Origin of the sequence: Gramella sp. AN32 (assembly GCF_023718305.1) — a bacterium.
In the GTDB taxonomy this organism is placed as follows: Bacteria; Bacteroidota; Bacteroidia; order Flavobacteriales; family Flavobacteriaceae; genus Christiangramia; species Christiangramia antarctica.
The window spans coordinates 230,686-346,028 of sequence record NZ_QEYO01000003.1 but is presented as its reverse complement, the minus strand read 5'-3'; the positions used below and the strand labels follow the sequence as shown (position 1 = coordinate 346,028).

Below are 115,343 nucleotides of genomic sequence, written 5' to 3'. Positions count from 1 at the left end.
CCACAGATCTTCCCGTGGAAAACAATTCTATAGACGTTGCGGCCCAAAATTGCCTTTTTAATATTTTCAAAACTGAAGAGCTCACTAAAGCTTTGCAGGAAATGTACCGTGTTTTAAAACCGCACGGCAAACTGGTGATGAGCGATCCCACCTGTGAGCAGGAAATGAATGAGGAATTGCGCAACGATGAAAGGTTGCGCGCTTTATGTCTTAGCGGAAGTCTTTCTATTGCAGATTATGTAAAAGCGTTGACCGACGTAGGTTTTGGAACCATTGAAATTCGGGCTAGAAAACCATACCGAATCCTTGACCCAAAAAACTATCCCACCGATAAACTCGTATATATTGAGTCTATTGAAGTGGCCGCGATCAAAGATCCAATGCCCCCAGATGGTCCTTGTATTTTCACAGGAAAAGCTGCCATCTATTACGGACAGGAAGATTACTTTGATGATAAAAAAGGCCATATTTTGATGAAGAATCAGCCGTTGGCTATTTGCGATAAAACTGCCGGAGCGCTGGCTTCAATAGGCCGGGATGATATTTTCATCAGCGAATCTACCTATCACTATGATGGCGGAGGCTGTTGTTAAATAAATATGAAATGAGCATAATAACCCGATAAGAATATCGGGAGACCATTAAAAACAATAAATATCTACATATGAAAAAGTTTATTTTAAGTTTTTCGATTTTAATATCAGGAGCCTGTATGTTCGCTTCCTGCAATCTTATTTCCAGCGCGGGATTAAGCAGTAAAGGTCTGCCAACTTCAGAAGCACCGGAAGATCTTACTTCAACAACGGCAAATTCAGCCGTGAACGTAGATCATTCTACCTGGGATGCTTTGCTTAAAAAGCATGTTTCAGCAAATGGAATGGTAGATTATAAAGGTTTTCAAAAAGACCGGGCTAAACTGGATGAGTATTTAAAAATGCTTTCTTCCATGGAGCCTTCCAACGACTGGTCTGTACAGGAGCAACTGGCCTATTACATCAATTTATATAACGCACATACAGTAGATTTGATCCTTCGGAATTATCCTGTAAAGAGCATTAAGGATATCGATGGGGCCTGGACTGATGGTTTTGTGAAGATTGGTAAAACAACTATTTCTTTAGGCGGAATTGAAAATAGTATCCTGCGTAAAATGAACGAACCAAGAATACATTTTGCTATTAACTGTGCGTCCATATCCTGTCCAAAACTGCTGAATGAAGCCTATACCGCGGGAAAAATTAATGAGCAGTTAGATAAGGTGACCAAAGAGTTCATTAATTCTGATAAAAATGAAATTTCCAAAACCTCTCCAAAGGTTTCTTCCATTTTCGACTGGTATAAGAAGGATTTTCAGCAAAACGGAACGGTAGTAGATTACATCAATAAATACAGTACAACCAAAATAAATTCAGGCGTGACGCTTTCTTATAAAGATTATGACTGGAATTTAAACGAAGCAAAATAGTTCTGAATGATCAGTATTATTATCCCGGTTTATAATGAGGAAAAGCATCTGCCGGTATTAATAGATCATCTTCAAGAAGCTTCAGATGGTAAAATTCAGGAGATTCTAATTGTTGATGGTGGCAGTACCGACGGAACCGCAATGCATGTTAAATTTGATTCAAGATTAACTTATATATCTTCGGAAAAGGGCCGCGCGGTACAAATGAATATGGGCGCTCAACATGCGAAGGGGGAGGTTTTTTATTTTCTTCATGCAGATAGTTTTCCTCCGGAACATTTTGATTCGCTCATCCTTGCTTCAGTCAAAAAAAGCAAAAAAGCGGGATGTTTTAAAATGCGATTTGATAAAGATCACTGGTGGCTCAATTTGATGGGACAATTTACCAAAGTGAATCATATTACCTGTCGCGGAGGCGATCAATCACTATTCGTAGAGAAAGAATTGTTTTTTGAGATAGGCGGGTTTAACGAAAATTATAAAGTATATGAGGATAACGAGATCATTAGAAGACTTTATAAAAAGAAACAATTTACCATCATAAGAAGCTGGATCACAACTTCCGCCAGACTCTACGAAAAACTTGGAGTTTGGAATACACAATGGCTCTTTATTGAAATTTACTGGAAAAGAAGAAGGGGAGCATCGGCCGAGGAACTCTACAGTCACTACTACAAACGTCTTAATTCCTAAATTTTCGGTAATATTCTTTCACTACATTCTCTGCAGGTTTATTTTGTGGGGTAAAGCGATCATTTTCCAATCCACCAGCCGATTCATCCTGATGCCATTTCCACAAATAACCTCCGGCAAACCAGGGTTCAGGCCAAATTTCTTCATATAGCACCGATAGTGCCCGGGCTTGCAGGCCATAATTGGTGATATAATTTTCCCTGCCTGAATCCCAAGGCTCTTTTAAGGCATAATCCACACTGCGATAACCATATTCCGTAAATAGGACGGGTTTATTGAAGTCTTTGGAAAGATTTGCCAGCATATTTTTATGGATCTGCCAGCCTTTTTTAATTTTTTCTACATCAGGGGCTGCTTCCATATTTATAGGGAAATAAGCATCAACCCCAATATAATCAAGATCTTTCCAGATACTTACCAGATCTACTTTATCCCAGTTTTCAGCATAGACCAGTTTTCCTTTAAATTCTTTTCTAACTTCAGAAATAAGCTTTTTCCAAAACTCTGGACGCGACTTCACAAAATTGAAAAGTTCTGTGCCCATACACATTATTTCCACATCATTTTCCGCAGCGATTCTGGTAAATAGAAGAATGAATTCCCGGTAGGATGTTTCAAATTCTTTCCATTCTCCTTTACTCTTAAAACTCAGATCTCCCGTAAATTGGCCACGAATCCATATCTGCGGTTTCATCATAACAGAAATATTTTTTTGATGAAGCAGGGAAATAGCATGTTCAATCCCTTCTTTTCGTTCTCCAAACCACTGGCGATCTGCATTAAAAATAAGTTCCGGTTCATTGGTGCTCCTTAAAAAAGCAAATGGCATTAGGGAAACCGCGTTGGCATTTACAGCTTTAATCCGGTTTATATGTATGGGTAATAAACTATCCCGTGAAGCTTCCAGGCTTAAACCGTTTATTTTGTAAGTATTTAAAGGAGCCTCTGCCTGGCAACTTGCCAGGGAAACGCAAAGCAGGGTGAACATTATTTTCTGAAAATATTTCCTTAAATGACAATTCTTCATATACCGAAGCCTTTATTGCTACTAATCTTGTGTTTCTACTTTATTTCTGTTTACTTTACTATGCTCTGAATTATTTGAAAATTCAGGCATCTGCCAAATTATGAAAAATTAATGGAGCATATTGTTATCATTGGAAATGGAATTTCAGGAATTACTGCGGCCAGGCATATTCGAAAACGTTCTAATCATAAAATAACGGTTATTTCTGGTGAGTCTGATCATTTTTTTTCGCGTACTGCGCTTATGTATGTTTATATGGGCCACATGAAATGGGATCATTTAAAACCTTACGAAGACTGGTTTTGGGAAAAAAACAGGATCGAGCTTAAAAAAGCCTGGGTTGAAAAGATAGATTTTGCTAAGAAAAAACTTCGCTTTTCTTCGGGAGGACCTTTAGAATATGATAAACTAATTGTGGCCACAGGTTCCATCTATAATAAATTCGGCTGGGAAGGTGAAGATTTAGAGGGTGTGCAGGGTTTAGTCTCTATGCAGGATCTCATTGAACTCGAAGAAAATACTCTGCATACAAGAAAAGCGGTGATTATTGGTGGCGGACTCATTGGCGTAGAGTTAGCAGAAATGCTAAGAACCCGAAATATAGACGTTACTTTTCTGATTCGGGAAAAAGCTTTCTGGCATAACGTGCTACCAATTCAGGATGCAGAGATGATCTCAAACCACATCAAATCTCACGGGGTAGACCTTCGGCATAATACTGAACTTGAAAAAATAATTCCGGATGAGAATGGCAGGGTAAAAGCAATGATGATCAAATCTGGTGAAACGATCGATTGCCAGTTAGTTGGACTTTGTGCCGGTGTGCGCCCGAATGTTGATTTTCTGAAAGATTCTCAACTAGAAATCGACAAAGGCATTCTGGTGGATCAATATTTGCAGACGAATATTCCGGATGTTTTTGCCATAGGAGATTGTGCCCAGCAGCGGGAGCTCATTGGTCAGCGAAAACCGGTGGAAGCAGTTTGGTATACCGGAAGGATGATGGGTGAAACTATTGCTGCAACGCTTACCGGAAATAAAATGAGGTATAATCCCGGCAACTGGTTTAACTCGGCTAAATTTTTTGATATTGAATATCAAACCTATGGGTGGGTTTGGGCGACGCCGAAAAAAAACGAGCAACATTTTCACTGGCAACATGAATCAGGTTTGAAGGGAATTACCATCGCTTTCAATACTGAAAACAAGACATTCTTAGGCATTAATACCTTCGGAATACGAATGCGGCACGATGTTTTTGATCTTTGGTTAACCGAAAATAAGAAGATAGACTATGTTTTAACCAATCTTAAAAAAGCCAATTTTGATCCCGAATTTTATGATCATCACGAAAAGGAAATTTTCAGAAGTTTTAAAAATAACATGCAGGAAGCTTAAGATATGAGTAGAATTGAACATAATATGGCGCTTACCGGTGATGCACCGGCTTCTATTTCAGTAAAACAAAAAATTGCGGTCACTATAGGCATGCTGGGTTTTATTATTCTAATTCTTGCATTGACCAATATAAATTTTCCCAGTAAAACCCTTTTTCTAAGTCTGGCCCTGGGCATGATGGCTGTAGGAACCATCTGGTTTGCTAATGAAGCCTACCTGGGGAAACATGAAGGTATTAAAAATGACGGAGTTTGGTTTAAATCCATGACCGCTCGTGGAGTCCTGGCCTGGATAACCGGGATTGGATTAACTCTTTTCTATATAATCATTTACTGGTTTCCACAGTATCTGGGGCTAAATGCAGAAGGTGACAATACAGGAGTCATCTCCCTTTTCGATCCGTTAAGTCAAATCTTAAATGGGGGGGCGGCAAGTCAGTGGTTTGTCTATGGGACCTTGTACACCCTGGCAATTCTTATTTTTGGATATAAATTTATTCTGAAGTATAGGCACAATCGATATGAAATTATTCGAACCTGCTCCGTCATGTTTTTTCAACTCGGTTTCGCATTTATTATCCCCGAGATCTTGGTTCGTCTTAATGAACCCTATTATGATTTTAAAAATATCTGGCCTCTTAATTATGATCTTTTCGCAGGTTACCGCCTAAATGAATTCTTTTCTTCAGGCAATCTGGGTGTTTTTATGCTGATTTTAGGGGTCGTTTCTATTTTTATAATTACCCCATTCCTTACGTATAAATATGGAAAGCGCTGGTATTGCTCCTGGGTTTGCGGTTGTGGGGGCCTTGCTGAAACTGCTGGTGATCCCTACCGCCATCTTTCAGATAAATCTTTATTTGCTTGGAAAGTGGAACGTTGGGTGATCCATAGTGTGCTTGTTTTTGTGACGGTAATGACTATTGCGGTAGTATATTCTTTTCTGGGTGAGAACTCAGCAGATTTCTGGCTCACCAAAGATATTTTTCTATGGGGAATGGCCGGTTTTCTTACCTTACTTTTCGCCCTGATCATGATCTTTAAAAGGGAGCAACTGGCAAAAGATGCAAAAATTGGGGCGGTTTCTTATTTGGTTGTTATTCTTGCAATCATCGGTATAAATTATTTCAGCGGAAATGGCAATATTTTCTTTTTTGGTGGGGATCAATTAAGACAATGGTATGGTTTTCTTATTGGTGCGGCATTTTCCGGAGTAATTGGTGTGGGCTTTTATCCCATTTTTGGGAACCGGGTCTGGTGCAGGTTTGGCTGCCCCATGGCCGCGATTTTAGGAATGCAACAACGTTTATTTTCTAAATTCAGGATTACTACCAATGGCGGGCAGTGTATCTCCTGTGGAAATTGTTCTACCTATTGCGAAATGGGAATCGATGTTCGCGCTTATGCCCAAAAAGGAGAAAATATTGTACGTTCCAGTTGTGTGGGCTGCGGGATTTGTTCGGCGGTTTGCCCCCGCGGAGTTCTGAAACTTGAAAACGATTCTCCTTCCGGAAGAATTAATTCTGAAGAAGTTTTACTGGGAAATGATGTGGATCTTATGGATCTGCTCAATCAAAAATCCCACTAATTGTAAGTATTTTACTTTCTTTTCGGACTAACAAGCCTAAAATTGTACCCACTTAATGCCTCATATCAAAGTTATCATTCCTGCTTTTAATGAAGCCGATTCCATCGGTTTGGTAATTGAGGAAATTCCCCGGTATGTAGATGAGGTCATTGTAGTAAGCAATAGTTCTACCGATAAAACCGAAAGAGTTGCCGCTAAATCTGGAGCCACCGTATTATCTGAAGTAAGAAAAGGTTACGGTTATGCCTGTTTGAAAGGAATGGATTACATCGCCGGTCAAAACCAGAAGCCTGATATTATCGTATTTCTTGATGGGGATTATAGTGATTTTCCGCAGGAAATGGATAAGATCATTCAGCCGATAACCGAAGAAAATATTGATTTTGTTGTAGGGGCACGGATAAAAAAATGGAGGGAAGACGGTTCCATGACCTTTCCGCAGCGATTCGGCAACTGGCTCGCAACGACTTTAATGAACTTGTTTTTCAAATCCAGATTTACCGATCTTGGGCCATTTCGCGCCATAAAATATGATAAGTTGCTGGAATTGAACATGGAAGACAAAACCTACGGCTGGACGGTTGAAATGCAACTCAAAGCATTAAGACAAAATTTCAGCTATGTTGATGTGCCGGTGCATTATCGAAACCGCGTTGGCATTTCAAAAGTTTCAGGAACCGTGAAAGGTGCTATCTTTGCAGGCGTAAAGATCTTAGGATGGATTTTTAAATATAGTTTTAAATGATAGATTTAGCGGTTATAATTATTTATACGCTGGCGCTGCTTATAATTTTTATCTACAGCCTTTCCCAGCTGCACCTGCTCATTAATTATTTAAAAGCTGGAAAATCTACTGATACTTCTGAAAAGTTTGATTTTTCTGAAGATGAATTCCCTTATGTTACCATACAACTTCCACTTTATAACGAGTATTATGTCGTGGAAAGACTGCTGAAAAATATCGCCATAATCAATTACCCAAAGCAAAAGTTGGAAATCCAGGTACTGGATGATTCTACAGATAAGTCTATTCTGAAAACTTCGGGAATTATTTCAGAATTACAAAAAATTGGGATCGATATTCAGCATATTCAAAGAGAAAACCGCACGGGTTACAAAGCCGGCGCGCTCAGGGAAGGGCTTAAAATTGCCAAAGGTGAGTATGTTGCTGTTTTTGATTCAGATTTTGTCCCGGGTGAAAACTGGCTTATGGAAACCTTGCCTTATTTCAAAAACCCAAAAATTGGCGTGGTGCAAACCCGATGGGGGCATTTGAACCGTAATTATTCATTGCTTACCAGGATACAGGCGTTTGCGCTCGATTTTCATTTTATTCTGGAGCAGACCGGTAGAAATTTTGGTAGAAATTTTATCAATTTTAATGGTACGGCGGGAATCTGGCGCAAAGAATGTATTCTGGATGCCGGGAACTGGAGCGGTGATACGCTCACCGAAGATCTTGATTTGAGTTACCGGGCACAGATGAAAAAATGGGAATTCAAATATCTGGAAAATGTGGAAACTCCTGCTGAATTGCCCGTGGTGATTAGTGCAGCAAGGAGCCAGCAGTTTCGATGGAACAAAGGGGCTGCGGAAAATTTCAGAAAAAATTACGGCAAATTATTGAAAGATAAATCGGTTTCTTTTAGCACTAAATTCCACGGATTCTTTCACCTGCTCAATTCCAGCATGTTCTTAATCGTGTTGTTATTGGGAGTATTAAGCGTTCCGGTTTTATATATAAAACATAACAATCCTGATTTCTCCTGGTATTTTAATGTGATCGCGGGCTTTGCTTTGAGTACAGTGATTTTCTTTCTCTGTTATTATGTGGCTTACGCAAAAATTCATGGCCGCAATTTTAAGAGTTTTTTCAAATTTATTGGCATGTTCCTCACTTTTTTTTCGATCGCCATGGGCTTTTCCGTACATAATTCACTGGCTGTTCTGGAAGGCCATTTTGGTAAAAAATCTGAATTTATTCGTACACCAAAATTTAATATTAGTTCTGTTAAAGATTCCTGGAAAGGCAATTCTTATTTGAAAAATCGCTTTTCGAAAAACCTGATCATAGAAGGTTTGTTGTTCCTCTATTTTGGGTTCGCCATCTGGAGTGCTTTTAAACTCAATGATTTTGGGTTACTTATTTTCCACCTGATGCTTTTTGGTGGATTTGGATTTGTTTTCTTCAGTAGCCTGAAAGCCGAAGTTTGATTAAATTAGCCTTACATTCTTTTGACCTTTCCGCTTTTAATAATCCTAAAGTGGATCCCGAAATGTAAACCTCCCAGGTTTTTAAAACCTGGGAGGTTTGGAAAAAATCTAAGGATCAAAATTGATTATGGATTTAAAAAAACTTCAGTTATATAAAACCCCTCTGGTTTTTACAATTTCCTGCTTTGCTTTCTATCTTTCATTTGCCTATGATCTTGAACGGCCAGATTTTATAAAACTCGCCGGCTTATATTTAGGATTATTTTTCCTGAGTTTTAAGCTTATCCAGATGCAGAAACACAATTTCTGGTTTCTGGCCGGAGCTGCTTTATTGTTCAGGCTGGTTTTTATGTTCGCCTTACCCAATTTATCGCAGGATTATTTCAGGTTTATTTGGGATGGGAGATTAATCGCTTCGGGAATGAATCCATACCAGTTTATTCCAGATAATATCATTGGCTCATCCAATCTTGTGATCGCTCAGGCTTCGGAATTGATAAAAGGCATGGGAAGTCTCAATGCAGGTAATTACTCCAATTACGCGCCTTTAAATCAGCTGATTTTTGCTGTTGCGGGATTTCTATCCGCAAAAAGTATATTGGGTTCCGCAATTATTTTTAGGATTGTTATCATTTTAGCCGATTTTGGTACTCTTTTCTTCGGAAGAAAATTGCTGAAATCATTTGGTCTCCCGGAACACCGAATCTTCTGGTATATTCTGAATCCGTTTATTATTATTGAAATGACCGGAAACCTGCATTTTGAATCGGTTATGGTTTTCTTGTTAATCTGGTCACTTTATTTATTGCATCAGCGAAAATGGATTTTTAGTGCGATCGTTTTCGGGCTATCCATTTCGGTTAAGTTATTGCCTTTGCTATTTCTTCCGTTGCTATTGAAATATTTTCTTAGGGCTTCGACTCCGCTCAGCATGACAACCGAAAAAAATTCAAAGGGGAATGCTACAAAAACAGGTCATCCTGGGCGCCTACCTGCCAGAGGGACAGGGAGTCGAAGGATAGACGGCTTTCTAAAATTAATCGCTTTTTACTTTCTGGTTTTAGCTACAGTTGTCCTTAGTTTCCTGCCTTTTTATTCCGCAGAAGTTTTTCTGAATTTTATGAGCAGCGTGGGACTTTGGTTTGGCAAGTTCGAATTTAACGCGAGTGTGTATTATATCATTCGTTGGATAGGATTTCAGTGGAAAGGCTATAATATTATTGAAAGTGCCGGAACGGCGCTGGCAATTTCGACCTTTCTCCTGGTTATAATCATCACTTTCCTTAGACAATATCAAACCACAAAACAACTCATTACGAACATGCTTTTTGCGGTTACGATTTACCTGATCTTTTCTACAACCGTTCATCCGTGGTATCTGGCGATCCCTTTGATCCTTTCCGTTTTTACTGAATTCAAATACGTAATCGTATGGAGCGGCGCGATAATTCTAAGCTATTATGCCTATTCCCATTCTGAATTTCAGGAAAATTTATGGCTGATTGGGTTGGAATATCTACTTGTGGCAGGATATTTTTTGAAGGAATTTTTCAGAAAAATATATTAAAGCGCCTTTTTTTCTGAATTTTTCAGAATATACATATCGCGCATATAAATAATTCCACCGAAAAAATGCGCCGCAATAAGCACAGGATCATTTCTGAAAATCCCATAGGTGAACAACAAAATAGACCCGCTCAGGCTCAAGACCCAGAAACCTAATGGGAGCGAAGATTCCTGATGCTTTTCAGAATAATACCACTGGTAGAAAAACCGGGAGGTATAAACCAATTGTCCAAAAATACCTAAAGCGATCAACCAGCCAGCCAAATTTTCACCCTGGAAAACTTCTGTCCAGGTTAGGGAGCCAAAGAATAAAATATAAGCAGCAAATCCAAAAGGAAAGATGGTGATCAAAACCTTAAAGGGAAGATTCCTATTGTTCCATTCCCCCTGCAACTGGAGGTTACGCCAATACACGCCATAAATTAAGAATTGGCCCAGCATAATAGCGAAATCATGGCGCAAATAACCATACGTAAAGAGCAGGATGGCACCTAGCAGACTCAGGATCCAGAACATGACCGGGGTTTCTACTTCTTTAGACTTTTCAGACATGATCCACTGGCTGATCAATCTTGCGGAAAAAAGCAATTGCGCCAGAAATCCAATACTGAAAATGATCCAATTATCCATGCTATATAAATAAAAAGCTGCTCAGTTTTAAAAGTACTCCTGAACAGCTCTAACTTTTTGTGATTCTGTGTTAATTACATATCAAGCAAATAGGCGAAAATCAAAGGCGCGACGATGGTCGCATCACTTTCAATAATATGCTTGGGTGTTTTGATGTCTAATTTTCCCCAGGTGATTTTTTCATTGGGGACCGCTCCCGAGTATGATCCATAACTGGTTGTGGAATCTGAAATCTGGCAGAAATAGCTCCAGAAAGGAGTATCGGTTCTTTCCAAATCCTGGTATAACATGGGTACCACGCAGATAGGGAAATCCCCGGCAATCCCGCCACCAATCTGGAAGAAACCAATTCCGTCTTTAGAGTTATCGGTATACCAGTCGGCTAAAAAGGTCATGTATTCAATACCAGATTTCATGGTACTGGTTTTAAGTTCGCCTTTGATGCAATAAGAGGCAAAAATATTCCCCAGTGTGCTGTCTTCCCAACCGGGAACGACCATGGGCAGGTTCTTTTCTGCAGCAGCATACATCCACGAATCTTTCAGGTCGATCTCATAATGCTCTTCCATGACCCCGCTTAAAAGCAATTTGTATAAATATTCATGCGGAAGGTAACGTTCGCCATTTGCTTCAGCATCTTTCCATATTTTATAAATATGCTCCTGGATCCTTCTGAAAGCTTCTTCCTCCGGAATACAGGTATCGGTTACCCGATTCAAGCCTTTTTCCAGTAAATCCCATTCTTCCTGAGGGGTAAGATCACGATAATTGGGTACTCGTTTATAATGCGAATGAGCTACCAGGTTCATCACATCTTCTTCCAGATTTGCCCCTGTACAGGAAATAATATGCACTTTATCCTGACGAATCATTTCGGCAAAAATCTTCCCGATCTCTGCAGTACTCATTGCCCCGGCAAGGGAAACCAGCATTTTAGAACCGCCTTCCAGTTGTTTTTCGTAATCTTTAGCCGCATCTACAAGAGCGGCTGCATTAAAATGTTTATAATATTTTTCTATGAACTGAGAAATACTTCCTTTATTCATCTTCGTCGTCTTCGTTAAAATCTTGATATTTAAATTTATAGCTCAACATTTTGTAATAAAGTTTTGCCGCCAGGAAATTGGATGATTTTTCTTTATCATTCGGGCAAAGCTCTACAATGTCAAAGCCTACTACATTCTTCTTTTTGAACATCATTTTCAGGAATTCCAGTGTTTCGTACCAAAAAAGTCCTCCTGGCTCAGGTGTTCCTGTAGATGGCATAATACTGGGATCGAATGCGTCCAAATCTATGGTAATAAAAACATTGGGCGTCATTTGGCCAATCGCGTCTTCCTGCCAGTCTTCATAAAGGTCATGGGCAAAATAGGTCCTGTTTTCATCCATATGATCCATTTCTGAAACATCCATGGAACGTATCCCAATCTGGATAAGGTTTGCCTCTTTACTCGCCTCGTGCAGGGCACAGGCGTGATTGTATTTAGAACCTTCATATTCGGGTCTTAAATCGGCATGCGCATCGATTTGCACTACGGTCAAATCTTCAAAAGATTCATTAAAAGCACGAATACTTCCAATTGATATTGAGTGTTCCCCGCCAAACAGCGTTACAAACTTATCTTGTTTGATGTAGTTTTTGGTTGTTTTATGAACTGCTTCTACCATCTTTTCAGGAGAAAAATTTTCAGAAACAGGTGGGGCGAGGTAAATTCCTTTTCTATAAACTTCGGTACGGGTTTCAATATCAAAAAGTTCCATGTTCTCTGAAGCCTCTAAAAATGCCTCCGGACCTTTATCCGCTCCTTTTTGCCAGGTACTGGTGCCGTCGTAGGGAACAGGAATCAATACCACTTTAGCTTCGTCTATACGAGCATATTTATCGGGTATCCCGGCGTAATTCTTCTTACTCATAACTTAATAAATTGGTTGTTAGTGATTTAAAGTTATTAAAATTTAATTTATTTAGTTGTATCCCAAAATATTTAGCATTTCACCGGCATCTTGTTGCGTGCTAAATAGTTTGGTGGTTATTTCTCCTTCAGTATTTCTATCGATCAAAATATGTTTGGGCTGCGGAATCAAACAATGCTGCAATCCGCCAAAACCTCCAATGGTTTCCTGATAGGCGCCGGTATTAAAAAATCCTATATACAGGGGCTTTTCTTTTTTAAACTTCGGAAGATAGATCGCATTCGTATTCTGTTCTGAATTGTAATAATCATCGGAATCACAAGTTAATCCGCCCAACAGCACCCGTTCATATTCGTCATTCCAGCGATTGATCGCCAGCATCACAAATTTCTTGCTGATCGCCCAGGTATCTGGTAATGTGGTGATAAAGGAGGAGTTGATCATATTCCATTTTTCCCGGTCGTTCTGCTGTTTCTGGTATAAAACTTCGTAGATGGCGCCACCACTTTCCCCCACGGTAAAACTTCCGAATTCAGTAAAAATATGGGGAACGTCCACCTCTGCCTCTTCACAGGCTAACTGGATTTGATTTACAATTTCTTCGACCATATAGGCATAATCATAATCGAATGCGAGAGAATTTTTGATGGGAAAACCGCCGCCAATATTAAGACTGTCCAGGTTGGGACAAATTCTTTTCAGGTTGATATATACCTTTAGACATTTGTTCAGCTCGTTCCAATAATAGGCTGTATCACGGATCCCGGTATTGATGAAAAAATGCAACATTCTTAAGCTTACCTGTTCATTCTCCTGAATTTGTTGCTTGTAAAACGGGACAATATTCTTATAACCTATGCCAAGACGGGAAGTATAAAATTCAAATTTCGGTTCTTCTTCCGAAGCAATTCGTATTCCTACCTCAAATTTGCCCTCAATCTTTTCTGAAAGTAGATCCAGTTCTTCATAATTGTCAATTATGGGGATACACTTTTTATGGCCGGTATTAATCAGTTTACTGATATTCGAGATGTATTGATCCCTTTTAAAACCATTGCAAATTATCCAGTTATCCTCTGTGATCTTGCCCGATTCTTTCAGTTTTTCAACAATATTGATATCGAATGCAGATGATGTTTCTATATGGATATCATTTTTCAATGCCTCATTCAAAACATGTTCAAAATGGGAGCTTTTAGTACAATAACAATAATTGTACGAACCTTTGTAATCAAGCTTTTCAATGGCTTTTCTAAACCAGTCTTTCGCCCTGCCAATATTATCTGAAATTTTGGGTAAATAGGTGAACTTTAGGGGCACACCATATTCTTCTACGAGTCCCATGAGATCGATGCCGTGAAATTTTAGGTGTGTATCCTGAAGTTTGAATTCTTCCTGGGGGAAATAATAAGTTTGATCTATAAGGTCGCTATACTTGGTATTCAATTTCTTATAATATTTAAAGGCGAAAAATTAGATAATAAATGAGAGGGTCAAAAAAATCGACTGGTAAATTAATGTTAAGAATAAAAATTGGGTATATGGAAATGGTCATGATCCCAACTGAGCTAACAAGTTGAAGTTCATTATCATTATAGTCGGGAAAATTAAATCGTCTATCAATCGATTTACATACTTATGGAAGCTGTTGTGCCTCATTGAAGTTGTAAAGGTATTAAATTTTAAAACCTGAAATCAAAAAAATTTTAAAGCATTCCCAGATTGATGATTTCTTGTTTAGTAAGGCTTCTGGTACGGCCACGAGCCAGATCTTTTTTAGTTAAACCGCCAAAGACTACACGATCCACACTTTCAACTTCGTAGTTTAAACTTTTAAAAATTCGAGTTATAACATGCTCCTTGATGCTGTTTAGCTCGATTCCAACTTCGGTATGCGGGCGATCATCAATAAAACTGGCATCGGTAATGGTTACTTTTGAACCTTCAAGATAAACCCCTTTTTTAATTCCATCGAGATCATCCTGGCTCAAATTTTTATTTAAGGTAACCTGGTAGATTTGACGAATTCCGTTCTTTGGTTTGGCAAGGTTTTTAGCCAGGGTCCCGTCATTGGTAAAGAGAATAAGACCTTTTGCCTGGTTATCCAGTTTTCCTATGGGGCTTACTTTGGCGCTGGTAACCTTAGAAACCAATTCCATTACGGTACGCCCCCCTTTTTCAGGATTACCGGTGACAAAAAATCCAGCTGGTTTATTTAGCAGAATATATTCAGGTTTTTCCGGATTTAAACGACGCCCGTCAAAACGAACATCATCCTCGAGTTTTACCCGGTAACCCATTTCGGTAATAACTTTTCCATTTACCGTTACATTTCCGGCAGCGATATAAGTATCCGCTTCTCTTCTTGAACATACTCCGGAATTAGCGATATATTTGTTCAATCTAATACCATCCTGAGTAGAAGGCGAGCTCTTTTCTATTTTCTTTTGGATAGGGGCATTTCCTCTGGATGTAGATTTCTTTCTTTCGCCATCCTGTCTCCCGCTAAATTTTTTACCTGAAGATCGTTCGTTTCTGCTCATTCCTAAATTTTTTGCAAAGATACATGATGCCCGTGTATCGCACCAGATTATTTCGAAAAGTTTTATAATGAGCCGATTATCAAAAAACCCGGTTTAAAACTTCATCAAAATCGATTAATAAAATACTGAAAACTCCGGCTACAATTATCAGTTTCAAAATGTTGTGTAGGATAAGATATTGCCATTTAGCCTGGCTGAAATATAATAGGAGCATGAAAATTACCAGTAGAAAGAAAGATCCAAAAAAATAATAATTCATATATCCAATTTCAAACCTGGTAATCAAAAGATATAATGGCAAAAGAGCGAGAACACTGCACATGGCAAGGCAAAACTTACTCCATTTTTCGCCATATACAAGTGGGATGGTATTATAATTTTGCGCTAAATCGCCCTGCATATTCTCCAAATCCTTAACCAGTTCACGCATTACAATCATGAGATAAAGAAATGTTGCGTGGATGAAAATTACCGTTTCAAAATTTTTGTAATACACGAAAATCACGAAAAAGGGAGAGATGGTTAGAATGGACGCAATTAGATTGCCTAAAAACAGGATTTTTTTAAGCCTGTGCGAGTAGAACCAGATGATAAATATATAAATTGAGAAAAAAACCACCGCCCTGAAAGAAACATAACTTGCAAAAAATATCGAAGCAAAATTAAGAATGAAATATACGGAAAGTTTAGTTCGCTGGCTAACCACACGATCCAGCATCGTTTTCTTGGGCCTGTTAATCAGATCTTTTTCACTATCGTAAAAATTATTGATAATATATCCTGAAGCGATGGCGCTGGAAGAAGCGAGAATTAGGAAGAAAAGATTAGGATCAAAAATAACCTCTCGAAGTGGGAGGTCATGGGCCAGGATAAAGGCAGAAGTTAAATATTGGGCAAATACTATGACCAGAATATTATAACCGCGAACTACGGAGAAAAGACTAAAAATCTTCAGTAGTAGGCGTTTATTCAAAATAGAAGCCATGAATGGATTTTAGAAGTTATAAACCACTTCTAAGTTATAATCTTTTAATGCTTTACGAGCTTTGCCAATATCTTCCGTAAAGCCAAGAATATATCCGCCACCACCAGAACCACATAATTTCAGATAATAATCGTTGGTTTCAATTCCTTTTTTCCAAAGTTTATGAAATTGGATGGGGATCATTGGTTTAAAGTTATCCAGAACAGTATGGGAAAGTTTTTTTACATTTTTAAACAATGATTTCACATCACCTTTCAAAAAGTCATCCACACAGGCATCGGTATGGCGCACAAACTGGTCTTTCAGCATTTTTCGGAAAGGTTCCTGTTTCATGTTTTCCATAAAGATATTTACCATGGGGGCGGTTTCCCCGGTAGTGCCACTATCCAGCAAAAATACAGCCCCGGTGCCATTTTCCGTTTGAGAAGGAATGCCGGCGGGTTCAATATTTTCTTTTGAATTTATAAGAATAGGAATGCTTAAATAAGAATTTAAAGGATCAAGACCTGAAGATTTTCCATGGAAAAAAGATTCCATTTCCCCAAAGATCATTTTTAACTTTAAAAGTTTATCCCTGGTTAGATTTTCAAGGACTGTGATCTTATTATCGGCATATTTATCATAGATCGCCGCCACTAAAGCACCACTACTTCCCACACCATATCCCTGAGGGATACTGGAATCGAAATACATGCCTTTTGAAATATCTTTTTTCAGCGCGTTAAAATCGAACTGAACAAGATCAGGATTGTTTTCCTGAAGTTTTTCAAGATATTCTGCAAAACGCTTTAAATTGTCATTTGATTTCTGGGCGACATCAGAAAGATCTTTTTCAATCTTCAGGGCGCCATTATAAAAGTTATACGGAATAGACAATCCTTTGGAATCTTTTATAATTCCATACTCTCCAAATAGAAGTATTTTCGAATAAAATAGAGGTCCTTTCATGTTGTATACAAATTGAAAATGGAGAATTAAAAATGGAAAATTATTTTAAGGTCTTCATGATTTTAGTTAGTGACTTTAAAAATTTCCTCAATATCATTCTTTAATTCTTTCAATTTCAGGTTGCTAATATAAGAAGTTTCCTTCAAAAGCTCATTCCTGAAATTACAAAATCCTTTTTAAAAAATTGTATTATGTGATATTAACTATTTTGATTTTGAGGTTTTTATGATTTTGGTCGGTAATTTCAAAATTTCCTTAATATCATTTCTTTCATCATTATTAATTGTCCATTATCAATGATCAATTCTTTTCGCTCCACCACCAATTTTGTCGCAAATATACTGCCCCTTTTCACAATACGCAACTAACTGATCTTTAATGAAGTCTAAAATTTTGATTTCGTTTTCTTCAGGGTAGAGCATGTGCACGTTGGCACCGGCATCTAAAGTAAAACAAACGGGTATGCCAGTTAATTTTCTAAATGCCCAGATCCTGTTGATTATTTCAAGGGTATTGGGTTTCATTAGTATAAAATAGGGCAAACTACTCAGCATCACCGCGTGTAGGCTTAAGGCTTCACTTTCCACCAATTCTATAAAGGCGGAAAGATCGCCGCTTTTTAAAATTGGGATCAGTTTGGAAAGATTTTTATTGGCCTGCTCAAATCTTGCTTCAGCGTAAGGATTTCCATGCATTAAGTCATGGCCCACGGTACTGCTAACTTGTTTTGCTCCTTTATCTACGAGTAAAATAATATCACGGTAAGATTTAAAAACTTCATGGGTTTTATAAGGAAAGTTAATCCCAAAAAGATCTGAAGATCCCTCAATTTCCTGATGATTCCCCCAAACAACCAAATTTCCTTCAATACTTCTACAGGCACTTCCGGAACCTAAACGCGCCAGGAAGGATGCTTTTTTGAGAAAATAATCTTCGGAAATTCCCGGGTATATATTTTTTTCCAGATCCATGATACATAGGGACAAAGCACTCATTCCGCTTGCTGAAGAGGCTATCCCGCTACTGTGAGGGAATGAATTTTCACTTTCGATCTTTAACGAAAAATATTTTAAATAAGGGCAATATTGCTCGATCCTTCTAAAAAACTGAATAATTTTAGGTTTGAAACTTTCCTTTTTTTTGCCTTCAAAATAAAATTCAAAAGAAAAATTCTCAGTTTTAGCGTCTTTTTTACTGAAAGTTACCGAAGTTAAGGTGTGGCAATTATTTAAAGTAAAACTGATGGAAGGATTTGCCGGAATTTGATTTTCTTTTTTACCCCAGTATTTTACAAGCGCAATATTACTTGGAGCCCGCCAGGTAGATTTACCCGATTTAAAATCTTCTGGTTTTGTAGATGGAATAAAATCTTTTTCCCTCATGCGAAAAATTTTCGCAAAGCTAAGCTTTTATGTTTTTCAAGGTTCAGAAAGAAATCAAATAAATTGTATTTTAGTATATTAAACCAACCCATAAATGACTAAGAAGCTCCTTATACGCAGTTCTTTTGCCATTGGTATCTGCCTGATATTCGGGTTTATGGGCATTATTGCCACTCAAACCGGTACGGAAGAATGGTATCCATCCCTGGAAAAACCCTGGTTCGATATTCCGCAGAATATTTTTAGCCCGGTGTGGATTATCATGTATATTTTTATGGGCATTGCCGCGGGAATCGTTTGGAACAAAGGGTTTTATCATAAATGGGTAAAAACAGCCCTCTACCATTTTGGATTTCAGCTTTTTCTTAATGGATTCTGGTTTTTGCTTTTCTTCGCGTTGCAAAAACCATTTTTAGCGCTTTTGGACTTAATTGCTTTATTTATTTTAATTTTAATCACCATAAAATGGTTCAGAATCGTCAATAAAACTGCAGCTTATCTCTTGGCGCCTTATGCGCTTTGGGTATTGTTTGCTATTGCCCTGAATTTTGAAATCTGGAGGCTTAACTCATAGCTTTTGCCGCTAAATATCCCCCGGTCCAGGCATTCTGAAAATTAAATCCTCCGGTTATTGCATCGATATTCAGGATTTCCCCGGCGAAAAATAGATTTTTATGCAATTTGCTTTCAAAGGTTTTAAAATCAACTTCTTTAAGATCAATCCCGCCCGCGGTAACAAATTCTTCTTTAAAAGTGCTTTTCCCCTTTACCTGAAATTTTGCTTCGCAGAGTTGTTTTGCCAAAGCCTGAAGCTGAAGTTTATGTAAATCGGCCCATTTTCCTGAAGCATTTATAGTAGAAGCTTCCACAATATTTTGCCATAAACGTCTGGGAAGGTCAAATTGTGGCCTGGTATTTACCTGCTGCTTGGCAGAATCAACCTTTATTTTTTTGAGGATTTCAATAATAGATTGAAAAGATTCCCCGGGAATCCAGTTCACTGTAATTTCGAAATTGTAATTAAAATCGTGCAATTCCCTGGCGCCCCAGGCAGATAATTTAAGAATGGCCGGGCCACTCATCCCCCAGTGTGTTATAAGTAGGGGGTCGGAACTTTCCAGGCCGGTACCAAAAACCTTTACTTCAGCTTCTGAAGCAATTCCCGCTAAACCTTCAATGCGTTTGTCTTTAATATTAAAGGTAAAAAGTGAAGGCACGGCATCAATAATGCTATGTCCGAAATTTTGCAGCATTTGCCAGATTTTTGGATTGCTACCCGTGGCCAGCATCACTTTTTGAGTGGTGAATTCTCCTGCACTGGTTTCCAGAAACCAGGTATCGTCCTGTTTTTTAAGCTTTCTGAGTGAATGTCCCTTCTGAATTTCAATATGTAACTTTCGGCATTGGGATAAAAAGCAATTGATGATAGTTGCTGATGAATCTGTAACCGGAAACATGCGACCGTCTTCTTCCGTTTTTAGTCTAATACCCCTTTCTTCAAACCAGGAAATGGTATCGCCGGTCATAAATGTGTGAAAGGGACCTAAAAGTTCCTTTTCACCACGGGGATATTTTTTTGTAAGTTCCTTCGGAATAAATTCTGCATGGGTAACATTACAACGCCCGCCACCGGAAATCCTAACTTTAGAGAGTACATCCTTGCCACGTTCCAGAATTAAAATTTTTAGGGCAGGATTGTTTTCCGCAGCATTGATCGCCGTAAAAAATCCTGCCGCACCACCCCCCACAATAATGATATCGTAAATTTTCAATCTATTATAGTTTTGAGAAATTCCGGCTGAAGCCTATCCGGATAATCGGAAATAATTCCATTGACGCCCATCTGCACGAATTTTAAAATTTCCTGTGGAGCATTCACCGTCCAGACATTTACCAGAAAATTATTTTTTTTGATCAAATTGAAATTTTCATTATCTAGTAAGTCTTTCGAAGGATGAACCGCAACTGCTTTGATTTCTTTGGCGAAAGCTATGGCTGTTTGCACCTTTTCTTCCGTCAAAACGGCTAGAGGGATCTGATCATTTTTAGAATGAAAAAGTTCTAATTCTGCCCAATCGAAACTTGAAACAAGAAAATCCTGATTTTTGAAATGATCATTTCTTATTGCTTTTGAAAGTAATTTCGCAACCGCTACGCCTGTTCCAACACCTTTTAATTCAATGTTCAATGCGCATTTATTTCGGGCAAATTTGAACACTTCAGTCAGCAATGGAATTTTATATTTTTTTTCAATTAAAGCCTTTCCCAATTCTTCCGAAGATTTTTGGGAAATTTCTCCCGTAAGATTTGTTGTTCTTTCCAGGGTTTTATCGTGTAAAACCCAAATTTTACCCTCTCTGTCCAAATGCACGTCGAGTTCAATCATATCAGCCCCTAAAAGAATAGCTTTTTCAAAACTCTCCAGAGTGTTTTCCGGAACATAAGCTTTCGCTCCCCGATGACCGATTTTAAGAAAATTATGCATAGGATTTTATCGAATACGAAAATACGCAGATTGTAAGGATTATGAAATGCTTAGCACCGCTTAACATTTATTTAAAAAATAATGCCCTTAATTTTGCCTGAAAACAGGAACTATGGATAAAAATGAGAAAATCAAGAATCAGCAGCAGGAGGAACAGCCCGGTGATGAGTATAAGATGGATCCGGAACCTGAAATTATAAGAAAGGATTATAAAGGAAGTGAAAAACTAAAAGGCAAAATCGCGCTGATAACCGGAGGCGATAGCGGTATTGGCAGGAGCGTTGCGGTTCATTTTGCCCGGGAAGGGGCAGATGTTGCGATCGCCTATTTGAATGAAGATGAGGATGCTTTGGAAACCCAGAAACTGGTGGAAAAAGAAGGCCAGTCCTGCCACCTTATGCGCGGCGATCTTAAAAGCGATGTTTTTTGTAAAAAGATAGTTACAGACACGGTTAAAAAATTTGGTAAAATCGATATCCTGGTGAATAATGCTGCAATGCAATTTCCCCAGGGAGAAGTAAAAGATATTTCCGAAGCACAATTCAGGGAAACTTTTGAAACCAATATTTTCCCTTATTTCTATGTGGTGAAAAAAGCACTGGAACAAATGCAGAAAGGCAGTGTGATCATTAACACGACATCTGTTACGGGCTATCGAGGTAGCGAGCATTTACTGGATTACTCAAGTACCAAAGGTGCGATTACAAGTTTTACCAGATCCCTTTCCAAAATGCTAGTGGAAAAGGATATTAGGGTGAATGCCGTTGCGCCGGGGCCCATCTGGACACCGCTTATTCCATCAACTTTCGATGACATAGCGGATTTCGGCAAAAAAGTACCTATGGGCAGGCCCGGGCAGCCCAGTGAAGTAGGTCCCGCCTATGTATATCTGGCTTGTAAAGATAGTAGTTATATGACCGGCCAGGTACTTCATATAAATGGTGGAGAAATTGTTGGCGGATAAGGATTCAAAAAAATATTCACAGAAATTTTGCCATATATAACATAGTACGGGCGTCTTAATAAATGCTTATGATTGATTAACATTTAATTTGGAAAGCTATGTCCTAATTTTATTTCAGATTAAGTTGAACCCGTCAAAATTTATCACCCCCCTTTTTTAAATGTGACAGTTTCTTTTTTTAACTCAAAAAACAATTTTTTATGGACAAATGGTTTAAGATCGATTTCTCTTCCTTTTTAGCCATTTTTCTTTCTACTATTGGAATTTACCTGGCTGTTATTTTATTCACAAGAATTGCGGGAAAGCGGAGCTTTTCCAAAATGTCCAGTTTTGATTTTGCCATGACCGTAGCTATTGGTTCTATCATTGCAACAACTATCCTTACAAAAAGTGTGAGTCTCTGGGAAGGAATTATTGGCTTGTTAAGTGTTTATATCCTACAACTTACAGTTGCAATGTTACGAAGGTTTCAATTTATACAGGATGCTGTGGATAATTCCCCCTTACTGCTGATGGATGGAAAAAACATCCTTCATGAAAATTTAAGAAAGGCCCGGGTGGCAGAATCTGATCTTCGATCGAAACTTAGGGAAGCAAATGTGATCAAACTCGAGCAGGTTAGGGCTGTTGTTTTTGAATGTACAGGAGATATTTCAGTTTTACATACCGAAGATGCTTCTAAAGAACTCGAGGACTGGCTTCTAAACGATGTTGAAAGATAGGAGCAGATGAACTGGGAAGTTGTATTAGGTATAGTAGCCGGTATTTGTACTACCGTTGCCGTAATTCCACAAATCATCAAAGCGTGGAAATCCAAAAAAGTTAAAGACGTTTCTCCAGGTATGTTTATCATTCTAATGATTGGCGTTGCCCTGTGGGTGGTTTATGGTGTTGTGAAAAACGATATTCCTATCATCGCGACAAACGGAGTAAGCCTCGCTTTAAATTCGGTTATGTTTTATTTGATGATGAAGTATAAAAAGGATTAATTGCCCCAAGGGCGCATGGAATTGTAAAATGAGTGAAACTAAAACAAAAAGGAATTATTCGGACATGAACATTCGAAAAATTGATGTAAAAGCAGAATTCGAAAATTTTGTATTGAATGAAGACCATCCCTGTATCATGGCTCAAACGGTTTTCACCATGGATAAAGTAGAGTTACATGAATACCATGATTTTGGAAGCGAAGCAGCTGCTGTAAAAATTTTAAAGGATTTAGAGAAATACGTCAATAATTACGATTTTGAGTCTAATGAATTTCAAACATTTCTCGCAGTTTTTCCAAAGTCAGTTAAATATTCGGAAAAAGAGTTTGAAGCTTTGCTTTGGCAACAATTGCAATTTTTACATAAATTTGATGATACCTCCTGGGATAGAGAGGTTTCCAGCGATGTAAAAGACAGTGAGTTTAGTTTCAGCCTGAAGGGAAAAGCTTTTTATATCGTAGGAATGCATCCGGGAGCATCAAGAATAGCAAGGCAGAGTCCGTTTACAGCCATTGCTTTTAATTTACACTGGCAGTTCGAAAAATTGCGGGAAATGGGAAGTTACCAGACGGTTCGGGATCGCATTCGGGAAAGGGATGAAAAACTTCAGGGTCACATTAATCCTATGCTTGCAGATTTTGGAAACCATAGCGAGGCCATACAATACAGTGGCCGAAAAGTGGGTGAAGATTGGAAATGCCCTTTTCAGCATAAATAAATACATATAATTTGTACCGACCGGAAAAATATAAAAAGGATAATGAGGAATTTATTTTTCAATTTATCAAAAAACATCCCTTCGCCACGCTAATCTCCCGATCTGAGAATTTGGTGGCCACCCATATCCCGGTTTTACTCCAGGGCGACGCAGTATCCTTTCAGTTGTATGCTCATATCGCAAATCATAATGAGCAGCTTCAGTCTTTAAAAGACGGGACTGAAGTGTTGGTCATTTTTCATGGCCCTAATTCCTATATTTCCTCTTCCTGGTATGAAAATAAAGATATAAGTACCTGGGATTATCAGGCAGTTCATATTAATGGAAGGATCAAACTTCAAACGAAGCAGGAATTGGAAAAAAGCCTGGAAAGCCTGGTTAAATATTTTGAAAAGGACCAGGAAGAACCCCTTTATTATTCAGAAATTCCGCAGAAAATGCTGGAAGATCACCTTCCCTTGATTACCGGCTTTTGGATTGAGCCTTTTAAAATTCAGGGAATTGCCAAGCTCCATCAGAAATATAAAACTGAAGATATCAACCGGGTAGTAAAGGAATTAAAAAAATCTGACGATCAGATCGCACAGAAACTTGCTGAAGAAATGGAAAATGAAAATAGCGAAAAATTAAAAGAATGATTGTAACCATAGAGAAACAAACCGGAGCCGCTTTTGAAATAAAAAAAGGTGAAAAATTAAAGGTTATTGATCCCAAGGGAATGCAGGTGAGCGATATGGTGTTATTCAATTCTGAAGATAAAAGGGAAAAGATAAGCAGTGGTAAAACGTTGGATTTTGAAGAAAATATTCTGATTACCAAAGGCAATTTTCTTTGGAGTAATCGCAGCCGGAAAATGATGGAGATATTAGAAGATACCAATGGCAGAAATGATTTCCTGCTCGCACCCTGCAGTCCGGAAACATTTAAGATCATGTATAAAAACGATCAATATCATCCCAGTTGTTTTGAAAACCTTTATACCAACCTGGCAAAATTTGAAATTGAGCCAGATGATATCCCTACGGCTTTCAATATTTTCATGAATGTACAGTTCGACTCAAATGGCAAATTAAGCGTGGATCCGCCGTTAAGCAAAGCGGGAGACCATGTGATATTTGAGGCTAAAATGGATTTGATCGTAGGTCTTACAGCCTGCTCTGCTGAAGATAGCAATGGCGGGAGTTTTAAGCCTATTCAATATGAGATCCTTTCCTAATTCTTCTTTCTGAACCTCATATTCAACATTTCTATAGCCAGCGAGAAGAAAACGGCAAAATAGATATATCCTTTTGGAACGTGAAAATGGGCTCCTTCAACGATCAACATCACCCCAATTAAAATTAAAAAAGAAAGCGCAAGGATTTGGATGGTTGGATGCCTGTTCACAAAATCTCCCACCGCTTTTGCGAAAACCATCATGATGATAATGGAGATCATCACCGCGATGATCATGAGCAATAATTCTTCAGTAAGTCCAATGGCGGTAAGGATACTATCAAACGAAAATATAATGTCCAGCAGAACGATTTGTACGATCGCATACCCAAAAGAAGATTTTTTAAACACTTTTTGTTCTTCTTCTGCCTGCCCTTCTACTTTATGATGGATTTCCAGGGTACTTTTGACCAGTAAAAACAGACCTCCGGAAATTAGAATAATATCACGCCAACTCAATTCAAAACCTTGAACCGTAAGCACCGGGGTGGTTAATCCAATGATCCAGGTAATGCTTAGAAGTAACAAAACCCGCATGATGAGTGCGGCAGAAAGTCCGCCAATTCGTGCTTTTTTCTGCTGATTTTCAGGTAATTTACCTGCGACAAGGGAGATAAAAATGATATTATCGATCCCCAGGACAATTTCCATAAAAGTTAGGGTAATTAAAGCTATCCATGCATCGGCCTGAAGAAAAATTTCCATTCAATCTTAATTTTGCGATCCAAAATTAAGCAATTTTAGGGATTGGAAAATTTTCAGGTTAATATTGATCAAGAAAAATTTTATAATTGATACCGCCATACACCGAAAACTGAAAAAAATCATAATCGGTCCTGTAGCGATTCTCGCCTCTCAGGTATACAAAAAACCTGGGAAAGTGATATTCAATTCTTGTATTGAGGGCTAAGGAAGGATAGGTTTTCCAGGGTCGCCGGATAAAAGAAAGTGAGATATCTGCTACAGGCACCAGTTTTTTACCTTTTCTGAAAATATAACCGGGATTTAGTCCGAATGATTCATATCGAATTGCCGGAAAGGTTTCGTAATATGCGATGACACTGAAAGCTTCCCTGCGATAACCAAAACTAAAAGTACCATCATAAGCCTGCGGATTCACAGTGCCTCCAAAAGTCGCATTTCTCAAATCCACGCCTGTACCCAGAAACAAATATTCAGTTTCCCGGGTGAGCCATGATTGAGAATAAAGGTTTGTGCAAAATAACAAACCAAGGAGCAAATAAAAATATCGTATCAATTTAGTAAATCTATGGGGCACTGAAATTAAATTTCAGCTTAAGCAATACATAAGATTTTGATTTTGTTGGTATTATGAAGGTAAGTGAAAATGATTTAATCTTAAACTACTTTAAGTTTTCCTGTTGATTTTTCAATTTTGGAATATGAAAACAATAAAATTTGGATGGAAAAATATGTAAAGTTTAATTTTTAGCTCCTCTTCACAGGTTTTACCTAAAAATATTACTAATTTACCTGCAAAATCTCATTGCACCTTAATTAATAGTTCATGAATAAAATTTTTCTTTGGTCCATAAGTGCGGCCTTAGCCGGCTTTCTATTTGGCTTTGACACCGTAGTGATTTCTGGAGCCGATAAGCAATTGCAATCCCTTTGGGAAACTTCAGATGTTTATCACGGCATAGTAGTGATGGGTATGGCGCTATGGGGCACCGTTATAGGGGCAATTTTTGGTGGATTTCCTACTGATAAGTTTGGACGAAAAAATACCTTGATAGGCATTGGGGTTTTATATTTCATTTCTGCCCTCGGTTCCGCATTGGTTGATGATCCGGTTTCTTTTGCAATTTTTAGATTTATAGGAGGGCTTGGAGTAGGTGCTTCAACTATTGCCGCGCCGGCTTATGTTTCTGAAATTGCTCCTGCACATCAACGAGGTAAACTTGTGTCCCTCTATCAATTTAATATAGTACTGGGAATTTTGATTGCCTTTTTATCTAATTATTTATTAAGGAACACAGGTGCTGAACCATGGCGATGGATGGTTGGGGTAGAAGCTATCCCGGCTTTTATTTATATTTTATTTGTACTTATAATCCCCCGCAGCCCCAGGTGGCTTATCTCCAAAGGGCGTATTGAAGAAGCTTCGCAGGTCTTGCAGAAAATTGATCCTGAACTGGATATTCGGCAGGAAGTTGCGGATATTATTGCCCAATCTAAAACCGAGGTAAAAGGGGAAAATGTTTTTATGAAGAAATACCGCTTTCCTTTAATTCTGGCATTCCTTGTGGCCTTTTTTAATCAGCTTTCCGGTATTAACGCCTTTCTATATTATGCACCAAGGATATTTGAATCAGCCGGATTGGGAGAAAGTACAGCATTATTAAGCAGCATTGGAATTGGGGTGGTAAATTTAATTTTCACTTTATTTGGCGTATTCCTCATTGATAAACTAGGCCGGAAACAGCTTCTTTTCATGGGTTCCATCGGGTATATTTTCTCTCTATCCATGGTGGCTTGTGCCTTTTTCTTTGGTTGGGGCGGCTTATGGGTTCCATTCTTCCTGTTTATTTTTATCGCCTCTCACGCCATAGGTCAGGGAGCAGTGATCTGGGTGTTTATTTCTGAAATATTCCCTAATCATTTACGGGCATCAGGACAGTCTTTTGGTTCGTCCACACACTGGATTTTGGCGGCAATCATCCCCTCTATATTTCCATGGGTGACAGGCCTGATAGGCGCAGGTTATGTTTTTGCTTTTTTCGCCTTTATGATGGTATTACAATTATTATTCGTACTCTTTATGATGCCTGAAACTAAAGGAAAAACCTTAGAAGAATTAAGCAAGGAATTATCGATTAAAAAACCGGCCGTAAACTAATAATATGAAAAAGTATCTGGTAGCATTTTTTGCAATTTTCAGTTTAATAACTACTCAATCCTGTAAAGAGGGAGATGAGAAAAAATCAAATAACCAAGTAGCTTCTTCTGAGATTCAGGAGGATGAAGACTTTAGGCCTAATTTTCATTTTAGTCCGAAGGAAAACTGGATGAACGATCCCAACGGAATGTTTTATAAAGACGGAACCTACCATCTTTATTTTCAGCATTATCCCGATGACAATGTATGGGGGCCAATGCATTGGGGACATGCGACGAGTAAAGATATGGTAAAATGGGAAGAACAACCTATTGCCATCTATCCGGATTCTTTGGGATATATTTTTTCCGGAAGTGCCGTAGTAGATAAGAACAATACTTCAGGTTTCGCGAAAGATGGCAAGGTTCCCGTGGTTGCCATTTACACCTATCACGATATGGATGGGGAAAAAGATGGTCGATTAGATTATCAATATCAGGCAATAGCATATAGTCTGGATGATGGAAAAACTTTTACCAAGTATGAAGGGAATCCGGTGATTCCAAGTACGGGTATAAAAGATTTTCGGGATCCAAAGGTTTCCTGGGATGCGGAACATAAGCAATGGCTTATGTCACTAGCTGCAGGGCAGGAAATCATTTTCTATAGTTCTAAAAACCTTAAAGACTGGAAAGAACTCTCAAGATTTGGAGAAGGCATTGGAAATCATAATGGAGTTTGGGAATGCCCTGATCTTTTTCCGTTGAAGGTTGATGGCTCAGGTGAAGAAAAATGGGTTTTACTGGTAAGTATAAATCCCGGCGGACCTAATGAAGGTAGCGCCACACAGTATTTTATTGGAGATTTTGACGGGAAAACCTTTAAAGTAGATGATGATTTTAAACAAAATATTGAAGAAGAACATGATTACTGGGTAGATTTTGGAAAGGATAATTACGCCGGTGTTACCTGGTCTAACATTCCCGATGAAGATGGCAGAAAGTTATTTTTAGGCTGGATGTCTAACTGGCTGTACGGGCAGGAAGTGCCAACGGAAACTTGGAGAAGTGCCATGACCATTGCCCGGGAAATAAAACTGATCGACTATAATGGGGAGTTAAGATTAATTTCCAGTCCTGTACGGGAACTCAATACATATGAAGATAAAGGAATTGCGAAAAGTGATCTGGAAGTAAGCGGGAAGATACTTTTCGCAGATAGTTCTTCCGTAGATCTTAGCAGTGTGATAGTTAGATACTCAATCGATTCTCTGAATGACGGTTACCAGATTATTTTAGAAAATGGATCCGGTGATGAACTGGTTATTGGTTACGAGAAAGATAATAATGAATTTTATGTGGATCGATCAAATTCGGGTCGTACAGATTTTTCTGAAAAATTTACAAATAAGATTTCCACAGCGCCGAGAATTGATTCTTCCGCTATACATAATGCCACACTGATTCTGGATGCCGCCTCTATGGAAATTTTCTTTGATGATGGTAAAAATGTGATGACAGAAATTTTCTTTCCGAAGCAACCTTATACCCAATTATCGATAAAAGCTGAAGATGGTAGTTTGAAATTAAATACATTTTCAGCGAAAAACATTCACCTTCAGACTGATAAATAGGAAAATCTTAGAGGGGTGAATGTCTTATCTAATTTTACAACAAAATTAACTATAAAGCGAAATTCTTAAAATTCAGAAGTTGTATTTTTAAAAGGATGAAACACGTTTTAGTCATAGCGTTTATTTTGGTGTTGGCAGGTTGCTCGTTTCCAAAGGATCCTGAAAACAGCTTCGAGAAAGCGAAAAATGATGAATTGAAAATTGGGATTATCGAAAATCCTCCTTTTATCACTTTTATCAATGGAAAAGCAGAAGGTCCGGAAATAGAACTCATCAAGGGATTTGCCCGGGAAAACAATCTTAAGATCTCATTTACAAAAGGGAATGAAAGTGGTTTAATTGAAGAATTGCAGAAGTATAAACTTCATATCCTCTCGGGAGGTTTTGAAAAAGGAACGATTTGGAAGAAGGAAGCAACCCCAACTGCACCTTACGATAACAGCCATGTTTTTTTAGTGCCCAAAGGTAAAAATAGGTTACTGCAACATCTGGAAACATATATTCTTAAAAATCAGGTAAAAGAATGAAAGGAATTGCCTCTTTTGAACTTCCGGAAGAATTAAAAAAAGTATTGAAAGAAGCCATTCGCCTGGAATGGATCACTATATTTTATCTTCTATCGGTGATAGTGGTAATGTTCCTGACTATGGGATCTTCACAAGCTATGAAGACAGCCTGGTTGGAAGATTTGTTGTCCCTTATCCCTTCTATTTCTTTTTTAATAGCAACCAGGATTAATAAAAAGCCCCCAGATGAAAAATTTAGGTATGGTTATCATCGCGTTTATTCCATCGCTTTTCTGGTTGGGGCTTCAGCTTTGCTGGGAATGGGTTTATTTATGATTTATGATTCATCCATGTCCTTAATTAAATTAGAACATCCCAGTATAGGCAATAAAACTTTCTTTGGAAAACAAGTCTGGATGGGTTGGGTGATGATCTTAGCTTTAGTTTATAGCTCTATTCCGGCTATGATCCTGGGTTTTAAAAAATTGCCTAAAGCAAAAAAACTCCATAACAAGATCTTATATACAGATGCCGAAGCTCAGAAGGCCGATTATATGACCGCCTTTGCGGCCATGGCAGGTATAATAGGAATTGGTGCCGGGTTATGGTGGGCAGATTCTGCCGCAGCGCTTTTTATTGCTTTATCTGTAGTAAAAGATGGTTTTAAGTATATTTCGACTGCCGTTAAAGATTTAATGGATAGATACCCGGTTACATTGAAAAAACAGAAAAAAGATCCGTTAATAGATGAGATCGAAGATTTAGTTCTGGGTTTAGACTGGGTAGAAGATGCGAAAATACGATTCCGAGAGAATGGTCAGGTTTATGTAGGTGAAGTGGCAATAATTCCTAAAGGGAAATTAATAATAGAAAATCTGGAAAAAGTCAACGTAATGCTTTTAAATTACCATTGGAAAATTAATGATGTAAGTATTATCCCGGTAAAAGAATTACCCTCCTGGTAGCTTATCGTTGGGCCCCAAATATTGTACATTATACGCTTAATGTGTATTTGCTGAGGTTTTCTTCTATGAGTTCAAGTATGGCCTGAATTTTTAGAAAATAAATTTGATTAACTATTTAAAACGAGTGAGTTTTCTTAATTTACAAAATGAGTAAAAAATTAAATATAGTTTGTTTTGGTGAAATTTTAATAGACGTATTCCCAGATATGGAAAGAATTGGAGGCGCACCGCTTAACGTCGCGAGTAGGCTGGCCAGTATGGGAGCTGATGTTGAAATGATAAGCAAAGTGGGTAGCGATGCAAAAGGGGGGCAGCTTAAAAATTACCTTCAGGGAAAGAGTATCAGAATTGACAATATTGAAGAAGATCCCGAGCATAAAACCGGGATGGTGGACGTACAACTTTCACAAGGGGGCTCGGCTACATATACTATAGAATATCCCGCGGCCTGGGATAAAATCGATCTTACAGAAGATATTCTGAATTCAGTAAAAAATGCGGATGCTTTAGTTTACGGGAGTTTGGTTTGCAGGGATGAGGTTAGCCGGAAAACACTTTTAAGTCTACTCCCACAGGCAAAATATAGAATTCTGGACTATAACTTAAGACCACCGCATTATAATAAAGAATTACTTATAGAATTGATGAAGCATGCCAATTTTATTAAATTCAACGATGATGAATTGTTTGAGATCGCTGCCTTAATGGGGTCAAAATATAACTCTTTAGAGCAAAACCTCCTCTTCATGGCAGTAAATAGCAAGGCAGATACGATTTGTGTGACCAAAGGCAGGCACGGAGCGGTTTTAATGCGTGATAAAAAATTCTTTTACAACAGTGGTTATAAAATTAATGTGAAAGATACCGTAGGCGCAGGTGATTCCTTTTTAGGAACTTTGATTGCGAAATTATTGCAGGGGCAACCGCCTCAAAAGGCACTGGATTGCGCCTGTGCCGTGGGCGCTTTGGTGGCTTCTAAAGAAGGGGCGAATCCTGAATTATCTTCAGAAACGATTGAAAATTTTATGAATCCGCCTGAATATCACCATAAGGATTAAATTATGTGATATTTTAGTAAGGTAAAGTGCCGATCTATATGAAATGCTGCTTTAAATTTTTTCTGATCTCATTGTTTTTAATTTCCTGCGAGAAAAAACAAAAAGAAGATCCTGAACCACCACATTCTTTTGAATTGAGGGGCAGGGAAATTAAGTTAAATGCCGAGGATTCATTAAACAGCGGTTCCACCTATCTTTCGGTTTATTCCCAAATTTATAGCCTCTCAGAGCATAGAACGCATGATCTTACAGCCACTATCAGTATGCGGAATATTAATCTTCAGGATACCGTCTACATCAGCAAAGCTGATTATTATGATACCCATGGAAATCTTATCAGCTCTTTTATAAACGAGAACATTCTCCTGAAACCCATGGAAACACTGGAAATTGTTATTGAAGAAGTTGATAAATCTGGCGGGACAGGAGCCAACTTTGTTTTTGACTGGCAGGCGAAGGATAATGTACATGCGCCTTATTTTGAAGCGGTGATGATCTCAACCTCTGGAAAACAGGGGCTTTCATTTACTACACAGGGAGTCAAAATAAAATAAGCAATGCTAAAAATTCAATCTATTTATCGTAATATTGCAATTAAACAATAAATAATGGGATTAACCAAGTCTGAAAAATTTTCTGCTGAGCAAAATGAGCTTTCTTCGATTTGTAAAGTATTGGCGCATCCGGCCAGAATTGCCATTCTGCAGCATCTTTATAAAATTGATTCCTGCATTTGTGGCGATCTCGTTGAGGAAATTGGTTTGGCTCAACCAACCATCTCCCAGCATTTGCGGGAATTAAAACAGGTAGGACTTATCCAGGGTACTATTGAAGGTACCAGTGTTTGTTATTGTATCAATAAGGATCGCTGGCTGGAAATGAGAAATCAATTAAATGAATTTTTAGATCTGGAGTTTATTTCCGGGAAAAATTGCTGTTAAAACTTAAATAAAATTTGCTATGAAACTATCAGAATTAAAAGAGAAGCTTAATAATCTAGATCAAATCGAATTTCAATTGCCCAATGGCGAATTGGTGCCTTCTCATTTTCATGTTACTGAAGTGGGCCAAATCTCCAAACGCTTTATCGATTGCGGCGGAAAGCTTAGAAATGAAGAGAAAATCAGTTTGCAATTATGGAATGAGCAGGATTATGACCATCGCCTGCATCCGGAGAAATTGGTACATATCGTAAACCTTTCCGAAGAAAAATTAGGTTTAGAGGATGCTGAAATCGAGGTGGAATTCCAGGGTGAAACTATCCAAAAATTCGGATTAAGTTTCGACGGGAAAACCTTTCAACTTACCACTACACAAACCGATTGTCTTGCCAGGGAAAACTGTGGGATTCCCAACAAAGCTTTCGAAAAGCCCCGTGTAAAACTTTCAGAATTAAACTCCTGTGCCCCCAATAGCGGCTGTTGCTAATTTTTGAATACTATGTATCATAAGCTTGAAAATTTCATTAGCTCTCTCGATACTGGGGCTATTTCGGAAGAAAGAAAAATACTGCTTCAGCCATTTATTGAATTTCTGATCTCTAAATTTTCTAACCATGGAAATATAAACCTCAATTTTATATGTACACATAATTCCCGAAGAAGCCATTTTGGACAAATTTGGGCGCAAACCATAGCCCGTTATTTTCAATATGATCACATAAATTGTTTTTCCGGCGGTACGGAAAATACAGAAGTATTTCCTCAGGTTATTGAAACTTTTAAGGAGCAGGGTTTTAAAGTTTTAAAACTTTCCGAAGAGCATAATCCGGTGTATGCGATTAAATATTCCGATAATGAGAGGCCTATTATTGGCTTCTCTAAAGAGTTTGATCACTTTTTTAATCCGAGATCTGGTTTTGCAGCCATCATGACCTGTTCCCAGGCAGATGAAAACTGTCCTTATATTTCCGGAGCTGAAATAAGGATTGCTTTAAATTATGACGATCCCAAAGCTTTTGATAATAAACCTCAGAAAGCCGAAAAATACCTGGAACGCTCCATCCAAATTGCTACAGAATTGAAATTTGTATTTTCTGAAGTAAAAAAAGCTTTGATTTAATTGTAAATTTATAGGTTCAGTTTGAACACTCACCTTCGTCATCCTAGCGCAGTCGAAGGATAGATCAAAAGAGTCAATAAGAAACTTTAAGTTTACAAGCCATTTATTTCATATTTAAAACAAAACCCAACCCATGAAAAGAGTTTCTCAAATTATAGTTGTCATATTCACGATGAGTCTTCTTACCTCCTGTGCCACTCCAAAAACCCAGGAATTCGACAGTCACTTTACCCATGTAGTTTATTTCTGGCTAAAGAATCCAGAAAGTACTACTGATAGGACTGCCTTTTTAAAATCATTGAGCACATTTATGGAAAATAGCCAGTATGCGAATACAAAATTTATTGGCGAACCTGCTGAAACACCTCGTGGCGTGGTAGATAATACTTATACCTACTCACTTATTCTTACTTTTCCTTCGAAGGAAATTCAGGATTTGTATCAAAAAGAAACGGCACATTTGAAATTTATCGAGGAATCTGAAGCTCTTTGGGAGAAAGTTCAGGTTTATGATTCGGTGGGGATTAAATAATCTTGTATGATGAAGGTGGGAGCTGAAATGTTAGAATTAATATTTCTTTGTTTAAATTTTCTTGGGCTTCGAAAAGAATTAATCTTTTAAAGTAATTTGAACAACACCATTAGCTCCTCTGGATCCATATACGGAAGCTCCATTTTTAAGGATTTTAACATCTTTTATCTCATTCACACTAATGTTATCTATTCCTGCCACTACCATTCCGTTTACGACTAAAAGTGCATATCCGGGATCTACAAAACTATTCGTTCCCCGAATTTTAATGTGATTATCTGCCGTAATGACTACACCCGCTACGCGACCTTCAATGTAATCGAAAATAGAATTAAAATTCTGAATATTAGGATCCACATTAATATTTTCATGATCATAAACCGGATTGGAAGACAAAAGGTCTTCCTTAACTACCTTACTAAAATCGGAGTTATCCTTGTTTTTTTTCGGGTCCAGGAAAACAAATTTCACCAACTCTTCTCCAAAATTATCTGTACTCATCAAGCCGTATTTTGGAGAAAATACATGAAGTTGTTTCGTAGTTTCCGGAACCTTTATCTTGAAAAAACCTCTGGAATTAGTTTTGGAATCAATGAGTATGGAATCAGCATATATCATTACATCGGTCTGCGGCTCGTTGCTAAAATTCAAAACCTGTCCGGTTACCTTAATTTGAGCAGTAGCCGGTAAAGATATTAGTGCAATTAATAAAACATATAAATAATTGAAATTCATAATTAAAACAGATTTTTTAATCAGTTTTACTAAAAAAATATACCCACTTAAATTACTATAATTTTCTGATTAATACAAATGCTTATTGCCTATTGAATTAATTTTAACTAGCGGTAAAAACTTTAAACAAAAAGCCGACTGGTTAAAGTCGACTTTTCTCCTGGCTTGCTTATTTTTTCAATTATTCCACATTAATAGTGATCGATTCCTTTTGAATATTTTCAGGCTTCACTGAAATTTTTACTCTCCCTTTTTCGAAGTCGCTGCCAACAATAATCATTGCCTTTCCGTAAAACAAATTCACCTTGTTATCCTGAAATGGTTCGAAGGACTGCGGATTTCCATTTCCAGCACCTGCCAGATGTCCTGCGCCGGAAATTTCAATTTCCAGTTCCTCATCGGCCAAGGGTGCCGGGTTGCCCTCTTTATCGAAGGCTTCCACAAGGATATAGGAAAGGTCTTTTCCATCAGCTTTTATAGAGGTTCTATCTGCAGTGAGCCTGATTTTTGAAGCTTTTCCTGCTGTTTTAAGGATGTTTTTACCAATTTTATTTCCGTCTTTATAAGCAACGGCTTGTATCTCTCCTGTTTCATAGGTTACATCTTTCCACATCAAACGAAAACGATCGGTAGAGATTTCAGAATCTAATTTTTTTTACATTATTTCCATTTCCCAATCCAGTCAAAATCTCTAACTCCATTTTCAATAGCATCTTTAAACCACCCGAGTCCGTTTTCGGTTGGGCGATGTAAAGAATCATCTTAACACCTTCGCCTGTTTCTTCGGAAATATATCACAGCTTTGATCCCTTTATTTAAATTCCCTTAAGAAACCTTCTTAACCTAGGTTAATCAAACAGGTTAAACTATTTATAATCAATCGAAATGCCTGTTTAAAGGCCTGAATGAAGCTTACTTTTGTGTTCTAAAGAATTAGTAATTTAAAATTTCAAAATCATGGAAGATAATATTAAAGGTAAGGTAGTAATTATTACAGGAGGAAGTAGCGGACTGGGAGAAGATACCGCCCGTCACCTGGCATCAAAAGGAGCAAAAGTGGTTATTGCCGCCAGACGTAAGGAAAAGCTGGAATCTATTGCTGAAGATATCAGGAAAAACGGAGGTGAAGTTTTAGTCGTGAAGACCGACGTGACCAATAGGGCAGAGGTGAAAAATCTTATAGATACCACCAAAAAAGAATTCGGAAAAATTGATGTTCTTATAAATAATGCAGGTTTAATGGCAATTGCGCCAATGGCAGAAGATAAGGTGGAAGAATGGGATAAGATGATAGACATTAATATAAAAGGTGTTTTATACGGAATTTCTGCCGCCCTGCCTATTTTCCAGGAACAGGGACATGGACATTTCATCAATCTATCTTCAGTTGCCGGAATTAAAGTTTTTAGCCCCGGAGGTACGGTTTACAGCGGAACTAAATATGCCGTTAGAGCAATTTCTGAAGGTTTACGTCACGAAGTTGGAGGAAATATCAGAACCACGACTATAGAGCCCGGAGCCATAGATTCTGAATTAAAATTTGGTAGTAGCCATGATGAAAGTTCAGAAAATGTGAAAGAATTTTACAAGCAGGCTATTCCTGGGGATGCTATTGCCCGAGCTATCGCTTACGCAATTGAGCAGCCAAATGATGTGGATGTAAATGAAATAGTAATTAGACCTACCGTTCAGGAGTTTTAGGTTTATGGATATTTGATTAGTCAATAAAAAAGTCCTTCAGAATTTTCTGAAGGACTTTTTTAGTAAAATATATTACCTAATTATTGAAGCACAGCTGCCCTGTCGGTTTTAGCCTCGTAATCTATATAACCTGCTGCTCCACCTGAATAAAAAGTATCCTCGTCCCAGGAATCCAGTGCTACATTCTGGGCAAATCTTTCAGCCAGATCGGGATTCGAGATAAATGGTTTTCCAAAAGCGACAAGATCTGCCTCTTCATTTTCAATTACCTCATTTCCTTTTTCCTGATCAAAATTACTATTGATCATCAACGTACCTTTATAGATTGGTCGGTAACGTTTAGCGATATCTGTTTCAGCAAAAGAAATTTCAGAAACATCATTAAAAGGTTCTGAAAGGTGAAGATAAGCAAGATCATACTCATTCAGTTTATTAATGATATAATCAAAGGTTGGAATCGTTTCTTCGTCCATGGTCATTCCAAACAGTCCGTGCATGGAAGGATTTAAACGAATACCAATTCTTTTTTCAGGCATTACTTCTTTCACCGCATCAAGTACTTCAAATAGAATTTTAGCCCTGTTTTCTATAGAACCGCCATATTCATCGTTTCTATGATTTGAGGTCGCATTGAAAAACTGGTGAAAAAGATAGCCATTCGATGAATGAATTTCCACTCCGTCAAACCCCGCTTCCATAGAATTTTTTGCAGCTTGTTTAAAATCTGCAATGGTCTGCTTAATATCTTCCGTAGTCATTTCTCTTGGCGCCACGGTATCTTTAAAGCCTTCCGGTGTAAAAGATTTAGCATTTGGATTTATGGGTGAAGGTGCCAATGGCAATTCACCACCATGAAAATCTGGGTGGGACATTCTACCCACATGCCATAACTGAATAAAGATTTTACCATCGGCATCGTGAACCGCAGAGGTTACTTCTTTCCAGCCTTCTACCTGGGCTTTTGTATGGATACCGGGAGTATTAATATATCCCACGGCATCTTCAGAAATTTGAGAACCTTCTGAAATAATAAGACCGGCGCTTGCACGCTGCTTATAATATTCCGCATGTAGGTCACGGGTAGGTTTTTTTTCAGGATTATCGGCACGACCACGCGTCATGGGAGCCATAATAACCCGGTTTTTTAATTCTAAATCGCCTAATGTATAAGATTTTGAAAGTGCTTGTGTACTCATGTTTTAATTCTAAAAATTGAATACAAAAATACCGGATAAACGTCTTTTAAAAATTGATGTAGGATAACGGGATTCGTTAAAGCTTGTTAAGCATCAAAGGGATTTTCTAATGCGGCTAAGGCTCTCGGGCGTGATACCCAAATAATTGGCAATATGGTAATTTGGAACACGTTTTTCTATCGAGGGATAAGAAAGGCAAAAATCGAGATAACGTTCCTTCGCATCTTTTTGAAGGCTGGAAAGGATTCGGCTTCTTAAAGCCACAAATGCATTGGTGGTTTTAATCCTGAAAAAGCGCTCAAACTTCGGAATCCTTTCATATAAGGGTTCCAGGATTTCCTTCTTTATTCCCAACAGGTATGAATCTTCAATAGCCTCGATATGTAAAGAAGCCGGTTCATTCTTAAAAAAAGCTTCAAAATCACTTATCCACCAGTCTTCGATGGCGAACTGAAGAATATGTTTATTTCCCTTTTTATCCAGATAATAGGCTTTTAAGCAGCCTTTTACTACATAATATTCATACAACACCTCTTTTCCGGGTTCTATAAGAAAATCTTTTGCTGAAACTTTTTTCTCCACAAGCAGGCTGTGAAATTCTTCTAATTCGGTAGGATTTAGCTGAATATCACGTTGTATATGGGCTGTTATCTGCTGATACATCTCATTTTATTTGAATTATTTGAAGAGAATTCGAAACTTAAAATTACATATAAAACTTTTGATATAACGCTGCTCGATCTGAGAGAAAAAGCGGCTCAAGAAATAGGAATCAGAGCAGGAATTTTTCTTCCGGGAGACCTCTATTCAGCTATTTTTGAAAAAGTTTTTTCTAGTATTACAAAAATATGTAATCTCATTCGTCTTCGTACATGAGGTTCTAGATTTTAAATAACTCCTTTTTTACTTTTTCGTAATAAGAGTCACTCACAGGAACTTCAATATCGCTAAGTAATAGCATCCTATCTTTCAATCCTGATACTTTTTGCCTGTTGATGATATAAGACCGATGAACCCGTAGAAAGGAATCAGGTAATGACTTTTCTAATTTACTAAGCGACTGATTGGCCATTAATTTCTGGCCATTTTCCAGGTGATATTGTACATATTCACTATCGCTTTTAATAAAAATAATATTCTCTACTAATACCTTATGCAGATCGTAGCCAGATTTAATGATGAGATGGTTGGCAGGATTTTCGTCTTTTAAAGGATATTTTTCAATAGCGCTCAAAAACCTTTGAAATGTGATAGGTTTTAAAAGGTAGTCCAGGGCATTAATTTCAAAACCTTCCAGAGCATATTCAGAATAAGCGGTGGTGAAGATGATTTTAGTTTTCGGTGAAATTAACCGGGCAAAATCGGTCCCTTTAATTTCGGGCATTTGTATATCCAGCAAAAGTAGGTCTATTTGTTCACTTTTTAGTAGCGACATAGCGTCCAGTGGATTTTCAAATGATCCCATCAGTTCTAAGAAATCTAATTTATCGATATAGGATTTTAAAAGTGTTCTCGCCAATTCCTCATCGTCTATCACCAAACATTTAATTTTTCTCATCGATCGCTATATTAAGTTGTACCAAAAAAGAAGTAGGCTGACTTTTAATCTGTAATTGATGTCGATCAGGATATAAAATTTTTAACCGCCGTTTTACGTTTTCAATTCCAATTCCGCCTACTGCATCCTTATGTATGGGATTTTCGGGGATACTGTTTTCAATTTCAAAAAATATTTCACGGTTATTCGCATGGAGTTTTAACTTAATATAAGTATTTCCCCTTTTTTCGATATTACTATGTTTTAACGCATTTTCCATAAAGGGAATAAACAACATTGGAGCTATTTGCAGGTTATTGTTCCCGATCTTAAAATCGGTTTTAATGGGATACGGATTACTGCTCTTCAGGGTGAATAATTTGATGTAATTCTCCATATAGGTGACCTCTTTTTCCAATGGAACTTGGTCCTGCTCGCACTCATACAATACATAACGGAGCATATCTGAAAGATAGCTGATGCTTTCCTGAGTTTTTGCCGGGTCTATGGCTGAAAGCGCATAAATATTATTCAGCGCATTAAACAGAAAGTGCGGGTTGATTTGTGATTTGAGGAGCTTTATTTCGGTTTGAAGGTTTTCATTCTTATTCCTGATGTTTTCTTTTTCTTTTTCCTGAGCATACAGAAAAGTTTCCAGCAGGGTAGCCAAAATGTACGAAAGGGAAATCATCAAAAGATGGATAAAAAATTTGGAGGGTAATTGGGGAGGAAGAGGTCCCGAAGGATTTAATGGCGCGTTTAATCGGGGTGGCGCCGGACCAAATTCAGCTGAAAAATAAGCAAATCCCACCACGGAAATAATAGAGATCATCAGGAAAGCCCAGTATTTTTTCTGAAATAACAGCAACGGAGAGGCATAAAAAATAAGACCGGCAAGGAGCAAACTCTGGCAGATAAAAGCTGGGATATTGGTCAGGAGGAATCGTGGTTGAAGTCCTTCCAGGAGCCACAATACTAGCCAGATCCCAAACCAAAGCACTACCTGAAAAATATATCTTTTCGATCTTTCCATTTCACAAATTAAAGCAAAATAAAATCAAGTGATTCTGAAAATATAGCTGATTCAAGCCCAAGTTCCAGACGTTTACAGAATAATTCCCGGCATTCACTTAAAACCTACCCACATTCATTGATTTTTGATTTTTCACATCCTTCTTTAATGCAACTTTGGGGTATTATTAAGCTTTTAAAAACATATAAAAATGAAAACGAAAAATTTAAAATTAGCAGCTTTAGTAGGAATTATTGCGGTGTTCTCCTCCTGTAAATCAAGTGCGCAAAATAGCAGTGATCGCAAAGAACCGCCTTCGGTTGAAGAGATTTTCAAAAAACTGGATGAGAATGAAGATGGAAAGCTTTCCAAGGAAGAAGTGAAAGGGCCATTGGAAAAAGACTTTTCTAAAATAGATACCAATGAGGATGGTTTTATTTCTCAAGAAGAATTAGAAAAGGCACCGAAGCCTAAGAGACCTGAAGGTAGATCCAGAGGAAAATAGGTATTTAAAAATCGGGGTTTTAATTCAAAATCCCGATTACACAAACAATTTTAAATAGAAAATCATGAAAAAGATAATTTTTAAAAATGCAATAGCATATAGTTCTATGGTTGCGATAGTCTTAATAGCCCTTTTTGCCTGCAGCAGTGATAGTGTAGATGATTCAATTGAAGATGGTAGTACCGAGGAAAATGCTTCTGAACTACATGCCGCTTTTGCTGAATTTGATGCCGGGGAAACTGATATTTACCTGGACGGTTCGTTTGTGGTGATTGAAACTACAGGAAACCCTAACCACAAAACGGTTTATTGGGGTGAAGGGCATGAACTTTACCAGGAAGAGCCCGATGTACAACTAACGCCCAGTATTATTCCCAATTTCGACGGATCGGCGACTTTAAGAGTTTCCACGAATCCCCAACTTGCCATGAACAGCACCGCCACTTCTTTAGGTCCCATTGGAATCGCGGTAAGTGGTGCGGCCATCTTTAATGATCAGGAAGGGAACGGAAGCCTGAACCAGGCCGCGGCCAGTTTGGACTATACCGGGGCACATATTGGACCGAGTTTTTATCATTACCATCTAGAGCCTACAGCCTGGTCTCAGGATGATGAAAATTTGATCGGGATCCTGGCTGATGGATTTTTTGTTTACGGAAGGAAATGTAATTCCACAGGCACTTACCCGGAAGACCTGGACGCGTCTGGTGGTCATACCAGTACTACCCAGCATACTACAGTAGCCGAATACCATTATCATATAGAAAATGAACTCTATCTTAATCAATATTATCTCATATTTCCAGGTGACTACCAGGGTACGCCGAGTTCTATCAATTAGTCAGCCCTGGCTGCTAATATCACTTCTCTGCCTTGGCTTCAGCTGTAAACAGGAAAGTGAAATGAAAACCATCCCCGAGGTAGAGGTAGCCAAGCAGGAACTTAGCCTTCATCCAAACGAGGGAAAGTGGTATTTCAATGGAAAAGCTTTTAGTGGTTTTGCGATAAGTTATCATGCTAATGGCGTAATGGCGGAACGTTTGGGTTATTTTGAAGGCAAAAAGGAAGGCGTCGCCAGGAAATGGTACGAAGATGGAAGCCTTCAGAAAGAAAGCTATTATAGAGCCAACCGCTTAGATGGTAAGCTACAAACCTGGTGGGAAAACGGAACAGTAGCCGTAGAATCAAATTATCAGAATGGAGTTAGGCATGGTGAGCAAAAGAAATGGTTTGCAAACGGCCAGTTAGCAAGCTTGACTAACTGGCATGAAGGGAAAGAAGAAGGCCTGCAACAGGCCTGGCTTGCCAACGGGAAAATATACGTGAATTACGAAGCAAAAAATGGTCGAAGTTTCGGCCTTCGAAAAGCAACTTTATGTTATGAATTGGACGATGAGAAAATACAGTTTGTTAAGTAAGTTTATAGTTTTATTCCTTTCAGGATTCATTATAAGCTGTAACCAGACGAATGAAAAAACCAGCAGGGTTTCAGAATTGCCATATTACAATGAGGCCACTTTTACACCTTTATGGAACAAAGGGAACTCTGGGGAAGAAAACGAGTTGCATAGCATTCCCTCTTTCAGCTTGACGAATCAGGATGGGGAGACCGTGACCGAAAAAACTTTTGAGGATAAGATTTATGTAACCAATTTTTTCTTTACCACCTGTCCCGGGATTTGCCCTAAAATGACGGCGAACCTTTCAGTACTGCAGGAGGAATTCCTGGAAGATGATGAAATACTGCTGTTATCTCATTCTGCGACTCCTGAAATTGATTCGGTAGAAGTACTTAAAAGCTATGCCGAAAAGAATAACGTAATAAGCGGAAAATGGCATTTGGTAACCGGAAACCGGAATGAGATCTATGAGCTTGGCCGAAACCAGTATTTTGTAGAAGAGGACCTGAGCCGGGACAAAACTGACGATGAGTTCTTACACACTGAAAATTTTGTGCTGGTAGATAAAAATAAACACATCAGGGGGATATATAATGGACTCAATAAAACCGCAGTAGCGCAGTTGATAGCAGACATTAAAACCCTGAAAACAGAATAGCCTTATGAGGTTCTTTCGGAAAATTAGAAGAAAATTATTGATTTCAGGAAAATTTAAAGATTATCTGTTGTACGCCCTTGGAGAAATTCTGTTGATCAGTATAGGGATCCTAATTGCCTGGAAAATTAATGACCTGAACGAAATAAGGAAAAACCATATTGTCCAGGTTAAAATATACGAGAGCCTTTATGAGGAACTGAATACCAATCTGGATGTTCTGGATAGTGCCATTGTGAGATATGATCAGAATACCCGGGAAATGTTAGAAGCTCTTAATTATGTGGGAAAGGATACTGATGATTTGAATTTGGAAACCAGGAAACTCCTGGTACAGGTAAAATTCAGGAATTCAAATTTGAGGGATGAGGCTTTGAGTTCTGTGAATAATACCGATAAATTCCAGTTTCTGGAAAATGATTCTCTAACCGAATTGATCGCCCAGTACCCTACGGAAATAAAGACCTTTCGTGCGCAGGAATTAAAGATTAGCAATCTGGTGGAAAATAAATTGAAACCGATTTTAGAAGAACATATTTCATTGATCGATCTGCTGGAGGAGAACAATACTTACAAACAAATAAAGACCTTTGGTAAACAATCGAATTATTCAGATCTCATGGAAAGTAAAGAATATCAGAATGCTGTTGTGGACCAAATGTTACAAACCCAAATTCAATCAAACGTCGCGATAGAGCTCCGCGAGAAAACAGCACTGCTCGCCGCGAAGTTGGAACGGGAGTTAGATTAGGCTTCTACTTTAAATGCTAAAACCAAATAATTGAGGTAGAATTATTTGGTGGATACAAGAATATTTCTATATTTGGTAAACCAATTTGGTAAACCAGTTTATATGAAAGCTTTCTTTTTATCTATTTTTCTAGTTTTTACGATTTCCGGATTCTCTCAATCTGCCCAAAATTCTAAATCTTCTCTGGCAAGTAATGTCGCTGAATTGGAAGAATTCCTGAAAATCGCCGTTCCGGGAGATACGATTTTAATGGCCAATGGCACGTGGGATGATGCCCAATTGGAAATCAAGGTTAATGGAAAAAAGGATCTTCCGGTCACCATTATGGCTGAAGAGCGCGGGAAAGTTTTCCTTGAAGGACAATCTTCTTTAAAAATCGGGGGCAGTTATATTATCGTCGACGGATTGATCTTTCAGAATGGTTACACACCTGATGATGCGGTAATTCAGTTTAAAATAAACAATGATCAAATTGCTAACAATTCCAGGGTTACCAATTGTGTAATTGAAAATTTTACCCAGCCCAGCAGGGAAACCCAGGATCACTGGATCGAGTTCTGGGGAAGGAATAACCAAATGGATCATTGCTATATCGCCGGGAAATCAAATTCCGGACCCACTTTACGGATTTACCTGAAGGGCAATGAAAATATCAACACCCATCATCAGATCATTAATAATTATTTTGGTCCCAGGCCAAGAAAAGGTGGCCCGCATGCGGAGACCATGCAAATAGGGTCGAGTGAGACTTCCATGACCCCGGCCTATGTAAACGTGGCCAACAATTTATTTTACAGGTGCAACGGTGAAGTTGAGATCATCTCCAGCAAGTCCAACTTCAACAATTTTAAGAATAATGTATTCTTTGAATCGGAAGGTTCCCTGGTGCTAAGACATGGAAATTACGCCAATATCGATGGCAATATCTTTATTGGCAATGATAATTCAGAATTTATTGGCGGCATACGGGTAATCAACACCGGGCACTGGATCACCAATAACTATTTTTATAACCTGAAAGGATCTGAATTCCGGAGTCCTTTAGCTGTGATGAACGGGATCCCGAAATCCCCGTTAAACAGGTACAATCAAGTAACAGATGTGGTGGCGGCTTACAATTCATTTGTAGATACAAAATCCCCGTGGCATTTTAGCGTGGGCTCCAATGTGGATAAAAGCGAAGTTTTGCCGGCTTCTGAAATTCGTTCTGCCAGGCCGGAAAGAGTGCTTATCGCCAACAACCTTGTCTATAATCAAGAAGCTGAGGAAAGCCCGATCGTTGCTTATGATACGGTAGATGGGGTGACATTTAAAAACAATATCCTGAATTATGAAAATAAAGGTCCTGTGCAAAATGATGGGATTATTACAAAGGATTTTGAAGTAAAAAAGGTTTCAGAATATCTGTATGTCCCGGATCAAAGTTTTATCGATATATATCATGGTTTTGATTTTGAGACTATTGAAAAAGACCTACTGGGCAGGGATAGATCAGAAAATAATAGTATTGGGGCGATTTATCTGCCCGTTCCGGAAAATACAAACCTTTTTGATAAAGCCAATTATGGACCTGCATGGTTTCAGCCTGAAGATGTAAATAAAAAAGGAAAGGTTTTAAAAGTTACTTCTTCAGAAGAATTTCTGAAAAAATTAGAGCAGGCGAATTCAGGAGATATTCTGGAACTGGCTCCGGGAAATTATAAGCTGGACACTTCCGTAGATATTGCCAAGAGACTTACCATTAGATCCCAGGATAAAAAAGCAAAACTAAAGTTCACTTCAGCGAATATCGCAGCCTTTAAGATGCATCCAAAGGGAAGTCTAAAATTGGAAAATATCATCCTTGAAGGTAATGCTGAAAGCAATGCTTTTGAGACCCTGGACGAAAACATGTCGGTAGCTTATAATTTATGGATCAAAGATGCGGAGATTAGTGATTTTAACCAATTATTGAAAGTTTCAAAAGGCTCCTTTGCCGATACCATTTCTATTAAAAATTCTAATTTCCGTAATCTAAAGCAAGGGATAGCGCTGGCTGAAGAAATTGATGATAAAGGAGAATATAATGCCGAATTTGTTTATATAACCGACTCAAATTTTGAAAATATTCAGAATGAGGTACTAAATTATTACCGTGGTGGTTATGATGAATCGACTATTGGCGGGACACTCGTGTTTACAGGAAATACCGTAAAAAATTCAGGAACTTCCCGGGACACTGAAATTTTGCTCAGGACCCGGGGAGTGGTAAACCTTGAAATGGCAAATAATACTTTTATTGATAATGAAGTAAAATATATCGCAATTCTTTGGGGGGCGAAAGGTCAGGAGCCGGTGAATAATACGTTGAGGAATTCCGGAGAGATCAAGGTAGAGGAAAACCTGAAGCAGAAATTAATGTATTAAATAATTAATGGTTTGGCCAATTTCAAAATAAATTTAAAATGAGAATGAAAATGAGATAGTCCTACATAAAACCAATCCCTTTATTTTTTTAATTCCCCTTTTCTAATTTATGTGAAATCATTCATCTATGGGTGTAGTACTTGCCCCTAACGTTGCTTCTCTAAACCAGACTTCCGCATAATCTCCATTTGCATATTGCCTGGCAATATCCCCGTTATAAGTATCTGCTCCGGTACTCCAGACTAGATTTTCTTCAGGCAGTTTTCCATTGGTTTGATTATAGGCTCCTTGTTTAAAGTATTGCAGTTCTCCGGAATAAGCCTCCTTACGTTCAACCCCATCGCGACCTATAGGTTCGTAGAGTGTCAAAATCTGTTCGGGAATAGCTTCTTTGGTTGCAAAATCAGATTTCAACAGGTTTTTTTTGAAGGTTAGGGTCTCGTGGCCATCACTGGTAAAAGTAAGATACATGATCCCCTTATGCACATTTATTTCATAACTGAATTCTTCTCCCAATTCAATACCATCTGCCGGCTCTTCCGGGTAGGAATCCGGGCTTGAACTAATAACGGACATATTATGACCCCAAACGGCAGTTGAATAATCCCATCTTTCGGAATTATCACCTTCTGTATTAATTTCATAATTCCAGAATACAGAGCCTTTTTGATGCCCCGGAAATTTCTTGTAAAAGATTTTCAAGGGTTCGTTCTCATGGCCTTCATCGCTATGAATTTGCCCCACCACAATGGAGTACGAAGCAGCCACTCTAGCATCGCCCGAAGTTGAAACATGCTGCACTTTTAAGGTACCTGTTAATTTTCCTCCCTTTTCCGGAGTCCAGTGTTCCAATTGCCCTAATTCTGTTCTTGTATTGCTTGAAGTTTTTGAAGTTACACCCGAATTTGGCGTTTTATACACAACCCAATTTGTGTTGTCATCGTTTTCAACGTAGAAAAATCCTTCTTTCTGAAAATTTACCACATCCTCCGTTCTCGTGCCGTCACCCAGGAGGATGCTCCATTCATCCATAAATGGGATAACATCACTGGGATAGACCGTGGTTTCTTCTGCGATTTTTTCCTCAGATTTTTTAGGATTATTCAGGCAACTGATCAATATTATAAATGAACCAGCCATTAAAAGGGGTTTAAAAATTCCAGTTTTCATTATAATTGGTTTTTAGGTTTAAAATTTTATTTTATAATTTATTATGGACAAACCGCCTATACATAATCAGGCCTCTTTCCATAGTCTCCTAACGGCCAGGAGATCTTTTTGCATGGCATCAAAGACCAGCTTTTTATCTACTGTAATTTTATCATGGCCTTTTTCGGCCCCACCCAGGGGATATTCGAGATGAAGGGAAACAGGCGGGTTTAAACCATAACTTTTGAGGAGTTGAAAATAATTTCTGAAATCTACCATTCCCTCGCCTATGGGTACATTTACAAGTTCCCATCGGCCATTTACTTTCTCCCATTTGAAATCTTTAAGCACGATTGTCTTGATATGATCCTTAAGCAGGCGCAGACCATTTTCCCAGGACAGGCCACCTTCTACCGTGGCATGGCGAATGTCGTACTGAACCCCAAAATAATCATGATCGACCTTTTCCAACAGTTGTTTTACTTCCCAAAAAGAAGAACCAATATTTGTTCCCGCATGATTTTGATAACAGCCAATGATATCATATTGCCGGTTCACCTTTCCAAGCTCCTTAATTCTTTCCTGATAGATCCCGATGGATTCCTGCATAGGAAGGCTCTTATGATATTTAAACCAGTCGCTGCGGTAAAACTTAACGCCCTCCCCCGCGGCTACTTTAAGGATATTTAAATCATTTGGATTATGAACATCGCTAATGGCGGTGGTAATCATCTTACAGGCCGACCCTGCATTTTTTATATCCCGAATGGCTTTTGGTAAATCAGTTTTAACATTTTCAGGTAATACATGGCCTTTTGGGCGTACGGTCAGGTCCAGGCCATCAAATTCCAGTTCAGCTGCAATCCGGCCTGCCTCCTTAAGGTCTAAAAACTGCAAGTGCTTGGAAAACAGGTGCACTTCTAAAGCATCATCTGGTTGATGCGGATAAATGAATTGGAGAGGTGATGCCAGAAATGGTACGGCAATAGCTGTTGCCCCGGTTTTTTTTATAAAATTTCTTCTGGTGATACTCATTTTATTGAATTCAGGTTTTTGGTCAATGTACGCTTATTGATTTATGGTGATTTTAAATAAAATTTAAACCGCATCTATCGTAAATCCTCAATTAATATTTCTCCTTTTCCTGTACTGGTTTGCCAATTCTGAGCGAGAAAATTAATCCTGCCGTTTTAAAATTCTGGTAAGCCCACAGAGTGTTAAAAATTTGCAGGTTAAACAAATATACATATATTTGGTAAACCAATTTGGTAAACCAGTTTAAATATTTAAGTTTTAAGCTCGTTTATTTACTGCCATCACCACACAAGCTAAAAGCTAATTGATCCGGTTAAGGGATTACTGGGAATCGGACAAAAACATCATAGCGCCCGGGACAACTATTTAATCAACAAGTGCGAATTATGGATGCCACTACAGCGAAAAACTCATTACTTAAAAAAGTCATTGCCATCATTTTAGGTTTTGGCCCGGGTATTTTCGCCATAGGTTATACCATTGGCACAGGCAGCGTAACCTCTATGATCGTAGCCGGCAGTAAATTCAATATGCAATTGTTATGGGTATTGCTACTGAGTTGTTTTTTTTCAGGAATCTTAATGTTTGCTTACGGTAATTATGCCTTGTTGACAGGGGAAACTGCCTTGTATGGTTTTAAGAAACACCTGAAATTTGGTAAGGCCTTAGCCATACTAATTATTATAGCGGTCACCTTTGGACAATGGAACTCCCTGATGGGGATCCTGGGAATTTCGTCTAATATCATATTCGAAATACTGGTACTTAATTTTGCTGGCTTAAGCATCTATGAATACGAAACGGTTTTAATAACTGCCATTATTATAATCTTAGTTTTCTATTTGCTGCTATTAGTAGGGAGGTATACATTTTTTGAAAAGATCCTCATAATATTTGTGACCTTAATGGGGTTCTCCTTTTTGTTGTCTTTATTTTTTGTTCAACCGCTGGCATTAGATGTGGTTAAAGGAATAATCCCAACAATCCCGGATGTGGCGGGAGGTAAAATGCTGGTTGCTGCCTTTGTAGGCACTACTATGGCTTCTGCAACCTTCTTGTCGCGTCCCCTCTTCGTAAAAGGAAAAGGATGGACTATTAAACATTTAGATCAGCAGAAGAAAGATTCTATAACTGCTGCTATACTCATATTTGTTATTAGTGGTATTATAATGGCCGTAGCTGCCGGTGCTTTATATTATGACGGCAAGGAGGTAACCCACGTCCTGGATATGGCAAATACTTTAGAGCCGGTGGCAGGAAAATGGGCAGTTACTATCTTCTTTTTTGGTGCATTAAGTGCAGGTCTATCATCTATTTTCCCATGTTTGTTAATAGCGCCATTGTTGATTGCCGATTATCAATCAGGTGAGTTAGATACCAATTCAAAGCAATTTAGAATTATAACGTTTATCGCTTGCCTGGTGGCTTTAATGGGGCCCGCTTTGGGGGCCAATCCAATTGAAATTCAAATTCTATCTCAAGTATTCAACGTATTTGCCTTGCCTTTAGTGATAATTGATATAATCATATTGCTGAACAGTAAAAAAGTGATGAAGGAATATAAAACCAGCCTCTTTGTGAATATGGGAATGTTTGCCTCCCTGCTTTTTGCCTGCATCATATCCTACAACGGAATTTTGGCAATGATGGAGTATTTTTAAAACCTGTTAATTTTATGAAACTATGGGTATGTTTATACCTTATTTCCCTTAAAAAGTAGGCGAAATTTTTCAAAGTCAATTGCAATAAAAATTTAAACTAATAATACGATGAATTTTAAAATCAAATCACAATCAATATCATTAGCCCTTGGTGTTTTACTAATATTATGTAGTAGCTGTTATGATAAAACCAAAAACACCAACGAGACCAGCAAAGCTGAAAAGGAAGCGAATAAAACCGTTTACGCAAGTGATCTTATTCCATTTTTTGATCATTGGAAATTAATATTGGGTGATGGTTCAAATGCTGGTGTTGCAAATAATTTTGAAGATGAAGATTTCTTCTATACTGCAACTGATGATTCTGGGGATTGGGTAGTTTTTAAGGCGCCCAATGGAGGAGACACCCATGGCACTTCTAATAATACGAGAACCGAATTGGCTCAAATAAAAAAATGGTATCCCGCAACCGCTAATGATAAACTGTCGGCTACACTCAAAGTAATGAATGTATCATCTACCGGTGATCCCCGGGTAGCGGCTTCCTACGCAGTAGTCGTCGGTCAGATTCATAGCGCCGATGGCCACGAGAACGAACCGCTTAAAATATTTTACAAGAAATTTCCCGGTCATACCAAAGGTTCGGTGTTTTGGCACTATGAAATAAATACCGCTGGCGATGATAATTCTGTACGATGGGATTTTTCCACAGCGGTTTGGGGGCATGACTTTTCGGTGGTTGGCCCTGATGAAAAAACGTATCCGGAAGAACCAGAGGATGGTATTGCATTAGGTGAAGAATTCAGTTACCAAATCGAGGTGAAGGATGGTATTATGAACTTAAAATTCACTAGTGAAGGACATGAAACCAAATCTTTTACAAAAAACCTAATCGAATCTGAATATCCAACAACTGCTGATATTCCTAAGCAAACACAGGAACTATTCATGCCAGTTGGCCAGGATGGGGTAGAGCGTAAAAATGCGTATGCCGGCGAGGGATGTTTTTTTAAGTTAGGATCTTACAATCAAACTAATGGAAAATCACCTACAGTAAATAAAAATTGGTGTTCTGGTGCGGAGACCCATGGAGGCGATATAGAAAAACAATATGCAGACGGAAATTATGCTGAGGTATGGTTTAAGGATGCAAGTATAACTGTGAGTGATGAAGCCGTTTCTAATGAAGGTTATTTCACTAAAAATGATTAATCATGAAATGAGCATAACGGGAATGCGATACAAACACCGATAAACCTGCCGGCCGGCAGGCAGGGATATGCGAATTGCACCCGCCTGCCGGTCGGGCAGGTATGACCATAAAAAAACAATAAATATCTACATATGAAACAAAAAACTAAGTTAACAGGAAAGAATGTACTCATTACAGCTGGTGCCCAGGGCATTGGTGAGTCCATAACCAAACACTTTATCAATAGCGGGGCCCATGTGGCAATTCACTATTTTTCCAGTGCAGATGCAGCGAACCAATTGGTAAATTATGCAAATAATAATGGAGTAAATGCGGTTGCAATATCTGGTGATCTCACCAAAGAAACCGATGTTAACGCATTGATGGAAAAAACAGTAAAAGCCTTAGGAGGTATAGACATTTTAATTAACAACGCAGGTTCGCTTGTGGCGCGTAAGATGTTAAGCGAAATGGAAACTGATTTTTGGAATAAGGTAATGGACATCAACCTTACGTCTATGATGTTGGTAACACGAGCTGCAGCACCTTATTTGGCAAAAAATGACCATAGCAGTATTGTTAATTTGGCATCCCTTGCCGGAAGAAAAGGAGGGCATCCGGGATCTTTGGCTTATGCTACCAGCAAAGGTGCTATTTTAACATATACCCGGGCGCTCTCAACAGAACTTGGCCCTCAAGGTATTCGCGTTAATGCTGTTGCGCCAGGCCTTATCCTTGGAACTTCATTTCACAATACGCATACCACAAAAGAATCAGCGGCTGCAACAATCACAGGCATTCCTATTCAACGTGCAGGGAACGCAGATGACGTAGCCCGGGCAGTTATCTATTTGGCTTCTGAATACGACGGCTTTATTACAGGAGCTACACTGGACATTAATGGTGGTGTTTATAATATGTAGTCCCTTATAAAATGGCGTTTATCCTTTTTATGAAAAAGAAATTATTGGTTAAGTAAAAAATTATTGTATATTGGTAAACCAATTTGGTAAACCAATTTTAATTTATTAAGTTGCAGTCTATAATTTGTGAGCCTTGTATGAAAAATTCAATAATTATCTTTCTCCTTTTCAATTTTCTATCTCTTCAGGGACAGCATAATGAAAAGATTACAGATTCCGGATCAATTATTAAAAAAGGAATAGAAAATATACAATCCCATTTGGGAAAAGTTCCATTATTTGATGCAAGCCTTCAGCAGGTAAAGGAGGAGGTAGATGAGGAAATGAAAAGAGAAATCCGGGTTCCAGTTCCCAAAGACCTTGCGGGTGGATATACGCACGAACGCCATAAAAAAAATTATGCTACTGCACAAAAAGCGGGTGTACTTTATAAAATTCTAGGTGAGGAAAAATATGCCGAATATATCAAGGAAATGTTGCTGCAATATGCTAAAATCTATCCTGATTTGCCGTTACACCCGGCCGAACGATCGTATGCGAGAGGCAAAATTTTCTGGCAATCTTTAAATGATTCTAATTGGCTCGTGGCCATGAGTCAGGCGTATGATAGTATATATGAATATCTATCGGAAGATGAAAGAAATTATCTTGAAAAAGACCTGTTTTTGCCTTACGCCAACTTCCTATCCATTGGGAACCCAAAATTCTTTAATAGGATCCATAATCATAGTACCTGGGGAAACGCGGCGGTAGGAATGATTGGGCTGGTGATGAAAAATGACGAGTTGGTGAACCGGGCCTTATATGGTTTAAAGGAAACAAATATTCCTGAAAATGCCAGGGATGATGATGGCGGTCTAATTTTGCAGGAAGGGCAGAAAGCCGGTTTCCTGGCAAATATTGAAGAAGCCTTTTCACCATCGGGCTACTATACCGAAGGACCTTATTACCAGAGATATGCGATGTATCCGTTTATGATGTTTGCCAAAGAATTGGAAAACAAGAGACCCGAAATTGGAATTTTCAGTTATAAAGATGGTGTTTTGATCAAAGCTGTCTATGCCTTGTTAAATCTCACCGATGCGGACGGAGACTTTTTCCCGCTGAATGACGCTCAAAAAGGTATGTCCTTACTCAACCAATCGGTGGTGATTGCTGTAGACGCAGCCTATTATTATGGAGATCAGGATCCGGGTTTACTTTCTGTAGCGGAACGCCAGGGAAAAGTTAGTTTAGACGATGCCGGAATGGCGGTAGCAATGGCGATCGAGCAGGGAAAGGCCGAAGAATTCAAAAAACAATCTATAGATCTTACTGATGGTCCACAGGGAAATAAAGGTGGAGTTACGGTTTTGCGTTCAGAAAAAGCAGACGATGTTTTCTCTTTGGTTTTTAAATATACCTCCCAGGGAGACAGTCATGGACATTATGATAAATTATCCTTCTCTTTTTATAATGATGGGGAAGAGGTGATACAGGATTATGGATTTGCCAGGTTTGTGAATATAGAACCTAAAAATGGTGGTGGATATTTAAAAGAAAATACCTCCTGGGCGAAGCAAAGCATCGCCCATAATACCATAACTCAGAATGAAAAATCCCACTTCAATGGAGATTTTGATACCGGAAATAAATATCATTCAGAAAAATATTTTTCAGACTTCACAAAAGATAATATTCAAGTAGTCAGCGCTATTGAGGAGAATGCTTATCCGGGAACCAAACTGCACCGTACCTTGGCGCTACTTACAAATGATATTTTTCAAAAGCCTGTGGTACTGGATATTTTCAGAATAGATGGAGAAACCGAGAATCAGTATGACCTCCCATTTTATTATTCAGGGCAGATCATAGCTACAAATTTTGAATACGAAACACCCGATGAGCTTAACAAACTTGGTACTGGCAATGGTTACCAGCATCTGTGGACGGAAGCTAAAGGAATTGCACCTGGAGGGAATACGAGGTTTAACTGGTCTTATAATAACAGGTTTTATACGCTAACACAAGCTTTGAAAAGTAATGACAGTATTATTCTGGCCAGGATTGGAGCTTCAGACCCTAAATTTAATTTGAGACGGGACCCTGTATATATCGCCAGAAAGAAGAATACTAAGAATGCCCTTTTTATATCTATTCTGGAACCGCATGGAAGCTATAGCCCGGTAACAGAGCTTGGAAGCAATTCCTTCAGCCAGATCGAGGAAATAAAAGTAATACTGGATATAGATGCCTATACCGGAATCGAAATTACGGGCTTACAGGAAAAAAAGATCGTATTCATTTTAAGTAATGAGGAAAGTTCTTCCTCAGCTAAACATCAAGTAAAAATTAAAGAAAAGGAGTTCTCATGGGAAGGACCCTATACAATAATCACTAAATAATAATGAAATGAAAGATTTAGGAACAAGCAAAGAATTTTTAAAAGCTCAGGAAGTTGAATGGGAAACAGTTGGCGAAGGTGTGAGAAGACAAATCATGGGATATGACGAAAAGATACTTCTGGTGAAAGTCCATTTTAAGAAGGGGGGTATAGGTCCCATGCACGAGCATCATCATTCTCAGGTAACCTATGTGGAAAGTGGAAAATTTGAGCTTACCATTGGCGAGGAAACTAAAATGATGGAAGGTGGAGATTCGTTTTATATCCCACCGCATAAAATGCATGGAGCAATTTGTAGAGAAGAAGGTATCTTAATAGATGTTTTCAGTCCGATACGTGAAGATTTCTTTTGAAAACCCCTGTTATTAAACAATTGATAAAAAAAAGTAAATTTTTTTGTCAAATAATTTTTTACTTAACAAATAAATAACATATATTTGGTAAACCAGTTTGGAAAACCAATTTGGTTTACCAAAAAAGTTCTTTAAATTTTAAAAATTAGAAAATAAAAAAAGGATAGGTGCACGCCTATCCTTTTAAAAACTTCATTTGAGAGAAGTCATTTAAACACGTCGATTACTTGATAGTAACCAATTACTGCAAATATACAATTTCATAAGTAATCAACTCTCTCTTAATTAACGAATGTCTATTAAAAGAACCGGTCGAACCAAGTAGATTGCCAACTGGCAATAATTTATCAAAGAGTAAAAATTAACTAAAAGAACAACTTATGAATTTGAAGAAAATTGCGATTGTTTTAATGGTGTTTTTCTGCCATTTAAATCTTATTGCGCAGGAGAGCTTTCTTCTTTCGGGTACAGTTACCTCAGAATCTGATCAAATTCCCCTGGCGGGAGTTAACGTATTTATAAAAGGTACGAACAGAGGGGTAGTGACCGATTTTGATGGTAATTACGAAATCGATGTAGTAAAAGGAGACGTACTTCAGTTTACATATATAGGTTTTACCACAGAGGAAATTATTATTGATGAACAGCAAACATTGGATCTGGCAATGTCCACAAATGCAGAGCAGCTTCAGGAAACAGTCGTTATCGGCTATGGTACTCGAAAGAAAAGCCATCTCACCGGAGCCGTTTCCAGTGTGGTGAATGAAGATCTGGATCAATTACCTGTTTCGAGGGTAGACGATGCGCTCGTGGGGCAAATTGCTGGTGTTAATATTCAGGCAACACAGGGAGAGGCTGGATCGGCACCTACAATTAGAATAAGGGGAACAGGTTCTTTAACCGGAAGTTCAGATCCGCTAATTGTAGTGGACGGGTTGGTTGTAGACAATGATTTTTTAGGAAGTCTTGATATGAGTGAGGTTGAGTCTTTTGATGTACTCAAAGATGCAGCATCTGCTGCTATATATGGATCCAGGGGAAGTAACGGTGTTATCCTGATAACCACTAAGCAAGGTAAAGAGGGTAAAACGGTTTTTAGTTATCAAGGTTATACCGGGGTAAAAGAAGCCAGGCAAAGTGATGCCTATTATTTTTCGGTAGCGGAAACCGCTGCGGCTGAACTTGCTGCAACCGGTCAACTTTCAAACAGGACGCAATATATTCAGCAAATAGGAATAGATAGAGACTGGCAGGATATTATATTCGATGGGGGTATAATTCAGAATCACTCCTTAAGCGCCAGAGGTGGAACAGATAAAACAAAGTTTAGTATTTCCTTGGGATATCTGCATGATGAAGGGGTGTTACTCACCGATGATTATAAAAGATATAATCTAAGGTTGAAATTAGATACAAAGGTGAGCGATCGCTTCCGTTTTGGAGGAAATTTAGCACCGTCTTATACCGATACCAGAAGGTTTGATGGTTCTACACATGATATTTTACGCCAGCCACCATGGTTGCCACTTTACCATGATGCCAATACCATTCAATATGTAGATCGTAATGTATATCCTGATGTGCAAATTGGAGATTACGCTGTTCAACGCCATTTTGATAATTATGACCTATTCGGAGATGGAAGTACACTGGTAGATATAAGTGATACATCCAATACAAACCCTGCGGCTAAAGTTTTAGAGAGGGATAGAAACGATTATAAATTTAAAGTTTTCGGAAATTTCTATGGCGAATATGATATTGTAGATGATTTAAGTTTGCGAACATCACTTTCAGGCGATTATCAACATACCATGCGTGACAGATGGCAGGGTGTTCTCTCAAGCAGGAATGGTGCAGCAGATGCCAGTTATGATGTATCAAATGAAAAAAGGATACATATTGCTTCAGAAACTTATTTCAATTATGATAAGACCATTGGAGAACATGAAATTGACGCCATCGCGGGAATTTCTTTTGAAACATGGGATTATGAAGGCAGTAGTGCTTTGGGAACCGGTTACACTTCTGATTTGATTAGAACCCTTTCTGCTGCTACAGTAGCGACTGATATAGACTCTTACGTTTTTTCTGAAAGGTTTCAGAGTTATTTCGCGAGGATAAATTATGCTTATGCTGATAAATACCTGGCATCGGTAAGTTATCGTCGGGATGGAAGCTCGGTTTTTGGCGCCGATAATAAATATGGCGATTTTCCTGCGATCTCTGCAGGTTGGGATATTGCCGAAGAAAATTTTCTGAAGAATAACAGTATTATCAGCAACCTTAAATTCCGCGTTAGTTATGGGTTTACGGGAAATAAGGATCTGGATACAAACAATGATATCATAGATCTCTATCCTTCTTTACCTCTTTTAGGGCCATCTTCAGCAACTATAGGTGGTAGTTTGGAGTCAGCATACATTGCCTTGAACATTGCAAATCCAGACTTGAAATGGGAACGTTCCCAGGAGATTAATCCCGGATTGGATTTTGGATTTTTTAAAAACCGTATAACAGGATCGATAGATTACTATAAACGTACCAGTGATCAATTATTGCTATTTAATCCTGTTTCTGCCACTACCGGTTTTAGAAATGCACTGGTAAATATTGGAGAAGTAGTAAATAGCGGATTGGAAGTTGAATTAAGGACAAGAAATGTTTCCAATTCTAACTTTAGCTGGAACACAACAATATTAGCTTCAAAAAATGAAAATGAACTTACTGATTTTGCAGATTCAAATGGACAAATTCAAATTGTAGATGATAAAAGAGCTGCAGAATGGATTAATTTAGAAGGAAATCCCGTGTCCTCATTTTATGGTTGGGTAGTAGACGAACAAATAGCCCTGGAAAACCTGCAACAACCTTTCTTCCCAATTGGTGGTGAGGCTCAGGATGTGTATGTGAAAGACCTAAATGGTGATGGGGTTATAGATGATGATGATAAAACCATTCTGGGAAATCCTTATCCGGATCTTATATGGAGCCTTACCAATGATTTTAAAATTGGAAATCTTGATATAAGTTTTCTGTTTCAGGGAAGTCACGGAGCGGAAGTTAGAAATATGGGTGATCAATATATCTTCAATCACTTCAACAGCGGGCAGGATTTTAACCCGGCTACCACACCTAACCAGGGTTTTATCAGGGAAAAAATATTTACAAACGCGATCATTCAGGATGCTTCCTACGTAGCTCTTAGAAATGTGAATATTGGTTACAATTTGCCAATAGATCTAACCTCTAAAATAGGATTGAAAAGCATGAGAATTTATGCAGCGGGACAAAACCTCAAATATTGGACAGCTGATGATTATACCGGTTTTAACCCGGAATCTATTGATGATACTTCGCCAACAACTTATGGTTATCAAAGAGCAGGTTCACCAATTTTTAGAACAATATCTATTGGTATAAACGCTGATTTTTAATTGTAAGAAAGAATAAAAGACACAATTATGAAAAAAATAAAATATTTAGTTTTTGGATTTTTATCTATTATAACAGTATCCTGTGAAGAAAATTTCTTAGAGCCTTTACCTGAATCTGCTATTTCTTCGATAGGCTATTTTCAAAATGATGAAGAGATAGAATCCGGAATAATAGGGATGTATGATGCGATACAGGGGGTAAATTCTAATAATCTGGATGATAACTTCAGTATTCAAAGAGAATATTACCTAACTGAAATGCGTAGTGATAATACACGTACCAAATCCAGTGAGGGGGAAGCTGCACAGTTCGAAAGTTATACGGTTACTGCCAGCAATGGTATTGTAGCAAATTATTATATAAGCTTTTACGAGATCATATACAGGGCTAATCTAGTTCTCGAAAACCTGGAGGCTGCTTCTGCTGAAAAATCGGCAAGCTTTGAGGCTGAGGCAAAATTTGTTAGGGCCTACGCCTATTTTAATCTGGTTAGATTATATGGAGATGTTCCTTTAATAGATAAATTAATAGGACCGTTGGAAAAAGAAGTAGCCTATACCAGAGTATCCTCTGATGAAATTTATGGGCTGATCATTAGCGATCTGGAAACAGCCATTCAAAACCTTGATAATACCTATGTGAATAGGGCATCAAAAGCGGCGGCTCAAACCTTATTGGCCAAAGTTTATCTCACCCAGGGAACAAATTATCCGGAGGCGCAGATGTTATTGGAATCTGTAATATCCAGCGGGGATTATTCTCTGGAACCAGAATTTAAAGATGTGTTCTATAATGAAGGCAATAGCGAAGTAATCTTTGCGGTTGGCTACACATCAGATATTACTTCAGATAGTCAGAATATTTCCGCAGAATGGTTAAACTCGGTTGGTAGAACCAGTGGGGTGAACTATGTAACTGCTGATGCCAGAGTAGCGTTAGACGCAATGGGAGGGAACAGAACAGCATATTCTTATAGACAGGATATGGCCCAACCCACGCAATATCAGGTAGTGAAATACCTACCCAACGGAGATGAATCCTTAGGAATAGAACCTACCGCCAGCAACCCGGAATTGGCAGGAAATGACTGGATCGTTATCAGATATGCAGATGTGTTGCTTCTACATGTTGAAGCCATTCTGGCTGGAGGCCAGGAAACGAGCGCTTCAGCCGCATTAAATTCCTTTCAGAAAGTACGTGACCGTGCTGGATTAACAGATCCTGTAACATCCATAACAAAGCAGGATTTACTGGATGAAAGACGTGTAGAACTCGCGTTTGAAAACCATAGATTTTTCGACCTGGTTCGATTTGGGGTCGCTCAGGAAGTACTTTCGGCCTTTTCAAATGTAAATGGCTATAATTTCAGTGCAACAGACTTGTTACTGCCTATTCCGCAGAGAGAGATCAACCTGAGTAATGGTTTAATGGAACAAAATCCAGGTTATTAAGAAACAAAAATTAAAATTTATAAAATGGAATTCAAGAAACATAAATTTGAGCTGAAAGGCCTAATATATCTGTCGCTGTTATTAATCGCAGGAGTTAGCGTTTCCTGTGATTACGAATACGAGTTGCCTGAAGAAGGTTCTATAGCTGATAAAACACATCCTTCAGCAAACTTTTCCGCATCACAAAGCGATGCCGATTTTCTAACATTTAATTTTGCAAATCTTTCCAATAGTGCTACAGATTATTTGTGGGATTTCGGGAATGGAGATACTTCTACAGAATTAGATCCTTCCTATACATTCCCTGATGAAGGGGTTTATACTGTAAGTTTAACCGTTTCAGATAAACTAGGTGTTACGAGTACTTTTACCTCAGACATCCTTGTGGAAAAACCACCGGTTCCGGCAGCAATCACACCATTTATAGGAGAAGCAGGTTTTGAAGATGGAAGTGACGCCTGTGGGGATGGTCAGGATGGTAGGGACTGCTGGAGATTAAGCGGTGCAAGTATTCACCAGATCACGAGCTCTGATGGAAGGGGGGATACTCAGGCTGCGAAATACCCTGAGAGTGCTACCAATGCACGCCAGTCTTACCAGGCGATCACGGTGTCACCAAATACCAAATATATTTTTACTGCATTTTATGCTTTGAAAAGTGATGGTGATTATATAAGAGTTTCAATAATTGATGGCCAGTTATCTAATTATGATGAATTTGAATCTGCCACCTTATTAGCTCAGGAAAAGGGAGAAATAGTAGAAGGGAAAGGTAATTATAATGCTATTATCATTGAATTTGAAACAGGAGCGAACGGGGAAATTTCCATGCTCTTTGATAGCAATAATACTTCTGATGCTTATATAGATGATGTATCTGTTATCCCGGTAATTGAAGAGGCTGCTGCAGAAGAAACTGGAGGAGAATGATTAGAAGAAGGGCTTTGTATAATAGAAAATTTTCAATATTCATTATAGTTATTGGATTATCCTGGATTTCCATACAATGTCAGGGATCCGGTACGGCCTTAAAGAATGGTTCATATTCGCAAGTAACTGAATCAGGTAAGAAATATAAGTTACCAGAGATCGATCTTTCCCACTGGAAAGTTACTATCCCGGAAGGAAAGGGGAAAGGCGGCGCCATTAGCGTGGAGCCGCCGGAGATCCTGGAGTATGCCACGAATGAAACTTTGAAGCCATATATGTACAATGATTCTACTTCGGGTGCTTTGGTGTTTTATGCATACCCAAGTGAAGCTACTACCGCAAATACGAAGTATTCAAGATCTGAATTGCGGGAACAAATGACGCCTGGGAATGATGATGTAAACTGGACTTTTAAGCAGGGTGGAAACTTAAAGGCAACCATAGAAATGGAAGATATTTCGCGTGATGAAGAGGGAAAATATCATAAAGTGATCATCCTTCAAATTCATGGCAGGCTTTCCGACGCACAAAAGGAAAAAATCGGACAAAAGGATAACAATGCGCCGCCAGTCCTGAAAATATACTGGGATAAAGGAAAGATAAGGGTGAAAACAAAAGAACTTAAGTTTCCCGGTACACCAAATGAAGGGCTTCTTTATGAAGAGGCCTGGAGTGACGATGAAGGTTATACTTTCGAGGAAGAAGTGGGCTTTAAAAAATTTGATGTGGAAATCGATGTGTCAGAAGGTAAAATGCTTGTTTCCTTGAATAAGAATGAATTCAAGGCCTACGATAATATACATATGCAAAAGTGGGGAGTGTTTGAGAATTATTTCAAAGCGGGGAATTATCTCCAGACAAGGGATAAAGATGCTTTTGCAAAAGTAAAGTTCTATGATCTTAAAGTCTCCCATTAAGATGAATTACAGCATACGAGTATTACGAAAGCTAAGTGTGGTTCTTATAATCACAAGTAGTTTGTTGCTCTGGGGATGTGAGAAGGAAGAAGCTGAAGATATCATTGAATCTACTCCCGCAGTAGAAGAAATACCAGACGAAGAACCCGTTGAAAAGGATTACAAATTACCTGATATAGATCTTAGCCATTGGAAAGTGACGCTTCCCATTGGAAATCCTTCGGAAGTGGAGCCACCTGAAATCCTGGATTACGCCACAAATGAAACTTTAGAAAGATTTATGTATAACGATTCAACAGATGGATCCCTGGTTTTTTATACCTATCCTGAATCTTCTACAGCGAATTCTTCCTATTCCAGGACCGAGTTGAGGGAGCAGATGCAGCCGGGAAGCAATGATAAGAACTGGGTTTTTGAAGAAGGAGGGAAAATGAAGGGTACACTTTCTGTCTCTGAAATTTCAAGAGGTGCAAACGGAGATTATCACCGTGTCATCATAATGCAGATTCATGGCAGGCTTACAGATGAGCAAAGGGATTTAATTGGAGAAGATGATAATAATGCTCCGCCAATCCTGAAAATTTACTGGAGTGATGGTAAAATTCGCGTGAAAACTAAGGTCTTAAAAGATACAGAAGCATCAGATAAGGAAATATTATATACCGATGCTTGGGGCGATGATGATGGTTTTAATTTTTCAGAAGAAGTAGGACATGATCCATTCACTCTGGAAATAATTGCTTCTGAAGGTCGAATGGAAATTAGTCTGAATGATGAAGAGACTGTGGTTTACGATAATGTTCACCTACAGAGATGGGGTATTTTTGAGAATTATTTCAAGGCAGGGAATTATTTGGTGAGTACAGATGAAGGTGCTTTTTCCTTTGTGAAATATTATGAATTAGAAGTTTCTCATTAGGAGATGAAATTTTGTTTGAGTTGGCCTATTAGTGATCCGTCTGGTGGACACACCAACAGGATCGCTAATAATTAAAAAATTGGTCTGTAAATAAATGAACTAAGCATTAGAACTAAGATTATTTTTTATAAATTTGAAAAACCAGATTGGTTAACCAGTTTTAACGAAGATTCTTATAAACAATAGATGAAAGTAGACGGATATACAAAAATCGAGCTCCAGCAGCAAACACGGAATGAGATTATAAGTAAGATACGGGAATATATAAATTTTAAAAATTTAGAACCGGATGATAAATTACCTTCAGAACGAATGCTTTCTGAAAAATTTGGAGTTAGTAGGAATAATTTGAGGGAAGCAATCCAGACGTTGGAATTTTACGGAATTTTAAAAAGCGTTCCCCAAAGCGGAACTTACCTGGCGAATATTGGTGTGGTGGCATTAAATGGAATGATTTCAGATATTATAAGCCTGGCCGACCCCGATTTTAAATCCCTTGTAGAAACCAGGATTTTACTAGAATTGAAAACGGTTCGTCTCGCCGCTATAAGGCGTACAGAAGCCCAGCTAAAGCATATGAAGGAAACACTGGAAGCCTACATTGCTAAAGCAGTTAATGGGCAAGATGCCGTTCAGGAAGATCTTTTATTTCATTTGGCCATAGCTAAAGCAAGTGGTAATAGCACTTTGAACACCTTTATGTTAACTATTACACCTGAAATTATTACCAATTTTGCAAAATATCATGTTTGCGACGAGAATCAAGCGATCCTGGGAATAGATGAACACACCGCTATATATGAAGCTATATCAGATAAAAACCCTCAGGAAGCTAAAGAAAAAATGAAATTACATTTTAGGAGTCTTTACAAGTATTGCTACAATGTAGATTTATAAATAAGCTGGGAATGCACGATCCCATAAATTATTATTAGAGAGAAGAATTTAAACCGGGAATTACTTGATATACCTTTCCTAAAAAATTATATCCTCATTCCAGGTCATTGTAAAAATATAACTCCACAGGTAGTTTCCTGAGGGTCACAGGTAATTTTTGTCTAAAAATTAAGTCCAGCTAGACGGACTGTAAATCTGAAAATATGAAGTTAAGAGGACTAAGATGGTGGATAATTGGATTAATATGTATTGCCACGGTCATAAATTATATAGATAGAACAGCCTTTGGTGTCATGTGGCCTGAAATGGGTAAGGATTTAGGCATGGATGAATCTGATTACGCAGTCATGCTTAATGTCTTTATGATCACCTACGCACTTGGTAAATTTTTATCGGGGAAGTTATACGATCAAATTGGGACTCGTCTTGGTTTTATTTTTTCCATTACATTATGGTCTGCAGCTGCTATCCTGCATTCTTTTGCCAGGGGTCTTATTTCATTGTCACTCGTACGGGCAATGCTTGGTTTAGGCGAGGCGGGTAACTGGCCTGGAGCTGTTAAAAGTAATGGTGAATGGTTTCCCGTAAAAGAAAGAGCCATTGCGCAGGGAATATTTAATGCCGGAGCTTCTCTGGGAAGCGTGGTTGCTCCCGCGCTTATCGCATTCCTATATGCCCAATTTGGATGGAGGACCACTTTTATCATTTTAGGTATTTTAGGTTTTGTATGGATTATACCATGGTTCATCGTAAATAAAACCACCCCTAAACATCATCCGTGGTTAACCGAAAAAGAAAGAAATCTAATTCTTTCCGGTAGAATAGAACCGGATGAAGTATCTGAAAAGGAAAAAGGATTATCCGTTTCAAAAATTTTGAGTTACAGGGAATCCTGGGGGGTATTGGTAGGACGATTTTTTATTGAACCAATATGGTGGCTGTTCGTTGGATGGATGCCACTATATCTACATTCCAAATTTGGATTTAGTATTGAAGAAATTGGTTCTACCATTTGGATCTCTTATCTGGGTGGAATGGCCGGGAGTATAGCAGGCGGATGGTTTGCCGGCAAACTAATGGAAAAGCGGTCTCTGGATTTTTCCCGAAAACTGTCCATTCTTATTGGTGGTAGCTTAATTTTTCTAGGACTTATGGGGATCATATTCCTGGTAAAAGGAGATAATCCAATGACGTTTATTTATATCGTAGCGGTAGTTTTATTTGGATTCCAATTTGCCATTGGGAACATTCAAACCCTTTCCAGTGATCTGTTGAAGGGACCATCTGTTGGAACCCTGGCTGGCCTTGCGGGAACGGTTGCCGCGGTATCAGTCATTATTATGAACTGGCTTATTCCGCAGATTACTGAAATTTCCTATACCCCGGCATTTATAATAATTGCCATTTTAGCCCCATTAGCAGTCATATCCATTTATGTTCTAATTAGAAAAATAGAACCCGTAGAACTGAAATCAAATTAAATTTTTTAGATAACAATTATAAATATCAATAAACTATGAGTGATTCAAATCAAAAAATAGCAGTAATAACCGGTGCGACCGGAGGAATAGGTTTTGCCGTTGCCAAACGACTTGGTAAGGATGGTTTTACCGTTATTTTAAACGGAATAGAAGACGATAAAGGCGCAGCCAGGGTTAAAGAATTAAAAGAAGAAGGAATTTCTTCGGAATATTATGGCTTCGATGTTACCAACGAAAATGCGGTGAATAGCAATATTAAAAAAATTGGTGAGAAATATGGTAAAATAGATGCCCTCATAAATAATGCCGGCGGTCTGGGAGGTAGGTCAAGATTTGAAGAAATGACCACTGAATTTTACAGATCGGTAATGGCGTTAAATCTGGATTCAGCATTTTTTGCTTCCAGGGCAGCGATTCCTTATTTAAAGAAAGGGGATCAGCCTTCTATTATAAATTATACTTCAAATGCCGGATGGAATGCGGGAGGCCCAGGTGCCGGTATTTACGGGACTTCCAAAGCAGCTGTGCATACTTTAACCAGAGCGCTGGCGAAAGATCTTGCTGAATATGGAATCAGGGTGAATGCGGTTTCTCCGGGGACTATCGACACACCTTTTCACGCTCAGATTAAATCTACTAAACCAGAAGTGTTTGCTTCCTGGAAAGATAATATCCTATTAGGGCGTTTGGGAGAGCCAGAAGATGTAGCTTCTGTAGTATCATTTCTGGTAAGTAAAGATGCATCGTTTTTAACTGCTGAAACCATTCAGGTTGGCGGAGGACAGGCTCTTGGAATCTAATTGAAATTATTGAAGTTGGGAGCGAAAATGGCAGCATGGTTAAAATTGCAGAAATTAATAGTTCCCTGACTTTCTAAATAGAATTGCATGAAGAATATAGTAGCCTTTGGAGAAATGATGATGAGATTATCTCCGCCTGAAAATTTACGTTTTTTTCAGGCGAACTCCTTTGAAGTCTCCTATAGTGGTGCCGAGTTTAATACGCTAGCTTCCCTGCAAAGGTGGGGTTTGTCGACTCAATTTGTCACAAAACTACCAGATAATGATTTCGGCGATAAAGCTATTTCTGAAATTTCCAGATATCAGGTTGGGAGTAAGCATATCATTAAAGGAGGTAATCGTCTGGGGGTTTATTTTCTAGAGAAGGGCAGTGCGATAAGGCACAGTAAAGTGATTTATGATCGTGCTGAAAGTGCCGTGGCGAAAATTAAGGAAGGAGAAATTGCTTGGGAAGAAGTCCTGGCGGAAGCTGGCTGGTTCCACTGGTCAGGAATTACGCCGGGTATTTCGGCTGAAGCGGCCCGGGAATGTTTACTAGCCTGCAAGACAGCAAGGAGATTAGGGCTAAAAATTTCCTGTGATCTTAATTACAGGTCTACCTTGTGGAAATGGGGTAAACAGCCTCATGAAATACTTCCGGAAATGCTGGCTATGACCAATGTTATCCTGGCAGATCTCGCCACCCTGAATAAGATGCTGGGCAAAAAAAACATAGATCCTGATTACAGGAAAACTGATACTTTAAAAGAGTACTATGACGAAATTTTGGATGCATGTCCAGATCTGGAGTTTCTCGCCACCACTTTACGCTATTCCGAGAGTGCTTCTCATCAAAAAATTGGCGGGATTATGTATGCATCAGGGCAATTGGTTACTTCTGAAGTTAAGGAAATTCTTCCCGTAGTAGATCGCCTTGGTACGGGTGATGCATTCATGGCCGGTATTCTTTATGGATTGAACAAACAAATGGATTTCCAGGAAGTACTTGATTTTGCAGTGGCTACCAGCGCGTATAAGCATACCATGTCTGGAGACATCAATGTAGCTTCTCTGGAAGAGATTCAGGCAATAATGAAAGGCGATCTTTCAGCATTAATTAAAAGATAATACAATTATGGCTAAACTATCGAGACTTAAGGTTTATGATGTTATGGGATCTACAGGTTTAGTTCCATTATTTTATCATAAGGATCTAGAGGTCGCAAAAAGGATAATAAAAGCCTGTTATGCTGGAGGGGCAAGGGTTTTAGAATTTACTGCCCGCGGGGATTTTTCTCATGAAGTATTTGGAGAACTAAATAAATATGTACAGGATAATTATCCAGATCTGGCACTGGGAATAGGTTCCATAACAGATGGCGCATCGACTTCATTATATATTCAATTAGGGGCAGATTTTATCGTGACTCCTGTATTTAGAGAAGACATTGCCATTGTTTGCAATCGCAGAAAGATTCCCTTTTTTCCGGGCTGCGGATCTTTAGCAGAAATAGCCAGGGCTGAAGAAATGGGCTGCGAAATTGTGAAATTATTTCCGGGGGCTGTTTATGGACCGGAATTTATAAAAGCCATAAAAGGACCGCAACCCTGGACAAGCGTAATGCCTACAGGGGGTGTGGAGCCTACTGAAGAAAGTTTAAAACAATGGTTCAATGCCGGGGCATATTGTGTTGGAATTGGTTCTAAGCTGATGAAAAAGGATTCTAACGGGGCTTATAGCTTTAATGAAATTGAGCAACTTGTAAGTAAGTGTACTAAAATCATAAAGAATCTCAAGTCAAAATAAATAGTAGATGCGCCTAAGGGGGTAAGTCTTCATGTTGATTAATATTTAATGAAATAAAGCAAATGGAAAGGCATACTACTTTAGGAGAATTTATCATTGAAAATCAAAAGGATTTTCCGTACGCCAAAGGAGAATTGAGCGCTTTATTAAGTTCTATTAAGTTGGCCGGGAAAATGGTAAATGAAAAAATAAATAAAGCCGGTCTTTCCCAAATTCTTGGAAAGGCGGGTCAGGAAAATATTCAGGGAGAGTCTCAGGCTAAACTGGATGTAATGGCCAATGAAATATTTGTAAGCACCCTGCGCAACCGGGGTGAAATATGTGGCCTGGCTTCTGAAGAACTGGAAGATTATCTTGTTTTTGAAGATGATATCCATAAAAATGCTGAATATATAGTGCTTATAGATCCATTGGATGGTTCCAGTAATATTGATGTAGATATCACCGTGGGTACTATTTTTAGTATTTACCGCAGAATTACTCCTAAAGGGACTAAGGCAGAATTGATGGATTTCTTGCAACCGGGCAATAAACAGGTGGCAGCCGGCTATCTAATTTATGGTACTTCTACAATTTTGGTTTACACTACTGGAAATGGCGTAAACGGGTTTACTTTTGATCCGGGAATTGGTTCATTTTTTCTCTCCCATCCAGACATTAAATTTCCGCCTGTCGGAAATACCTATTCGGTAAATGAAGGCAATTATGTGCATTTTCCGCAGGGAATCAAAAAATATATAAAATGGGTGCAGGAATTAAATGAAGAAGAGAACAGGCCTTTTACCTCCAGGTATACCGGATCGCTGGTAGCCGATTTCCATAGAAATATGCTACTGGGCGGAATTTACCTGTATCCGCAGGGAACAACAGCCCCCAAAGGAAAATTACGTTTACTGTATGAATGTAATCCTATGGCGTTTTTGGCAGAGCAAGCGGGCGGCAAAGCTTCAGACGGTTTCCGAAGGATCATGGAATTACAACCTGAGGAACTGCACGAACGGGCGCCTTTTATTTGCGGAAATAAAGAAATGGTAGAAAAAGCCGAAGAATTTATGCAAAAAGAATAAACATTTAAAAAACCGAAGCTTTTATAACTTTAATAAGATATGTTGCCCCGGTTTTACCCGTAAATAAAGCCGACTCATTCAACTCAGGTTTGTTAGCATGCCCAGATCTTGCCGAGCCTGCACTGAGCTTGCCGAAGTGCGGCCAGGAGAACTCCCTTCGGCTCGTTCCTCGTTCAGGACGGGCTTTTCGTCTTTTACTTTAATTTTCTCAGTAAATTCCCTCCAATAAAAAAAGCCCTCCATTTCTGAAGAGCTTTTCGTGCGGGCGAGAGGACTCGAACCTCCACACATTGCTGCACTAGATCCTAAGTTGCCTAAATGAAAAATCAATAGAGCACAAAACACCTTAAAATCAATTAGTTATATAATTTTTAATTGAACTTACATTCAATTAAAACCATTAAATGGCAGCAAATGTTGTACCTATGTTGTACCCAAAAAAGTCTTATCTTAGGGAAGATTTAATAACTTTGATGAATTCCAATGCTTCAATAGTACTACGTAAAAAACCGAACAGATGGGGACATTTCCCTCTTGCAATTCGTATTACCAAAAATAGAAAATCTTCCTATCTGTATATAGGCCATTATATTGACATTAAGTATTGGGATAAGAATAAGGGTCAGGTCAAAAATTCCCATGAGAATGCTGCCAGATTAAATAATTTACTCCTCACGAAATTAGCGGAAACAAATAAACGGCTTCTTGAATTACAGACTGATAATAAGGATTATTCTGCCGGCCAAATTAAAAAAGAACTTTCTATTTGTGAGAAGGATAGTAATTTCTTTGAATTAGGAGATATTCATTTAGAAGAGATTAAAGCAAATAATAGGTATGGGAGGTATTCTGTGGATAAGGCATACTTAGGTCATATAGAAAAGTTTCTAAAATGTAGAAAACTTTCCTATAAGGATCTTGATGAATTATTTTTAAGGAGATATATGCAGTATTTAAGAAGTACAGCCAAAGTTTCTGACAGGACCATAGCAAATCACCTTGTATTTATTAGATTAATTTTCAATAGGGCAATTAGACAAGGTCTTATAGATAGAAAATTTTATCCTTTTGGAAGAGATAAAATTGTAATACGATTTCCTGAGACTGGAAAGGTTGGATTAACGAGAGAAGAAGTTAAAAAAATTGAAAACCTTAAAGATCTTTCTAAAGAAGAACATCATGCTAGAAATGTATGGCTTTTTAGCTTCTATTTGGCTGGAATAAGAATTGCGGATGTTTTAAAAATGCGTTGGAGTGATATTTACGATAATAGAATTCATTACACTATGAGTAAAAATTCTAAGCTAGTATCATTACAGTTGCCAGATAAAATCCATACAATTTTGAAAGACTATATTACGGATAAACGCGCTGAAAACGATTATATTTTTCCGGAATTGAAAGTTGCAAATCCCGAAAGTGAAAAGAGTCTTTTTGATAAAACCAAAAGAGGAAATCGGGTTCTTAATTCGTATTTATCGAAAGTTGCTAGTAAAGCAGGAGTAAAGAAAAAATTAAGTATGCATATAGCACGGCATAGTTTCGGTAATATTGCTGGTGATAAAATTTCAATACAGATGTTACAAAAATTGTATCGTCACTCCTCAGTTACCACCACGATAATGTATCAGTCAAATTTTATGAATAAGGATACAGATAAGGCGTTAAATAGAGTTCTAGATTTTTAATATTCAGTGTAGTAGAAAAAGCTTACTTCATTAACATTAAGGCTAGCCTAAAATATCACAATTCATATTGATGTCTTATTAGTTTAATTTATAAATTTCTAATCTTCTCAAGGTATTTCCGAAACAGAGATTGATATTCAAAGCATTTATAAATTAAATTGGTAAATTTCTCCAATTGAATCAAGAAGAGGGAAAATTATAATAGAGTTAAAATATAATAAGGGCTCTCATTTTTATTCTTTCTTTTCTATTATTGTAAAATTTTATTAGTCACTCTTAAATGTCCGGATTATTAAAATATATCGGCTCTATTTGTCTTCTTAGTATAATCTTTTCGTGTAATCCAAAGAAGGATAATGAAGTCATCAAAATTGGCTTTTCCCAATGTATCAGTACCGATCAATGGAGAAAAGACATGAATCATTCTATGATGGTTCAAACTTCCTTATACCCCAATATCAACTTAAAAATTAGCGAAGCAGATAGGAGCATAGAGAAGCAAATAGATCAAATTGAATCATTTATAAATGAGGAAGTAGATGTACTTATAGTCTCTCCATTAGAAACTAAAAGGATTGTTCCGGTAATAGAGAAAGCGTATAATAAGGGTATTCCGGTAATTCTAATTGACCGGAAAATTGATTCTGATAAATATACCGCTTTTGTGGGAGCAGATAATATTGCGGTAGGACGCATGGCCGCGAGCTATATCGCCGCATCTACAAAAAATAGTATCAATGTTCTGGAAATAAAAGGGACGGATAATTCATCCCCAACTTTAGAAAGAAGTCTTGGATTTCATCAGGTAGCTGAAAGAGAAAGCAAAATCAATAAGATCGTTTCAATTGAAGATTATTCTGATCAAAAATTTGCAAATGTTCTGGACACCCTGGATGTAACTGATTTTGATTACGTCTATTCCTTTAATGATATTCTTGCACGTTGGGCCTGGCAGGTTGCCGAAAATAAAGGCTTAGCAGACCAATTAAAATTTGTAGGTGTCGATGGCCTGGTTGGTCCGGATGGAGGAATAAATATGGTGCTGGAAGGCAAACTGGAGGCTACAGTTTTATACCCTACAGGAGGAGCTGAAGCCATAAAACTTGCAAGACGAATTCATGAAGGTGAGAAAATTCAGAAAAATAATTCCCTTAATATTACGCTTATAGATAAGCTTAATGCTGATATCATGAAAAATCAGTATGAGAAAATCAGTGAACAACAGGAAGAATTGGAAAGACAACTGGAAGCAATTGATATACAGGAACAAAAATATTACGTGCAGAATAATCTTCTAAAGGTGGCCATGGCTTTGCTTGCCATTATTCTGAGTCTTGCTATTTATTCCATTTATTCTATTAGAATTATTAGAAGGAAAAATAGGGAATTACAGCTAACCAATAAAAAGGTCATACATCAACGCAATCAAATAGAATCTATCGCGGAAGAAGTAAAAAGAAGTAATGATGCGAAAATGAACTTTTTTACAGGCCTTTCTCACGAATTCAAAACCCCGCTTACCTTAATAATGAGTTCCCTGGAATCCATCCATATGGAACTTAAAGGTTCAAAATCGAAATATCTGTCAGATCTGGATGTGATAAGCAGGAATTCCAAGCGACTTTTGAGACTTATTAATAATTTGCTGGATTTTAGAAGAATTGAAGATGAAAAGTTCAACCTGAAAGTTTCAAAAACCAATCTTTACGAATTTTCTCAAAAGATCAGCAGGGACTTTAAGAGAGAAGCAAAGAAACGAAGTATCAAATTCAATATTGAGTCTAATAATGAAGATTTAATGCTTCTGTTAGATCGTAATTTAATGGACAAGGTTTATTTCAACCTGCTCTCCAATGCCTTTAAATTTACTCCAGACCATGGCGAAATAGCTATTAAAATTAAATATTTTAATGAGGATGACAGAGTCGATATTCATTTTACTGATTCGGGTATAGGAATCCCAAAGGACGAGATGGAACAATTATTCAAACCCTTTTTTAAGGCGCGAAATAACAATAAAAATAGTTCTGGCATAGGTCTTAATCTTTCCAGACAATTTGTGGAATTACATAATGGTAAGATTGAAGTACACTCTCATCATGGAACCGAATTTATTGTTAGTCTTCCAACTACAGATGAGCATTTTTCTTCAGACCAGGTAATTGATGCTAATGATGTGGAAGAGCCTTCCTACCTTGAAGTTCAGTTTGAATCAGAACTAGGCAATACGGAACTTCTGGTGCCCGAAGATAAAGATGATAATCAATACTCTATTTTGATTGTTGAAGACAATCTGGAATTATCCCGGTTCCTGAATAATAAATTAGGAATGCATTATAAGACTTATTTGTCTGATGGTACCAACGCAATCGAACAGGCTTTCGAACTTATTCCAGATATAATCATCTGTGACCTTAACCTGCCAGGGAAAGGTGGATTTGAGATATGTGACACTATAAAGCAGGATTTAAGAACTTCCCATATTCCAACTATCATTCTTACTGCGCTGGGAGATAAAGAATCTTATTTAAAAGGCATTGAAAGTGGTGCCGATCTTTATCTAACCAAGCCTTTTAGTTATGCGATATTGATACAGTCCATAAAATCACTTCTTTATAATCGCGAAAAACTGAGGTATTACTATACCAATAATCTGTTCAAACTTGAGAAAGACAATAAGTTTAGCAATAATGAACAGGAATTCATTTCTTACCTGAATAACCTTATAAAGGCACATCTGGATGATTCCGATTTTTCGGTAGAGAAGCTGGCAGAAGAACTTAATATCTCCCGGGTACAGCTCTACAGAAAGGTAAAAGCCTTATTAGGATTAAATATCAGCGAGTATATCAACAACTATAAACTGGAACGGGCTAAAATAATGCTCGAAGAAACTAATTTTAACATCAGTGAAATTGCCTATAAAAATGGGTTCTCTACCCCAAATTACTTCTCAACATCATTTAAAAATAAATATGGTTCCAGTCCGGTATCCTTTAGAAAAGATTTAAGGAATTCTAATTAAATTAACATTGGATTAATTTCTTCTCAATTTTCAGTGATTAAATATCTCTTCACGATTCAGTTTTGTATCAAATTTATACTTCAGAGTTACAAATTTGAACCTATAACGTTGTAGTAAAATTAAAATTAAAAACATAAAGTATTGAAAGTCAATAAAATAAATAAAAATTCACATTTTCATAACATATTCGAACGCAATTGAAACATTTTCAAATTTGATAGCATAAAATTTAGAATAGTTTAGACAAATCCTAATAAAAATGTGATAATGAAAAAAATTTGGATTTGGTCTTTAGTCGCTGCGCTTGCAGGCTTCTTATTTGGATTTGATACCGTTGTAATTTCAGGGGCAGACCAACAGCTTCAGGAATTATGGCAAACCTCAGATGCTTTTCATGGATCTATTGTTATGGCAATGGCTCTTTGGGGTACTGTGGTTGGAGCTATTCTAGGAGGGATTCCAACCAATAGCTATGGAAGAAAAAATACTTTAATAGGTATTGGGATTCTTTATTTTGTTTCGGCTTTGGGTTCATCCTTAGCGAGCGATCCCACTATTTTCGCATTATTCAGATTTGTAGGCGGTTTGGGAGTTGGAGCTTCTACAATAGCTGCTCCCGCATATGTTTCTGAAATTTCCCCGCCAGATAAAAGGGGAAAACTTGTTTCCCTTTATCAATTCAATATTGTTTTCGGAATTTTAATAGCATTTCTTTCAAACTATCTTCTAAGGGATTTTGGGTCACAACCTTGGAGGTGGATGATAGGTGCCGAAGCAGCTCCGGCAATTATTTACCTTATTCTGGTTTTCTTTATTCCCAAAAGCCCACGCTGGCTGTATTCAAAAGGTAAAGTTACTGAGGCCAAAAAGGTTTTGAAGTTAATCTTACCAGATTCTGCCGATTTGGAAAAAACATTAAAAGAGTTAAAAGTACAAGCTGAAGTTGAAGCGGTGAATGAGAACATCTTTATGAAAAAATATCGTTTTCCTTTAATGCTTGCATTTCTGGTGGCATTTTTCAATCAACTTTCCGGCATCAACGCTTTTCTTTATTATGCTCCCCGAATCTTTGAATCTGCAGGACTTGGAGAAAGCACAGCTTTACTGAGTAGTATTGGCGTTGGAGTAGTGAACCTGATATTTACCTTATTTGGAGTGTTTCTCATCGATAGGGTTGGAAGAAAGAAACTAATGTTCGTAGGTTCTATCGGGTATATAATTTCATTAAGCCTGGTGGCTATGGCTTTTTTTCAAAATTGGGGAGGAATGTGGGTGCCCATTTTTTTATTCCTATTTATAGCTTCTCACGCTATTGGTCAGGGAGCCGTAATTTGGGTATTCATTTCAGAAATTTTCCCGAATAAACTTAGAGCTTCAGGTCAGGCTTTTGGCTCTTCAACCCATTGGATCCTTGCAGCAATCATACCTTCAATGGTGCCGCTATTATTTTCAACGATAGGGCCAGGATATGTATTTGCGTTTTTTGCCTTTATGATGGTTTTACAACTCATTTTTGTGATTTTCATGATGCCGGAAACAAAGGGGAGATCACTTGAAGATATTGGCCTGCATTTATCTAAGAATACTCATAAATCAAAAATTATAGAACTGAATACTTCAAAATAATGAAATACCTATCTACACTATTATCTGGTTTATTATTGCTGTGCCTTTACGCTTGCGGAAATATGGAAGCAGAACAAAAGGATGAAACAGCATGTCAAGTAACTAATTCTATAGCGAGTGATCCCTACCGTCCCAATTTCCATTTCACGCCGAAAGAAAAGTGGATGAACGATCCCAACGGACTGGTTTATCAAAATGGGAAATATCACCTGTTCTTTCAGCATTATCCCGATAGTACGGTTTGGGGGCCTATGCACTGGGGGCATGCGGTGAGCGAAGATCTTTTGAACTGGAAGGAAAAACCAATCGCTTTATACCCGGATAGCCTTGGCTATATTTTTTCCGGAAGCGCAGTTATAGATGAAAAGAATACGGCAGGTTTCGGAAAAAACGCTATGGTTGCCATCTTTACGTACCATAGTCCTGAAATTGAAAAAACCGGCAGTGATAAATTTCAAACCCAGGGGATTGCCTATAGTTTGGATGAGGGTGAAACCTGGAAAAAATACGAAGGTAACCCGGTGATTGAAAATCCCGGAATACGTGATTTCAGGGATCCTAAAGTTTTCTGGAATAAAAATCTTGAAAAATGGCAAATGCTGCTGGCCGCAAAAGATCATATAGAAATTTTTGAATCTCCTGATTTGAAGAACTGGGAAAAATTGAGTGATTTCAGGTTCAATGACCAGCCAGAATTAGGGGTATGGGAATGTCCTGATTTGTTTCAACTTGCTGTTGAAAATTCTGATGAGAAAAAATGGGTGATGATAATTAGCCACGGTGGTGAGAGTTCACCAAACGGCGGTTCCGGAACAAGATATTTTGTAGGGGAATTTGACGGAGAGAAATTCACAACAGAACAAAAAGAAAGTCAATGGCTGGATTACGGAACAGATAATTATGCAGGTGTCTCTTTTAATAATCTACCAGATGATAGAAGAATTGTAATTGGATGGATGAGCAACTGGAATTACGCCACAACCACTCCAACTAAAGCATGGCGGAGTGCCATGACCTTGCCCCGCGAATTAGAATTGGTAAAGAACAACAATGGGTATAACCTAAAAACAACACCTGTTCAAGAACTGGCTTCCATTTCTGAAAATATCAAAATGCAAAAGAATACTACCGAAAAAGGATTGGAGATTAAATCTGAAGAGCTTTCCAACAGTATTATAAGTTTTGAAATTGAAAATCCAGACGGCTTCAAAGTAGTCTTGTTGAATGATTCGGGGAACAGTTTTAAAATGGGTTATGAGAATGAAACTTTTTACACCAACAGGAAAAATTCCGGAATTGTTGACTTCAATGAGAAATTTACGGAGAAAGAGCCCCAGGAAATTCCAATAGCTGACATGGAAAAAATGAAGGTGAAAATTATTATTGATAAATCTTCCGTAGAGATATTTTTAAATGATGGTGAATATGCGATGACCAATGTAGTGTATCCGGAATCTCCCTGGAATACTCTTAAAATTGAGCATACCAACAATACACAGATCAAAGATTTGAAAACTCAAAAAGTGAACCTTACACTCGCAAATACTGCAGATGAAACTAAATAGAACATTAATACAAACTAAACCGATGAAAAAAATGATTTTTTTAAAACTACTCATAGTAGCCAGTTTGTTTACATCCTGCTATGATGATGATGTGGTTTTTATCAATGAGACCGATAATCTCAGGATCAATAAAATCCTGGAATTCAAATTTGATGAAACTTCCGGTACCACGACTACAGAATCGGAAACAGGAAACAGTTTTGAAATAGACGGCAAATCTGTTAGCCGAATGGGAGGGGTTTCAGGGAACGCTATTTTCTTTGATGGCTTAAGCAATGAAATTAATGGAGAAATAGATACCAACCTGTTACCAGACGGTCAATTCACCGTTTCACTATGGGCCTCACCAAGATCGTATCCTGTTGGTACGGCAGCAATGCTGGCAATGACTTCAGAAGGTTCCAGTACAGGGGTGATGATAGGCCTGAACAATTTTGGGCAGATCGTGGTGCAATATTTTATCAACGGGGCTTTTGCGCAAACTGTAACTAACGAAGTGATCCCACGAAATCAATGGAACCACATTATTGTTGGAATTAGTCCGGCTTCTCAAAGCGTGGCGATATATATGAACCAGCAACAACTTACCACGGCAAATGTGCCATCCGGTTCTATTACCTGGCCTTCGGGTTCAACCCCTTTTAGTATTGGCAAAAATACAATGGGGCAGATGATGGGTATTTTTGATATTGATTATTATTCGGGTGCCCTGGACGAAATCCAGGTGTATTCAGGATTTTCTACCCCGGCTGTTTCAGAATTCATTGCTGCGCAATACGGTTCTCCCGGGGAGGTTGAATATAATTTAGGTCTGGATTATTCTAACGACAATAACAGGCCAATCTATCACCCCATACCGGATTTTGGATGGGCAAATGAATCTTACGGTCTGGTAAACCTGGATGGGACTTATCACATGTTCTACCAGAAAAACGAAGTATTCCTGGGAATTGCCAACCAAAACTGGGGACATTTCACAAGTCCAGATTTGGTGAATTGGGAAGAGCAGGATGCTGTTTTATGGCCTTCCACGGGATGGGATAATTTTGGGATCTGGTCCGGGGACGCGATTATTTTGGAAGACGGGACGCCAGCGGTGGTTTATACCGGGGTAGATGGTGTAAGGGCTGGAATAGGCACCGCTTTTTCTGATGATAACTACCAAACTATAAATAAATTCGATGCAAACCCGGTTATTCCCGCGGCCCCAGCCGATGTAGATCTGGATTTTAGGGATCCCTATGTTTTCTTTAAAGATGGCCTATACCACATGATTATTGGTAGTGGAAAATCGGATATAGGTGGAAACGTGGTGTACTATACCAGTGAAGATTTTGAAGTATGGGACTATAAAGGCATCCTGTTCCAGGGCCAGCAAAGCCAGGGAGAAGGTAATTTCTGGGAAATGCCGGTACTTCATGAATTTCCTGACGGAAGGTTTATCCTTCTGGTACAGAAAACTCCGGATGCCACACCCGCGGTTACCTTCTACTGGACCGGTACTTTTGAAAACGGAGTTTTTACACCGGAATTTGAAGATCCGAAATACCTTGAAGTAGTAAACGGATTTTTATCCCCGGCAGTTGGCCTGGATACCCAGGGACGAACCACGGCCATAGGGATTATCCCGGACGAAGTCGCACCGGAATTCCAGCAACAACAGGGATATGCGAATTTATTCAGCCTTGCCCAGGTATGGACATTGGATGCCGAAGGTACTATCTTGATCGAACCACACCCAAACCTTGAAAATTACCGGGCTGCGGAAACCACTATTGGTACTATAAATCTCGAACCCGGCGCTACCGATAATATTGATTTTAGTGGAAGGCATTTTGAAATGCTTGCCACCATTAATACCGGGACTGCTGGTAGGTTCGGATTCGTTTTAGGTGAATCTGGCACCAGTGGGGAAGAGTACAGGGTGTATTATGATTTTGGGAGCCAGGAATGGGTTGTGGATGCTTCAGGCTCCTCAACTTCAGATCTTGTAAGACGTGATGTACGTAGAGGTTCCTTTAGCCTTACCCAGGGTGAAACTGTGGATCTAAGAATATTTGTAGATGGTTCGGTCCTGGAAGTATTCATCAACGGCAAATCCCATTTTACGGGCAGGTTTTTTCCCGAAAGCGATGACGCCAATGGCGTGGACCTGTTTGTAGAAGGAGGATCGGCATCGGCAGAGGTAACTATCTATGAAATTGAAAATAATTAAAACCAATCAACAGCCAATTATGAAAAATTTAATTGTAATCATATGCTTTTTAATATCCCTCAGCTCATTTGCCCAGGACCGCCTTATCACAGGAACGGTAGTTGACGTGAACGGAATGCCCATTCCCGGGGCTACAGTTGCTGTTAAAGGGACGAATCGCGGGACCATGACAAATTTCGATGGAAATTTTCAAATAGAAGCTGAACAAGGGGAAGTACTTAGTATATCTTTTATCGGGTACAGTACCAAAGAATTAATTGTGGAAGATGGAGGGAATTTTAGGATTGAATTAAGTGAAGATGTTTCCCAACTCGACGAAGTAGTGGTTACCGGATATACTTCAGAAAAGAAATCTGATATAGCGGGTGCAATTACCGTCGTGGATGTTGAAGAACTCTCTCAGGAATTCAGTCCGAATATTATAACCAGCCTTCAGGGACGTGTTCCCGGCATCCAGATCAATTCCGGAGGTACACCGGGAGGGAATGATTCCCAGATAACAATTCGCGGTCTAACAACAATTACCGCAGGTTCGAGTCCATTGTGGGTAATCGACGGGGTGCAGACTTTTAATCCGTCTTCGTTGAACCCCGATGAAATTGCCAGTATCCAGGTGTTGAAGGATGGCGCCTCTACCGCGCTTTACGGAACATCGGCAGCTAACGGGGTGATCGTGGTGACCACTAAACGGGGAAAGGAAGGAATGTCTGAATTTACAGTAAAATCTGAAGCTACCTTAAACATGCTTCGTGATGATATTAATATTCTAAACGCACGGCAATGGGCAGATGTTTATTATCAGGCTCGCGCGAATGATGGAATTTCAGGAGATTTTAATGTACTTACAGATAATGGTACTGGCTTCGATATTCCTGAATTTCTGGATGAAGCCGAATTGATAAGAGCTTCAGATACAGATTGGATAGATGTGATTATCGATGATTCATTTTCCTATAATACAGATTTTAGCTATCGCTTTGGAAAAGAAAATGCACAGGTTTTTACCAGTCTTAATTATACCAAGGATAATGGAATTCAGAAGTATACTTACTATGAAAGGTATAATGCCAGATTAAACACCAGTTTCGATTTTTGGGATGATAGAATTACCATTGGAGAAAACTTTCTTTATTCGAATTATAACGAAGTGAAAGCGAATGAATTTGAAAATGCCATTCTTCAAAATCCGCTTATTCCGGTTTATACGGTAAATGGAGATTATACAGCTCCAACCATTCAGGATAAAGCAAATTCACTGGCAAATCTTTGGTCTAACAGAAAAAATGAACAACGCAATAATCGCTTCCTTGGAAATGTATTTGCAAAAATTGAAATTCTGGACGGCCTTACTTTCGATACTTCACTCAATTTTGATTATACACGATTTGCTTTTGATACCAGAACCCAGCCTTTTGTTCAGGTAGGTCGTATTCCCAGTGTTTTCAACAATATAACCGTTGCTAAAGACCGTAATAATTCTTTGAGGACCATTTTTACCAATTTACTTACTTATGAATTTGAATTGGACAAACATCGTTTCAATGTTCTTGGAGGTATAGAATTTACTAAAGATGACTTTGAATCTGAAGTGGAATTAACTAACGGAGTGGATATTACAGATTATCCCAATTATATCATAAAAAGTGACGCAGAATTCAGAACGATTAAAAATGAGATCGATTATCGAAAAAGGTCATTTTTTGGTTCCCTGAAATATATTTTTGATGATCGCTATATCATCTCCGGAAGTATCCGTAGGGATGCCTCTTCAAGATTTGGGCCTAATAACAAATTCGCTTACTATCCGGCAGGATCCATAGCCTGGAATGTTTCTAATGAAAATTTTCTGGAAGATTCTAAAATCATCTCTAACCTAAAACTTCGGGGTTCTTATGGAATTAATGGTAACGACCAGATTCCGAATTACCTCTATCTAAGTACGTTTTACGATAGTTCTATTGGCAATGCGATCGAATTCCTAAATTATGATATCGATGGAGATGGCTTTGGAGTATCGGAAGGAATTGTACAGGCCCGCCAGGCGAATCCCGATATAAAATGGGAGCAAACAGCACAGACAAATGTTGGCTTTGATTTAGGCCTATTAAAAAACAGGATAAGTTTAACTGCCGATTTTTTTGATAAGCGCACAACAGATCTAATCCTTCAGCCAATTCCGCAGGCCATCAACGGGGAAGCCGAACCTCCTTTTATTAATGCGGGGGAAGTTTCCAACATTGGTTTTGAGGCAGTTTTAAGTTATCAAAATAAAGGGGACTCTAACCTACGCTACGGATTTGATCTGAACTTTTCAAAATATGAGAACAATGTAGAATCCCTGGATACCGAAAATAACTTTCTTCTGAATGGAGTTTCTATTACCCGGGCGGGAGATCCTATCGCCTCTTTCTACGGATTGATCGCGGACGGAATTTTCAGAACACCTGAAGAGGTAGCCGTTCACGCCCAGCAATCTGGGAAAGGCCTGGGTAGGATTCGCTATAGGGACTTGAACCTTGACGGAGTGATTAATAACGAAGACAGAACGATAATAGGGAATCCGCATCCAGATTTTATCTATGGGATTAATCTGAATGTTGGTTATAAAGGTTTTGATCTTAGTGCTTATTTCGATGGGAAGCAGGGACATGATCTTTATAACATTCAACGAAACCTGGGAGATTTTACGTATTTCAGTTTCAATTTCGGACAGAATACCCTGGATGCATGGACTCCTGAAAATGCCAATTCCAATATCCCTGCAGTTAGCACCAATAATGTAAATAATGAAATTCAGCCATCAAGCTATTTTGTAGAAGATGGATCTTATTTCAGAATGAAGAATATTACGTTGGGATATACTTTCCCCCAGCAGGTCTCAGATAATATAGGACTAAGCAACCTGAGGTTTTACCTCTCAGGACAGAATCTTTTTAATACCACCTCTTTTACAGGATTTGATTATGAAGTGGCCGGGCTTGGTGCCGGGGGAATCGGAGTTGCGGGCTATGGCATCCCGCATACCAAGACAATCACTTTTGGAGTATCAACAAAATTTTAAACACATCTTATGAAGACAATAAAAAACAACTCAGTAATTGCCCTGTTCCTTTTGGGAATAGGAATGATCGTCGGCTGTGTTTCAGAAGATGATCTGGATGTAAAAGAATTTAATACCATATCTGAAGATAATTTAGAGCCGGAAGCTTTGGTTATTGCTGCCTACAGTGCTCTGGATTACAGATATAATACCGGTGAATTCCGTGATCTATGGCCATTGGACCATGCCCCATCTAACTGGGCGACTTCAGATATTCGTTCAGGGGATGCCTACAAAGGTGGTGGTGGCACCGGGGATAATCCCGGTGGCGGAATGCATCAGCTGGAAACCCACGATCTTTTTCCTTCCAGTGATAATGTTTATAACCTTTGGAGATCGATATATTTTGGACTCAAGAGAGTTGATGCTGGAATAAGATTTTTGGTAAATCTGGAAGACGGAGAATTCGCCCAGCGCGATATTCGTCTTGGGGAATTATATGTACTAAGGGCACACTTCTATTTTGAAGCGATGAAGAATTTCGGCTCGATTGTATGGTATGATGAAAATACCCCGGTGGTGGAGCTTACTTCCATTCCAAATACTTTTGATGAGGCTTTTATTTGGGATAAAATTGAAGGTGACCTAAATAAGGCGATAGGTCTTTTGCCCGATACCCAGCCGGATCTTGGGCGTGTAAATGCAATGGTGGCGCATGCTTATCTCGCAAAAGCTCATTTATATCAGGAAGAGTGGCAGGATGTGCTCACCCAGACTAATATTGTAATCAACTCAGGTCAGTACAGATTGGTAGAGAATATCGAAAGATTATATTCTGAACCCGGATATGGAAATTCTGAAAATATTTTTGCGATCCAATTCTCTATTAACGATGGTTCACAATACGGAAACCTAAATTTTGGAGACTTATTGAATTCTCCAGATAGTCCAAGTGACAATCCTAATCATCCTTATTTAAATGGAGATGATTTCCATAAGCCTTCACAGAACCTTGCGAACGCCTATAAAGTAGGAGAGAATGGATTACCTCTTTTCAACTCGTATAATTCTGCTAATATTAATAGTGAGGATATTATTGATCCAAGACTGGACCATACTATAGGAAGGCCTGGAATAACCTGGAAAGACTGGACACCAATGGCGCAACAAGATAACTGGAGCCGAGATATTGGTACTTATGGCCTTTTTGTAAGAAAAAAGAATATCATTTATCCAACTTCAGACGGGATGGCTTCCAATCCCAACGGTTTTCCCTGGGCATTGGGTAACCTTGACTTTCCGCTTATCAAATACTCAGATTTATTGCTTTGGAAAGCTGAAGCTTCTATAGAAACCGGTGATATTGCTACCGGAATTGAAATTATAAATCGAATTCGGTTAAGGGCTAAAAACTCTCCGTATGTGAAGGATTTTGAAAATCCTAATGAAGACGCGGCCAACTATTTAATCAACCCATATCCAACAAACTTATCTCCTGAAATGGCCATGCAGGCACTAAGGTTTGAAAGAAGGCTGGAATTGGCAAATGAGGGGCACCGGTTTTATGACCTGGTAAGATGGGGTATTGCAGATTCCTATACCAGCGAATATATAGCCAACGAACAGTCCAGAAGACCCTACCTGTCTGGCGCGAGTCTGGAACCTTATGAATACTATCTGCCAATTCCTCAAGTAGAGATCGATGCGAGTGGAGGAACCTATACTCAGCGTCCCGGATATTAATAATCTAATCAAGAAAACAATTAAAATAAACAAGATGAAATCATTGAAAAACATAGCAAAATTCGCCTTCGGCAGCTTGCTCCTTATGCCGTTTTTATTAATGCATTCGTGTAGTGATGAAGACGACAATTTTAGGGATGTAGTGCCAGATTATGCTCAGGCAATTATCAGGTCCTTTGAAGTAAACGGGGAATTTGCACAGATAGACCATACTTCTGCAACTATAGCGATGACTCTTCCGGCTGGAACAGACCTTTCATCAGTCAATGTAGACCTTTCGGTTCCGGAAGGAACCGTGGTTACTCCTGAATCTGGGAGTACAATAGATTTTACCAGTGGTCCTGTAATATTTAAGACCATAGCATCTAATGGAGCCAATAGAGAGTATACAGCAATGGTAGCAGCATATGGAGATCCGAAAATATTAAATTTCGCTATTGGGGATAATGCCGGACAGATCGATGAAGAGAACCATACGATTACCGTGGAAATTGGTAGTCAGGATGGTGATATTACAGATCTTGCGCCCAATTTTGTCATCGCCGACGGGACAAGCGTAGACGTTGCTTCCGGAGTTTCCAGAAATTTCACAAATCCCGTTGCTTATACGGTACTTTCAAATGATGGCTTTACTGCGAGTGAATATTCTGTAATTGTAAATCAAATTGAAGGTCCAAAAATTACTTCTTTTAAGATTGGAGAAGCTGAAGGAGTTATAGATAATGAAGAAAATACGATTTATGTCTCCCTCCCGGCAGGCACCGATATTTCGGCCCTTAGCCCGGTGATTGAAGTTCCGGAAGGTCAGGCAGTCGCTCCAGATTCCCAAGAAGAAATAAATTTCACAGATCCGGTAGAATATACTGTCACTAATTCAGAATCATTGACTAAAACATATATGGTTACAGTGGAAGCTCAGGATGCAGATCCTACATACTATGCTTTTCTTGGAGAACAGGCAGATATCGCTTCCCTTGTGGATGATGATGCAAAAGCAGCTGCGACCTGGATGAAAAATACCTATGGAGAAGATTTCAGATACATTCAGTTTAGTGGAATTACCCCACAATCTATGGCCGAAATAAAGGTCGCCATGATTTACTATTTAACTCCTGCGGAAGATGTGGGCTATAGTGCAACTCCAGATAATGCTTCCACCTTATTACCTCCTGGTTTAAGACCAGGCGGAACCCAGGCGCAAGTTTTAAAGAATTGGGTAAAATCTGGAGGTGATATGCTCATTGCCGGGGACGCCACTCCATTGATATTCTCCATAGATCGCGTTCCTGCAGATTTCTCTGCTCCAAGGGAACCGGGCAATTATGTTTATTCAGAATATGGCTGCTCAGGATCTGCCGGTTGCGTGGATATGGGTAAACCTGCTGATGATATTTGGGGACTGGGAATGCGTCCTTCAAATAATTCGGAAGACAGGCAGGGGCATCCAATATTTGACGGATTAAGTTTTATAGATGGGGAATACCTTGCGCTTCAGAATTCTTCTACCAGGGAAGTGCGTTTGATCTGGTGGCAGCATTTTGACGGAATTCTGAACCCCAGCTGTTGCGGACAGGATGCGGCCTTAACTTTTGAACAGACGCTTCAGGCCACAAAATTTGGGACATTAAGGCATATTGGCGATGCTTTTGGATACGGGGCCGTGTTGTGGAACCCTACTTATGAAGGGAACCATGACAGTTTTGACCAGCAGATCGCTACCGACTTTCAAGGTGCTGTTTTCAGTATTGAAAATACTATTGTTGGCTATGAATGGGATTCCAATGGAACCACTAATGATTTTCAGTCCAATATTGAAACTTTTACCAAAAACATCCTGGATTACCTTTATAATTTGGAAGACTAAAAAATGAATATCATGATATATAAATATAGATTTTATCTGATCTGTTTTTTCTCCCTGGCTATGTTGATGGCTTGTGATAAACGGGAAAATTACGATGAGGGTCTGGATCCTGTACTTAATGTGGTCACCTCACTCCAGGGAAATAGTACCAAAGCGACTATAAACCATCTACAGGGAACGATCAATCTGGTTTTGCCTCCACGAACCGATATTGCCAATGTGGAGTTGAATATCGAAGCACCTGAAGGGGTACAAATTGATCCTCCCAGTGGAACAGTTTTAGATCTTTCTGATAGGGAAATGGTTACTGTTACTTATGGCAATTCAACCAGGAATTACCAGTTGATCACTCGAGTTTTGCCAAGCAAGATTGGTTTTTTGGGTGCCGCGACAACGTATGAAGAACTACTGGCAACGGCAGATGACGATATAGTAGCAGCAGCACAATGGGTAAAAGCAACCTATTCCGAAGATTTTGAATATTTAAATGCCAGTGAGGTAAGTTTTGAAGACCTCCAGGAGGTGAACGTGGTGGTATTTTATTACGATCAGGTGGGCACTTCTGAACTCCCCCCTGTATTTACCGAAGGAAGCGCAAAATCGGCTTTTATCCAATACATGGTGGAAGGTGGTAAAATGTTACTTGGGGGCATGGCCACAAGTTATGCTGAAGTAATAGGTCGCGACCAAAGTGGACTGTTGACTATTCAGGGCAACGGGGAAGGTTTTGATTCGCCCGATACCTGGGCCGTTGACGGCGGCGTAAATTTTGTAAATTCAAAACTCGCCCATCCAATCTATACATTCAATCCCGGATTGATTGAATTTGATGAAAACGGATATGTTCCTGTGATCGACGCAGGTTTTAGAGAAGATCATAATAATCTCTGGGATGCATCTTCCTTATTGGCTCCAGGTAATCAGCCCGGGCAGTTTGGAGAGTTTGAAAGGTTATACAACGGTGTGGTACTTGGCGTATGGAGTGGAGTAGCAGATGAATGCTGCCCTGGTATTATTGAATTCAAACCAAAACCACCATATAGTGGAACCATTATCGCTATTGGAATTGGAGGGATTGAGTGGAATATGAACGATGGTCGAACAAACGAATATCGTGATAATATTGAAGCAATCTATAAGAACTCGATCGATTATTTGAGCACTTTATAAAAACCAAAATTAGCCAAAACTGGCTGGAAGGATTGAATTTTCGGCCAGTTTGGTTTAAAGTAATACCGATATGTTCAAAAATCTCTGCTTCTTTTGTTTAATAATGGTTTCAATGGGATTAAAGGCTCAGCATGGCCGCACTGAAATTAAACTGGATGGTGCTGAATGGTGGAAGAATTTTCAGGAAGCCCACCAGGCTCAATTACATAATTCCCTTTATTCTTTAAGGGATATAAAACCCGATCCATTATGGAAGGAAACGGGTACCGAAAACGGCAGCCTTCTTTTTGACGGATATTCAACCTATCTCGAAATTGAAAATTTCAGCTTAAATAAAAATTTCGCAATTAGTTTTTGGATAGCACCGAGAGCATTTGATAGCGCGATTGATAAGAAAATAGCTTCCGTTCTGGACTTTTATAATCCAATTGATTCAATAGCTATGAGGGTGGGATTGCTTCAGCATGGTCAGTTGGCCCTGGAATACGAGCTTGGCAAAAACAAGCAAAGATTTACAAATGAAAATTCATATGTAAATAAGAACACATGGAATCACGTCTTAATCGTTCAGCAGGATAATAAAATTAAGCTTGAGATCAATAATGAAGAAGTCCTGGAAGATACTTTGAAAATGGATCTTTTGAGTTTCTTTCAAAAAGATTTGAAATTATTGATAGGAAGGAATTCCAATGCCAGTGGGTTTGGTGATAAATTTAAATTCAATATGATAAGCGGGTTGTTAGATGAAATCATCATTAAGAACGATCCTTCAGAGGTTGATAAAATTGATAAAAAGAGATTGGAAAAACTTCAAAATGAAGATATTACCCATGCGCTGCGCCTGGATTTTTCAAAATATAAATCTGAAGACTACAAGCCGGCATATCATGCCACCGCTCCTGCGCACTGGATGAACGAGCCGCATGCACCTTTCTATTACAATGGGAAATATCATTTATTTTATCAGCATAATCCCTTTGGACCTTATTGGGGGCAGATTCATTGGGGACATTGGGTAAGCGAGGACATGGTAAACTGGAAGCATGCTGAAATTGCCCTTGCTCCTGAAAAAGGGGAATTGGACCCGGATGGGATCTGGTCCGGTTCGGCTTTTGTCGGCCCCGGAAATATGCCCATGTTATTTTATACGGCGGGAAATTTGAAAAAGGAACAAAATCAATATACTGCCATTGCTATTCCCAAAGACACCACAGATAAAAATCTTCAGCAATGGGAGAAAACAGACATTATCGTAGATAAGCCTTCAGAATATAAAAAGAATGAGTTCCGTGATCCCTTTGTATTTAAAGTTGATGAAACCTATTACATGATCGTTGGAAGCGGAATTGAAGGAAAAGGGGGAACTGCACCGATATTTGAATCTCAGGATGCCCTCAATTGGGAATATCTTAATCCTTTTTACATTGCAGACATTCAAAAATATCCTTTTTTGGGAGGAGTATGGGAATTGCCTGTTTTTTTGCCATTGACCAGAAAAGACGGTTCAAAAACGAACAAGTATGTCTTTATGGTTTTACCACTGCGGGATGAAGCAGATGTGGAAGTCTTTTATTGGATTGGCGAATTTGACCAACATAAAAAACAATTTGTCCCTGATGATGCAGAGCCGAAACTGCTGGATTATGGTGATTTTGGGTTCACCGGCCCCAGCGGTTTTGTAGACCCAAAAACCGGAAGAACTATTGTTTTTTCTATAGCCCAGGGGAAATATGGGAATATTGATACATACGATATGGGGTGGGCTCATAACGCAGGTCTTCCCATTGAACTATGGTTGAGTGACTCCCAAGAGTTAAGATTTGCTCCCATTGAAGAAGTAAAAACTTTACGAAAAGAAAAACTTTTTTCCTGTAAAGACTGCTCCAAAAAAATCATCAATTCCAAATTGGAGGAGGTACAGGGGGAACAGCTTGAAATCCTTATGGAATTTGAAATTTCCAAACAAAAACAGGGAATTGAAGTACGTCGTACAGAGGATGGTTCAACCAAAGCAATGATCTATTACGATCCTGCAACAAAAACTGTGGTATTTGATAAACTACAGGAAAATCCTGAAAGGGAAGTTAAAGCTTTAAAGGCTCCGGTAGGAGATGCCTCAAAAGTAAAATTGCATATTTTCCTGGACCGTTCGATGATCGAAATTTATATAAATGACGAAGTTTCAATTACCGATAGGATATATTTTAAAGAAGAAGACGCGAAAGGATTGAAAATTATAGGACCTGAAAATGCAAATCTGGAGAGTCTGTCTATCTGGAATCTCAATGGAATTGATTGGGAATATGTCGAATAGATTGAAAAAAGATAATTTATATTTTATGTCTAAAAAAGTAGTTTGTTTTGGAGAAGTTTTATGGGATTTGCTTCCATCAGGAAAAGAAATTGGGGGTGCGCCGCTTAACGTGGCCCTTAGACTTAATTCTTTGAACATATCGACGACTATTATTAGTAGAGTGGGGAATGATGAGCATGGCCGCAAACTGGTGGAATACCTGGAGTCAAAAGGATTAAATTCTTTGATCCAAGAGGATTCAATTTATAATACCGGTTTAGTAGATGTAAAAATTAATGACTCCGGGAATGCCAGTTATGAGATTCAATATCCCGCCGCCTGGGACCATATAGAGTATGAAAATTCTGCAATTAAAACAGTCTCTTCAGCAGATGTTTTTATATATGGAAGTTTAGCCTGTCGAAATGAGAAATCGGCTTCCACCTTATTTAAATTACTTAAGAAAGCAAAATATAAGGTGTTTGACCTAAATCTTCGCAAGCCTTATTATAAAGTAGAAATTCTTTTGAAGCTGATGGAAGAGGCAGATCTTATAAAAGTAAATGAAGAGGAATTAAATGAGATTTGTGAATTGCTTGGAGAAAGGCAATTATCCATAGCTGAGAATATGAAGTTTTTATCAAGGAAAACAAATACAGGCCATTTGTGCGTGACCAGAGGAGCCTGTGGGGTAATTCTTTTACATAAAGATAATTTCTATCATAATACCGGTCATTATATTAAAGTTAAAGACAGCATTGGAGCTGGGGATTCATTTTTAGCGGGCTATATATCAAATTTGATAAAGGGACAGGAACCTAATATTGCTTTGGATTATGCATGCGCAATAGGATCTATTGTTGCTACAAAAAAGGGCGCAAATTCGGAAGTGACCATGGAAGAAGTTAATACCCTAATGTGGCATGATTGAATTTAGGATGGAACCTTAATGTTTATTTACAATGGAAAATTTGAAATAAGTAGATATTGTATAACTAATTGTTTTTTAATGTTTTAAAGTATGTAAAAGTTGCGTAAAAAGCAGAGTTGGAAATAAAATAATCAAAAATATACCACCATGAGAAAATTATTCTTTGCCGCCATTTTATTGTTCAGCTTTATTGGGAATGGACAAACACCTGTTTTACATCTGGATTATAATGAGCAGGATGGTAGTACATTTGCCATTAATAAGGCAGGTTCCCCCGATTTTCAATTATCCAATAATTTCAATAGACCAGAACGGGTTCCAGGTGTTTCTGATAATGCTTTAAGGCTAGATGGATTTTCCACATGGGCAACTGCTGATTTTACCTATAATTTTGATAGGGCGATGACGGTGGAAACCTGGATTTCTATGGAATGCTACCCATCTGACCTTGACAATGGAATAAACAACTCACAACTTAAAGCATCGGCCCTTATCTCCCAAACTATTGGGGAAAACGGATTTAGGATTTCGATAGATACCTATGGGACATGGTGGTTTCAGGTTACCATAAATAGCCAGACCTACTACGTATTTTCACCAGATAAATTTCCGCTTTACCAATGGGCGCATGTGGCGGGAGTTGTAGATGGTCCGGGTAATAAGATAAGGATCTATTTAAATGGAGTGGAGCTGGCTTCAGCAAATATTCCAACCTCAGGAACCATTGAAGAAGCTAATGCGCCGCTGGTAATAGGAAAAACAAATGCCGATAATGAACGTTGGGATGGAATATTTTTAATCAATGCAATAAATGCCACTATTGATGAAACTAAAATATTTGCAACAGCCAGAAGTTCAACCCAGCTGTTACAAACCTATCAGGATGGTCTTGGCACCATGGCTAATTCAGGTTACGATGCAATAGCAGTGCCCTATGGTCGCTTTACCAGGGACGTACAACGACCTCGTTATCACGCCATGCCACCGGCAAGCTGGACCAATGAACCCCATGGATTTTCAGTAGGGCCAGACAATAAATACCACCTGTATTACCAACGAACTGCAAATGGACCATTTAAATTCAGGACTACCTGGGGCCATATGACGAGTATGGACCTGGCAAACTGGATCAACCAAAAAGATGCATTGCGCCCCGAATTGACCACTATCAACGGGTCTACAAATTTCGATACCCAGGGGATTTGGTCCGGTGATGCGATTGTTGAGGGAAATACATCCTATGCCTTTTATACCTGCGTGAGTACTACCGGCGGTATTTATAATCCCGGTATTGCCCTGGCCAAGAGTACAGACGATGGATTCAATAACTGGCAAAAATTAGGCCCTATAATCCCAAAACAGTTTGTAGATGATTTCCGGGATCCTTACCTGTGGAAAGAGGGCAATACGAACCACATGATTATTGGAGCTAAGATTGGGGGGTATAGGATCCCTTTCTTACTATACTTCAACAGATCCACAATTGATGACCTGGCAGCACCAACAGCCTTTTTCCGACTTCTTGCCACAAATGGACCCTGGCTCGGAAATATGGGAAATGCCGGTTTTCGAACCTTTGGGAAATGGGAAACACCTGCTTGTTGTAAATCCTATCGGAGGCAGCAGGACTAGGGATGGTGAAACAGCCGTAAGGGCTATATATTGGATTGGAACCTGGAACGGAAGTAAGTTTGTTCCAGATACACCACAGCACAAAAATGTGGATTTGATATGGGGGCAAATTTCCCCCGCGGTTACTCGAAAACCCAACGGGCAATTGGTAGCCATAGGAATTGTGGATAAACCCCTCATCAACTATGTGGCACGGCACAGTTATGCAAATTGTTTAAAACAAAAAGGTGTAGCCACTGATGTGATTAGTGAATCCATGGGGCATCAAAATTTAGCTATTACCCAGGCCTATCTTAAAGAATTGGATAATTCGGTATTGGATGATACGAGTGAATTGTTGCTCTAATTATTTTTTAAACTATAATTTTCCACAAAATAATCTATATATTTTGGAAGCTGTGAGCCCACGTAATAAGGTAAATTCATCAATAAAAATGGAGTACCATCCGTGGTTTTTGATTCTTCAATATTGAATTTTCCGCCATAAATTCTTATTGCGTAAGGATGATTTACTCTTTCTATAAATTGATGCAAGGATTTTAAAGTGCCTTTTGCCCCGGATTTTATTTCTATAGGAATTACTTTATCCTTATAGGAATAAACCAAATCGACCTCTGAAGAAGATTGATTTTTCTCCCTTACCCAGAAATTTGGTTTCGCATTTGTTATCGTATTCAATGAAATTAACTCCTGAGTAATTAGATGTGGAATTATGGCTCCCTTAAAGGAATTGCTTAAATCTTCCATTCCCAACATCTGCGCCTGAATTCCAAGTGCATGATTTATCAATCCGGTATCTAAAAACTGGAGTCTGGGAGACTTTTTTAAATTTGATTTTACGGGATTCTCCGTATCTGTGGTAGGATAAATAAGTTGAATGATTTTGGCATCATCTAAATTACGCATAGCCTCTCCAACTTCTCTGGATCTATAATTGGAATTTCCAAAATTCTGGAATTTGATACGCTCATCTACATATAAATGGGCCACTGCCATGATGTGTTTTATTACACGCCTTTCTGTGGCATTAGAGGTGTATTTTTCCACATCATTTCTATAAGTACCCCAAATACTTTCATAGACCTTTGGCAGGTCGGCCAAACTTTTAGTTTTTAAATCGGCCTTAACGATTTCGGGCATCCCACCAATAATGGCGTATCTATGAAACAGATCCATTAGTGTAGTATGGGCAAAAGGTTTTATGGGGATACTATTTAATTGGTCAAATGCGGTTTCGTGTTCTAAGGCTTTTAAATATTCAGCAAAATTTAGAGGATATAGATATAAATATTCAATACGACCAACAGGAAAACTTTTTACATCTTTTATAGCAAATTCCAATAAGGAACCTGCTGCAATAACGTGCAATTGGGGTTTATCCTCGTAAAAATAACGCAATAACTGGATAGCTTTGGGCAACTCTTGAATTTCATCTATAAATAACAGGGTAGCATTTATATCCCCTGTAGGTATATTATTGGTAAGAAATAAAGCCTCCACTATAGTTTCTACGTCATCGTATTCTTCAAATACCTTCCTGTCCGCAGCTTTTTCCAAATTTAAAAATATGGAGTTCTTATATTTTTTTGCAAAATCAATCACTAAAGTTGTTTTGCCAACTTGCCTTGCTCCTCTTATTACCAAAGGCTTCCTATTTGTATCTTCTTTCCATTTAACTAAATGGCTACCGATATGTCTTTCGAAATTCATATTTTTTTGTTACATAATATGGGTAAATATATGTATTTTTTGTAATGAAGTTAGGGTATTTTTAAATTTATTTTGTAATGGAATTAGGGTTATTTGTGGAGAGTGCCTACTAACAAGGAATTTTTCGATAGGTCTGAAATCTAATAGGAAATTGAATTCTCATTTAACTCAAGTAGCTAAAAAGGCTGGGGTAACCAAAAAGTTAACCAGGCATATTGCTCGACACAATTTTAAAAATATAGCTTGGGATAAAATTCCGATTCAGATGCTTCAACAATTATATAGACAATCTTCCGTAACCACTACTATGATGTATCGATCAAACTTTACGAATAAAGAAACAGATAAAGCACTGAGTAGTGTGGTGGATTTTTAAAAGAATAATTAATTCCTTTTACCCCTCACTAACTAGAAATATTCATTTATTGGTCTCAAAAATAGTTAAAACTATGCACTTTAGTGCATTTCGCTTTAGCTTCTAAAAACGTGTATCTTTGATGTTATGCCGGACCATCAACGAAGTAATGGACATACGGTAACACGTTTGAGTGCACATATTGTATGGAGTACCAAGTATCGCTATCCCGTTTTAATAGGGGACATTAAGGTTCGATGCCGTACCCTTTTGATCCAGATTTGTGAAGCTGAGGATGTTGTGATTCTGAAAGGTGTGGTTTCAAAGGATCACGTCCATATGCATGTGGAATATCGTCCTTCCTTAAGTATGAGTACTCTAGTGAAGAAGTTAAAGGGAAGAAGTTCACGGAAACTTCAGCAAGAGTTTCCAGTCTTGAAGCAACGTTACTGGGGAAGACAGACATTTCTGGGCTATAGGTTATGGCTGTTGGAGCACAGGAAATATAACTGATGAGATGGTCAATGAATATCTAGAGCATCATCGAAGACCAGACGATGGGGAAAACACAAATTTCATTCTTGAAGATTGACCATAGCGGTGACTTTAAGTCACTAGCCAGAAACTATGGACTTTGAGTCCATAGTGGTTCATTTTACCTCGGTTTACAGATCAGAAAAAGTTGAATGATTAATAATTTTGTTATTTTAATCTTATAATGCTTTCTTCGATAGATTAAGATATTCTACTCTAAGATTTCAATTTATTTATTCTCATATGAAAGTTTCTAACTTTTGGTTTATTCTTTTTACTGCCTTTATAGTTTCTTGCAACTCTAACAGTTCTGATGCTGATTATCAGGTTGGATTCTCCCAATGTTTGAGTAACCACCCGTGGAGAAATTCTATGAATCAGAGCATGAAAATAAAGGCTTCCTTAAATCCTGATTTAAACCTGGAAATAAAAGAGGCTGAAGGAAACAGCCGAAGACAAATCAGGGACATTCGAGAAATGATAGCCGATGGGAAAGACCTGATCATTATTTCTCCCTTGGATCCCGATACAATTGCCCCTGTTGTTGAAGAAGCCCATACAGCAGGAATCCCGGTGATTCTGATTGACAGAAAAGTGAATTCCGAGAGTTATGATGCATTTATAGGTGCAGATAATATTAATGTGGGAAGAAATGCTGCAAATTATATTGCCTCTACCAGTCAGGGTCAAATTAATGTAGTAGAATTAAAGGGGGTAGATAATTCAACCCCCACCAAAGAACGCAGTCTTGGTTTTCACCAGATAGTGGATAATGAAGAGAATATTCTGGTGGTTAAAAGTTTCAAAGGTCTCCCGAAAACTGAATTTGTACAAATGTTAGATTCTATAGGTAACGAAATAGATTTTATCTACGCATTTAATGATGAGTTGGCCAGGCAGGCATGGAAGTTAACCCAAATTAAAGGATTGGAGGATAAAATAAAAATTATCGGGGTAGATGGATTGAGTATACCAGATGGGGGAATTGAGATGGTACAAAAAGGAATGGCCACCGCAACAATATTTTATCCCACCGGAGGAGCTGAAGCTATTGAGTTGGCCACAGATATACTAAACAAGAACAACTACTCCCGCAACAATGTCCTAACAACGATTGTTATTGACCGTTTCAATGCCGAACTGATGAAAAATCAGTTGGATAAAATTTTTCAACAACAGGGGGAAATTGAAGATCAAATTATCGCAATCAACCAAACACAGGATCTGTATTATGCTCAAAATAACCTGCTAAAATCCACAATGGTTTTACTGGCTGTGATACTAAGTTTAGCTATTTACAGTATTTACAGCATTTTTGCGATTAGAAGAAAAAATAAACAACTCCAATCAACTAACAAAAAAATAACCGATCAGCGAAACGAGATTGAAAAAATTGCCCAAGAAGTTAGTCAAAGTAATGAAGCTAAAATGAATTTCTTTACAGGAATCTCACATGAATTTAAAACGCCAATTACGCTTATACAAAGCTCAATAGAATCACTCGCCGGGCATAGTATGATAAAAAGTTCTAAGCTAATGGGCGAAGTGGAACTAATTTATAATAATTCAAACAGGTTACTTCGATTAATCAATAATCTTCTTGATTTTAGGAAGGTTGAGGATCGTAATTTTAATCTAAGGGTTTCTAAAACTAACATTTATACCTTCTCTAAGCATATTCTGAATGATTTTCAAAGAGAGGCTAAGAAAAGTAGCATCCATCTTGAACTGACTTCAAATAATGAAAAACTCGAACTTTTCATTGATCGAAACTTAATGGATAAGGTCTATTTCAATTTGATGTCGAATGCTTTTAAATTCACCCCAGAGAATGGGAATATAACCATTAATATAGTTGATGTTGAAAATACCAATGAGGTAAAAATTCACTTTAAGGACTCAGGAATTGGAATACCTAAAGAGGAGATAAAAAATGTTTTTGACGCTTTTTTCCGAGGATCTACTAATCGAAAAAATAGCTCGGGGATTGGGTTAAACCTTACTAAACAGTTTATCGATTTACATCTGGGGAAAATTGAAGTCAGGTCTAAACATGGAACCGAGTTTATCATTACTTTATTAAAAGGAAAGACCCATTTTAATGAAGATCAGATTATTGAAGAGCATGCCTTAGTGGAAAGCAGTCTGGTTGACTTTTCTTCTGAAAACTTGGAAGATAACGCATATTTACATGATGACAGCCATTCTGATGAGGATCGTTATTCCATTTTAATCATTGAAGATAATAAAGATCTATCTCGATTTCTAAAAAACAAGTTGGGACAGGAATATGATATCTACTTATCTGATGGGACAGATGCGATTGAAATGGCGTTCGGGAATATGCCAGATATCATCATTTGTGATGTGAACTTACCTGAAAAAAGCGGATTTGATATTTGCAGCATACTAAAAAATGATTTAAGAACTTCTCATATCCCGACGGTGATACTTACTGCACTGGGGGATAAGGAATCATATTTAAAGGGCCTTAGTTCCGGTACTGATCTATACTTGACAAAACCGTTTAGTTATGCTATTCTTACCCAATCTTTAAGATCGCTTCTTTTTAACCGGGAAAAGCTACGTTATTACTATATCAATAATATTTACAAAATAGATCAGAAAAATAGTTTTGGAAATCCTGAACAACAGTTCCTTTCAAAACTAAATGAGAATATTAAGATCAATATTGAGAATCCTGAATTCACTGTAGAAAATCTTGCGGAAGATTTAAATATTTCAAGGGTACAATTATACAGAAAGGTTAAGTCTATCCTAGGGATTAGTATTAGCGATTATATAACCAATTTTAAGCTTGAAAATGCAAAAAACTTTCTAAAAAACTCATCTTTAACAGTTGCTGAAATAGCTTATAAAACTGGCTTTAATTCTCCAAGTTACTTCTCCAGAGCTTTCAAAAATAAATACGAAACCACTCCTGCCAGCTACAGGAAATCTTCGACTTAGAGATTACTAGTGATATATACTTAATAATATTTATAGGATTTGATTTAAATCCTTCATAAGGAGGATATGCCGGTTCTGGCTAGTTATCATAATGAAAAAGTTAGGTAACAATTCTACAACTATATCGTTTTCGTTTTTTAAGAAATCTCTAGGATGTCCTTTGCTTATTGGGCTTCTTAAGAAATTTTTATATTCCTTAACATATTGTCTATCATTTGAAACATCTTGAATATATCCAATCTTAATTTTTAAATACTTTAGTTTCAGAAGTTAAATTTTGCATATATGAAAAAAATATGGATCTGGTCGATTACAGCAGCACTCGCAGGATTTCTATTCGGATTTGACACTGTTGTTATTTCCGGTGCAGATCAAACCTTACAAGTGTTATGGAATTCTTCAGATGTTTTTCATGGTGCGGTGGTAATGGGTATGGCACTTTGGGGAACTGTAGTAGGAGCTTTATTAGGAGGAATTCCTACCAAAATATTCGGAAGAAAGAAAACCCTTATAGCGATTGGTTTTCTCTATGCTATATCAGCAATAGGATCTGCGCTATCAAATGATCCTATTACTTTTGCAATTTTCAGATTCTTAGGAGGACTAGGAGTAGGCGCCTCAACAATTGCTGCCCCAGCTTATATTTCAGAAATAGCACCCGCAAAAGATCGCGGTAAATTAGTCGGATTGTATCAGTTTAATATCGTATTTGGTATCCTGATGGCATTCTTTTCTAATTATTTAATTAGTGGGATTAACGATGATGCCTGGAGATGGATGCTCGGAGTTGAGGCTTTTCCGGCTATTTTGTACACAGCTTTTGCTTTTACGATTCCAAAAAGTCCAAGATGGCTAATTTCCAGATCAAGGTTTAAAGAGGCTAAAGAAGTGCTTAAGGTAATTTTTCCAATGGAAAATGCCGAGAATCTAATGATAAAGATCAATACTTCTAAAAAAGGAAACTCTTCTGAAAATATTTTTCTAAAGAAATACAAAACTCCTTTAACACTTGCTTTCCTGATTGCGTTTTTCAATCAGATGTCTGGGATTAATGCATTTCTGTATTATGCCCCCAGAATTTTTGAAGAGGCAGGATTGGAAGCGGATACTTCTTTGCTCAGCAGTATAGGAATTGGTTTGGTAAACCTATTATTTACTTTGTTAGGTATCTATCTAATTGATAGGGTGGGGAGAAGGTTGCTTATGTATATTGGATCTGTAGGATATATAATTTCATTAACATTGGTGTCCTGTGCATTTTTATTTGAATGGCAAAGTCTGGCTGTCCCGGTTTTCCTTTTCCTTTTTATTGCATCCCACGCAGTGGGACAGGGGGCTGTTATCTGGGTATTTATTTCTGAAATTTTTCCTAATCATTTGCGAGGGGAAGGTCAGGCATTCGGCAGTTCGATCCATTGGATATTAGCTGCGCTTATACCTTCCTTGGTGCCCTTAATGTTTACTATCGTTGGTGCTGAATATGTCTTTGGATTCTTTGCCCTTATGATGGTATTGCAATTAATATTTGTAGCAACCTTAATGCCTGAAACAAAAGGTAAATCTCTCGAAGACTTAAGTGAAGAATTCTCACTGCCAAAAACGAACTATTCAGAATATTACAAGAAACAAGATGTATATAATTAATATGAAGAAGCCATATCTCTTAGCCCTAGTACTTTTAATTTTCCTGAATGGCTATGGTCAACAAAATTCTCATGGAAAAATATCAGATTTATCTGAAAAGAATGATAATTATAGACCGAATTTTCATTTTACCCCCAAAAAAAATTGGATGAACGATCCAAATGGGATGTTTTATCTCAATGGTACTTACCACTTGTTCTTTCAGCACTACCCTGAAGAACCTAAGTGGGGTCCTATGCATTGGGGTCATGCTACTTCAAAAGATTTAATTCGTTGGGAAGAAAAATCTATAGCCCTTTACCCAGATGAAAAGGGATATATTTTTTCAGGAAGTGCAGTTGTAGACAAAAATAATACATCCGGTTTGGGTAAAAACGGAATCATTCCAATTATTGCCATGTTCACTTATCATGATATAGTTGGGGAAAGAAATGGGGAGGAAGAATATCAGTCACAGGCTATAGCATTCAGTTTGGACGAAGGTATGACCTGGACGAAATATTCGAGAAATCCTGTAATCAGTAATCCAGGAATACGAGATTTTCGTGACCCAAAAATCCAGTGGGACGGAGAAAATCAGCAATGGTTAATGGTTCTCTCCGCAAACGACAAAACCCTTATTTACACTTCCGGAAATTTGTTAGACTGGGAATTAGCCTCCGAGTTTGGAAAAGGGGTCGGGGGCCATGGAGGTGTATGGGAATGCCCTGACTTCTTTCCGATTAAAGTAAGTAATACGAATGAAACCAAATGGGTGCTTATACAAAGTTTAAATCCTGGTGCTTATAACGGTGGCTCCGGAACCCAATATTTTATCGGTGATTTTGACGGGAAAAATTTTATTCCGGAAAACTATCTAAAAGACCTTCCTGCTGAACATGACTATTGGTTAGATTTTGGAAAGGATAATTATGCCGGGGTTACCTGGTCCAATGCACCTCATGACATTGATGAAAGGGTGTTCATAGGATGGATGTCCAACTGGCAATATGCGCAGGAAGTGCCTACCTATACTTGGCGAAGTGCAATGACAATTCCAAGAGTATTGGAAGTGAAAAAGAAAAATGATAACACATATCGAATTTTTTCTAAGCCTGTAAAGCAATTGGATTCTCTGTCCCAATTGAAGTATTCAAATGATATGGAAAACACAGAGGGCGAGTTCCTTCTTGCAGATAAATCCAGGGTAAATATGGACAAACTCCGGATAAAATTGCAAATTCCTGAAATTGAGAACAGGGAATACAGATTTGAATTAAAGAATTCAACAGGGGATCAGCTGGTTTTTGGATATAATGACAACTCAGGCAACTTTTTTATAGACAGAAGAAATTCAGGTAATACAGGTTTTAGCGAAAATTTCGCCAATAGAATTTCTACAGCTCCCAGAACCTCTGATAAAAATATATTACCCATTGAAATTTTTATAGATAAAACTTCTGTGGAAATCTTCTATGATAGCGGTGAAACGGTAATGACCGAGATTTTTTTTCCACATGCACCTATGGAAAAACTCAGTTTACAAAGTCAAGAAAATGATTTTAGTATTAAAAAACTAAAAGTTTACGAACTACAACTAAACTAAATTAATATGAGAATAAGATTATTTATAAGCCTTTTATCACTGCCTTTTGGGCTTTTTGCCCAACAGGTAAATGTAAGCGGAACAGTTGTTTCAGCAGATGATAATATACCATTATCGGGGGTTTCAGTAATGGTAAATAATACTTCTAAAGGTACTGCTACAGATTTTGATGGAAATTATTCCCTCAACAATGTACCTTCTGATGCCTCTCTCACCTTTAGCTATCTTGGTTTTACCACTCAGGAGGTTCAGGTGAATGGGAGGAGTACTGTTAATATCAACCTGCCGGTGGATTCTGAACAATTGGATGCCGTGGTGGTGACCGGTTATCAAAAAGAAAGAAAAAAGGACATTACTGGTGCTGTTTCGGTAGTAGATGTTGAGGAAATGAAAAAACAAACAGTAGCGAACCCCATTAGAGCTTTACAAGGGCGCGTTCCTGGTATGTTGGTAACAGGAAATGGAGAGCCAAGTTCTCCCACTACAGTCCGTATAAGGGGAATAGGAACATTAAACAATAATGATCCGCTTTATATTATAGATGGTGTGCCTACAAAGGCAGGAATGCATGAACTGAACCCAATGGATATTGAGTCTATTCAGGTTTTAAAAGATGCCTCTGCGGCCAGTATTTATGGTTCTAGGGCAGCAAACGGTGTAATTATCGTTACCACGAAAGCTGGTGAAAAAGGTAAGGCAGTTTTGAATATAAATGCTTATTCCGCAATTTCCAACTACACTACAAAAACCGAGATGCTGAATACTGAAGGTTATGGAGAAGCATTATGGCAGGCATATATTAATAATGGAACAGATCCCAACTCTAATAGTGTACAATATCGTTTTGATTGGGGGGTAGATTCTGAAACAGGAAGGCCTTTTCTAAATAAAGTACTTGTACCTGAATTTCTTGATGATGAAGGAATGCTGAGGGCTTCAAATACAGATTGGTTCGATGAAATAACCAGAATGGGAGTGATCCAAAATTTAGATATGTTTTTATCTAATGGTAACGAGAAAGGCAATTATTACTTTTCTTTAGGCTATTACGATAATGAAGGTATCATTAAGACCACTTATTTTAACCGGCTTTCAGCGAGGATAAATTCCGATTATAAATTATTCAATGATAAAATTACCATTGGCGAAAACCTAAGCATTACCAAAACTAATGAAATTGGTGGCTCTCCAATAAATGAGGCACTTCAGGCCCTTCCAGTTATTCCTGTACATAAAGTTGATGGTGAAGGTTGGGGAGGCCCTGTTGGGGGGATGAATGACAGGCAGAACCCGGTAAGGTTACTGGTAGATAATCAACAGAACGACTATGATTTTCTTAGGATTTTCGGAAACTTCTATGCGGAAGCTATGTTATTGGAAGGAATGAATGTTAGGACAAGCATTGGTATTGATTATGGAAATTTTTTCTCTAAGAACTTCAGAAAAAGATATGAATCGGGATATTTGAATAATCCTGTAAACAGGCTGCAAACTAATCAGAGCCATAATCTTAAAACAACGTGGACTAACACGCTTACCTATAATCGAAATTATGGTGAACACAATCTTAGTGGGCTTCTAGGAACCGAATTATATAGGGAAAAATTTAGCTCGTTCTGGGCATCCAGGGAAGATTTTGTGGTGGAAAATGAAGACTACCTGTATCTGGACGCCGGTACCGGCGAAAAGAATAACGCTGGCTTTGGCGCTGAAAATGTGCTTATGTCTTACTTCTCAAAGATCAATTATTCCTTTAAAGACAGGTATTTAGTTTCTGGAACATTGAGGTATGATGGATCCTCACGATTTGGACAGAATAACCTATATGGCCTTTTCCCGGCATTTTCTTTAGGATGGAGGTTGAGCGAAGAAAGTTTTATAGATGACAACCTGGATTTTGTAAATGATTTAAAATTCCGTTTCGGTTGGGGGGTGACCGGTAACCAGGAGATAGATAATAATGCGATTTATAATATTTACCTTACCGATTATGCCAACACGGCATATGATATCAACGGTGCTGGAAGTGGTGTCCTACCATCCGGGTATAAACTCGTGCAAAATGCGAATCCCAACCTTCGATGGGAAGAAAGTACAATGACCAATTTTGGGCTTGATTTTGAATTATTTAACCAAACCCTCTCTGGTAGTGCGGAATATTATATTAATAAGACCGAGGATATACTCTTACTTCCACCTTATATAGGTGTGCTTGGAGAAGGAGGTAATCAATGGGTAAATGGTGCCTCAATGGAAAATAAAGGTTTTGAAATAAGTCTGGGCACAAGATTGAATATAGACGAAGATCTCTATATTAATTTAGATGGAAATTTAAGCCAGTATAGGAATAAGATCACAGAACTTCCTGCCGAGGTGGTGAATGCCTATGGAGGTGACGGTAGGGGGCAAAACATTCTTGGCCGTCCTATAAATTCATTTTTTGGTTATATAGCCGATGGATTGTTTAGAACAGAAGAAGAGGTTAACAATCACGCAGAGCAGCCCGGAAAAGGGTTGGGTAGAATTAGGTACGCCGACTTAAATGATGATGGCGTGGTCAATGATTTTGATAGGACCTGGATTGGTGTGCCCCATCCCGATTTTACTTACGGTCTCAATGCACAGGTAAACATTCATCAATTTGATCTTTCATTATTGTTACAGGGAGTGGCCGGAATAGATGTTGTAAATGATTTTAAATTCGCTACGGATTTTTGGAGTGTTTCTGAAACAGGTTCCAACAAAGGGAGCCGATTATTAAATGCATGGTCCCCAACAAATCCGAATTCTGATATCCCGGCAATTTCTCTAACTGATGCAAATTTTGAATCTAGGTTCTCTACTTATTTCATCGAAAATGGTTCTTATTTAAAACTCAGAAATGCCCAAGTAGGATATAGCTTTGAAGAGAATGTTACGCGTGACCTACATATGGATTCTTTCAGGATTTATATAGGTGGGGATAATCTTGCCTTATTGGCCAAGAGCGATTCTTTTACAGGTTTGGATCCTGAAAATCCCGGTTACGGATATCCAAACCCCTTAATAATCACAGCCGGTTTAAATCTAAAGTTTTAAATATAATTTATTAGCCATAACAGAATTTCTATATCAGTCGGTGCTGGTCGGCACGAAATGTTTGGCGAATTGCATTTTAAGAATAGATAACAAAAATTATAAACAGATGAAAAAATATATTTTAATTCTACTGATGTTGTGCCTGATCATTGCATCCTGTTCGGATGAATTGGATGTGACTCCAAAAGGTGTTCTTAGTGAAAATCAGATAGATAGACCTGAAGATGCTGAGAAGTTTGTGATTGCGGCATATTCGCAATTAGGAAATGATGAAATTAACCGTCCCTTTAGCTTATGGCAATATGGAGATATGAGATCTGATGATGCCTATAAAGGAGGCCGTGATCCGGGAGATGGCCAGGGATTCCATTTTATGGAAACTTTTACAAATGTTAGACCTGATATGTGGGAAATAGACGGTCTCTGGTTCCATTTATATATAGGTGTTAGAAGAGCTAATGAAGGACTTAGAATTCTTAAGAATTTCACAGAAGATGAATTCCCGGAAGTGGTAAAGCGTCGGGCAGAATTACGTTTTATAAGAGGCCATTTTTATTTTGAATTAAAAAGGCTGTTCAATCGCATTCCATACATTGATGAAAATGTACCTGCTGCAGATTATAAATTAACCACCAATGTAGAGCTTACAAGTCAGGAACTATGGGAAAAAATCGCACAGGATTTTGAATTCGCAGCAGCTAATTTACCTCTGGTGCAGCCCCAGATTGGCCGGGCAGATCAAATTGCAGCCTATGCATACCTAGCAAAAACGAGGCTGTACCAGGCTTATGAAAAGAATGACCAGCACCAGGTGGTAAATGTAAACCAGGAACTGCTTCAAAAGTCTATAGCGGCAGCAGATAAGGTACTCTCTTCCAATCATAGCCTGGAACCGGATTTTGCGAATAATTTTTTATCCGGACCTTATGAAAATGGTGTAGAGTCTTTGTTTGCAGTACAATTTTCGACAAATGACGGTACAGCAAACGGACGCCTGAATTTTGGGGATATGCTAACCGTGCCCCAGGGATTGGGATGTTGTGATTTCAAAAAGCCTTCTCAAAATCTGGCCAATGCTTTTGAAACCAACGGGCAGGGTGTGCCATTGTTGGATTCTTTCAATGCAGAAAATATAAACTTTGAAACCAGTACGGTAGATCCAAGACTGGACCATACCATAGCTCATCCCGGCAATCCTTGGAAATATGAGACAGACCTTATATTTGAAGAAAGCTGGAGCAGGACACCGGAAATTTATGGATTTTATAACTCTCTGAAGGAAAATGTTCAATCAGAAAATTATGAAAATGTAGATCCTTTCTATGGAAATACAAAACCCAGAATAATTTTGAGATATGCTGAAATTTTGTTGATAAAGGCGGAAGCTCTTATAGAGTTAGGAAGACAAGACGAAGCATTGCCCCTTATTAATGAGGTGCGCCAGCGAGCTGCCCAGAGTACAGAGAAATTAGTTGATGCCGAGGGTAATCCCTTAGCTAATTATTATGTAGAAACCTATATGCCCGGAGTTAATATTGACTGGACGACGGAAAATGCACGTAATGCTTTACGCTTTGAAAGAAGGTTAGAGTTAGCTGAGGAAGGAGAGCGGTTTTTCGATCTTGTCCGATGGGGAAGTGCTGAAGAAGTATTAAACCTTTACTTAAATATAGAACAGACCAGAAGAGATTTTCTTCAAGGAGGTTCTTTTATATCAGGTAAACACGAGTATCTCCCAATTCCACAAAATCAGATTTTTTGGAGTGAAGATCGTTATGTTCAAAATCCCGGATATTAGGAAAATGGTTAAAAAAACATCCATATGGATTTTTGTGTGTCTCGCGATGGTGGGTAATATATTAGTTGTGCAGGCACAATATGATGAAGTTTACAGGCCTCAATACCATTTCAGTCCGACTAAAGGATGGATTGGGGATCCGGATGGGCTTATTCATTATAAGGGGGTTTATCATCTTTTCTGGTGGGGGCATGCAGTGTCCAGGGATCTTGTTCACTGGGAAGAATTACCTTATCCTATGCAGGGAGGTCCGGGTGATTTCAGTTATTTTTCCGGTTCCGTAGTAGTAGATAAAAATAATGATTCCGGGTTTGGTAATGAAAGTATGATAGCATTCTACACCAGGCATTATCCGGGCGATACTTTGCCTGAAGCACAGGCAATTTCAGTAAGTAATGATGGGGTCATTTTCAATTACTATAAAAAAAATCCTGTTCTTGATATTAATAAGGTGTTTTTTAGGGATCCTCAGGTTTTTTGGCATGATGAAACGAAGAAGTGGATTATGGCAGTCTCCCTTCCCAATGAACAAAGCGTACACTTCTATTCGTCAGAAAATTTAAAAAAATGGAAGTTCCTGAGTGAATTTAAAGGTTTGGGGGTACAAAATTCCTTTTGGGAGTGTCCCGATCTTTTTGAAGTTCCAGTTAAAGGAAAGAAGGATGAAAAACATTGGGTTTTATTAATAGGCAGAGGGCCAAATAGGGTTCAGTATTTCGTTGGGGATTTTGATGGAAATCGGTTTATACCCTATAGCAATATTGAAAGTTACCTAAAAAGAGGTATAGGACTACAGGGTGAGATTTTTGAGGACTTTGAAGAGGTTCGGTCTAATAAATATTCATCGAACTCAAAAAGAGGTTTCCTCGGCAATCGGTTTTTACTTTCAGAAAATTTTAAAAATGATACGATCGCTTGGGAGTCTTCCTGTTTCCAGATATCCAAACCTGCTATAAATTTTCTCGTTAGTGGAAGTAATGATATTCAAAACCATTCCATTCAATTAATTATAGATAATCGGACCCGGGAAGAATCTGCGGGCAACGGGGATTCCATTTTCAGATGGAAAGGATGGAATGTTGCCAAATGGCTTGGTAAAAGTGCAAAAATCAGGGTTATAGATAAATCTGTAAATGACTCTGCAAATATTGCCATAGACCACATACAATTTTCCGACCAACTCATGGACACCAATCTAGAGCACGGTTTATGGCTGGATTACGGCAATGATTTTTATGCGGCAAGAACGTGGAGGGATTATGATAATAACAGTAAGAGAAAAGTTATGCTTGGCTGGATGGGCAACTGGCGGTATGCCAACCAGGTTCCTACGAGCTGGGGAAAAGGATTTGAATCCATTCCCCGGGAAATTCAGTTAATAGAAACCGGGGAAGGTTTGCGAATTGTTCAAAATCCTATCCCTGAACTAAAAACCTTAAGGACAACTTCCTTCGAATTAAAAGAAATTCCGCTAAAGGCTAATTTGCAACTTTCAAAAATTCCAGAATACGGGAACACCTATGAAATGAATGCGGTTTTTAAATTTACAGGAAACAGTGAATTGCAGATAAACCTTCAGGAAGATGGTAACAAAAGTCTGGTACTAACCTACGACAGTAGCACAAATTTGTTTTCCGTAGACCGAAGTACTACCACCAATGCGACCTCCAAAGAATTTATTGAAAAATTTAAAGGCCTTATGAAGGCACCGGTAAAACTAAAAAATGACCTGCTTGAAATTAGAATTTTTGTAGATCGCTCTTCCGTTGAGATTTTTACGCAGGACGGGGAGAAGGTGTTTAGTGTTTTGACTTTTCCAGGGCCGGAGCAAACCGGAGCTAGTTTACATTCAAAAGGTGATGAGGTAATTATTAAAGGACTTAAGGTATGGAAGCTGAATTCCATATGGAAAAATAAAAATAACAACTAAACTAAAATTGATATTATGAAACGAATAAAACTATCCAGGATTGTATTTTTGTATGGAATTGCAGCAATATTCCTACTCGCACTTGGTGCTTGTGAAAAAGAAGATGATAATAGCGATTTTGATATGGACGCCCCAGTACAAATCCTTTCCTTCAGTATTAATGGTTCTGAAGGTGTTATGGATCAAAGTTCGGGAAAAATCACATTTCAATTGCCTTATGGGACTTCATTAATGGAGGTTGTTCCTGAAATTGACCTTCCGGGAGGAGCAACAATTACACCTAATTTGGGGGAAGCAGTTAGCCTTATGCAGGAAATGAAGTATGTGGTTGTAAACGGAAATGTGTATAAGGAATATATGGTCAGTGCAAAGGTGAACAAGCCTATCACAAGTTTTTCTATTAATGGCACCAAGGCTTCTATTAATGACAATAATAACACGATCTCTCTAACGCTAGAGGGAGAGGTAGATATTACTGCTTTGCAACCGGAGATTACCTTGACCGAAGGGGTGACCACCGATTTAAACCTAAACTCGACAATGGATTTTTCCCAACCTGTAAGTTTAAACGTAACAGGACAGGGACAAACTGAAACTTATACAATCAATGTATCTACTCCTAATTCCGGCTCTAAAATTGCCTTCTTGGGTACAGCCAATGTGCGTGCGGAAATTACGAACCCTGATGAAAAAGCGGCTTCAGACTGGCTGTTTGCCAATTACCAGAACGTCGAATACATTTCATTCCAAGACATTATAGAAGGTGCAAACCTTGGTTATTCTGTTATCTGGTGGCACTTTGATTCTAGCGTGGATCTACCGGAAGTTGCTTTTAATGCAACTGTAACTGATAAATTAAAAACATTTTACGCTGAAGGAGGAGGTTTGTTTTTAACCACTTTTGCTGCCAGATATGTAGAAACCCTGGGGTTGGTCCCACAGGGAAAAGGTCCCAATAATGTATTTGGTGATTTCCTACCTAATGGCTTTGTTGATGAAAATAATTCCTGGGGAATATCTTTTAAAACACGTATCGATCACCCGCTTTTTCAAGGCCTTGAAACTTTTGAAGAAGGTAAGGCAAAATTCCTCGAAAAAGGGACTTTTCGAGTAAACCACACCGCATGGTGGTTCCTTCCGGAATGGGGTGGATACGGAGATGGCTTCGGATGGAGAGAACAAACAGGTGGTATTAACTTGGCTAGTGAAGACTGGGATGATACCTTGGACGGGAGGGTCGCAATTGCTGAATTTCCAGATGAAACAACAGGAGGAAACGCGATTGTAATAGCTTTTGGTGCTTATGACTGGTATAATGAAACAAATGCTGATGGAGAACAAAGTGCCCCCAATGGGTTTTTATCAAATATACATCAGTTGACCAGGAATGCGATTGATTATCTTGAAGGAGAAGATGAGTAATAACATAAATTTAAAAAGATGATTTATTTAAAAAAAATAGCGATTATTTTCCTTGTTATTGCCATAGGTTGTAGTAAGGATAGTACCCCACCAGACGAGGGTGTAGATCCGGGTATATCAAATGAAATTAAACTGGGGATTTATCCCAAGCCTTCTTCAGGCTGGATGGGAGAAACTGACCCCTATAACACCACAGGCTGGGCAGGCGATGTAATGCCTTATTATGAGAACGGTGTTTTTCATCTTTACTTTTTGCACGATGCTTTGTCAAAACCGGCAGGAGAAGGATTTCACGATATTCATGAATTTGAAACAACAGACTTTGTTGATTATGATTACGAAGGGAGGGCTATAGATTATGGCTCTTCTAACGATCCCGATTTTGCAATTGGTACCGGCTCAGTGATTAAAGTACAGGGTACTTATTATTTTTATTATACAGGCCATAATGGCAATTCAGGTTTTTTAGCAAACAATTCCAGGGAAAGTTTGCTGTTAGCGACTAGCAAGGATATGGAAAACTGGACCAAACAGGAGGATTTTATTATTACTGCTCCTAATGGTTATTATGATTTCGATTTCAGGGATCCTCATGTATTCTATAATGAAGAAGCCGGAGAATATTGGATGCTTGTGAGCACTCAAACCGATGCGCGTAAAGCGTTGGTACTATTGTTTACTTCCAGCGATCCGGCAACTGATAATTGGGAAAATCAAGGCGCGCTTTATACCACTTCAGATGAAGAAAATTATTTAATGCTGGAAGTGGCTGATATCTTCAAAATGGGTAATTATTGGTATTTAACGTTTTCAGAAAACTGGGATGATAAAGTTACACATTACAGGGTTGCGGATAGCCCTTCCGGGCCATGGAGAACTCCTGAAAGAGATGTGATTGATGGCCAGTATTTCTATGCGGGAAAAACCGTTTCAGATGGAAACAAAAGATATATCATGGGTTGGACAGCTAGAAGGAGTCCTGAAACAAATTCCGGTAATAAGGAATTCGGTGGCAACCTTGTTGTCCATGAGCTCTATCAACAATCTAATAGTGAAGAGCTGTTTGTAAAAGCTCCAAACAACGTTTCTTCTGCTTTTCCAAGAAACATAAACCTTGATGTGGTAGAATCTTCTGAAAATGCAACTACCGGCACAAACAATTATAATCTGGAGGCTCAGAATGACCAATCGAAGGTAGTTTTTAACAGTTTAGGGAAATCTGCAAAATTATCTGGTACAGTTTCAATTAGCAGTGAAGCGAATGGAGGAATTTTTCTGGCCGGGGGTTCTAATCCTTCTGATTCCTTCAGGATTCAATTAGAACCAAGAAATAACAAAATTATTGCCATTAATAATGGGTCATTTGTAAATGTCGTGAACTTTGATTTTCAGTCAGATAAAGAATACGATTTTGAATTATATATGGATGAATCTGTAGTGGTTTTATATGTAAATGATGAGATCGCTTTCAGCAATCGGGTCTATAATGCATATGATTCAAATTGGGGCCTTTATGCAGAATATGGAGAGGTGACTTTCGATAAGATTCAAGTTAACTTTACTAATTAAATCAAGAAAACAATGAAAAAGTTATTGATAATTGCAGGAATTCTTATACTATATGGATGCCAAAAAACAGATGTTTTTGACAATACGGAAGTTCCATCTTTGGTTTTGAATAGTACGGCTAGTTCAAATTGTATCGCACAAGCGGAGGAGTTGGATTATAAAATTTACCCTATGACCAGTGATGGGTCTAGAGTGGGTGATATGGCGGTTTTGTATGATACGAATGAGCAGGACTTCAATATTTATTTTATAAAAGATATATGGAACGACCCTACTAATGAAAGGCATCCCTGGTATGCATTTGAATCTACAGATTTTTATAACTACAGTGAAACAGGGGAGATTTTGGCTTCAAGTACTGCTTTATGTGATCAGGATTTTGCAATAGGTGCCGGTAGTGTAATGAAAAATAATGACACCTATTATGCTTTTTATACTGGGCATAATCCTAATTCTGGAAATTGTAGTAATTCTGAGCGGGAAGCAATTATGTTAGCCACTTCTAACAATCCAGATCAACTTTTTACGAAAAGGAATAATTTTACAACCATTACGGTACCTAAAAGTCAGGGATTTGATGAAAATGATAATTTTCGGGATCCATTTGTATTTGAAGATGGAGGTCAGTTTCATATGTTAATTTCAGCAAGAAAAAATGTAAATGGGACCTGGCGAGGGGTTATAGCCCATTACACTTCTTCAGATCTGTGGAATTGGGTGTACTCTGATATCCTCTATGATGGTGGGGATGAAATCTACTGGATGATGGAATGTACCGAGGTTTTTAAAATGGGAGGATATTATTATTTGATATATTCAGATCAAATTGGTAAGAATTTATACTATAGGAAAAGTACAACCCTTACAGGATCATGGTCTAAACCTTCAGATTTGAGCCGCTTTGCCGGAAAAGGAATATTTGCTGCCAAGTCTGCAATAGATCAATATGGTGATAGATATTTGTTTGGCTGGAAAAATAACCTAAGTGGCGATACAGATTCTGGAAATTGGAAGTGGGCCGGGAATCTAGTAAGTCATAAAATTTATTCTTTACCAAACGGAGATCTGGCAGCTTCTATCCCTCATACTCTAAAGAACATTATGGAGACCAATAATTATTCAATCACTAAAAATAGTCAGTGGGGGAGTGTAACTAAAACAGATCCAAATGCCGAATCTTATAATTTAATCAGTAACGCCAATTTTGATGTGGCTAATGTTATTTACGATCCGGTAAGTGCAGAAAAATATAAAATAGATGCAGATGTTTCATTCAATTCTTCTAATAAAGATTTTGGGTTTATGATTGGTGCTTGCGACGGATATGAAGATTTCTATAGCCTACGGTTTATACCTTCTGAGAACAGGTTTAGTTTTGATAAACAAAATCGAAGCAATCTCACTACTACATCCATTGCAGAAAATTATGTGCCAATTACACTAACTCCTAATACTATTTATAATATTCAAATAATCATCGAAAATTCTATGGTGGTGGTCTATATTAATGATAAAGCAGCATTATCTAATAGGATTTATAAAGCGACAAATACAAACTGGGGTATTTTTGTAGATAACAGCAATGTGAATTTCGAAAATATAAAATTAACTACCCCTTAAATTATTTTATAAATGAACAGTAAATTAAAAATAACCTGCTTTGGAGAGGTTTTGTGGGATCATTTACCTACAGGAAAAAGAATAGGAGGAGCACCATTGAATGTAGCCCTCCGTTTACAGTCATTAGGGGTCTCAACCACAATGATTAGCAGTGTGGGGAATGATGATAACGGACATGAAATTGGAGAATATCTTGATAAGGCGGGTATAAAATGCTTAATTCAAATTGATAAAAAACTTCCCACTGGGAGTGTATCTGTTTATTTAGATAAAAACGGGGAGGCTCAATATGAAATAAAGGAGCCTTCAGCATGGATGAATATTTTGAAGAATAAAAAAATTAAAAATAATATTGCTGAATGTGATGTTTTTATTTTCGGCAGTCTCATATGTCGTGGTGCTCAATCAAATAAAACACTCGAAAGTATTTTGGAGTTAGCTAAGTATAAAGTTTTTGACGTAAACCTTAGGACACCAAAAATTCCAATTCCATTGCTGGAAAAGCTTATGAAAAAAGCGGACTTTTTGAAATTTAACGAAACAGAAATTTTTACTATAAGTATGGAATTGGGGTTTAAGAGTTCTTCAGTTGCGAGGTGCATTGAATTTATTTCTACTAATACGGGTACTAAGGAAATTTGTGTTACCAGGGGCTCCAAAGGAGTTATTTTCTATACAAATGGAGAATATTTTCACAATAGTGGTTTTAACGTTAAAGTAAAAGATACCGTCGGTGCCGGAGATTCTTTTCTGGCGAGTCTAGTAAAAGGATTACATTCAGGTAAAACTCCTCATATTGCTCTAGATTTAGCCTGCGCTATGGGATCATTAGTCGCTTCGAAAGAAGGAGCAAACTGTAAAGTTGAGGAAATGGAAGTGATAGACTTGATGTGGTTTGATTAGATTAGAAATATGCCCCAAATCTACTATAACTAACCTTGCGCGTGGATCCTGTGCTGTTTTTATAGTGTACGGGAAGTTAAGCGTGAAGTAAAAACAGCAGAGGGCGCATACTACTTATGATTCATAATTTACAGTAAAAATAAGGCCGTTTTTAAGAGGCTACAGATGCATTTACTATAAAAATTTGGTGATTTTCCGCAACATCAATTGTCATGATAAATCCTATTTTTTTGCTTCTAGCCAATGCAGGTAATTCTCTTTGAGCTCAGGATTTTCTGAAAAATAATCTTGATACTGATTCTCTGAATCGAGCATCATCTGAAAAAATTCAAATTTTTCGTCTTTTGCTGCTTTGGTAGTGTACCCAAAATATCCCAATAGTCCCACCATCAATATTCCCAATATTCCGAAGATCACGAGTATATAATTGGGTATGATCATCCCATGTAAAAGCTTTTTATCAATGCCTTTAAGAATTTCATTCAATAATTCATTTTTAGCTTCCTGTTTTTCCAAAAAAGTGTTTAGGTTCTTTTCCAAAGCTTCTGTGGTAATTGGGATGCTCATATTTTGAAGCTCTTTAGAATGTTCTTTAAGTTGTAATACTGATACTTTGAAATCAGCCATCTCATCGGTCATCAGCTCCATGATCTCATCTAATTTTTTCATAGCTTAAATTATTTAAATTCCCATTCCGGTATCCAATCCTCTTTTAATTACCTGTTTTATTAAGTCTTTGGCAATTTTACTGGCCATATTGGTACTAAGTTGTACCGTCTTATCCATCAGTTTTAAACCACTTGATATTTCCTTCATTCCAACACCTTTAGAATTTTCACTGATTTCTGCTATAAGCTTACCACCCGTCATTGATCGATGCACCTCACTCCCTTTCAGATTAGCACCTTTATATTCAAACCGAAACCCCTGTAACTGATTTGATTTATTGATGGAAGGGATTACCTGTACATTACAGGTTTTCATTTTACTGATATATTCATCCAGTGATTTAGGCCGAGTTTCCATCACTTTATTATTGATATGTCTAATGGCCAGTCGCTGCCATTTGAGTTCCTGTAGCTTTTCGTTTTGTACGTCCCGAACCCTGGTAAGCCCTAGCTCCTTGGCTACATTGTCTGCGGCGATCTGACTCCGTTTTCCAATAAAACTATCATTATAGGCTTTCCCATCAAAACCGATCCTGTTCACATATACATGCACATGGGTATGTGCTTTATCCCGATGTACAAACGCAATAGCCTGCCTGTTTTTTAATTCCATTTCTTAAGAAATTTATCTGTGATCATTTTCAATTGTGCTTTGCTTATTTCCTGCCCATCTTTAATGGTAGGACTTAATATAAAACTGAGCGTATTTTGAGTGCATCGCTCATTTTGCGATTGGATGATCTTGAATTCCTCGGTGATCTCTCTCGGGGTCTCTCCAGCCAGGTAATCTTTGAATACCACTTCGGCCTCTTTTTCCTGGTTCCATCCATAATCTATGGAGGCACCGGTACTCGCTATGGAATGTCCTTTCCCGATCATTTTTTGAAGCTTTTTAAATGGGTTCTGATTTCTTCAGCTAATTGCTGCACTTCCTTGGATAATTTGGGATTACTTTTTTTAAACATATTGGCAATCCGACTAAAGTTATTTTTATACTGAACCCGTAGCTGATAGCATTCCAATTGCTCTGGGGTAATGCGTTCGACCATATTGATCTTAAAAGCAGTAGCCCTTAAATACTCTGAAAGGGAAATTCCCGCCCTAGCCGCTCTTTTTTTAAGCAGCTTTTTCTCGTAGATCGAGCAGCGTATCTGGATGTATTCCCGTTTCATTTTTTCCTTTAAATCTTTGCAACCTCCGGGCGCAAAGCAAGATTGTCATGACAATGACACATCTTGCTTTGCCCTCCCAAATGAAATCTCCCTTGTGGCATTTACTTTTTCGATCCTATTTAATTGTTCAATTCGTTACTTGTACTTCTAATTGAAACAAGCTTTTCACTCAGGTCTTTATACCCTTGAAATAGCTCACTTCTATCTTTGGTGTTCTTATAATCCTGAAGTAGCTTTTTTCTATTTTTATTTCCAGCCTGATCATTGTCCAGGTACAGATTTACTTCCCTGTAATTTTTAAAATGGGGAGTGATTTGAAGTAAAAAAGCTAATGAGTTTAAAATAACGATGTCTGAATTTATAAGTTCATCGGGAAATAACTCAGCTAGGTATAACAAATCAAACATACCTTCCAAAAGGATCAAGCGATCTGAATGTGTCTTTAAATGGGTATACGTTTTTGGGGAACTGGATCCTTTGAAATATTTATTCCGAAGTTCCCATCCCCCCTAATTGATTTTGTAAACCCAAAGCGAAGTATTGCTTTCCTTTTAATCTATACCGTACTTCCTTACAATATTGTTATGCTATGAAGATTGAAATTTTCCTGGACTCTAAATATTGAATCAACCCCGGATGCTTTATTGGATTAACTTGGAAAATTTCAATTTTTGGAGTAGTCTCTCTTTTTAAAATAGGCTGCTGAAAAGAAAAAGATTCCTGTTCATTGCTTAAAAATTCCAATGCCAGTTTAACTGAACACTTTTTCATTACCACAATCAAATCCAGCCCGTTTCCGCCCCTTCCTATTCCGAAGTCATACCATCGGTTCAATTTTAAAGAAACCTTGAAAGAGGCCTGTGTTTCTGACCGTAGGGGACTCAGAAACCAGGCTTCTATCCCCGCTATCCTGCTTGGAAAGTGCCCTAGTTTTGCGAGTGTTTCCACGATGCAAATACTACAGGCTCTTTCGCAGGTGAGTCTAGGTAAATTCAT

Annotated in this window: 99 protein-coding genes and 1 pseudogene (2 of these 100 only partly in view); 72 read left to right on the top strand and 28 right to left on the bottom strand. The window is 38.3% G+C overall.

Features of this window, described 5'->3' with window-relative positions; genetic code table 11:
* The 3 genes from arsM to DHD80_RS05945 form a co-directional block, all read left to right on the top strand.
* On the top strand, positions 1–593 hold the 3' portion of the coding sequence (arsM, locus tag DHD80_RS05955; protein WP_251740232.1) for an arsenosugar biosynthesis arsenite methyltransferase ArsM. 376 nt of this gene lie to the left of the window's left edge; 593 of the gene's 969 nt are visible here — the last part of the coding sequence; its start codon lies beyond the left edge, outside the window; it ends in the stop codon at positions 591–593.
* A 71-nt stretch (positions 594–664) separates the two neighbouring features.
* Positions 665–1,465: a DUF547 domain-containing protein gene (locus tag DHD80_RS05950; protein WP_251740231.1), complete on the top strand. Its 801-nt coding sequence runs from the start codon at positions 665–667 to the stop codon at positions 1,463–1,465.
* Positions 1,466–1,471: 6 nt separating this feature from the next.
* On the top strand, positions 1,472–2,158 hold the full coding sequence (locus tag DHD80_RS05945; RefSeq protein WP_251740230.1) for a TIGR04283 family arsenosugar biosynthesis glycosyltransferase: 687 nt from the start codon (positions 1,472–1,474) through the stop codon (positions 2,156–2,158).
* On the opposite strand, the gene DHD80_RS05940 is transcribed toward DHD80_RS05945, so the two are convergent.
* On the bottom strand, positions 2,148–3,185 hold the full coding sequence (locus DHD80_RS05940) for a glycoside hydrolase (RefSeq protein ID WP_251740229.1): 1,038 nt from the start codon (positions 3,183–3,185) through the stop codon (positions 2,148–2,150). The two genes, DHD80_RS05945 and DHD80_RS05940, sit on opposite strands and share 11 nt — an antisense overlap.
* 111 nt (positions 3,186–3,296) lie before the next feature.
* On the opposite strand from DHD80_RS05940, the gene DHD80_RS05935 reads away from it, so the two are divergent.
* From DHD80_RS05935 to DHD80_RS05915, 5 genes are all read left to right on the top strand, one after another.
* Entirely contained in the window at positions 3,297–4,583 is a 1,287-nt protein-coding gene (locus DHD80_RS05935; RefSeq protein WP_251740228.1) for an FAD/NAD(P)-binding oxidoreductase, read from the top strand.
* Positions 4,584–4,586: 3 nt separating this feature from the next.
* Positions 4,587–6,170 carry a 4Fe-4S dicluster domain-containing protein gene (locus DHD80_RS05930; RefSeq protein ID WP_251740227.1) on the top strand — a complete coding sequence of 528 codons (1,584 nt, stop codon included), beginning with the start codon at positions 4,587–4,589 and terminating at the stop codon, positions 6,168–6,170.
* A gap of 55 nt (positions 6,171–6,225) precedes the next feature.
* Positions 6,226–6,915: a glycosyltransferase family 2 protein gene (locus tag DHD80_RS05925; RefSeq protein WP_251740226.1), complete on the top strand. Its 690-nt coding sequence runs from the start codon at positions 6,226–6,228 to the stop codon at positions 6,913–6,915.
* The gene (locus DHD80_RS05920; RefSeq protein WP_251740225.1) at positions 6,912–8,384 is read left to right on the top strand and encodes a cellulose synthase family protein; all 1,473 of its coding nucleotides are present in this window, start codon (positions 6,912–6,914) and stop codon (positions 8,382–8,384) included. The genes DHD80_RS05925 and DHD80_RS05920 overlap by 4 nt, the downstream gene beginning before the upstream one ends.
* A 127-nt stretch (positions 8,385–8,511) precedes the next feature.
* Positions 8,512–9,951, top strand: coding sequence for a mannosyltransferase (locus DHD80_RS05915; protein WP_251740224.1), 1,440 nt, complete (start codon positions 8,512–8,514; stop codon positions 9,949–9,951).
* Here the strand turns inward: DHD80_RS05915 and DHD80_RS05910 are convergent.
* From DHD80_RS05910 to mvaD, 8 genes are all read right to left on the bottom strand, one after another.
* A complete protein-coding gene (locus tag DHD80_RS05910) occupies positions 9,948–10,580 on the bottom strand; it encodes a lipid-A-disaccharide synthase N-terminal domain-containing protein (protein ID WP_251740223.1) in 633 nt (210 codons plus the stop codon). The genes DHD80_RS05915 and DHD80_RS05910 overlap by 4 nt on opposite strands.
* A 74-nt stretch (positions 10,581–10,654) precedes the next feature.
* Positions 10,655–11,626 carry a deoxyhypusine synthase family protein gene (locus DHD80_RS05905; protein WP_251740222.1) on the bottom strand — a complete coding sequence of 324 codons (972 nt, stop codon included), beginning with the start codon at positions 11,624–11,626 and terminating at the stop codon, positions 10,655–10,657.
* Positions 11,619–12,494, bottom strand: a complete 876-nt coding sequence (gene speB, locus DHD80_RS05900; protein ID WP_251740221.1) for an agmatinase — start codon at positions 12,492–12,494, stop codon at positions 11,619–11,621. The genes DHD80_RS05905 and speB overlap by 8 nt, the downstream gene beginning before the upstream one ends.
* 51 nt (positions 12,495–12,545) lie before the next feature.
* Positions 12,546–13,940, bottom strand: coding sequence for an arginine decarboxylase (locus tag DHD80_RS05895; protein WP_251740220.1), 1,395 nt, complete (start codon positions 13,938–13,940; stop codon positions 12,546–12,548).
* Positions 13,941–14,200: 260 nt separating this feature from the next.
* A complete protein-coding gene (locus DHD80_RS05890; protein WP_251740219.1) occupies positions 14,201–15,037 on the bottom strand; it encodes a pseudouridine synthase in 837 nt (278 codons plus the stop codon).
* A 79-nt stretch (positions 15,038–15,116) separates the two neighbouring features.
* Positions 15,117–16,022 carry a geranylgeranylglycerol-phosphate geranylgeranyltransferase gene (locus tag DHD80_RS05885; RefSeq protein WP_251740218.1) on the bottom strand — a complete coding sequence of 302 codons (906 nt, stop codon included), beginning with the start codon at positions 16,020–16,022 and terminating at the stop codon, positions 15,117–15,119.
* 9 nt (positions 16,023–16,031) lie between these two features.
* On the bottom strand, positions 16,032–16,970 hold the full coding sequence (locus DHD80_RS05880) for a mevalonate kinase (RefSeq protein WP_251740217.1): 939 nt from the start codon (positions 16,968–16,970) through the stop codon (positions 16,032–16,034).
* 293 nt (positions 16,971–17,263) lie between these two features.
* Positions 17,264–18,352 (bottom strand): diphosphomevalonate decarboxylase, encoded by a 1,089-nt coding sequence (mvaD, locus tag DHD80_RS05875; RefSeq protein ID WP_251740216.1) that lies wholly within the window; start codon positions 18,350–18,352, stop codon positions 17,264–17,266.
* Positions 18,353–18,446: 94 nt separating this feature from the next.
* On the opposite strand from mvaD, the gene DHD80_RS05870 reads away from it, so the two are divergent.
* Complete coding sequence (locus DHD80_RS05870; RefSeq protein WP_251740215.1) at positions 18,447–18,926, top strand: TspO/MBR family protein; 480 nt, start codon at positions 18,447–18,449, stop codon at positions 18,924–18,926.
* On the opposite strand, the gene DHD80_RS05865 is transcribed toward DHD80_RS05870, so the two are convergent.
* Both DHD80_RS05865 and DHD80_RS05860 read right to left on the bottom strand, forming a co-directional pair.
* A complete protein-coding gene (locus DHD80_RS05865) occupies positions 18,916–20,124 on the bottom strand; it encodes an NAD(P)/FAD-dependent oxidoreductase (RefSeq protein WP_251740214.1) in 1,209 nt (402 codons plus the stop codon). The two genes, DHD80_RS05870 and DHD80_RS05865, sit on opposite strands and share 11 nt — an antisense overlap.
* Complete coding sequence (locus DHD80_RS05860) at positions 20,121–20,837, bottom strand: glycerophosphodiester phosphodiesterase family protein (RefSeq protein WP_251740213.1); 717 nt, start codon at positions 20,835–20,837, stop codon at positions 20,121–20,123. The genes DHD80_RS05865 and DHD80_RS05860 overlap by 4 nt, the downstream gene beginning before the upstream one ends.
* 112 nt (positions 20,838–20,949) lie before the next feature.
* Here DHD80_RS05860 and DHD80_RS05855 point away from each other — a divergent pair, with 112 nt between their 5' ends.
* The 6 genes from DHD80_RS05855 to DHD80_RS05830 all read left to right on the top strand — a co-directional run bounded on the left by DHD80_RS05855 (position 20,950) and on the right by DHD80_RS05830 (position 24,724).
* The gene (locus DHD80_RS05855) at positions 20,950–21,801 is read left to right on the top strand and encodes an SDR family oxidoreductase (RefSeq protein ID WP_251740212.1); all 852 of its coding nucleotides are present in this window, start codon (positions 20,950–20,952) and stop codon (positions 21,799–21,801) included.
* Between the two features lie 200 nt (positions 21,802–22,001).
* Entirely contained in the window at positions 22,002–22,523 is a 522-nt protein-coding gene (locus tag DHD80_RS05850; RefSeq protein ID WP_251740211.1) for a YetF domain-containing protein, read from the top strand.
* A 6-nt stretch (positions 22,524–22,529) separates the two neighbouring features.
* Positions 22,530–22,790, top strand: coding sequence for a SemiSWEET transporter (locus DHD80_RS05845; RefSeq protein WP_251740210.1), 261 nt, complete (start codon positions 22,530–22,532; stop codon positions 22,788–22,790).
* 28 nt (positions 22,791–22,818) lie between these two features.
* Positions 22,819–23,508 carry a guanitoxin biosynthesis heme-dependent pre-guanitoxin N-hydroxylase GntA gene (gene gntA / locus DHD80_RS05840; protein ID WP_251740209.1) on the top strand — a complete coding sequence of 230 codons (690 nt, stop codon included), beginning with the start codon at positions 22,819–22,821 and terminating at the stop codon, positions 23,506–23,508.
* Between the two features lie 11 nt (positions 23,509–23,519).
* A complete protein-coding gene (locus tag DHD80_RS05835; RefSeq protein WP_251740208.1) occupies positions 23,520–24,146 on the top strand; it encodes an FMN-binding negative transcriptional regulator in 627 nt (208 codons plus the stop codon).
* Positions 24,143–24,724: an urea carboxylase-associated family protein gene (locus tag DHD80_RS05830; RefSeq protein WP_251740207.1), complete on the top strand. Its 582-nt coding sequence runs from the start codon at positions 24,143–24,145 to the stop codon at positions 24,722–24,724. The genes DHD80_RS05835 and DHD80_RS05830 overlap by 4 nt, the downstream gene beginning before the upstream one ends.
* On the opposite strand, the gene DHD80_RS05825 is transcribed toward DHD80_RS05830, so the two are convergent.
* The gene (locus DHD80_RS05825; protein ID WP_251740206.1) at positions 24,721–25,428 is read right to left on the bottom strand and encodes a TerC family protein; all 708 of its coding nucleotides are present in this window, start codon (positions 25,426–25,428) and stop codon (positions 24,721–24,723) included. The genes DHD80_RS05830 and DHD80_RS05825 overlap by 4 nt on opposite strands.
* Before the next feature lie 58 nt (positions 25,429–25,486).
* Complete coding sequence (locus DHD80_RS05820; RefSeq protein ID WP_251740205.1) at positions 25,487–25,981, bottom strand: hypothetical protein; 495 nt, start codon at positions 25,979–25,981, stop codon at positions 25,487–25,489.
* A gap of 270 nt (positions 25,982–26,251) precedes the next feature.
* Between DHD80_RS05820 and DHD80_RS05815 the strand changes: the two genes are divergently transcribed.
* The 10 genes from DHD80_RS05815 (at position 26,252) to DHD80_RS05770 (ending at position 34,317) form a co-directional block, all read left to right on the top strand.
* Positions 26,252–27,583: a sugar porter family MFS transporter gene (locus tag DHD80_RS05815; protein WP_251740204.1), complete on the top strand. Its 1,332-nt coding sequence runs from the start codon at positions 26,252–26,254 to the stop codon at positions 27,581–27,583.
* A 4-nt stretch (positions 27,584–27,587) separates the two neighbouring features.
* Positions 27,588–29,195 (top strand): glycoside hydrolase family 32 protein, encoded by a 1,608-nt coding sequence (locus DHD80_RS05810; protein WP_251740203.1) that lies wholly within the window; start codon positions 27,588–27,590, stop codon positions 29,193–29,195.
* Positions 29,196–29,290: 95 nt separating this feature from the next.
* On the top strand, positions 29,291–29,722 hold the full coding sequence (locus DHD80_RS05805; protein WP_251740202.1) for a transporter substrate-binding domain-containing protein: 432 nt from the start codon (positions 29,291–29,293) through the stop codon (positions 29,720–29,722).
* The gene (locus tag DHD80_RS05800; protein ID WP_251740201.1) at positions 29,719–30,666 is read left to right on the top strand and encodes a cation diffusion facilitator family transporter; all 948 of its coding nucleotides are present in this window, start codon (positions 29,719–29,721) and stop codon (positions 30,664–30,666) included. The genes DHD80_RS05805 and DHD80_RS05800 overlap by 4 nt, the downstream gene beginning before the upstream one ends.
* 146 nt (positions 30,667–30,812) lie before the next feature.
* Positions 30,813–31,724: a carbohydrate kinase gene (locus DHD80_RS05795; RefSeq protein ID WP_251740200.1), complete on the top strand. Its 912-nt coding sequence runs from the start codon at positions 30,813–30,815 to the stop codon at positions 31,722–31,724.
* Positions 31,725–31,795: 71 nt separating this feature from the next.
* Positions 31,796–32,278, top strand: coding sequence for a DUF3124 domain-containing protein (locus DHD80_RS05790; RefSeq protein WP_251740199.1), 483 nt, complete (start codon positions 31,796–31,798; stop codon positions 32,276–32,278).
* 54 nt (positions 32,279–32,332) lie between these two features.
* Complete coding sequence (locus DHD80_RS05785; RefSeq protein WP_251740198.1) at positions 32,333–32,665, top strand: metalloregulator ArsR/SmtB family transcription factor; 333 nt, start codon at positions 32,333–32,335, stop codon at positions 32,663–32,665.
* A gap of 19 nt (positions 32,666–32,684) precedes the next feature.
* Positions 32,685–33,152, top strand: coding sequence for a DUF6428 family protein (locus DHD80_RS05780; RefSeq protein ID WP_251740197.1), 468 nt, complete (start codon positions 32,685–32,687; stop codon positions 33,150–33,152).
* Between the two features lie 12 nt (positions 33,153–33,164).
* Entirely contained in the window at positions 33,165–33,785 is a 621-nt protein-coding gene (locus DHD80_RS05775; RefSeq protein ID WP_251740196.1) for a protein-tyrosine-phosphatase, read from the top strand.
* Between the two features lie 133 nt (positions 33,786–33,918).
* On the top strand, positions 33,919–34,317 hold the full coding sequence (locus tag DHD80_RS05770) for a Dabb family protein (protein ID WP_251740195.1): 399 nt from the start codon (positions 33,919–33,921) through the stop codon (positions 34,315–34,317).
* 78 nt (positions 34,318–34,395) lie between these two features.
* On the opposite strand, the gene DHD80_RS05765 is transcribed toward DHD80_RS05770, so the two are convergent.
* Together DHD80_RS05765 and DHD80_RS05760 are read right to left on the bottom strand one after the other, a co-directional pair.
* Positions 34,396–35,052, bottom strand: a complete 657-nt coding sequence (locus DHD80_RS05765) for a TonB-dependent receptor plug domain-containing protein (protein ID WP_251740194.1) — start codon at positions 35,050–35,052, stop codon at positions 34,396–34,398.
* 181 nt (positions 35,053–35,233) lie between these two features.
* The gene (locus DHD80_RS05760; RefSeq protein WP_347709958.1) at positions 35,234–35,689 is read right to left on the bottom strand and encodes a DUF4982 domain-containing protein; all 456 of its coding nucleotides are present in this window, start codon (positions 35,687–35,689) and stop codon (positions 35,234–35,236) included.
* Positions 35,690–36,009: 320 nt separating this feature from the next.
* Between DHD80_RS05760 and DHD80_RS05755 the strand changes: the two genes are divergently transcribed.
* Complete coding sequence (locus tag DHD80_RS05755) at positions 36,010–36,753, top strand: SDR family oxidoreductase (protein WP_251740192.1); 744 nt, start codon at positions 36,010–36,012, stop codon at positions 36,751–36,753.
* A gap of 80 nt (positions 36,754–36,833) precedes the next feature.
* On the opposite strand, the gene DHD80_RS05750 is transcribed toward DHD80_RS05755, so the two are convergent.
* The 4 genes from DHD80_RS05750 to DHD80_RS05735 all read right to left on the bottom strand — a co-directional run bounded on the left by DHD80_RS05750 (position 36,834) and on the right by DHD80_RS05735 (position 40,519).
* Positions 36,834–37,949 carry an alkene reductase gene (locus DHD80_RS05750; protein ID WP_251740191.1) on the bottom strand — a complete coding sequence of 372 codons (1,116 nt, stop codon included), beginning with the start codon at positions 37,947–37,949 and terminating at the stop codon, positions 36,834–36,836.
* Between the two features lie 93 nt (positions 37,950–38,042).
* Positions 38,043–38,612 carry a Crp/Fnr family transcriptional regulator gene (locus tag DHD80_RS05745; protein WP_251740190.1) on the bottom strand — a complete coding sequence of 190 codons (570 nt, stop codon included), beginning with the start codon at positions 38,610–38,612 and terminating at the stop codon, positions 38,043–38,045.
* 217 nt (positions 38,613–38,829) lie between these two features.
* Positions 38,830–39,507 (bottom strand): LytTR family DNA-binding domain-containing protein, encoded by a 678-nt coding sequence (locus DHD80_RS05740; RefSeq protein WP_251740189.1) that lies wholly within the window; start codon positions 39,505–39,507, stop codon positions 38,830–38,832.
* The gene (locus tag DHD80_RS05735; RefSeq protein ID WP_251740188.1) at positions 39,494–40,519 is read right to left on the bottom strand and encodes a histidine kinase; all 1,026 of its coding nucleotides are present in this window, start codon (positions 40,517–40,519) and stop codon (positions 39,494–39,496) included. The genes DHD80_RS05740 and DHD80_RS05735 overlap by 14 nt, the downstream gene beginning before the upstream one ends.
* Positions 40,520–40,709: 190 nt before the next feature.
* Here DHD80_RS05735 and DHD80_RS05730 point away from each other — a divergent pair, with 190 nt between their 5' ends.
* From DHD80_RS05730 to DHD80_RS05705, 6 genes are all read left to right on the top strand, one after another.
* Positions 40,710–41,003, top strand: a complete 294-nt coding sequence (locus DHD80_RS05730; protein ID WP_251740187.1) for an EF-hand domain-containing protein — start codon at positions 40,710–40,712, stop codon at positions 41,001–41,003.
* A gap of 64 nt (positions 41,004–41,067) precedes the next feature.
* Positions 41,068–41,844 (top strand): YHYH protein, encoded by a 777-nt coding sequence (locus tag DHD80_RS05725; protein ID WP_251740186.1) that lies wholly within the window; start codon positions 41,068–41,070, stop codon positions 41,842–41,844.
* 61 nt (positions 41,845–41,905) lie between these two features.
* Positions 41,906–42,421 carry a hypothetical protein gene (locus DHD80_RS05720; protein WP_251740185.1) on the top strand — a complete coding sequence of 172 codons (516 nt, stop codon included), beginning with the start codon at positions 41,906–41,908 and terminating at the stop codon, positions 42,419–42,421.
* The gene (locus tag DHD80_RS05715; RefSeq protein WP_251740184.1) at positions 42,384–43,061 is read left to right on the top strand and encodes an SCO family protein; all 678 of its coding nucleotides are present in this window, start codon (positions 42,384–42,386) and stop codon (positions 43,059–43,061) included. Before DHD80_RS05720 ends, DHD80_RS05715 begins: the two co-directional genes overlap by 38 nt.
* Positions 43,062–43,065: 4 nt before the next feature.
* Entirely contained in the window at positions 43,066–43,809 is a 744-nt protein-coding gene (locus DHD80_RS05710; RefSeq protein ID WP_251740183.1) for a hypothetical protein, read from the top strand.
* 102 nt (positions 43,810–43,911) lie between these two features.
* Entirely contained in the window at positions 43,912–46,215 is a 2,304-nt protein-coding gene (locus DHD80_RS05705) for a chondroitinase-B domain-containing protein (protein WP_251740182.1), read from the top strand.
* A gap of 117 nt (positions 46,216–46,332) precedes the next feature.
* Here the strand turns inward: DHD80_RS05705 and DHD80_RS05700 are convergent, their stop codons facing one another.
* Entirely contained in the window at positions 46,333–47,385 is a 1,053-nt protein-coding gene (locus DHD80_RS05700; RefSeq protein WP_251740181.1) for a polysaccharide lyase family 7 protein, read from the bottom strand.
* Between the two features lie 66 nt (positions 47,386–47,451).
* Positions 47,452–48,399 carry a sugar phosphate isomerase/epimerase family protein gene (locus DHD80_RS05695; protein ID WP_251740180.1) on the bottom strand — a complete coding sequence of 316 codons (948 nt, stop codon included), beginning with the start codon at positions 48,397–48,399 and terminating at the stop codon, positions 47,452–47,454.
* Between the two features lie 386 nt (positions 48,400–48,785).
* Between DHD80_RS05695 and DHD80_RS05690 the strand changes: the two genes are divergently transcribed.
* The 29 genes from DHD80_RS05690 to DHD80_RS05550 all read left to right on the top strand — a co-directional run bounded on the left by DHD80_RS05690 (position 48,786) and on the right by DHD80_RS05550 (position 91,735).
* Positions 48,786–50,060 (top strand): Nramp family divalent metal transporter, encoded by a 1,275-nt coding sequence (locus tag DHD80_RS05690; RefSeq protein ID WP_251740179.1) that lies wholly within the window; start codon positions 48,786–48,788, stop codon positions 50,058–50,060.
* Between the two features lie 108 nt (positions 50,061–50,168).
* Positions 50,169–51,272: a polysaccharide lyase family 7 protein gene (locus DHD80_RS05685; protein WP_251740178.1), complete on the top strand. Its 1,104-nt coding sequence runs from the start codon at positions 50,169–50,171 to the stop codon at positions 51,270–51,272.
* 132 nt (positions 51,273–51,404) lie between these two features.
* The gene (gene fabG, locus DHD80_RS05680) at positions 51,405–52,175 is read left to right on the top strand and encodes a 3-oxoacyl-ACP reductase FabG (RefSeq protein ID WP_251740177.1); all 771 of its coding nucleotides are present in this window, start codon (positions 51,405–51,407) and stop codon (positions 52,173–52,175) included.
* Positions 52,176–52,312: 137 nt separating this feature from the next.
* A complete protein-coding gene (locus DHD80_RS05675; RefSeq protein WP_251740176.1) occupies positions 52,313–54,559 on the top strand; it encodes a heparinase II/III family protein in 2,247 nt (748 codons plus the stop codon).
* Positions 54,560–54,566: 7 nt separating this feature from the next.
* Positions 54,567–54,911: a cupin domain-containing protein gene (locus DHD80_RS05670; protein WP_251740175.1), complete on the top strand. Its 345-nt coding sequence runs from the start codon at positions 54,567–54,569 to the stop codon at positions 54,909–54,911.
* Between the two features lie 380 nt (positions 54,912–55,291).
* Positions 55,292–58,348 (top strand): TonB-dependent receptor, encoded by a 3,057-nt coding sequence (locus DHD80_RS05665; protein WP_251740174.1) that lies wholly within the window; start codon positions 55,292–55,294, stop codon positions 58,346–58,348.
* Between the two features lie 27 nt (positions 58,349–58,375).
* Positions 58,376–59,800, top strand: coding sequence for a RagB/SusD family nutrient uptake outer membrane protein (locus DHD80_RS05660; RefSeq protein WP_251740173.1), 1,425 nt, complete (start codon positions 58,376–58,378; stop codon positions 59,798–59,800).
* A gap of 24 nt (positions 59,801–59,824) precedes the next feature.
* Positions 59,825–60,730: a PKD domain-containing protein gene (locus DHD80_RS05655; RefSeq protein WP_251740172.1), complete on the top strand. Its 906-nt coding sequence runs from the start codon at positions 59,825–59,827 to the stop codon at positions 60,728–60,730.
* Positions 60,727–61,647 carry a polysaccharide lyase family 7 protein gene (locus DHD80_RS05650; protein ID WP_251740171.1) on the top strand — a complete coding sequence of 307 codons (921 nt, stop codon included), beginning with the start codon at positions 60,727–60,729 and terminating at the stop codon, positions 61,645–61,647. Before DHD80_RS05655 ends, DHD80_RS05650 begins: the two co-directional genes overlap by 4 nt.
* Positions 61,625–62,566, top strand: coding sequence for a polysaccharide lyase family 7 protein (locus DHD80_RS05645; protein ID WP_251740170.1), 942 nt, complete (start codon positions 61,625–61,627; stop codon positions 62,564–62,566). Before DHD80_RS05650 ends, DHD80_RS05645 begins: the two co-directional genes overlap by 23 nt.
* Before the next feature lie 186 nt (positions 62,567–62,752).
* Complete coding sequence (locus tag DHD80_RS05640) at positions 62,753–63,463, top strand: FadR/GntR family transcriptional regulator (protein WP_251740169.1); 711 nt, start codon at positions 62,753–62,755, stop codon at positions 63,461–63,463.
* Between the two features lie 203 nt (positions 63,464–63,666).
* Positions 63,667–64,944: an MFS transporter gene (locus DHD80_RS05635; protein WP_251740168.1), complete on the top strand. Its 1,278-nt coding sequence runs from the start codon at positions 63,667–63,669 to the stop codon at positions 64,942–64,944.
* Between the two features lie 35 nt (positions 64,945–64,979).
* Complete coding sequence (locus DHD80_RS05630) at positions 64,980–65,744, top strand: SDR family NAD(P)-dependent oxidoreductase (RefSeq protein ID WP_251740167.1); 765 nt, start codon at positions 64,980–64,982, stop codon at positions 65,742–65,744.
* Positions 65,745–65,831: 87 nt separating this feature from the next.
* Positions 65,832–66,851: a sugar kinase gene (locus DHD80_RS05625; protein ID WP_251740166.1), complete on the top strand. Its 1,020-nt coding sequence runs from the start codon at positions 65,832–65,834 to the stop codon at positions 66,849–66,851.
* 7 nt (positions 66,852–66,858) lie between these two features.
* Positions 66,859–67,530: a bifunctional 4-hydroxy-2-oxoglutarate aldolase/2-dehydro-3-deoxy-phosphogluconate aldolase gene (locus tag DHD80_RS05620; RefSeq protein WP_251740165.1), complete on the top strand. Its 672-nt coding sequence runs from the start codon at positions 66,859–66,861 to the stop codon at positions 67,528–67,530.
* Between the two features lie 62 nt (positions 67,531–67,592).
* Positions 67,593–68,597: a class 1 fructose-bisphosphatase gene (gene fbp / locus DHD80_RS05615; protein WP_251740164.1), complete on the top strand. Its 1,005-nt coding sequence runs from the start codon at positions 67,593–67,595 to the stop codon at positions 68,595–68,597.
* Between the two features lie 404 nt (positions 68,598–69,001).
* Complete coding sequence (locus tag DHD80_RS05610) at positions 69,002–70,285, top strand: site-specific integrase (protein ID WP_251740163.1); 1,284 nt, start codon at positions 69,002–69,004, stop codon at positions 70,283–70,285.
* A gap of 280 nt (positions 70,286–70,565) precedes the next feature.
* A complete protein-coding gene (locus DHD80_RS05605) occupies positions 70,566–73,310 on the top strand; it encodes a substrate-binding domain-containing protein (RefSeq protein ID WP_251740162.1) in 2,745 nt (914 codons plus the stop codon).
* A gap of 267 nt (positions 73,311–73,577) precedes the next feature.
* Positions 73,578–74,936 carry a sugar porter family MFS transporter gene (locus DHD80_RS05600; protein ID WP_251740161.1) on the top strand — a complete coding sequence of 453 codons (1,359 nt, stop codon included), beginning with the start codon at positions 73,578–73,580 and terminating at the stop codon, positions 74,934–74,936.
* On the top strand, positions 74,936–76,501 hold the full coding sequence (locus tag DHD80_RS05595) for a glycoside hydrolase family 32 protein (RefSeq protein WP_251740160.1): 1,566 nt from the start codon (positions 74,936–74,938) through the stop codon (positions 76,499–76,501). The genes DHD80_RS05600 and DHD80_RS05595 overlap by 1 nt, the downstream gene beginning before the upstream one ends.
* Before the next feature lie 22 nt (positions 76,502–76,523).
* Positions 76,524–78,716 (top strand): GH32 C-terminal domain-containing protein, encoded by a 2,193-nt coding sequence (locus tag DHD80_RS05590; RefSeq protein ID WP_251740159.1) that lies wholly within the window; start codon positions 76,524–76,526, stop codon positions 78,714–78,716.
* Positions 78,717–78,735: 19 nt separating this feature from the next.
* Entirely contained in the window at positions 78,736–81,777 is a 3,042-nt protein-coding gene (locus DHD80_RS05585; RefSeq protein ID WP_251740158.1) for a TonB-dependent receptor, read from the top strand.
* Between the two features lie 9 nt (positions 81,778–81,786).
* Positions 81,787–83,499 carry a RagB/SusD family nutrient uptake outer membrane protein gene (locus DHD80_RS05580; protein ID WP_251740157.1) on the top strand — a complete coding sequence of 571 codons (1,713 nt, stop codon included), beginning with the start codon at positions 81,787–81,789 and terminating at the stop codon, positions 83,497–83,499.
* 34 nt (positions 83,500–83,533) lie between these two features.
* A complete protein-coding gene (locus tag DHD80_RS05575; protein ID WP_251740156.1) occupies positions 83,534–85,363 on the top strand; it encodes a hypothetical protein in 1,830 nt (609 codons plus the stop codon).
* A 12-nt stretch (positions 85,364–85,375) separates the two neighbouring features.
* Positions 85,376–86,533 (top strand): DUF4960 domain-containing protein, encoded by a 1,158-nt coding sequence (locus DHD80_RS05570; protein ID WP_251740155.1) that lies wholly within the window; start codon positions 85,376–85,378, stop codon positions 86,531–86,533.
* 112 nt (positions 86,534–86,645) lie between these two features.
* Positions 86,646–88,847: a GH32 C-terminal domain-containing protein gene (locus DHD80_RS05565; RefSeq protein ID WP_251740154.1), complete on the top strand. Its 2,202-nt coding sequence runs from the start codon at positions 86,646–86,648 to the stop codon at positions 88,845–88,847.
* A gap of 25 nt (positions 88,848–88,872) precedes the next feature.
* Positions 88,873–89,757, top strand: coding sequence for a carbohydrate kinase (locus tag DHD80_RS05560; RefSeq protein WP_251740153.1), 885 nt, complete (start codon positions 88,873–88,875; stop codon positions 89,755–89,757).
* Between the two features lie 147 nt (positions 89,758–89,904).
* Positions 89,905–91,389 (top strand): LamG-like jellyroll fold domain-containing protein, encoded by a 1,485-nt coding sequence (locus DHD80_RS05555; RefSeq protein WP_251740152.1) that lies wholly within the window; start codon positions 89,905–89,907, stop codon positions 91,387–91,389.
* Positions 91,316–91,735 (top strand): tyrosine-type recombinase/integrase, encoded by a 420-nt coding sequence (locus DHD80_RS05550; protein WP_251740151.1) that lies wholly within the window; start codon positions 91,316–91,318, stop codon positions 91,733–91,735. Before DHD80_RS05555 ends, DHD80_RS05550 begins: the two co-directional genes overlap by 74 nt.
* On the opposite strand, the gene DHD80_RS05545 is transcribed toward DHD80_RS05550, so the two are convergent.
* Positions 91,732–93,099, bottom strand: a complete 1,368-nt coding sequence (locus DHD80_RS05545; protein WP_251740150.1) for an AAA family ATPase — start codon at positions 93,097–93,099, stop codon at positions 91,732–91,734. The genes DHD80_RS05550 and DHD80_RS05545 overlap by 4 nt on opposite strands.
* A 502-nt stretch (positions 93,100–93,601) precedes the next feature.
* Here DHD80_RS05545 and tnpA point away from each other — a divergent pair.
* From tnpA to DHD80_RS05490, 11 genes and pseudogenes are all read left to right on the top strand, one after another.
* Positions 93,602–94,046, top strand: a pseudogene (tnpA, locus tag DHD80_RS05540) (IS200/IS605 family transposase).
* A 185-nt stretch (positions 94,047–94,231) separates the two neighbouring features.
* Positions 94,232–96,958: a substrate-binding domain-containing protein gene (locus DHD80_RS05535; protein ID WP_279346999.1), complete on the top strand. Its 2,727-nt coding sequence runs from the start codon at positions 94,232–94,234 to the stop codon at positions 96,956–96,958.
* Between the two features lie 285 nt (positions 96,959–97,243).
* On the top strand, positions 97,244–98,602 hold the full coding sequence (locus DHD80_RS05530; RefSeq protein WP_251740148.1) for a sugar porter family MFS transporter: 1,359 nt from the start codon (positions 97,244–97,246) through the stop codon (positions 98,600–98,602).
* The gene (locus tag DHD80_RS05525; RefSeq protein WP_279346998.1) at positions 98,589–100,187 is read left to right on the top strand and encodes a glycoside hydrolase family 32 protein; all 1,599 of its coding nucleotides are present in this window, start codon (positions 98,589–98,591) and stop codon (positions 100,185–100,187) included. Before DHD80_RS05530 ends, DHD80_RS05525 begins: the two co-directional genes overlap by 14 nt.
* A gap of 6 nt (positions 100,188–100,193) precedes the next feature.
* Positions 100,194–103,265 carry a TonB-dependent receptor gene (locus tag DHD80_RS05520; RefSeq protein WP_251740146.1) on the top strand — a complete coding sequence of 1,024 codons (3,072 nt, stop codon included), beginning with the start codon at positions 100,194–100,196 and terminating at the stop codon, positions 103,263–103,265.
* Positions 103,266–103,371: 106 nt separating this feature from the next.
* Positions 103,372–105,063 carry a RagB/SusD family nutrient uptake outer membrane protein gene (locus tag DHD80_RS05515; RefSeq protein WP_251740145.1) on the top strand — a complete coding sequence of 564 codons (1,692 nt, stop codon included), beginning with the start codon at positions 103,372–103,374 and terminating at the stop codon, positions 105,061–105,063.
* Positions 105,029–106,993: a glycoside hydrolase family 32 protein gene (locus tag DHD80_RS05510; protein WP_251740144.1), complete on the top strand. Its 1,965-nt coding sequence runs from the start codon at positions 105,029–105,031 to the stop codon at positions 106,991–106,993. The genes DHD80_RS05515 and DHD80_RS05510 overlap by 35 nt, the downstream gene beginning before the upstream one ends.
* Before the next feature lie 15 nt (positions 106,994–107,008).
* Positions 107,009–108,415 (top strand): DUF4960 domain-containing protein, encoded by a 1,407-nt coding sequence (locus DHD80_RS05505; protein WP_251740143.1) that lies wholly within the window; start codon positions 107,009–107,011, stop codon positions 108,413–108,415.
* A gap of 18 nt (positions 108,416–108,433) precedes the next feature.
* Positions 108,434–109,984 (top strand): glycoside hydrolase family 32 protein, encoded by a 1,551-nt coding sequence (locus DHD80_RS05500; protein WP_251740142.1) that lies wholly within the window; start codon positions 108,434–108,436, stop codon positions 109,982–109,984.
* 12 nt (positions 109,985–109,996) lie between these two features.
* Positions 109,997–111,604, top strand: a complete 1,608-nt coding sequence (locus DHD80_RS05495) for a glycoside hydrolase family 32 protein (protein WP_251740141.1) — start codon at positions 109,997–109,999, stop codon at positions 111,602–111,604.
* 12 nt (positions 111,605–111,616) lie between these two features.
* Entirely contained in the window at positions 111,617–112,507 is an 891-nt protein-coding gene (locus tag DHD80_RS05490; RefSeq protein WP_251740140.1) for a carbohydrate kinase, read from the top strand.
* 222 nt (positions 112,508–112,729) lie between these two features.
* Here the strand turns inward: DHD80_RS05490 and DHD80_RS05485 are convergent, their stop codons facing one another.
* The 6 genes from DHD80_RS05485 to DHD80_RS05460 all read right to left on the bottom strand — a co-directional run.
* A complete protein-coding gene (locus DHD80_RS05485) occupies positions 112,730–113,176 on the bottom strand; it encodes a DUF6730 family protein (protein WP_251740139.1) in 447 nt (148 codons plus the stop codon).
* 12 nt (positions 113,177–113,188) lie between these two features.
* Positions 113,189–113,788 carry a relaxase/mobilization nuclease domain-containing protein gene (locus DHD80_RS05480; RefSeq protein WP_251740138.1) on the bottom strand — a complete coding sequence of 200 codons (600 nt, stop codon included), beginning with the start codon at positions 113,786–113,788 and terminating at the stop codon, positions 113,189–113,191.
* Entirely contained in the window at positions 113,779–114,054 is a 276-nt protein-coding gene (locus tag DHD80_RS05475; protein WP_251740137.1) for a hypothetical protein, read from the bottom strand. Before DHD80_RS05475 ends, DHD80_RS05480 begins: the two co-directional genes overlap by 10 nt.
* Positions 114,051–114,347 (bottom strand): mobilization protein MbpA, encoded by a 297-nt coding sequence (gene mbpA, locus DHD80_RS05470; RefSeq protein WP_251740136.1) that lies wholly within the window; start codon positions 114,345–114,347, stop codon positions 114,051–114,053. Before mbpA ends, DHD80_RS05475 begins: the two co-directional genes overlap by 4 nt.
* A gap of 119 nt (positions 114,348–114,466) precedes the next feature.
* Positions 114,467–114,754, bottom strand: coding sequence for a toprim domain-containing protein (locus DHD80_RS05465; protein ID WP_251740135.1), 288 nt, complete (start codon positions 114,752–114,754; stop codon positions 114,467–114,469).
* Between the two features lie 175 nt (positions 114,755–114,929).
* A protein-coding gene (locus DHD80_RS05460; protein ID WP_251740134.1) for a hypothetical protein crosses the window boundary here: on the bottom strand, positions 114,930–115,343 show its 3' portion. 12 nt of this gene lie beyond the right edge of the window; only the last 414 of its 426 coding nucleotides appear in the window; its start codon lies off the right edge, out of view — the gene reads right to left on this strand; the stop codon is at positions 114,930–114,932.

What these genes read in the sequence shown, in the direction of transcription:
- DHD80_RS05730 (WP_251740187.1), top strand. Translation starts at nt 40,710, where the DNA reads ATGAAAACGAAAAATTTAAAATTAGCAGCTTTAGTAGGAATTATTGCG.
- DHD80_RS05580 (WP_251740157.1), top strand. Translation starts at nt 81,787, where the DNA reads ATGAAGACAATAAAAAACAACTCAGTAATTGCCCTGTTCCTTTTGGGA.
- DHD80_RS05640 (WP_251740169.1), top strand. Translation starts at nt 62,753, where the DNA reads ATGAAAGTAGACGGATATACAAAAATCGAGCTCCAGCAGCAAACACGG.
- DHD80_RS05590 (WP_251740159.1), top strand. Translation starts at nt 76,524, where the DNA reads ATGAAAAAAATGATTTTTTTAAAACTACTCATAGTAGCCAGTTTGTTT.
- DHD80_RS05505 (WP_251740143.1), top strand. Translation starts at nt 107,009, where the DNA reads ATGAAACGAATAAAACTATCCAGGATTGTATTTTTGTATGGAATTGCA.
- DHD80_RS05725 (WP_251740186.1), top strand. Translation starts at nt 41,068, where the DNA reads ATGAAAAAGATAATTTTTAAAAATGCAATAGCATATAGTTCTATGGTT.
- DHD80_RS05555 (WP_251740152.1), top strand. Translation starts at nt 89,905, where the DNA reads ATGAGAAAATTATTCTTTGCCGCCATTTTATTGTTCAGCTTTATTGGG.
- DHD80_RS05520 (WP_251740146.1), top strand. Translation starts at nt 100,194, where the DNA reads ATGAGAATAAGATTATTTATAAGCCTTTTATCACTGCCTTTTGGGCTT.
- DHD80_RS05785 (WP_251740198.1), top strand. Translation starts at nt 32,333, where the DNA reads ATGGGATTAACCAAGTCTGAAAAATTTTCTGCTGAGCAAAATGAGCTT.
- DHD80_RS05830 (WP_251740207.1), top strand. Translation starts at nt 24,143, where the DNA reads ATGATTGTAACCATAGAGAAACAAACCGGAGCCGCTTTTGAAATAAAA.
- DHD80_RS05695 (WP_251740180.1), bottom strand. Translation starts at nt 48,399, where the DNA reads ATGAGTATCACCAGAAGAAATTTTATAAAAAAAACCGGGGCAACAGCT.
- fbp (WP_251740164.1), top strand. Translation starts at nt 67,593, where the DNA reads ATGGAAAGGCATACTACTTTAGGAGAATTTATCATTGAAAATCAAAAG.
- DHD80_RS05480 (WP_251740138.1), bottom strand. Translation starts at nt 113,788, where the DNA reads ATGGAATTAAAAAACAGGCAGGCTATTGCGTTTGTACATCGGGATAAA.
- DHD80_RS05690 (WP_251740179.1), top strand. Translation starts at nt 48,786, where the DNA reads ATGGATGCCACTACAGCGAAAAACTCATTACTTAAAAAAGTCATTGCC.
- DHD80_RS05565 (WP_251740154.1), top strand. Translation starts at nt 86,646, where the DNA reads ATGGGATTAAAGGCTCAGCATGGCCGCACTGAAATTAAACTGGATGGT.
- DHD80_RS05915 (WP_251740224.1), top strand. Translation starts at nt 8,512, where the DNA reads ATGGATTTAAAAAAACTTCAGTTATATAAAACCCCTCTGGTTTTTACA.
- DHD80_RS05665 (WP_251740174.1), top strand. Translation starts at nt 55,292, where the DNA reads ATGAATTTGAAGAAAATTGCGATTGTTTTAATGGTGTTTTTCTGCCAT.
- DHD80_RS05795 (WP_251740200.1), top strand. Translation starts at nt 30,813, where the DNA reads ATGAGTAAAAAATTAAATATAGTTTGTTTTGGTGAAATTTTAATAGAC.
- DHD80_RS05660 (WP_251740173.1), top strand. Translation starts at nt 58,376, where the DNA reads ATGAAAAAAATAAAATATTTAGTTTTTGGATTTTTATCTATTATAACA.
- mvaD (WP_251740216.1), bottom strand. Translation starts at nt 18,352, where the DNA reads ATGAGGGAAAAAGATTTTATTCCATCTACAAAACCAGAAGATTTTAAA.
- DHD80_RS05610 (WP_251740163.1), top strand. Translation starts at nt 69,002, where the DNA reads ATGGCAGCAAATGTTGTACCTATGTTGTACCCAAAAAAGTCTTATCTT.
- DHD80_RS05910 (WP_251740223.1), bottom strand. Translation starts at nt 10,580, where the DNA reads ATGGATAATTGGATCATTTTCAGTATTGGATTTCTGGCGCAATTGCTT.
- DHD80_RS05600 (WP_251740161.1), top strand. Translation starts at nt 73,578, where the DNA reads ATGAAAAAAATTTGGATTTGGTCTTTAGTCGCTGCGCTTGCAGGCTTC.
- DHD80_RS05530 (WP_251740148.1), top strand. Translation starts at nt 97,244, where the DNA reads ATGAAAAAAATATGGATCTGGTCGATTACAGCAGCACTCGCAGGATTT.
- DHD80_RS05635 (WP_251740168.1), top strand. Translation starts at nt 63,667, where the DNA reads ATGAAGTTAAGAGGACTAAGATGGTGGATAATTGGATTAATATGTATT.
- DHD80_RS05630 (WP_251740167.1), top strand. Translation starts at nt 64,980, where the DNA reads ATGAGTGATTCAAATCAAAAAATAGCAGTAATAACCGGTGCGACCGGA.
- DHD80_RS05710 (WP_251740183.1), top strand. Translation starts at nt 43,066, where the DNA reads ATGAGGTTCTTTCGGAAAATTAGAAGAAAATTATTGATTTCAGGAAAA.
- DHD80_RS05770 (WP_251740195.1), top strand. Translation starts at nt 33,919, where the DNA reads ATGAAAAGAGTTTCTCAAATTATAGTTGTCATATTCACGATGAGTCTT.
- DHD80_RS05625 (WP_251740166.1), top strand. Translation starts at nt 65,832, where the DNA reads ATGAAGAATATAGTAGCCTTTGGAGAAATGATGATGAGATTATCTCCG.
- DHD80_RS05945 (WP_251740230.1), top strand. Translation starts at nt 1,472, where the DNA reads ATGATCAGTATTATTATCCCGGTTTATAATGAGGAAAAGCATCTGCCG.
- DHD80_RS05700 (WP_251740181.1), bottom strand. Translation starts at nt 47,385, where the DNA reads ATGAAAACTGGAATTTTTAAACCCCTTTTAATGGCTGGTTCATTTATA.
- DHD80_RS05585 (WP_251740158.1), top strand. Translation starts at nt 78,736, where the DNA reads ATGAAAAATTTAATTGTAATCATATGCTTTTTAATATCCCTCAGCTCA.
- DHD80_RS05620 (WP_251740165.1), top strand. Translation starts at nt 66,859, where the DNA reads ATGGCTAAACTATCGAGACTTAAGGTTTATGATGTTATGGGATCTACA.
- DHD80_RS05655 (WP_251740172.1), top strand. Translation starts at nt 59,825, where the DNA reads ATGGAATTCAAGAAACATAAATTTGAGCTGAAAGGCCTAATATATCTG.
- DHD80_RS05885 (WP_251740218.1), bottom strand. Translation starts at nt 16,022, where the DNA reads ATGGCTTCTATTTTGAATAAACGCCTACTACTGAAGATTTTTAGTCTT.
- DHD80_RS05780 (WP_251740197.1), top strand. Translation starts at nt 32,685, where the DNA reads ATGAAACTATCAGAATTAAAAGAGAAGCTTAATAATCTAGATCAAATC.
- DHD80_RS05740 (WP_251740189.1), bottom strand. Translation starts at nt 39,507, where the DNA reads ATGAGAAAAATTAAATGTTTGGTGATAGACGATGAGGAATTGGCGAGA.
- DHD80_RS05525 (WP_279346998.1), top strand. Translation starts at nt 98,589, where the DNA reads ATGTATATAATTAATATGAAGAAGCCATATCTCTTAGCCCTAGTACTT.
- DHD80_RS05735 (WP_251740188.1), bottom strand. Translation starts at nt 40,519, where the DNA reads ATGGAAAGATCGAAAAGATATATTTTTCAGGTAGTGCTTTGGTTTGGG.
- DHD80_RS05545 (WP_251740150.1), bottom strand. Translation starts at nt 93,099, where the DNA reads ATGAATTTCGAAAGACATATCGGTAGCCATTTAGTTAAATGGAAAGAA.
- DHD80_RS05860 (WP_251740213.1), bottom strand. Translation starts at nt 20,837, where the DNA reads ATGCATAATTTTCTTAAAATCGGTCATCGGGGAGCGAAAGCTTATGTT.
- DHD80_RS05535 (WP_279346999.1), top strand. Translation starts at nt 94,232, where the DNA reads ATGAAAGTTTCTAACTTTTGGTTTATTCTTTTTACTGCCTTTATAGTT.
- DHD80_RS05825 (WP_251740206.1), bottom strand. Translation starts at nt 25,428, where the DNA reads ATGGAAATTTTTCTTCAGGCCGATGCATGGATAGCTTTAATTACCCTA.
- DHD80_RS05950 (WP_251740231.1), top strand. Translation starts at nt 665, where the DNA reads ATGAAAAAGTTTATTTTAAGTTTTTCGATTTTAATATCAGGAGCCTGT.
- DHD80_RS05755 (WP_251740192.1), top strand. Translation starts at nt 36,010, where the DNA reads ATGGAAGATAATATTAAAGGTAAGGTAGTAATTATTACAGGAGGAAGT.
- DHD80_RS05930 (WP_251740227.1), top strand. Translation starts at nt 4,587, where the DNA reads ATGAGTAGAATTGAACATAATATGGCGCTTACCGGTGATGCACCGGCT.
- DHD80_RS05645 (WP_251740170.1), top strand. Translation starts at nt 61,625, where the DNA reads ATGATCTTAAAGTCTCCCATTAAGATGAATTACAGCATACGAGTATTA.
- DHD80_RS05805 (WP_251740202.1), top strand. Translation starts at nt 29,291, where the DNA reads ATGAAACACGTTTTAGTCATAGCGTTTATTTTGGTGTTGGCAGGTTGC.
- DHD80_RS05490 (WP_251740140.1), top strand. Translation starts at nt 111,617, where the DNA reads ATGAACAGTAAATTAAAAATAACCTGCTTTGGAGAGGTTTTGTGGGAT.
- DHD80_RS05595 (WP_251740160.1), top strand. Translation starts at nt 74,936, where the DNA reads ATGAAATACCTATCTACACTATTATCTGGTTTATTATTGCTGTGCCTT.
- DHD80_RS05800 (WP_251740201.1), top strand. Translation starts at nt 29,719, where the DNA reads ATGAAAGGAATTGCCTCTTTTGAACTTCCGGAAGAATTAAAAAAAGTA.
- DHD80_RS05515 (WP_251740145.1), top strand. Translation starts at nt 103,372, where the DNA reads ATGAAAAAATATATTTTAATTCTACTGATGTTGTGCCTGATCATTGCA.
- DHD80_RS05765 (WP_251740194.1), bottom strand. Translation starts at nt 35,052, where the DNA reads ATGAATTTCAATTATTTATATGTTTTATTAATTGCACTAATATCTTTA.
- fabG (WP_251740177.1), top strand. Translation starts at nt 51,405, where the DNA reads ATGAAACAAAAAACTAAGTTAACAGGAAAGAATGTACTCATTACAGCT.
- DHD80_RS05905 (WP_251740222.1), bottom strand. Translation starts at nt 11,626, where the DNA reads ATGAATAAAGGAAGTATTTCTCAGTTCATAGAAAAATATTATAAACAT.
- DHD80_RS05745 (WP_251740190.1), bottom strand. Translation starts at nt 38,612, where the DNA reads ATGTATCAGCAGATAACAGCCCATATACAACGTGATATTCAGCTAAAT.
- DHD80_RS05940 (WP_251740229.1), bottom strand. Translation starts at nt 3,185, where the DNA reads ATGAAGAATTGTCATTTAAGGAAATATTTTCAGAAAATAATGTTCACC.
- DHD80_RS05670 (WP_251740175.1), top strand. Translation starts at nt 54,567, where the DNA reads ATGAAAGATTTAGGAACAAGCAAAGAATTTTTAAAAGCTCAGGAAGTT.
- mbpA (WP_251740136.1), bottom strand. Translation starts at nt 114,347, where the DNA reads ATGAAACGGGAATACATCCAGATACGCTGCTCGATCTACGAGAAAAAG.
- DHD80_RS05605 (WP_251740162.1), top strand. Translation starts at nt 70,566, where the DNA reads ATGTCCGGATTATTAAAATATATCGGCTCTATTTGTCTTCTTAGTATA.
- DHD80_RS05705 (WP_251740182.1), top strand. Translation starts at nt 43,912, where the DNA reads ATGAAAGCTTTCTTTTTATCTATTTTTCTAGTTTTTACGATTTCCGGA.
- DHD80_RS05870 (WP_251740215.1), top strand. Translation starts at nt 18,447, where the DNA reads ATGACTAAGAAGCTCCTTATACGCAGTTCTTTTGCCATTGGTATCTGC.
- gntA (WP_251740209.1), top strand. Translation starts at nt 22,819, where the DNA reads ATGAGTGAAACTAAAACAAAAAGGAATTATTCGGACATGAACATTCGA.
- DHD80_RS05855 (WP_251740212.1), top strand. Translation starts at nt 20,950, where the DNA reads ATGGATAAAAATGAGAAAATCAAGAATCAGCAGCAGGAGGAACAGCCC.
- DHD80_RS05650 (WP_251740171.1), top strand. Translation starts at nt 60,727, where the DNA reads ATGATTAGAAGAAGGGCTTTGTATAATAGAAAATTTTCAATATTCATT.
- DHD80_RS05550 (WP_251740151.1), top strand. Translation starts at nt 91,316, where the DNA reads ATGCCGGTTTTCGAACCTTTGGGAAATGGGAAACACCTGCTTGTTGTA.
- DHD80_RS05815 (WP_251740204.1), top strand. Translation starts at nt 26,252, where the DNA reads ATGAATAAAATTTTTCTTTGGTCCATAAGTGCGGCCTTAGCCGGCTTT.
- DHD80_RS05880 (WP_251740217.1), bottom strand. Translation starts at nt 16,970, where the DNA reads ATGAAAGGACCTCTATTTTATTCGAAAATACTTCTATTTGGAGAGTAT.
- DHD80_RS05720 (WP_251740185.1), top strand. Translation starts at nt 41,906, where the DNA reads ATGAAAACCATCCCCGAGGTAGAGGTAGCCAAGCAGGAACTTAGCCTT.
- DHD80_RS05560 (WP_251740153.1), top strand. Translation starts at nt 88,873, where the DNA reads ATGTCTAAAAAAGTAGTTTGTTTTGGAGAAGTTTTATGGGATTTGCTT.
- DHD80_RS05845 (WP_251740210.1), top strand. Translation starts at nt 22,530, where the DNA reads ATGAACTGGGAAGTTGTATTAGGTATAGTAGCCGGTATTTGTACTACC.
- DHD80_RS05890 (WP_251740219.1), bottom strand. Translation starts at nt 15,037, where the DNA reads ATGAGCAGAAACGAACGATCTTCAGGTAAAAAATTTAGCGGGAGACAG.
- DHD80_RS05810 (WP_251740203.1), top strand. Translation starts at nt 27,588, where the DNA reads ATGAAAAAGTATCTGGTAGCATTTTTTGCAATTTTCAGTTTAATAACT.
- DHD80_RS05495 (WP_251740141.1), top strand. Translation starts at nt 109,997, where the DNA reads ATGAAAAAGTTATTGATAATTGCAGGAATTCTTATACTATATGGATGC.
- speB (WP_251740221.1), bottom strand. Translation starts at nt 12,494, where the DNA reads ATGAGTAAGAAGAATTACGCCGGGATACCCGATAAATATGCTCGTATA.
- DHD80_RS05715 (WP_251740184.1), top strand. Translation starts at nt 42,384, where the DNA reads ATGAATTGGACGATGAGAAAATACAGTTTGTTAAGTAAGTTTATAGTT.
- DHD80_RS05925 (WP_251740226.1), top strand. Translation starts at nt 6,226, where the DNA reads ATGCCTCATATCAAAGTTATCATTCCTGCTTTTAATGAAGCCGATTCC.
- DHD80_RS05685 (WP_251740178.1), top strand. Translation starts at nt 50,169, where the DNA reads ATGAATTTTAAAATCAAATCACAATCAATATCATTAGCCCTTGGTGTT.
- DHD80_RS05575 (WP_251740156.1), top strand. Translation starts at nt 83,534, where the DNA reads ATGAAATCATTGAAAAACATAGCAAAATTCGCCTTCGGCAGCTTGCTC.
- DHD80_RS05935 (WP_251740228.1), top strand. Translation starts at nt 3,297, where the DNA reads ATGGAGCATATTGTTATCATTGGAAATGGAATTTCAGGAATTACTGCG.
- DHD80_RS05485 (WP_251740139.1), bottom strand. Translation starts at nt 113,176, where the DNA reads ATGAAAAAATTAGATGAGATCATGGAGCTGATGACCGATGAGATGGCT.
- DHD80_RS05570 (WP_251740155.1), top strand. Translation starts at nt 85,376, where the DNA reads ATGATATATAAATATAGATTTTATCTGATCTGTTTTTTCTCCCTGGCT.
- DHD80_RS05475 (WP_251740137.1), bottom strand. Translation starts at nt 114,054, where the DNA reads ATGATCGGGAAAGGACATTCCATAGCGAGTACCGGTGCCTCCATAGAT.
- DHD80_RS05500 (WP_251740142.1), top strand. Translation starts at nt 108,434, where the DNA reads ATGATTTATTTAAAAAAAATAGCGATTATTTTCCTTGTTATTGCCATA.
- DHD80_RS05850 (WP_251740211.1), top strand. Translation starts at nt 22,002, where the DNA reads ATGGACAAATGGTTTAAGATCGATTTCTCTTCCTTTTTAGCCATTTTT.
- DHD80_RS05775 (WP_251740196.1), top strand. Translation starts at nt 33,165, where the DNA reads ATGTATCATAAGCTTGAAAATTTCATTAGCTCTCTCGATACTGGGGCT.
- DHD80_RS05675 (WP_251740176.1), top strand. Translation starts at nt 52,313, where the DNA reads ATGAAAAATTCAATAATTATCTTTCTCCTTTTCAATTTTCTATCTCTT.
- DHD80_RS05750 (WP_251740191.1), bottom strand. Translation starts at nt 37,949, where the DNA reads ATGAGTACACAAGCACTTTCAAAATCTTATACATTAGGCGATTTAGAA.
- DHD80_RS05465 (WP_251740135.1), bottom strand. Translation starts at nt 114,754, where the DNA reads ATGTTTGATTTGTTATACCTAGCTGAGTTATTTCCCGATGAACTTATA.
- DHD80_RS05920 (WP_251740225.1), top strand. Translation starts at nt 6,912, where the DNA reads ATGATAGATTTAGCGGTTATAATTATTTATACGCTGGCGCTGCTTATA.